103 protein-coding genes, 1 tRNA gene, 2 pseudogenes and 1 CRISPR repeat array (2 of these 107 only partly in view) are annotated in these 115,343 nt (G+C 40.1%); of the genes and pseudogenes, 56 read left to right on the top strand and 50 right to left on the bottom strand.

Annotation, left to right across the window (positions count from 1 at the left end):
* From ACE1CA_RS05320 to ACE1CA_RS05300, 5 genes are all read right to left on the bottom strand, one after another.
* Window positions 1–1,124 carry the 5' portion of a TIGR03364 family FAD-dependent oxidoreductase gene (locus ACE1CA_RS05320; protein WP_413277308.1) on the bottom strand. The gene continues 94 nt to the left of window position 1, outside the view, so only the first 1,124 of its 1,218 coding nucleotides appear in the window; its start codon is at window positions 1,122–1,124; the stop codon falls past the left edge of the window.
* A 6-nt stretch (window positions 1,125–1,130) separates the two neighbouring features.
* On the bottom strand, window positions 1,131–1,862 hold the full coding sequence (locus tag ACE1CA_RS05315) for an HAD family hydrolase (protein WP_413277309.1): 732 nt from the start codon (window positions 1,860–1,862) through the stop codon (window positions 1,131–1,133).
* Between the two features lie 78 nt (window positions 1,863–1,940).
* The gene (locus ACE1CA_RS05310) at window positions 1,941–3,713 is read right to left on the bottom strand and encodes a putative 2-aminoethylphosphonate ABC transporter permease subunit (RefSeq protein WP_413277310.1); all 1,773 of its coding nucleotides are present in this window, start codon (window positions 3,711–3,713) and stop codon (window positions 1,941–1,943) included.
* A complete protein-coding gene (locus ACE1CA_RS05305; RefSeq protein WP_413277311.1) occupies window positions 3,710–4,969 on the bottom strand; it encodes a putative 2-aminoethylphosphonate ABC transporter ATP-binding protein in 1,260 nt (419 codons plus the stop codon). Before ACE1CA_RS05305 ends, ACE1CA_RS05310 begins: the two co-directional genes overlap by 4 nt.
* Window positions 4,970–5,101: 132 nt before the next feature.
* A complete protein-coding gene (locus ACE1CA_RS05300; protein ID WP_413277312.1) occupies window positions 5,102–6,208 on the bottom strand; it encodes a putative 2-aminoethylphosphonate ABC transporter substrate-binding protein in 1,107 nt (368 codons plus the stop codon).
* A 153-nt stretch (window positions 6,209–6,361) separates the two neighbouring features.
* Here ACE1CA_RS05300 and ACE1CA_RS05295 point away from each other — a divergent pair, with 153 nt between their 5' ends.
* The 10 genes from ACE1CA_RS05295 (at window position 6,362) to ACE1CA_RS05250 (ending at window position 21,796) form a co-directional block, all read left to right on the top strand.
* On the top strand, window positions 6,362–6,544 hold the full coding sequence (locus ACE1CA_RS05295; RefSeq protein ID WP_413277313.1) for a hypothetical protein: 183 nt from the start codon (window positions 6,362–6,364) through the stop codon (window positions 6,542–6,544).
* 174 nt (window positions 6,545–6,718) lie between these two features.
* Window positions 6,719–12,184 carry a trifunctional serine/threonine-protein kinase/ATP-binding protein/sensor histidine kinase gene (locus tag ACE1CA_RS05290; protein ID WP_413277314.1) on the top strand — a complete coding sequence of 1,822 codons (5,466 nt, stop codon included), beginning with the start codon at window positions 6,719–6,721 and terminating at the stop codon, window positions 12,182–12,184.
* Window positions 12,185–12,451: 267 nt separating this feature from the next.
* Entirely contained in the window at window positions 12,452–13,447 is a 996-nt protein-coding gene (locus ACE1CA_RS05285; protein WP_413277315.1) for a glycosyltransferase, read from the top strand.
* Window positions 13,444–15,357 carry a glycosyltransferase gene (locus tag ACE1CA_RS05280; RefSeq protein WP_413277316.1) on the top strand — a complete coding sequence of 638 codons (1,914 nt, stop codon included), beginning with the start codon at window positions 13,444–13,446 and terminating at the stop codon, window positions 15,355–15,357. The genes ACE1CA_RS05285 and ACE1CA_RS05280 overlap by 4 nt, the downstream gene beginning before the upstream one ends.
* 14 nt (window positions 15,358–15,371) lie before the next feature.
* Complete coding sequence (locus ACE1CA_RS05275; RefSeq protein ID WP_413277317.1) at window positions 15,372–16,097, top strand: SDR family oxidoreductase; 726 nt, start codon at window positions 15,372–15,374, stop codon at window positions 16,095–16,097.
* A gap of 26 nt (window positions 16,098–16,123) precedes the next feature.
* Complete coding sequence (locus tag ACE1CA_RS05270; protein WP_413277318.1) at window positions 16,124–16,723, top strand: D-glycero-alpha-D-manno-heptose-1,7-bisphosphate 7-phosphatase; 600 nt, start codon at window positions 16,124–16,126, stop codon at window positions 16,721–16,723.
* Window positions 16,710–17,723, top strand: a complete 1,014-nt coding sequence (locus tag ACE1CA_RS05265; RefSeq protein ID WP_413277319.1) for a bifunctional heptose 7-phosphate kinase/heptose 1-phosphate adenyltransferase — start codon at window positions 16,710–16,712, stop codon at window positions 17,721–17,723. Before ACE1CA_RS05270 ends, ACE1CA_RS05265 begins: the two co-directional genes overlap by 14 nt.
* Window positions 17,720–18,910 carry a lipopolysaccharide heptosyltransferase II gene (gene waaF, locus ACE1CA_RS05260; protein WP_413277320.1) on the top strand — a complete coding sequence of 397 codons (1,191 nt, stop codon included), beginning with the start codon at window positions 17,720–17,722 and terminating at the stop codon, window positions 18,908–18,910. The genes ACE1CA_RS05265 and waaF overlap by 4 nt, the downstream gene beginning before the upstream one ends.
* Before the next feature lie 67 nt (window positions 18,911–18,977).
* Window positions 18,978–20,072 (top strand): glycosyltransferase family 9 protein, encoded by a 1,095-nt coding sequence (locus ACE1CA_RS05255; protein WP_413277321.1) that lies wholly within the window; start codon window positions 18,978–18,980, stop codon window positions 20,070–20,072.
* Window positions 20,060–21,796 carry a carbamoyltransferase family protein gene (locus ACE1CA_RS05250; RefSeq protein WP_413277322.1) on the top strand — a complete coding sequence of 579 codons (1,737 nt, stop codon included), beginning with the start codon at window positions 20,060–20,062 and terminating at the stop codon, window positions 21,794–21,796. The genes ACE1CA_RS05255 and ACE1CA_RS05250 overlap by 13 nt, the downstream gene beginning before the upstream one ends.
* Here ACE1CA_RS05250 and ACE1CA_RS05245 read toward each other — a convergent pair.
* Complete coding sequence (locus tag ACE1CA_RS05245; protein ID WP_413277323.1) at window positions 21,764–22,399, bottom strand: metallophosphoesterase family protein; 636 nt, start codon at window positions 22,397–22,399, stop codon at window positions 21,764–21,766. The genes ACE1CA_RS05250 and ACE1CA_RS05245 overlap by 33 nt on opposite strands.
* 12 nt (window positions 22,400–22,411) lie before the next feature.
* Here ACE1CA_RS05245 and ACE1CA_RS05240 point away from each other — a divergent pair, with 12 nt between their 5' ends.
* From ACE1CA_RS05240 to ACE1CA_RS05205, 8 genes and pseudogenes are all read left to right on the top strand, one after another.
* Window positions 22,412–23,404, top strand: coding sequence for a glycosyltransferase family 2 protein (locus ACE1CA_RS05240; protein WP_413277324.1), 993 nt, complete (start codon window positions 22,412–22,414; stop codon window positions 23,402–23,404).
* A 59-nt stretch (window positions 23,405–23,463) separates the two neighbouring features.
* Window positions 23,464–23,967, top strand: a complete 504-nt coding sequence (locus ACE1CA_RS05235; RefSeq protein ID WP_413277325.1) for a DUF1622 domain-containing protein — start codon at window positions 23,464–23,466, stop codon at window positions 23,965–23,967.
* Between the two features lie 24 nt (window positions 23,968–23,991).
* The gene (locus ACE1CA_RS05230) at window positions 23,992–24,978 is read left to right on the top strand and encodes a radical SAM protein (RefSeq protein WP_413277326.1); all 987 of its coding nucleotides are present in this window, start codon (window positions 23,992–23,994) and stop codon (window positions 24,976–24,978) included.
* 142 nt (window positions 24,979–25,120) lie between these two features.
* Window positions 25,121–25,483: a hypothetical protein gene (locus ACE1CA_RS05225; RefSeq protein WP_413277327.1), complete on the top strand. Its 363-nt coding sequence runs from the start codon at window positions 25,121–25,123 to the stop codon at window positions 25,481–25,483.
* Window positions 25,480–27,144 carry a hypothetical protein gene (locus ACE1CA_RS05220; RefSeq protein ID WP_413277328.1) on the top strand — a complete coding sequence of 555 codons (1,665 nt, stop codon included), beginning with the start codon at window positions 25,480–25,482 and terminating at the stop codon, window positions 27,142–27,144. The genes ACE1CA_RS05225 and ACE1CA_RS05220 overlap by 4 nt, the downstream gene beginning before the upstream one ends.
* A gap of 109 nt (window positions 27,145–27,253) precedes the next feature.
* Window positions 27,254–28,030 carry a class I SAM-dependent DNA methyltransferase gene (locus ACE1CA_RS05215; protein ID WP_413277329.1) on the top strand — a complete coding sequence of 259 codons (777 nt, stop codon included), beginning with the start codon at window positions 27,254–27,256 and terminating at the stop codon, window positions 28,028–28,030.
* Window positions 28,031–28,049: 19 nt separating this feature from the next.
* Window positions 28,050–28,898 (top strand): glycosyltransferase family 2 protein, encoded by an 849-nt coding sequence (locus ACE1CA_RS05210; RefSeq protein ID WP_413277330.1) that lies wholly within the window; start codon window positions 28,050–28,052, stop codon window positions 28,896–28,898.
* A gap of 14 nt (window positions 28,899–28,912) precedes the next feature.
* Window positions 28,913–28,996: pseudogene (locus ACE1CA_RS05205) on the top strand (DoxX family protein); the annotation flags it as partial.
* Between the two features lie 172 nt (window positions 28,997–29,168).
* Here ACE1CA_RS05205 and ACE1CA_RS05200 read toward each other — a convergent pair.
* From ACE1CA_RS05200 to ACE1CA_RS05190, 3 genes are all read right to left on the bottom strand, one after another.
* Window positions 29,169–30,377: a PucR family transcriptional regulator gene (locus ACE1CA_RS05200; protein WP_486517665.1), complete on the bottom strand. Its 1,209-nt coding sequence runs from the start codon at window positions 30,375–30,377 to the stop codon at window positions 29,169–29,171.
* Window positions 30,378–30,407: 30 nt separating this feature from the next.
* Window positions 30,408–31,484: a glycosyltransferase family 9 protein gene (locus ACE1CA_RS05195; RefSeq protein ID WP_413277332.1), complete on the bottom strand. Its 1,077-nt coding sequence runs from the start codon at window positions 31,482–31,484 to the stop codon at window positions 30,408–30,410.
* A gap of 127 nt (window positions 31,485–31,611) precedes the next feature.
* Window positions 31,612–32,667 carry a glycosyltransferase family 9 protein gene (locus ACE1CA_RS05190; protein ID WP_413277333.1) on the bottom strand — a complete coding sequence of 352 codons (1,056 nt, stop codon included), beginning with the start codon at window positions 32,665–32,667 and terminating at the stop codon, window positions 31,612–31,614.
* Window positions 32,668–33,043: 376 nt separating this feature from the next.
* Here ACE1CA_RS05190 and ACE1CA_RS05185 point away from each other — a divergent pair, with 376 nt between their 5' ends.
* A complete protein-coding gene (locus ACE1CA_RS05185; protein WP_413277334.1) occupies window positions 33,044–34,618 on the top strand; it encodes a metallophosphoesterase family protein in 1,575 nt (524 codons plus the stop codon).
* Window positions 34,619–35,053: 435 nt separating this feature from the next.
* A complete protein-coding gene (locus ACE1CA_RS05180; protein ID WP_413277335.1) occupies window positions 35,054–35,599 on the top strand; it encodes a Dps family protein in 546 nt (181 codons plus the stop codon).
* 134 nt (window positions 35,600–35,733) lie between these two features.
* Here the strand turns inward: ACE1CA_RS05180 and ACE1CA_RS05175 are convergent, their stop codons facing one another.
* The gene (locus ACE1CA_RS05175) at window positions 35,734–36,183 is read right to left on the bottom strand and encodes a regulatory protein RecX (RefSeq protein ID WP_413277336.1); all 450 of its coding nucleotides are present in this window, start codon (window positions 36,181–36,183) and stop codon (window positions 35,734–35,736) included.
* Between the two features lie 133 nt (window positions 36,184–36,316).
* Between ACE1CA_RS05175 and ACE1CA_RS05170 the strand changes: the two genes are divergently transcribed.
* Window positions 36,317–37,105: an SAM hydrolase/SAM-dependent halogenase family protein gene (locus ACE1CA_RS05170; RefSeq protein ID WP_413277337.1), complete on the top strand. Its 789-nt coding sequence runs from the start codon at window positions 36,317–36,319 to the stop codon at window positions 37,103–37,105.
* Window positions 37,106–37,170: 65 nt separating this feature from the next.
* Here the strand turns inward: ACE1CA_RS05170 and ACE1CA_RS05165 are convergent, their stop codons facing one another.
* A complete protein-coding gene (locus tag ACE1CA_RS05165) occupies window positions 37,171–39,387 on the bottom strand; it encodes a heavy metal translocating P-type ATPase (protein WP_413277338.1) in 2,217 nt (738 codons plus the stop codon).
* Window positions 39,388–39,645: 258 nt separating this feature from the next.
* Between ACE1CA_RS05165 and ACE1CA_RS05160 the strand changes: the two genes are divergently transcribed.
* Genes ACE1CA_RS05160 through ACE1CA_RS05150 form a run of 3 tightly spaced genes read left to right on the top strand, consistent with a single transcriptional unit; the run spans window position 39,646 to window position 42,037 of the window.
* Window positions 39,646–39,876 (top strand): hypothetical protein, encoded by a 231-nt coding sequence (locus ACE1CA_RS05160; RefSeq protein ID WP_413277339.1) that lies wholly within the window; start codon window positions 39,646–39,648, stop codon window positions 39,874–39,876.
* Window positions 39,877–39,924: 48 nt separating this feature from the next.
* The gene (locus tag ACE1CA_RS05155; protein ID WP_413277340.1) at window positions 39,925–41,409 is read left to right on the top strand and encodes a response regulator; all 1,485 of its coding nucleotides are present in this window, start codon (window positions 39,925–39,927) and stop codon (window positions 41,407–41,409) included.
* A gap of 55 nt (window positions 41,410–41,464) precedes the next feature.
* A complete protein-coding gene (locus ACE1CA_RS05150) occupies window positions 41,465–42,037 on the top strand; it encodes a DUF3611 family protein (RefSeq protein ID WP_413277341.1) in 573 nt (190 codons plus the stop codon).
* Between the two features lie 281 nt (window positions 42,038–42,318).
* Here the strand turns inward: ACE1CA_RS05150 and ACE1CA_RS05145 are convergent, their stop codons facing one another.
* The gene (locus ACE1CA_RS05145; protein WP_413277342.1) at window positions 42,319–42,780 is read right to left on the bottom strand and encodes a universal stress protein; all 462 of its coding nucleotides are present in this window, start codon (window positions 42,778–42,780) and stop codon (window positions 42,319–42,321) included.
* 126 nt (window positions 42,781–42,906) lie between these two features.
* The gene (locus ACE1CA_RS05140; RefSeq protein WP_486517664.1) at window positions 42,907–43,080 is read right to left on the bottom strand and encodes a hypothetical protein; all 174 of its coding nucleotides are present in this window, start codon (window positions 43,078–43,080) and stop codon (window positions 42,907–42,909) included.
* Between the two features lie 183 nt (window positions 43,081–43,263).
* Between ACE1CA_RS05140 and ACE1CA_RS05135 the strand changes: the two genes are divergently transcribed.
* The 3 genes from ACE1CA_RS05135 to ACE1CA_RS05125 all read left to right on the top strand — a co-directional run bounded on the left by ACE1CA_RS05135 (window position 43,264) and on the right by ACE1CA_RS05125 (window position 47,201).
* Window positions 43,264–44,046 (top strand): sensor histidine kinase, encoded by a 783-nt coding sequence (locus tag ACE1CA_RS05135; protein ID WP_413277343.1) that lies wholly within the window; start codon window positions 43,264–43,266, stop codon window positions 44,044–44,046.
* Window positions 44,047–44,137: 91 nt separating this feature from the next.
* Window positions 44,138–46,807: a PAS domain-containing protein gene (locus tag ACE1CA_RS05130; RefSeq protein ID WP_413277344.1), complete on the top strand. Its 2,670-nt coding sequence runs from the start codon at window positions 44,138–44,140 to the stop codon at window positions 46,805–46,807.
* A 13-nt stretch (window positions 46,808–46,820) separates the two neighbouring features.
* Window positions 46,821–47,201, top strand: a complete 381-nt coding sequence (locus tag ACE1CA_RS05125; RefSeq protein ID WP_413277345.1) for a response regulator — start codon at window positions 46,821–46,823, stop codon at window positions 47,199–47,201.
* On the opposite strand, the gene ACE1CA_RS05120 is transcribed toward ACE1CA_RS05125, so the two are convergent.
* From ACE1CA_RS05120 to ACE1CA_RS05030, 19 genes are all read right to left on the bottom strand, one after another.
* The gene (locus tag ACE1CA_RS05120; RefSeq protein WP_413277346.1) at window positions 47,160–47,522 is read right to left on the bottom strand and encodes an ACP S-malonyltransferase; all 363 of its coding nucleotides are present in this window, start codon (window positions 47,520–47,522) and stop codon (window positions 47,160–47,162) included. The genes ACE1CA_RS05125 and ACE1CA_RS05120 overlap by 42 nt on opposite strands.
* Window positions 47,519–47,893, bottom strand: coding sequence for a DUF433 domain-containing protein (locus tag ACE1CA_RS05115; RefSeq protein WP_413277347.1), 375 nt, complete (start codon window positions 47,891–47,893; stop codon window positions 47,519–47,521). The genes ACE1CA_RS05120 and ACE1CA_RS05115 overlap by 4 nt, the downstream gene beginning before the upstream one ends.
* Before the next feature lie 106 nt (window positions 47,894–47,999).
* Window positions 48,000–49,085 (bottom strand): VOC family protein, encoded by a 1,086-nt coding sequence (locus tag ACE1CA_RS05110; RefSeq protein WP_413277348.1) that lies wholly within the window; start codon window positions 49,083–49,085, stop codon window positions 48,000–48,002.
* A 41-nt stretch (window positions 49,086–49,126) separates the two neighbouring features.
* Window positions 49,127–50,008 (bottom strand): hypothetical protein, encoded by an 882-nt coding sequence (locus ACE1CA_RS05105; protein WP_413277349.1) that lies wholly within the window; start codon window positions 50,006–50,008, stop codon window positions 49,127–49,129.
* A 273-nt stretch (window positions 50,009–50,281) separates the two neighbouring features.
* Window positions 50,282–50,764, bottom strand: coding sequence for a DM13 domain-containing protein (locus ACE1CA_RS05100; RefSeq protein ID WP_413277350.1), 483 nt, complete (start codon window positions 50,762–50,764; stop codon window positions 50,282–50,284).
* Between the two features lie 18 nt (window positions 50,765–50,782).
* Window positions 50,783–52,348 (bottom strand): GMC oxidoreductase, encoded by a 1,566-nt coding sequence (locus ACE1CA_RS05095; protein WP_413277351.1) that lies wholly within the window; start codon window positions 52,346–52,348, stop codon window positions 50,783–50,785.
* A 23-nt stretch (window positions 52,349–52,371) separates the two neighbouring features.
* Window positions 52,372–53,199: an MIP/aquaporin family protein gene (locus tag ACE1CA_RS05090; protein ID WP_413277352.1), complete on the bottom strand. Its 828-nt coding sequence runs from the start codon at window positions 53,197–53,199 to the stop codon at window positions 52,372–52,374.
* Window positions 53,200–53,579: 380 nt separating this feature from the next.
* A CRISPR array of direct repeats spans window positions 53,580–54,630; the repeat unit is 37 nt; unit sequence GTTTCAATCCCTGAAAGGGATTAAGGTTTTTTCCGTC.
* 252 nt (window positions 54,631–54,882) lie between these two features.
* On the bottom strand, window positions 54,883–55,155 hold the full coding sequence (gene cas2, locus ACE1CA_RS05085; RefSeq protein ID WP_459563596.1) for a CRISPR-associated endonuclease Cas2: 273 nt from the start codon (window positions 55,153–55,155) through the stop codon (window positions 54,883–54,885).
* Between the two features lie 341 nt (window positions 55,156–55,496).
* Window positions 55,497–56,501, bottom strand: a complete 1,005-nt coding sequence (gene cas1d, locus ACE1CA_RS05080; protein ID WP_413277354.1) for a type I-D CRISPR-associated endonuclease Cas1d — start codon at window positions 56,499–56,501, stop codon at window positions 55,497–55,499.
* Window positions 56,502–56,508: 7 nt separating this feature from the next.
* Window positions 56,509–57,099, bottom strand: coding sequence for a CRISPR-associated protein Cas4 (gene cas4, locus ACE1CA_RS05075; protein WP_413277355.1), 591 nt, complete (start codon window positions 57,097–57,099; stop codon window positions 56,509–56,511).
* Window positions 57,089–57,916, bottom strand: coding sequence for a CRISPR-associated endoribonuclease Cas6 (cas6, locus tag ACE1CA_RS05070; protein WP_413277356.1), 828 nt, complete (start codon window positions 57,914–57,916; stop codon window positions 57,089–57,091). Before cas6 ends, cas4 begins: the two co-directional genes overlap by 11 nt.
* Before the next feature lie 54 nt (window positions 57,917–57,970).
* Window positions 57,971–60,250 (bottom strand): type I-D CRISPR-associated helicase Cas3', encoded by a 2,280-nt coding sequence (cas3, locus tag ACE1CA_RS05065; RefSeq protein ID WP_413277357.1) that lies wholly within the window; start codon window positions 60,248–60,250, stop codon window positions 57,971–57,973.
* A complete protein-coding gene (gene cas5d / locus ACE1CA_RS05060) occupies window positions 60,243–61,034 on the bottom strand; it encodes a type I-D CRISPR-associated protein Cas5/Csc1 (protein WP_413277358.1) in 792 nt (263 codons plus the stop codon). The genes cas3 and cas5d overlap by 8 nt, the downstream gene beginning before the upstream one ends.
* A gap of 3 nt (window positions 61,035–61,037) precedes the next feature.
* Window positions 61,038–62,072 (bottom strand): type I-D CRISPR-associated protein Cas7/Csc2, encoded by a 1,035-nt coding sequence (cas7d, locus tag ACE1CA_RS05055; RefSeq protein WP_413277359.1) that lies wholly within the window; start codon window positions 62,070–62,072, stop codon window positions 61,038–61,040.
* A gap of 9 nt (window positions 62,073–62,081) precedes the next feature.
* Window positions 62,082–64,772: a CRISPR-associated protein Csc3 gene (locus ACE1CA_RS05050; RefSeq protein WP_413277360.1), complete on the bottom strand. Its 2,691-nt coding sequence runs from the start codon at window positions 64,770–64,772 to the stop codon at window positions 62,082–62,084.
* 88 nt (window positions 64,773–64,860) lie between these two features.
* Window positions 64,861–65,067 carry a hypothetical protein gene (locus ACE1CA_RS05045; protein WP_413277361.1) on the bottom strand — a complete coding sequence of 69 codons (207 nt, stop codon included), beginning with the start codon at window positions 65,065–65,067 and terminating at the stop codon, window positions 64,861–64,863.
* A gap of 303 nt (window positions 65,068–65,370) precedes the next feature.
* Complete coding sequence (locus tag ACE1CA_RS05040) at window positions 65,371–65,622, bottom strand: DUF433 domain-containing protein (RefSeq protein WP_413277362.1); 252 nt, start codon at window positions 65,620–65,622, stop codon at window positions 65,371–65,373.
* On the bottom strand, window positions 65,597–65,929 hold the full coding sequence (locus tag ACE1CA_RS05035) for a type II toxin-antitoxin system VapC family toxin (protein WP_413277363.1): 333 nt from the start codon (window positions 65,927–65,929) through the stop codon (window positions 65,597–65,599). Before ACE1CA_RS05035 ends, ACE1CA_RS05040 begins: the two co-directional genes overlap by 26 nt.
* Window positions 65,926–66,171, bottom strand: a complete 246-nt coding sequence (locus ACE1CA_RS05030; protein WP_413277364.1) for a hypothetical protein — start codon at window positions 66,169–66,171, stop codon at window positions 65,926–65,928. Before ACE1CA_RS05030 ends, ACE1CA_RS05035 begins: the two co-directional genes overlap by 4 nt.
* A 182-nt stretch (window positions 66,172–66,353) precedes the next feature.
* Between ACE1CA_RS05030 and ACE1CA_RS05025 the strand changes: the two genes are divergently transcribed.
* A complete protein-coding gene (locus ACE1CA_RS05025) occupies window positions 66,354–67,220 on the top strand; it encodes a helix-turn-helix transcriptional regulator (protein ID WP_413277365.1) in 867 nt (288 codons plus the stop codon).
* A gap of 53 nt (window positions 67,221–67,273) precedes the next feature.
* On the opposite strand, the gene ACE1CA_RS05020 is transcribed toward ACE1CA_RS05025, so the two are convergent.
* Together ACE1CA_RS05020 and ACE1CA_RS05015 are read right to left on the bottom strand one after the other, a co-directional pair.
* Window positions 67,274–68,464, bottom strand: coding sequence for a sensor histidine kinase (locus ACE1CA_RS05020; RefSeq protein ID WP_413277366.1), 1,191 nt, complete (start codon window positions 68,462–68,464; stop codon window positions 67,274–67,276).
* A gap of 219 nt (window positions 68,465–68,683) precedes the next feature.
* Window positions 68,684–71,399 (bottom strand): annotated as a pseudogene (locus ACE1CA_RS05015) (MGH1-like glycoside hydrolase domain-containing protein).
* 304 nt (window positions 71,400–71,703) lie between these two features.
* Between ACE1CA_RS05015 and ACE1CA_RS05010 the strand changes: the two are divergent.
* The gene (locus ACE1CA_RS05010; RefSeq protein WP_413277368.1) at window positions 71,704–72,507 is read left to right on the top strand and encodes an SDR family NAD(P)-dependent oxidoreductase; all 804 of its coding nucleotides are present in this window, start codon (window positions 71,704–71,706) and stop codon (window positions 72,505–72,507) included.
* A gap of 290 nt (window positions 72,508–72,797) precedes the next feature.
* A complete protein-coding gene (locus ACE1CA_RS05005) occupies window positions 72,798–74,987 on the top strand; it encodes a GAF domain-containing sensor histidine kinase (RefSeq protein WP_413277369.1) in 2,190 nt (729 codons plus the stop codon).
* Here ACE1CA_RS05005 and ACE1CA_RS05000 read toward each other — a convergent pair.
* Window positions 74,974–76,056, bottom strand: coding sequence for a DMT family transporter (locus ACE1CA_RS05000; protein ID WP_413277370.1), 1,083 nt, complete (start codon window positions 76,054–76,056; stop codon window positions 74,974–74,976). The genes ACE1CA_RS05005 and ACE1CA_RS05000 overlap by 14 nt on opposite strands.
* Entirely contained in the window at window positions 76,022–76,540 is a 519-nt protein-coding gene (locus ACE1CA_RS04995; protein ID WP_413277371.1) for an SRPBCC family protein, read from the bottom strand. Before ACE1CA_RS04995 ends, ACE1CA_RS05000 begins: the two co-directional genes overlap by 35 nt.
* 197 nt (window positions 76,541–76,737) lie before the next feature.
* Here ACE1CA_RS04995 and ACE1CA_RS04990 point away from each other — a divergent pair, with 197 nt between their 5' ends.
* The 3 genes from ACE1CA_RS04990 to ACE1CA_RS04980 all read left to right on the top strand — a co-directional run bounded on the left by ACE1CA_RS04990 (window position 76,738) and on the right by ACE1CA_RS04980 (window position 80,382).
* Window positions 76,738–78,159 carry an NAD(P)/FAD-dependent oxidoreductase gene (locus tag ACE1CA_RS04990; RefSeq protein ID WP_413277372.1) on the top strand — a complete coding sequence of 474 codons (1,422 nt, stop codon included), beginning with the start codon at window positions 76,738–76,740 and terminating at the stop codon, window positions 78,157–78,159.
* Window positions 78,160–78,228: 69 nt separating this feature from the next.
* Window positions 78,229–78,738, top strand: a complete 510-nt coding sequence (locus tag ACE1CA_RS04985; RefSeq protein ID WP_413277373.1) for a hypothetical protein — start codon at window positions 78,229–78,231, stop codon at window positions 78,736–78,738.
* An 87-nt stretch (window positions 78,739–78,825) separates the two neighbouring features.
* A complete protein-coding gene (locus ACE1CA_RS04980) occupies window positions 78,826–80,382 on the top strand; it encodes a GMC oxidoreductase (protein WP_413277374.1) in 1,557 nt (518 codons plus the stop codon).
* Window positions 80,383–80,613: 231 nt separating this feature from the next.
* Here the strand turns inward: ACE1CA_RS04980 and ACE1CA_RS04975 are convergent, their stop codons facing one another.
* On the bottom strand, window positions 80,614–81,114 hold the full coding sequence (locus tag ACE1CA_RS04975) for a DM13 domain-containing protein (protein ID WP_413277375.1): 501 nt from the start codon (window positions 81,112–81,114) through the stop codon (window positions 80,614–80,616).
* A gap of 360 nt (window positions 81,115–81,474) precedes the next feature.
* Between ACE1CA_RS04975 and ACE1CA_RS04970 the strand changes: the two genes are divergently transcribed.
* The 14 genes from ACE1CA_RS04970 to ACE1CA_RS04905 all read left to right on the top strand — a co-directional run bounded on the left by ACE1CA_RS04970 (window position 81,475) and on the right by ACE1CA_RS04905 (window position 96,226).
* Window positions 81,475–82,155, top strand: a complete 681-nt coding sequence (locus ACE1CA_RS04970; RefSeq protein ID WP_413277376.1) for a response regulator transcription factor — start codon at window positions 81,475–81,477, stop codon at window positions 82,153–82,155.
* Window positions 82,156–82,224: 69 nt separating this feature from the next.
* A complete protein-coding gene (locus tag ACE1CA_RS04965; protein WP_413277377.1) occupies window positions 82,225–82,362 on the top strand; it encodes a hypothetical protein in 138 nt (45 codons plus the stop codon).
* A gap of 242 nt (window positions 82,363–82,604) precedes the next feature.
* Window positions 82,605–83,102 (top strand): DUF2231 domain-containing protein, encoded by a 498-nt coding sequence (locus ACE1CA_RS04960; RefSeq protein ID WP_413277378.1) that lies wholly within the window; start codon window positions 82,605–82,607, stop codon window positions 83,100–83,102.
* Window positions 83,099–83,695: a DUF2231 domain-containing protein gene (locus ACE1CA_RS04955; RefSeq protein WP_413277379.1), complete on the top strand. Its 597-nt coding sequence runs from the start codon at window positions 83,099–83,101 to the stop codon at window positions 83,693–83,695. The genes ACE1CA_RS04960 and ACE1CA_RS04955 overlap by 4 nt, the downstream gene beginning before the upstream one ends.
* 139 nt (window positions 83,696–83,834) lie before the next feature.
* A complete protein-coding gene (locus ACE1CA_RS04950) occupies window positions 83,835–84,803 on the top strand; it encodes a cytochrome c oxidase subunit II (RefSeq protein WP_413277380.1) in 969 nt (322 codons plus the stop codon).
* 143 nt (window positions 84,804–84,946) lie between these two features.
* Window positions 84,947–86,647 carry a cytochrome c oxidase subunit I gene (ctaD, locus tag ACE1CA_RS04945; protein WP_413277381.1) on the top strand — a complete coding sequence of 567 codons (1,701 nt, stop codon included), beginning with the start codon at window positions 84,947–84,949 and terminating at the stop codon, window positions 86,645–86,647.
* 98 nt (window positions 86,648–86,745) lie between these two features.
* Window positions 86,746–87,354, top strand: a complete 609-nt coding sequence (locus ACE1CA_RS04940) for a cytochrome c oxidase subunit 3 (RefSeq protein ID WP_413277382.1) — start codon at window positions 86,746–86,748, stop codon at window positions 87,352–87,354.
* 164 nt (window positions 87,355–87,518) lie between these two features.
* On the top strand, window positions 87,519–89,021 hold the full coding sequence (locus tag ACE1CA_RS04935; protein ID WP_413277383.1) for a GMC oxidoreductase: 1,503 nt from the start codon (window positions 87,519–87,521) through the stop codon (window positions 89,019–89,021).
* A gap of 125 nt (window positions 89,022–89,146) precedes the next feature.
* The gene (locus ACE1CA_RS04930; protein WP_413277384.1) at window positions 89,147–90,646 is read left to right on the top strand and encodes a S10 family peptidase; all 1,500 of its coding nucleotides are present in this window, start codon (window positions 89,147–89,149) and stop codon (window positions 90,644–90,646) included.
* A gap of 26 nt (window positions 90,647–90,672) precedes the next feature.
* On the top strand, window positions 90,673–92,919 hold the full coding sequence (locus tag ACE1CA_RS04925) for an FdhF/YdeP family oxidoreductase (RefSeq protein WP_413277385.1): 2,247 nt from the start codon (window positions 90,673–90,675) through the stop codon (window positions 92,917–92,919).
* Between the two features lie 59 nt (window positions 92,920–92,978).
* On the top strand, window positions 92,979–93,101 hold the full coding sequence (locus tag ACE1CA_RS04920; RefSeq protein WP_413277386.1) for a hypothetical protein: 123 nt from the start codon (window positions 92,979–92,981) through the stop codon (window positions 93,099–93,101).
* Window positions 93,102–93,314: 213 nt separating this feature from the next.
* Window positions 93,315–94,205 (top strand): hypothetical protein, encoded by an 891-nt coding sequence (locus ACE1CA_RS04915; RefSeq protein WP_413277387.1) that lies wholly within the window; start codon window positions 93,315–93,317, stop codon window positions 94,203–94,205.
* A 27-nt stretch (window positions 94,206–94,232) separates the two neighbouring features.
* Window positions 94,233–95,741, top strand: a complete 1,509-nt coding sequence (locus ACE1CA_RS04910) for a glycosyltransferase (protein ID WP_413277388.1) — start codon at window positions 94,233–94,235, stop codon at window positions 95,739–95,741.
* A gap of 71 nt (window positions 95,742–95,812) precedes the next feature.
* Complete coding sequence (locus ACE1CA_RS04905) at window positions 95,813–96,226, top strand: hypothetical protein (RefSeq protein WP_413277389.1); 414 nt, start codon at window positions 95,813–95,815, stop codon at window positions 96,224–96,226.
* A gap of 220 nt (window positions 96,227–96,446) precedes the next feature.
* Here the strand turns inward: ACE1CA_RS04905 and mdh are convergent, their stop codons facing one another.
* From mdh to pedR, 6 genes are all read right to left on the bottom strand, one after another.
* Window positions 96,447–97,433: a malate dehydrogenase gene (gene mdh / locus ACE1CA_RS04900; protein ID WP_413277390.1), complete on the bottom strand. Its 987-nt coding sequence runs from the start codon at window positions 97,431–97,433 to the stop codon at window positions 96,447–96,449.
* Window positions 97,430–97,645: an NAD(P)H-quinone oxidoreductase subunit O gene (ndhO, locus tag ACE1CA_RS04895; RefSeq protein ID WP_413277391.1), complete on the bottom strand. Its 216-nt coding sequence runs from the start codon at window positions 97,643–97,645 to the stop codon at window positions 97,430–97,432. The genes mdh and ndhO overlap by 4 nt, the downstream gene beginning before the upstream one ends.
* A gap of 226 nt (window positions 97,646–97,871) precedes the next feature.
* Complete coding sequence (locus ACE1CA_RS04890) at window positions 97,872–98,708, bottom strand: DNA-formamidopyrimidine glycosylase (RefSeq protein ID WP_486517663.1); 837 nt, start codon at window positions 98,706–98,708, stop codon at window positions 97,872–97,874.
* Window positions 98,709–98,711: 3 nt separating this feature from the next.
* Complete coding sequence (locus ACE1CA_RS04885; protein ID WP_413277393.1) at window positions 98,712–99,083, bottom strand: photosystem I reaction center subunit IV; 372 nt, start codon at window positions 99,081–99,083, stop codon at window positions 98,712–98,714.
* Between the two features lie 556 nt (window positions 99,084–99,639).
* The gene (locus ACE1CA_RS04880; protein ID WP_413277394.1) at window positions 99,640–99,873 is read right to left on the bottom strand and encodes a photosystem I reaction center subunit IV; all 234 of its coding nucleotides are present in this window, start codon (window positions 99,871–99,873) and stop codon (window positions 99,640–99,642) included.
* A gap of 245 nt (window positions 99,874–100,118) precedes the next feature.
* Window positions 100,119–100,388 (bottom strand): photosynthetic electron transport-dependent transcriptional regulator PedR, encoded by a 270-nt coding sequence (gene pedR, locus ACE1CA_RS04875; RefSeq protein ID WP_413277395.1) that lies wholly within the window; start codon window positions 100,386–100,388, stop codon window positions 100,119–100,121.
* A gap of 109 nt (window positions 100,389–100,497) precedes the next feature.
* On the opposite strand from pedR, the gene ACE1CA_RS04870 reads away from it, so the two are divergent.
* From ACE1CA_RS04870 to ACE1CA_RS04860, 3 genes are all read left to right on the top strand, one after another.
* On the top strand, window positions 100,498–101,469 hold the full coding sequence (locus ACE1CA_RS04870) for a carbohydrate kinase family protein (protein WP_413277396.1): 972 nt from the start codon (window positions 100,498–100,500) through the stop codon (window positions 101,467–101,469).
* 73 nt (window positions 101,470–101,542) lie between these two features.
* Window positions 101,543–101,980, top strand: a complete 438-nt coding sequence (gene cynS / locus ACE1CA_RS04865; RefSeq protein WP_413277397.1) for a cyanase — start codon at window positions 101,543–101,545, stop codon at window positions 101,978–101,980.
* 178 nt (window positions 101,981–102,158) lie between these two features.
* Window positions 102,159–102,767, top strand: coding sequence for a hypothetical protein (locus tag ACE1CA_RS04860; RefSeq protein ID WP_413277398.1), 609 nt, complete (start codon window positions 102,159–102,161; stop codon window positions 102,765–102,767).
* Between the two features lie 55 nt (window positions 102,768–102,822).
* Here ACE1CA_RS04860 and ACE1CA_RS04855 read toward each other — a convergent pair whose 3' ends face one another.
* Window positions 102,823–104,145, bottom strand: coding sequence for a 3-isopropylmalate dehydratase large subunit (locus ACE1CA_RS04855; RefSeq protein WP_413277399.1), 1,323 nt, complete (start codon window positions 104,143–104,145; stop codon window positions 102,823–102,825).
* Between the two features lie 177 nt (window positions 104,146–104,322).
* On the opposite strand from ACE1CA_RS04855, the gene ACE1CA_RS04850 reads away from it, so the two are divergent.
* Both ACE1CA_RS04850 and ACE1CA_RS04845 read left to right on the top strand, forming a co-directional pair.
* The gene (locus tag ACE1CA_RS04850; RefSeq protein WP_413277400.1) at window positions 104,323–104,772 is read left to right on the top strand and encodes an HNH endonuclease signature motif containing protein; all 450 of its coding nucleotides are present in this window, start codon (window positions 104,323–104,325) and stop codon (window positions 104,770–104,772) included.
* 61 nt (window positions 104,773–104,833) lie between these two features.
* Window positions 104,834–104,905, top strand: a tRNA-Thr gene (locus ACE1CA_RS04845).
* 248 nt (window positions 104,906–105,153) lie between these two features.
* Here the strand turns inward: ACE1CA_RS04845 and ACE1CA_RS04840 are convergent.
* Window positions 105,154–105,492: a XisI protein gene (locus ACE1CA_RS04840; protein ID WP_413277401.1), complete on the bottom strand. Its 339-nt coding sequence runs from the start codon at window positions 105,490–105,492 to the stop codon at window positions 105,154–105,156.
* 50 nt (window positions 105,493–105,542) lie between these two features.
* Here ACE1CA_RS04840 and ACE1CA_RS04835 point away from each other — a divergent pair, with 50 nt between their 5' ends.
* Together ACE1CA_RS04835 and ACE1CA_RS04830 are read left to right on the top strand one after the other, a co-directional pair.
* On the top strand, window positions 105,543–105,884 hold the full coding sequence (locus tag ACE1CA_RS04835) for a hypothetical protein (RefSeq protein WP_413277402.1): 342 nt from the start codon (window positions 105,543–105,545) through the stop codon (window positions 105,882–105,884).
* 8 nt (window positions 105,885–105,892) lie between these two features.
* On the top strand, window positions 105,893–106,285 hold the full coding sequence (locus tag ACE1CA_RS04830) for a hypothetical protein (protein WP_413277403.1): 393 nt from the start codon (window positions 105,893–105,895) through the stop codon (window positions 106,283–106,285).
* Here ACE1CA_RS04830 and ACE1CA_RS04825 read toward each other — a convergent pair whose 3' ends face one another.
* Together ACE1CA_RS04825 and ACE1CA_RS04820 are read right to left on the bottom strand one after the other, a co-directional pair.
* Window positions 106,286–107,047, bottom strand: a complete 762-nt coding sequence (locus ACE1CA_RS04825; RefSeq protein WP_486517662.1) for a Uma2 family endonuclease — start codon at window positions 107,045–107,047, stop codon at window positions 106,286–106,288. It lies immediately after the preceding gene.
* Window positions 107,048–107,079: 32 nt separating this feature from the next.
* A complete protein-coding gene (locus tag ACE1CA_RS04820) occupies window positions 107,080–108,279 on the bottom strand; it encodes a CapA family protein (RefSeq protein WP_413277405.1) in 1,200 nt (399 codons plus the stop codon).
* Between the two features lie 294 nt (window positions 108,280–108,573).
* Here ACE1CA_RS04820 and ACE1CA_RS04815 point away from each other — a divergent pair, with 294 nt between their 5' ends.
* The gene (locus ACE1CA_RS04815) at window positions 108,574–109,614 is read left to right on the top strand and encodes an agmatinase family protein (protein WP_413277406.1); all 1,041 of its coding nucleotides are present in this window, start codon (window positions 108,574–108,576) and stop codon (window positions 109,612–109,614) included.
* Window positions 109,615–109,664: 50 nt separating this feature from the next.
* Here the strand turns inward: ACE1CA_RS04815 and ACE1CA_RS04810 are convergent, their stop codons facing one another.
* Entirely contained in the window at window positions 109,665–113,594 is a 3,930-nt protein-coding gene (locus tag ACE1CA_RS04810) for a multicopper oxidase domain-containing protein (protein ID WP_413275596.1), read from the bottom strand.
* A gap of 384 nt (window positions 113,595–113,978) precedes the next feature.
* Window positions 113,979–114,536, bottom strand: coding sequence for a DUF2808 domain-containing protein (locus tag ACE1CA_RS04805; RefSeq protein WP_413275595.1), 558 nt, complete (start codon window positions 114,534–114,536; stop codon window positions 113,979–113,981).
* A gap of 171 nt (window positions 114,537–114,707) precedes the next feature.
* Between ACE1CA_RS04805 and ACE1CA_RS04800 the strand changes: the two genes are divergently transcribed.
* Window positions 114,708–115,205 carry a hypothetical protein gene (locus tag ACE1CA_RS04800; RefSeq protein WP_413275594.1) on the top strand — a complete coding sequence of 166 codons (498 nt, stop codon included), beginning with the start codon at window positions 114,708–114,710 and terminating at the stop codon, window positions 115,203–115,205.
* Window positions 115,206–115,286: 81 nt separating this feature from the next.
* Here ACE1CA_RS04800 and ACE1CA_RS04795 read toward each other — a convergent pair whose 3' ends face one another.
* On the bottom strand, window positions 115,287–115,343 hold the end of the coding sequence (locus tag ACE1CA_RS04795) for a TMEM165/GDT1 family protein (RefSeq protein ID WP_413275597.1). It continues 237 nt past the right edge of the window; the window shows 57 of its 294 coding nt (coding positions 238–294); the start codon falls outside the window, past its right edge; it ends in the stop codon at window positions 115,287–115,289.

Here is a 115,343-nt window from a genome sequence, read left to right as displayed (position 1 = left end):
GGATGGGCGATCAACTCGGTAGAAGGGGTTGGGGGTTGGGGGTTAGGGGTTGGGGAAATTTCTTCTTCCCTATCACTTAACCCCTGACCCCTAACACCTCGATCGAGGATTTTGGCGTAAATTCCGTGCCAAGTTTCTGCTATGTGCAATGAGGGGGGATTGGCAAAAGTTTGAAAGTAATCAAGAATGTATTTGTTTAAGTCGGCGCGATCGAACGGATTCGGATTTAAACCATATTCATGTGTATCCCCAATAATCAACTCTCCTTGATAATTTTGCGACACCATCACATGAATTCCCCATTCCACAAAGTAAGGGGTTTCTGTTTTGATTCTTTCTTTCAAAGCTGGTAACGTGGCACAATGGTCAAAAGACTTGTAGTGCGTCAGGGTTAGTCCGGCGCAAAGTGCTGCTCCTAATCGCCAGTTGTCGGGTTGGGGAATAGTTCGCAACATTTGCAGTTTAACTTTTGTGATGCCACTTTCTTGATAAATAGCCGGATACAAAGTTTCAAAATCAGCACCACTGCAAACGTAAATTCGATCGCAACTCCACCGTTCATCCCCAGCCTTTAAGGTTGGATGTGCAATCTCTGTTACTGCCCGATTAAATTTGAATTCTACGCCATAAGCCTGAGTCAAGAAAGCGGGTATTTTAGCGATCGCTTCACGGGGATCGACAATCACCTCAGTTGCGCTCCAAAGTCCTCCCAGCAGCCTATCCTTGACTGCGGCTGGACTTTTTTCCATCACCTGTTCGGGTGTCAGGAGAGCGATTACCCCACCGTTGACGGGGGGGTGGCGAGTTTCCACAAACTCTCGCAAAACATCCAATTCATCCTGACGGTATGCTAGATGCAGCGAACCGGATCGATCGGCATGAAATCCAGCTTTTGCAGCGACTTCCAGCCAAATTTCCCGCGATCGCAAAGCTCGATCTAACAAAAACCCAGCTGGCTGACCGATCGGCCACACCATGCCAAAATTACGGATGGAGGCTCCGACTGCGGTGGGAGTGCGATCGAAAACAACTACCTTCAAACCCCGTTTTGCAGCTGCCAAAGCATGAGCTAATCCAACAATTCCGGCTCCAATAATAGCAACATCTGCATGGTTTTCACTCATATTAATTCAATCCAACAAACTGGCTAATTTTGTTTGAAATTCGGACAAGGAAGCAAACAATCCATCATTGGGATAAGCTGCTAACTGTTCTCTGGTGTGAGTACCGTTTGTCACCCCAAAAGAGTAGAGACAGTTGGCATTAATGCCAGCGGCTAAATCAGAGGGAGTATCTCCGATCGCAATTACAGTTTTAGAATCAATAATCCCCAGCTGATACATCGCTTTTTGAATCATGTAAGGCGCAGGACGACCCTCATTATTAAAGATTTCTGAAGGTGTGACGGAAGCTTGAATTAACGAAGAATCTGAACCAATGTAATCGCTATTTAATCCTTGATTCCAGCCCAGTCGCTCTAAGATGATATTAGTAGCTTCTCGGTAAAATCCGGTTGTTAAAGCAATTTTAATTCCCTGTGACTTCAGCCAGGTAAATAAATCTAAACAACCTTCTGTCGGTGCAACTGGTTGAGTTCGATAATGAGTTTCTAGAATATCCTTGAATGCGGCAAAAGATGTTTCCACTTTTGTTTGGTAATCTGGACGATCGCAGCCAATTTGTTCTTGCCACAAAGTTTGAAAAACTCGCTTTTTTGGCAGTCCCATCATGGCAACTACGCGATCGGAACTAGCAGTTAAGTCAGTCTGTTCAGCTGCTTTGAAAAAACAGTATTCTACTTCTCTATCATCTCTAACAGTTGTTCCTGCCATATCGCAGACAACTAATTTAATATTTGACATTTTTTTCACCTTTTTTTCGTTAGTTTTGAGTTATAGTTAACTCAAAACTCAAAACTCAAAACTTAAAACTAACCATTCTTATCGTTTTAACCATGCTTGTGTCCGCTGTTGTAAACCTTTTGTGAGGAAGGAATAGAGCAAGCGAACTCCAATACTGGTACAAACAATTAATGTTGACATTGCTGCTGCTGGAGCAATATCTCCAGCATCATCCATGTTGACGATCGCCACCGCAGCTAAAGGCAAAGTAGAGGGATAAATAAAGATAATTGCCGAGATTGTCACCATCGCATTAATGAAGAAATAAATCCCAATTTCCAAAATGGCAGGTAGGGAAAGGGGCACCGTCACTCGCCAAAAGGTTTTGTAAAAGGGTACTCTCATAGATGCGGAAACTGCTTCAAATTCTGGATCGGTTTGTTTGAGAGCAGTAGTTGCAGTTAGGAAGCAAACTGTGTAAAAGTGGATAATGTTACACAGCACCAGGATTCCCATCGTGCCATAAAGCCAGTTGAATGGATTGATCAGAGAATAGTTAGTACCGGGAATGGGCCACAGGAGTTTGTTAAAAAAGAAGACATAAGCCAAACCTAGCACCAGACCGGGCAATGCTAGTGGTACGGTAGAAAGAAAGTAGTTGACCGATCGCAACCATTGAAATCCTTTACCCTTTTCTATCAAATAAGCGCCAATGAAAACAGCGATCGTGCCAAAAAATGCCGTATAAAGTGACATTTGAATGCTGTTCCAGTAAGCAGTATAGCCGCCTCCACCAACAACGCTGAAGTCGTAGTGTTTCAAAGAGAAACTAAAGTCATAAGGCCAAACATTGATAAAAGAAGCCAAAATGATCGTTAAAAACACGACAACTGCAAATCCGGCAATCAAGCAACAAATCCCAAACATTACCCAATCTAGTTTAGGATTGGGTTTAGGTTGCAATGGTACAGATTTGGCACTGACGAGGGCAGTTTGACGACGTTGCACAATGCGATCGATTACAAAGGCAAAAATCGTTGGTACTAACAGGAATACGCTGATTGTTGCACCCATTGAAAAGTTTTGTTGTCCGATGACTTGTTTATAAATTTCGATCGCCAGCACATTAAAACTACCACCGACAACCTTGGGCACGCCGAAATCGGTAAATGCCAAAATAAAACAAACAAAGATGGTACTGATTAAGCCAAACTTGACACTGGGAATCGTCACCGTTAAAAAGGTACGAATGGGATTGGTGCGTAACACTTCTGCTGCTTCATACACTCGCGCATCCGTGAGACTCAATGCCGTTGTCAGAATCACTACCGCTTGGGGAAAGCAGTAAAGAAATTCTCCGATAACGATACCATTAAAGCCATAAAGTCCAATATCCCAACCGGGGAAAAGACCAAACAAACCTTTTGTAACTAATCCATTGTTGCCAAATAAATAGACTAATCCGATCGCATTTGCCAGCGGAGGAACGTACAAAGGCAAAATACCCAACACCCGAAACACAAACTTACCTGGCATCGCAGTGCGAGTCAAAGCGTAGGCATAGATAAACCCTAGCACGACGGAAATTAAAGCAGTGGCGATCGCCATCGCAAAAGTATTAATCAACGAAGTCACCAACGAAGGCGTGTTGAGATACTTCGCATAATTCGCCAATCCCACCCAATTACCATCCGTATCCTCAAAACTACGGAGAATCATCGGATAGAGAGGAAACACCACACCCACCAGCAAGAACAAAGTTCCTGCCACTAAGATTGCCACCATAATCCAATCTTCACGGGTGGTAATGTGGCTTAATTTCTGGGGAAACAGCCGTCGGAGGAGTGGTAAAGTTGAAGGTGATGAAGTCATGATGGTTCAGCGGGAAACACGCGAATAAAATCAGGTGGCAGTTGAATCTGTAATGAAGTATTCGGAGCTAAATCCAAATCGCGAGCTTCATGGATTGACACTTCACAAGTGAGTCGTTCCTGGGAGTGGGGGTTAGGTGTTAGGGGTTGGGGAACTGCATTTTCCCTATCACCTAACCCCTGACCCCTAACCCCTTCTTTTGGGCGCAACACGATTTGGTAAACTGAGCCAAGGAATTCAATCCCTTCAATTTCAGCTGTCACCACATTGGGTAAGTTTGTTAAGTCATCGTCGGGATGCAATACTCGAATATCTTCCGGGCGAATTGCTACCGAGATTGGAGTGTTGGCAGGAAAGTCGAATGGTGGGGTTTGCAATTGCAAATTACCACAACGCATGGATTCTGTGGTGAGTACCACTCCCGGTAAAAAGTTCATCACCCCGATAAAGTTGGCAACAAAGGGGGTGTTGGGGCATTGATAGATCGATCGCGGTGTGCCAACTTGAGCAATATAACCTTTATCCATCACCACAATTCGATCGCCCATTGCCAATGCTTCTGCCTGATCGTGCGTCACCATAATTGCCGTTACACCTAACCGTTTTTGCAGTTGGGTAATTTCCGTCCGCAACTTCACCCGCACCTTCGCATCCAACGCCGACAAAGGTTCATCCAACAACAACAATCCAGGGGATAATGCCAATGCTCTCGCCAGAGCAATGCGCTGTTGTTGTCCCCCTGACATTTGGGCAGGATATTTGGAGCCAAAACCTTGTAACCCTACCATTTCCAGTAACTCTTCCACCCTAGCGGCAATCTCCTGCTTGGGACGTTTGGCGTTCTGGAGTCCGTAGGCGATATTTTGCGCCGCACTCAGGTTGGGAAACAATGCGTAAGATTGAAAGACGATGCCAAAATCTCGCTTTGCGGGAGGTAGTCGGGAAACATCTTTGCCACCTTGAAAGATCCGCCCGCTAGTTTGCTGCTCCAATCCGGCAATAATGCGGAGTAGAGTTGTCTTCCCACAACCGCTTGGCCCTAACAAACAGACAAATTCTCCAGGGTACACATCGAGATAAATATCTCGCAATGCCACAAACTGCCCAAAGGTTTTGTGGATATTTTCAATTTGCAGGTAAGGTTCTGGGCGTTCTTCTCTCAAATCCCCAACCTGTAAGGGCAATTCATGAATTGCCCCTACAGGTTGGGAAACTGTTCGGGGATCTGTTGTAACGTCATCTGATGAGTATGTCATGATAAATTCCGCTAAGGATCGGGATTTTCAGATTTCATAATTTCCGATCGGGATTTGAGGATTTGAGGATTTCATGATTTTTGATTCAGATATAAAAGCAATCCAGTAAATCCTTTTATCCTTAAATCCTGATTAGCTTTTCTTCTCTGATTTAGAATCAAATCGTTTTGTCCACTCTGCCAGAATTGCATCCCGGTTTTTTGCTGCCCATTGGAAGTCGTTATTTGGAATCAATTGCTTGACTGGATCGGCTGGGTAGCCTTGGGGTATGGGAACATCAGTTTTTACTGCTGTTACGGGAAATCCTTCTGCATAGACTTTTGATACTTCTGGGGAAATTGCCCAGTCGAGGAAAGTTTTAGCAGCTGGTTTGATGTTAGCTTTCTTGATTAAGGCGTTTGCTTCAATGTCCCAACCCGATCCTTCTGTGGGAAATACGGCTGCGATCGGTTCTCCAGCATTTTTTTGCTTCACTGCTCGATAGTCAAAGGAAATCCCGATCGGATATTCTCCAGACCCCGCAATCTTACAAGGTTTGGAACCAGAATGTACGTACTGCGCTACATTCTTATCCAAAGCATCTAAATATTTCCAACCTTTTTCTTCGCCTTTCATTTGCAGGATCGCAGAAACGGAGAGAAAGCCTGTACCAGAGGAGGCGGGATTGGACATTACGATTAATCCTTTGTATTCTGGCTTGGTTAAATCGGCCCAATTCTGAGGAATCGGTAATTTTCGCTTTTCCATTTCTTTGGTGTTGACGCAAAAAGCCGACATCCAGACATCTATTCCTACCCAATGGGGCGGCGTGCGATCGTCCTTAAACTTAGGATTCACAGCCTCCAAACCTTTTGGCGAGTATGGCTCTAGCATCCCTTTTTGATCGGCAGCCAGCAAACTCGAAGCTGCTAAACCCCATACTACATCTGCTTGGGGATTATCCTTTTCTGCTAGGAGTTTAGCGGTGACAACTCCTGTGGAATCTCGCACAATGTTAACCTTGATATCTGGATGCTGTTTCTTAAATAAATCTAAATACTTAGAAATTTGGTCATCTTCCAGCGCCGTGTAAACGGTAAGCGCACTCGAAGACGTACTCTCAGGAGTAGTGTTTGCTCCAGTTGTAGGAGCATTCGATGTTTGGGGATTTTGAACTACACAAGAGGCAACAATGATAGTCAAAAGGCACGAAAGCACTGTCTGCCAGCCAAACTGAAACCATTTATTCTTTCTAGCCATACTCTTAATGAAGAATACCAATTTTAATTTGTAGCCAGGATTTTAAACTAAAATATTTGAGAAAATAGTTGTCTAGGAGTTAATATTTGCTAATTATTTGGTTAATTTTGGGTTGCTCCCTCTTCTCAAAAACTGAAATGTTTCTTTACAGTTATGGGGAATGCGATCGCAAATGTGCCAATCCAGGCGGGTATGGATGCTCAACTTGCCAAACAACGGGGGGAAGATGCCGCAATAGCAATTCAAGGTTCGCTGATTTTATCGCAAGCATTGGACGATACATCCCTGTTTCGGCGGACGATTGAGCAATTACCGATCGCACTTTTAGATATTTAATATTTAGATATTTAATATAAAAAAGTTATTCAGCTTTTGATATTGTGACTGAAGAGTGGGGAACTCTAAAGATAGTGAGTATTTTCGCAAGAGCGCTAATACTCAACACTAAAATGATAAACTCTGCTGATTGGGCAGCAATAGAAAATAACTTAGGACTAACTTAACGAGATTATGAGTATAAGTGCGCTCTCCAACTTACCCGGTTATGAAATTACAGAACAACTCTACACTGGTACACGCACCCTCGTCTATCGAGGTATTCGCATTAGCGATCGACAATCAGTCATCATCAAAATCCTGCGAAGCTCACACCCAAACTTTAACGAACTCGTTCAATTTCGCAATCAATATACTATTGCCAAAAATCTCGACTTACCTAACATTATCAAAACTTTCACCTTAGAAGTATATGGTAATAGTTATGCTTTAGTTATGGAGAATTTTGGCGGAATTTCACTATTTGATTATCTCTCTTTCACCGCAGACAGTCTCAAATGTAGCTATTTACCTTTATTAGAATTTCTTGAAATAGCGATTCAACTGACAGAAGTTCTCCAGTATCTCTACCAAAATCGAGTCATTCATAAAGATATCAAACCCGCTAACATTTTGATTAATCCCCACACCAAACAGGTAAAATTAATTGATTTTAGTATTGCCTCTCTCCTGCCAAGAGAAACTGAAGAAATTCAGAATGCTAATGCTTTAGAAGGTACATTAGCCTATCTTTCTCCTGAACAAACTGGGCGGATGAATCGAGGGATAGATTATCGGAGTGATTTTTATTCTCTGGGAGTGACGTTTTATGAATTGTTGACAGGAGTATTACCATTTAGCGCCGAAGAGCCGATGGAATTGGTACATTGTCACCTCGCAAAACAGCCGATACGGATAGATGAAATTAATAGAGAAATTCCACTGGTTTTGTCAGAGATTGTCAGCAAATTGATGGCAAAAAATGCTGAAGAACGTTATCAGAGTGCCTGGGGAATCAAGCATGATTTAGATATTTGTTTAGCTCAATTACAAACTACAGGAGTAATAGAACCTTTTGAAATAGCCAAAAGAGATATTAGCGATCGCTTCCTGATTCCCGAAAAACTTTACGGTAGAGAAACCGAAGTTAATCAACTATTAACAGCGTTCGATCGCGTCGCCAATGGCACAACAGAAATGATGCTAGTAGCGGGATTTTCAGGAGTTGGCAAAACCGCAGCAATCAACGAAGTACATAAACCAATTGTGAGACAACGTGGCTATTTTATTAAAGGTAAATATGAGCAATTTCAACGTAACATTCCCTTGAAAGCATTCGTGCAAGCATTCCGCGACTTAATCGGGCAATTGCTATCAGAATCAGAGCAACAATTACAAACCTGGAAAACTCAGATATTAACCGCAGTAGGAGACAACGGACAAGTCTTAATTGATGTAATTCCTGAGTTAGAAAACATCATCGGTAAACAACCACCAGTCTTAGAATTATCAGGAACAGCTGCCCAAAATCGCTTTAACTTACTATTTCCAAAGTTTGTTCAAGTCTTTACTAGTAAAAAACATCCTTTAGTAATGTTTTTAGATGACTTGCAATGGGCTGACTCAGCTTCCCTGAATTTGCTAAAATTATTGATGCAAGATGCGGGATATTTATTAATATTGGGTGCTTATCGGGATAATGAAGTTTTCCCTCTCCATCCCTTCATTTTAACAGTAGATGAAATTGTCAAAACGGGAGCAACGGTAAATACAATTACTTTACCACCGTTAAAAGAATCAGATATGAATTGCTTGATAGCAGATACGCTTAATTGTGAATTGTCCCTAGCCCAAGATTTGACTAAATTAATTTATCAAAAAACTCAAGGAAATCCCTTTTTTGCGACTCAGTTCCTCAAAGCATTACATGATGAGAAATTAATTACTTTTAATTGGGAGATTCAGCATTGGCAATGTGATATTTCTCAAGTAAAAGCCTTAGCAATTACTGATGATGTGGTGGAGTTTATGGCATGGCAATTACAGAAATTGCCGAGAGAAACTCAGGATATTTTAAAGTTAGCTGCTTGTATGGGGGCACAGTTTGATTTGCATACTTTGGCAATAGTTTCACAACAATCAGAAACGGAGACGGCAGCTAGATTATGGAGAGCATTGCAGGAAGGTTTAATTTTACCGATGAGTAAGATTTATAAGTTTTATCAGCTGGAGGTAGATGATAACTTAAATTCAGAAAATGAAAAGGTTAATCAAGAAAATCCTCGATACAGATTTTTGCACGATCGCGTTCAACAAGCCGCCTATTCCCTGATTCCTGAAGATCGCAAGCAAATAACACACTGGAAAATTGGTCAATTGTTATTGCAAGGGTTATCTCACCAGCAACAAATTGAAGAGATTTTCAATTTAGTTAACCAACTGAATTTAGGCCGATTTGTGATTTCTAGTCAAGAGCAGAAACAACAACTGGCGCAGTTAAACTTACAAGCTGGACAAAAAGCCAAAATCTCAGCAGCTTATCAAGCAGCACAAAACTATTGCGCGATCGGTATTGATTTATTACCCAAAGAAGCTTGGCAAACTGACTATCAATTAGTCTATAAACTTTACTGCAATGGGTCAGAAGCAGCTTATCTGTGTGGCAATTTCGAGCAAGCAGAAGTCCTTTATGCTACAGCGATCGTCCAAGCGCAAACTTCCTTAGATAAAGCCGTAATTTATCGGATACAGATGACGCAATACCAACTTCAGGGACGGAATGCTGAAGCGATCGCTATTCAACGTCAGAGCCTCAAGCTGCTAGGATGGACAGTACCAGAAACACCAGAAAATATTCAATCTAGCCTCGACGAACAAATTAAGACAGTTAATAAATTTCTGGAGCAACAGAGGATTGAATCAATTCTGGAACTTCCCAAAATGGAAGATGCAATCATTGCAGAAATGCTGCGAATTCTACAAATTTTGTTTTATGCTGCATGGCTCAATGGTGAAAGCACTTTAGCATTATTAGCACTAGCCAAGATGACAACATTATCTTTGGAGTATGGTAATAGCGATATGTCGCCCTTTGGTTATGTAGGCTATGGTTTAATTGTTAATGCCCTCCTGAAAAAAGCGGCTCTAGCTTATCAGTTCGGCAATATGGCAGTACAACTTTGCGAACAGTTTGATAACGCTGATGTCCGAGGAATGACAAATTTTCTCTTTGCTGCTGACGTGCATAGTTGGAGTCGTCCTTTACGGGAAGCAGATACTTACTACGAAAATGCTTTCAAGTATGGCATGGAAGCAGGAAATTGGCTAACTGTCAGTTTTATGATGATGCAAAGTGGTTCCGATCGCCTCACTTATGGCAAACAACTGGATGAACTTTATGCGATCGCCAAAATTCATGCAGATTTTCTCCATCAGATCAAAAGTTTAGAAAATTTAGATGCTTTGATTGTTGGCGTACTGCAACCAATTCGCCATCTATTAGGGTTAACTAAGACAATTTTAAGTTTTGATGATGATAGTTTTAGCGAAACAGAATTTTTGCAGAAATATTGCCACAACCCATATCATTTAGCTTGGTTGTATTCGGTGAAAATTCGTCATGCTTATTTATTTGACCAACCCGCTACCTATCCAGATTTAATTCCCCAACTGAGCATCATTGAAAATACCATTTCCAGTCATGCCAAAGTCCCTTCCAGCGTATTTTATGTAGCATTAATGCACGTAGTTTTGATTGAAATTTCTAGTGATAAATTAACTCGTGAATCCCATTGGCAAGCCCTCGCATCCCTAGAAGAAAAGTTAGAGCAGTGGCAAAAAAATTGCCCAGCTAATATTGGTCATAAATATCTATTACTGCAAGCTGAAAAAGCGCGGATCGATGGACGAAAAGCAGAGGCAATTGATTTTTATGAGCAAGCGATCGCGCAAGCCAAAACTCAAAATTATATTTATGAAGAAGCGATCGCCAATGAACTAGCAGCTAAATTTTATCTGTCTTGGGGAAAAGAAAAAATTGCCTCTGGTTATATGCAAGAAGCCTACTATTGTTATGCTCGTTGGGGTACACGGGCAAAAATTGCTGATTTAGAACAACACTATCCTGAATTACTAGGGGCTATTCTTCAACCGATTAACCTAGCTATTAAATCGGGAGCAACACTTTCTGGAACCCTGAGCAGAACTAGCAACAGTACCAGTCACAACCAAAATGTATGGTTAGACTTTCCTGTGGTGATGAAAGCAGCACAAGCTATTTCAGAAGAAATTGAATTAGAAAAACTATTAACCACTTTGATGCAAATTGTTTTGGCTTCAGCGGGAGCACAAACTGGATTTTTAGTAATCGATCGCCAGACAGAGTGGGTGGTAGTAGCCAGAGCTAATCAAAACCATACAGAAAACTTACAAATTCCTCTAGCTGAATGTCAAGAATTACCCCAAAGTTTGATTTATTCTGTAATCAGAAGTCAAACAACAGCAGTTTTTGATAATCTCAGTTTATCGGAACAATTGATGAGCGATCGCTACATCATCACTCACCAACCTAAATCAGCATTATGTATTCCGATTAGCAAACAGGGAAAATTAATTGCCATTTTGTATTTAGAAAATAATCTTACAGAGGGAGCTTTTACTAGCGATCGCATTGAAACTCTCCAACTTCTTACTTCTCAAGCTGCTATATCTATTGAAAATGCTCGTTTATATCAACAAGTAGAAAACTACTCTCACACCTTAGAAGCAGAAGTAGCGCGAAAAACTGAAGAATTAAGTCAGAAAGCTACTGATTTAGAGCAAACATTGCAAAATTTACAACAAACCCAAGCGCAATTAATTCAGAGTGAGAAAATGTCAGCCCTTGGTCAACTGGTAGCAGGAATAGCCCACGAAATTAACAATCCAGTAACTTTTATTCATGGTAATCTTCCCCATATAGAAAATTATCTGAAAAACCTGCTAAGTTTGTTAGAAATTTATCAGCAAGAATATCCTCAAGACAATTCAGTGATTAAAGCGAAAATCGAAGAAATTGACCTAGATTTTATTTGGAAGGATGCAATTAAGATTCTGCAATCAATGAAAGTTGGCAGCGAAAGGATCGAGCAAATTATCCTGAGTTTGCAGAATTTTTCTCGCCTGAATGAATCCCAAACGAAATCTGTAGATTTACATAAAGGAATTGACAGCACATTGCTAATTTTACAAAGTCGCTTTCAAAATAGTGACGATCGACCAAAGATACAAGTGATTAAAGAGTATGGAAATCTGCCTTTAGTTGCTTGTTATGCTAGTGAGATGAATCAAGTATTTCTGAATATTATTAGTAACGCTATTGATGCACTTGAGGAAGTGAGTAAAACTAACAAAAATCCCTCGATTAAAATTCAAACTGAAGTTAGAGAAAAAGAGTGGGTAAGAATTGCGATCGCAGATAATGGTAATGGAATTCCCGCTCACATTCAAAAACGCATATTCGAGCCATTTTTCACAACTAAACCAGTAGGAAGTGGTACAGGTTTAGGTTTATCCGTCAGTTATGCTATTGTGAAAAAACATGGCGGTCAATTAATTTGTGATTCTCCCGTCGGTAGAGGAGCAAAATTTGTAATTGAGATTCCGATAAACTATCCACGATGAATTACAGTTGCACATCCTAGAAACATAGAGCGATCGCTCACTTGATTCCGAAAAGTGACACTCGCAAATATTAAAACTTTCTTTAAAATTTTCAACTTTCTCTGTGATGCAGACAACAGAGATTTTGGATAAGTTGTGATTTGTTTTGAGTTGTGCAAATGCACAAAAGGGTGTGTGGGCGATCGCCAACTTCTTAGGCAAATGTCCGATGCAGAAGCTCAATGAAATATTAAAAATGAGGAATCACAGCAAATTCAAATCATTTTTATGAGGCGATTACGCATTCTAACTTGGCACGTTCATGGTAATTATCTTTACTACTTGGTTCAATCAAGTCACGAATTTTACTTGCCAATCAAATCAGGTAAACCAGAAGGTTATGGCGGTCGTTTAAGCGGTTTTCCTTGGCCTGATAATGTTCATGATGTACTTGCGGAAGAAGTAAAAAATCTCGAATTTGATTGTATCCTTTTTCAATCGCAAAAAAACTATTTAGAAGATCAATGCGAAATACTTTCCGAAACTCAACGCCAACTTCCGCGAATTTATTTAGAACACGATCCCCCACGTCAAAATCCCACTGATACCTGTCATCCAGTCAATGATTCCAATGTACTTTTAGTTCATGTGACTGATTTTAACGATTTAATGTGGGATAGAAATAATACTCCAACTCGTGTAATTGAACATGGGGTAATAGTGCCAGAAAATGTTTGTTACCAAGGTGAATTAAATTGTGGAGTAGTTGTTGTTAATGGTTTACCTAGTAGAGGTCGCCGTTTAGGTGTTGATGTATTTGAAGAAGTTCGCACCCAAATTCCTTTAGAACTTGTAGGTATGGGTTCGGAAAAAATGGGTGGTTTAGGTGAAATTAAACATGATAAACTATTAGAATTTGAGTCACATTATCGCTTCTTTTTTAATCCAATTCGCTACACCAGTTTAGGGTTAGCTGTGTGTGAAGCGATGGCGATCGGAATGCCGATTATTGGTTTAGCAACCACCGAATTAGTAACGGTAGTAGAAAACGGTTTTTCTGGCTATGTAGACACGAATATTAATCATTTAATAGAACGAATGCAGGAATTATTAAAAGACCCTGCGGAAGCTCATCGTTTAAGTGAAAATGCTAAACGCTACGCGCAAGAAAGATTTCATATTCAGCGATTTATTAATGATTGGGATGAGGCATTTGCTTTAGTTACTGGAAATCCTTCTTTTTCTCCTCCTCTCACTCCTTTAGTAGCAGGTAGAAAGCTATGAAAAAACGAATTGCATTAATTAGCGAACACGCTTCACCGTTGGCAATGTTGGGTGGTGTTGATAGTGGCGGTCAAAATGTTTATGTGGGGGAAATTGCCAAAAATTTGACTGTTTTTGGTTACGAAGTTGATGTTTTCACTCGTCGGGATAGCGAACTTTTACCGGAAGCAGCAGAGTGGGTGAATGGAGTAAGAATTATTCATGTTCCGGCTGGAGTTCCTGAGTATTTGCGAAAGGAAGATTTACTACCTTTTATGGCAGATTTCACCTCATATATGGTGAATTTCTGCCAACAAGAAGGGCAAATGTATGATTTAATTCATGCTAATTTTTGGATGTCTGGGTTAGTTGCTGCTAATATTAAAAAAGTTTTGGGTATTCCTTTTGTTATTACTTTTCATGCTTTGGGTAAAGTGCGTCGCTTTTATCAAGGCGATGCGGATCAATTTCCTAATCAAAGATTTGCTATTGAAGAAAGAATCATTAATGAAGCCGATCGCATAATTGCCGAATGTCCCCAAGAAGAAGAAGATTTAATCCGATTTTATAATGCCGATCCTGCCAAAATAACGATTATTCCTGGTGGTTTCGATCCCGGTCAATTTTGGCCTATTGGTAAAGTTTTGGCAAGGGTAGCTTTAGGACTCGATCCCAATGAAAAGGTGATTTTGCAATTAGGAAGAATGGTTCCTCGCAAAGGTGTTGATGCGGTGATTTATGGCTTCGCACAGCTTTTAAAAACCTCTGATTTTTCGGGTAAATTGCTAATAGTTGGCGGTGAATCTGACGATCCAGACCCAAATGTTACACCGGAAATTGGTAGGTTAAAGGCGATCGCACAATCCGAAAATATCGAAGAAAAAGTAACTTTTGTTGGTCGCAGAGGTAGAGAAGCACTCAAATTATATTACAGCGCTGCCGATCTATTTATTACTACTCCTTGGTATGAACCATTTGGCATTACGCCTGTAGAAGCAATGGCTTGTGGGACTCCGGTAATTGGTTCTAATGTGGGGGGAATTAAATTTACTGTGAGGGATGGAGAAACGGGTTATTTAGTACCTGCAAATAATCCTAGTGCGATCGCAGAACGTATTGCTTATCTCTACCAACATCCAAAACTAATGAATGTGTTACGTCAGCAAGCAATTCAACGTGCCAATGACTTATTTACCTGGCAAAGAGTCACTGATTCTATTGCCGATCTTTATGAAAAAGTAATCGCCAAAAACTCTCCAACATTTCATCAAGTATCTTGGCAAGAAATTGTCGATCGAGGTTTCAATAATGCAATTACCGCTATCCAAAAATCACGGCGCAGTTTACGAAATTCTATCATTCATGTAGCCGACATTATCAGCAATTGTTTCTCCCAAAATGGCAAAGTTTTAATTTGTGGCAATGGCGGAAGTGCAGCGGAAGCTCAACATTTCGCCGCCGAATTTGTCGGTCATTTCAAATGTAAAACTCGTCCCGGACTTCCCGCTTTAGCACTTAACGCCGATACCGCAGTTTTAACAGCTTGGTCGAACGATGTTGGCTACGAAAATGCTTTTTCTCGACAAGTTGAAGCATTTGGACGTGCAGGAGATGTTTTAATTGGTATTAGTACCAGTGGGAATTCTCGCAACATAATTAAAGCTTTTGAAACAGCCAAAAAACAAGGGTTAAATTGCATTGGAATTTTGGGTAAAGATGGCGGAGATTTACATCTATTAGCCGATATTTCCATCATTGTCCCCGAAAACGATACCCAACATATTCAAGAAGTACAAATCGTGGTAATTCATTTAATTTGTGAATTAGTCGAAGAGAAAATGATGCTGGTAGAAAATAGTATATCAGAAGTCATTAAAAGCAGCGAATTCCAAATACCAACTACCCACTACCAACTACCTATTACCCACTAAAATAAGGAGAAATCATGCAAGAATTAACAGGAAAAGTTGCCATTGTTACTGGTGGTGGTCGAGGACTGGGTGAAGCAATTTGTCGGATGTTAGGTGGACATGGAGTAATTACCATTGTTGCCGATATCCGAGAAGAATTAGCCGAAAAAGTTGCTTTAGAAATTCAAAGTGATGGCGGTAAAGCTCAAGCTTTACGTTTAGATATTTCCGATGCTAAACAAGTGGAATCAGCTATTAGTAAAATTGTTTCTGAATACGGACATTTGGACATTTTAATTAACAATGCTGGAATCGATGTTACTTTGCCTATTGAAGAATTAAATGTAACTGATTGGGAAAGGATTATTGCTGTTAATTTGAATGGCGCTTTTATTATGTCTAAATTCATTCTTCCTCAGATGAAACAACAAGGCAAAGGACACATTGTTAATATTGCTTCTACTGCTTCTAAACGTGCTTGGGCAAATGCTTCTGCTTACCACGCAAGTAAGTGGGGATTATTAGGTTTTAGTCATGCTTTGCACGTCGAAGCACGCCCACACAATGTTAAGGTAACGGCTATAGTTGCAGGGGGAATGCAAACACCATTTTTGTTAGATAGATTTCCCGATATTGATATTAACAATTTGCAAGATCCAAAAAATGTTGCTGATACCATTCGTTACGTTTTAATGCAACCAAAAGGAACAGTAATTCCTGAAATTACGGTATTACCAATGCGCGAAACTTCTTGGCCTTAAAGTTGTAAAGTATGGAGTGAGAAACGATGAATCGAGCCGTGTTTTTAGATAAAGATGGTACTTTAATTCCTAATGTGTCATACAACGTCAATCCCGATTTAATCGAGTTAAGTGCGGGTGCGGTGGAGGGATTGCGATCGCTCCAAGCAGCAGGTTACAAAATAATAGTAATTTCCAATCAATCTGGGGTTGCTTTAGGCTACTTTTCCGAAGATAAGCTATTGCCTATGCAATTGAAATTAACTCAATTATTAGCGGAAATTGGTATAAAGCTAACTGGTTTTTACTATTGTCCCCATCATCCAGAGGGAAAAATATCCGAATACAAAATTAGCTGTTCCTGTCGCAAACCTGAACCTGGTTTAATTCTCCGTGCTGCAAAAGAACATTACATTAATTTAGAAAACTCTTGGTTTATTGGCGACATTCTCAATGATGTAGAAGCCGGACATCGTGCAGGTTGCAAAAGCATCTTAATAAATAACGGCAATGAAACTGAATGGGTATTTACATCAAGGAGAATGCCAGACTATGTTGCTACCGATATTAATGATGCTGCCAAGAAAATTATCAGTAAAAGTGTTGTTTTTCCCAAATCAAAAATGACAAGCTATGCCTTTCATTAATGCCTTTAAAAACATAAATGTACTCGTCATTGGTGAAGCGATTCTTGATAGTTACTTAGAAGGATTTTCCGATCGTTTATGTCAAGAAGCACCTGTTCCAATTGTAACTTTAACTCATCGTCAAAATGTTCCGGGCGGTGCTGCTAATACTGCGTTGAATGTGCGTACTCTTGGCGCTAATGTCAGGTTTCTTTCGGTGATTGGCGATGACTTAGAAGGGAATATTTTGCGACAGGCTTTATTAGAACAGGGTGTTAGCCAAGAATATATTTTGCGCCAAAGATTACGCCGCACTTTAGCAAAGCATCGAGTAATTTCTGCTGGGCAAATATTAGTAAGGTTTGACCAAGGTAGCACTAACGCTATTGATTTAGAAATTGAACAAAGATTGATTAAAGATTTGCATAAACTATTTCCTCAGTCTGATGTAGTGATTATTTCCGATTATGGATATGGAATTTTAACACCTAACTTGATTGAGGCGATCGCAAATCTCCAACAAAACTTCCCCAAAACTTTAGTAGTTGACTCAAAAAATCTCGCTGCTTACCGCAAAATTGGCGTTACCGCAGTCAAACCAAACTATCAAGAAACCATGCGTTTATTAGGAGAAACTGAATTACCAGAAAACCAAAGCCGCATTTCCTATATTCTGCAAAACAGAAAACAAATTTTAGATATTACAGGTGCCAAAATTGCCGCTGTTACCCTTGATAGCGATGGCGCTTTAATATTTGCACAAGGTAACTCACCTTATCGCACCTTTGCACAACCAATAAATCACGCCAATGTTACAGGTGCAGGCGACACTTTTATCAGCGCATTAGCCCTGGCTTTAGCATCAGGTAATTCGGCAAATGTAGCGGCAGAAATAGCATCAATGGCTGCCGCAATTGTTGTTGCTAAACAAGGCACAGCAACCTGTTCTTTTGCAGAATTACAACAGCAATTATTCAGCAATTTAAATAAGATGAAAAAAACTCCTCTGGAGGTAGCATGATTACCGAAAATAACTGGAATGAAGCAAAAAATATTCTCTGTGTTAGACTCGATGCGATCGGCGATGTATTAATGACAACTCCCGCTATTCGCGCCTTAAAAGAATCGCTTCCAGGCAGAAGAATTACCCTTTTAACGTCGCCTTCCGGCAAAGAAATTGCCTCACTTATCCCCGAAATTAATGATGTAATAGTTTACGATGCACCTTGGATGAAAGCCACTGCATTAATGGCAAATAGTAGCCCCGAATTTGCAATGGTAGAACGACTGCGACAAAGTAAATTTGATGCTGCGGTTATCTTCACAGTTTTTAGTCAAAATCCTTTACCTTCAGCTTTTTTATGTTATTTAGCAGATATACCTTTAAGACTCGCCCATTGTCATGAAAACCCCTATCAATTACTTACAAATTGGGTTTTAGATCCCGAACCATCTAACGGTATTCGCCACGAAGTTCAACGACAAATTGACTTAGTAACAACTGTTGGTTGTAGCACAAATAATCAGCGAATTTCATTGCAAGTTCCCGAAGCAGCACGTTACCGAATTTTTAATATTTTAAAATCATTAGATATTAACTTAGAAAAACCTTGGGTAGTGATTCATCCTGGTGCTACTGCTGCATCACGACGTTATCCACCAGAAGGTTTTGCCGAAGTTGCACGCAGTTTAATTTTAGATAGAAACTTTCAAGTATTGTTAACCGGAACTGAACCAGAAAGGCAGTTAATTGAAACTATCCAAAAGGCAATTAATGTTACTTCTTATTCCCTTGTAGGCTGTCTTAATTTAACAGAAATGGCAGCATTAATTCAACTATCACCTTTATTAATTTCTAATAATACTGGCCCAGTTCACATTGCTGCTGCTGTGGGTACTCCAGTTGTTGACCTTTACGCTTTGACTAATCCTCAGCATACACCTTGGGCAGTTCCTAATCGGGTTTTATTTCACGATGTTTCTTGCAAATTTTGTTATAAAAGCATCTGTCCAGAAGGACATAATAATTGTTTGAAACTAGTGACTCCCGATGAAATTGTACGTGCTGCTTGGGAACTTTATGAAAATACCAAAACTGGTGTTGAACAATTACCAAACTCTTCTCTTACAGGACTAGTGAATGGGCAATATTTTTTTCAATTACTAGTTACTAATCCCTTAAGTTCTGCTAAGGAGATTTGGAAATGACTACTGTCGATATTTTGATTCCCACTTATTGCATTCTTATATTAATACTTGATTTTTTAATAATAAAATGATTTATCATCCCTTACCAAACATTTATAAAATTGCTGTTCTCCGCGCCAATGCTTTAGGAGATTTCATCTTTGCTTTACCTGCTTTAAATGCTTTGCGATCGACCTATCCCGAAGCAGAAATTGTCCTATTAGCTAGAAGTTGGCACAAAGAATTTTTAGCAAATAGACCGGGTGCGATCGATCGTGTAATTGTAATTCCCGAAGGAGGTATTGGTAACGAATCAGAAATTAAACAAGACCCAACAGAGTTAAAAATGTTCTTAGAGGCAATGCAAAAAGAACGCTTCGATTTAGCAATTCAATTACATGGTGGCGGACGCAATTCTAACCCCTTTACTTTACAATTAGGTGCGAAAATGACCATAGGTTTGCGTACCCCAGACGCACCTGTTTTAGACCGCTGGATACCTTACATTTACTATCAACCAGAAATCTTACGTTACTTAGAAGTTGTCGCCTTAGTTGGTGCCAAAACTTCCGAATTAGAACCATCTTTAATTGTCACAAAATCGGATTTATTAGAAGCCGAACAAGTTGTTCCTAAAAGTCATAAACCTCTCGTAGCTTTACATCCTGGTGCAGGCGATCGTCGCCGCCGTTGGTCAATAGAAAATTTTGCAATTGTAGGAGATACTTTAGCCAATTTTGGTGCTGAAATTGTTGTTACCGGAATTGAATCAGAACGAGATATTGTCGAGGGAGTAATTAACAGTATGAAAGCTAAAGCAGAAAATCTTTGCGATCGTTTATCCCTTAATGGTTTAACAGGGTTACTATCTCGATGTAGACTGTTAATTTCCAATGATTCAGGCCCTTTGCACGTTGCAGCAGCAGTAGGTACAGCAACAGTTGGAATTTACTGGTGTGGCAATTTAATTACTGCTGGTCAAATTACTCGCACTCGTCATCGTCCGGCGATTTCTTGGCGTTTAAATTGCCCGATTTGTGGCGTAGATTGCACCACTGAAACTGCTTGTAAACATCGAGTTTCTTTCGTTGATGAAGTACCAGATGAACAGGTAATTACTTCAGCTTTAGATTTATTAAAAACACCCATTCATTTAAACAAAATTGAATCATGTACACATTAGGAATTAATGCAGTTTATCATGACTCCGCTGCTTGTTTATTAAAAGATGGACAAGTAATTGCCGCAGCAGAAGAAGAACGCTTTACTCATATCAAACACGCTAAACGCCCCATCCCTTTTTCTACTTATGAATTACCGTTTCATGCAATTAATTATTGCTTGCAAGAAGCGGGAATAATTCTCACAGAAGTTGACCAGATTGCCTACTCTTACGACCCATTTATTTCGCTAGGAAAATACAGTAATGAAGCAACAATTACTTTACCTTTAGAACCAAGCGCCCAACCCATACCCGCCGAATGGGAATCAGTTTGGGAACCGCTATTTTTGTCCTATATTGTCAACGCACCCAGGCATTTAGTAGGCGGAGTTCCCCATCATTTAAAAGCCCAATTTCAAGGCATTTCATTAAATAATTTACAATGGCATTTTGTCCCCCATCATTTAGCCCATGTTGCTAGTGCTTTTTACCCTTCACCTTATGAAGAAGCTGCTGTTTTAACTCTGGATGGAAGAGGAGAAAAAGCTACTACAAACTATGCTGTTGGTAAGGATAATCAACTGGAACTTTTAGGGCAAGTAAATATGCCTCATTCTCTGGGAATTCTCTACGAACAAGTTACAGAATATTTGGGTTTTCTCCACTCTTCCGATGAATACAAAGTAATGGCATTAGCATCTTTTGGTCAACCCAAATATGTAGATTATTTCCGAGAAATTATCACTTTAAAAACCAATGGTCAATATACTATAAAAACACCTGAATTAAAAGAGCATTTTGGAACACCACGCCAGAAAGGAGAACCTTTAGAACAGCATCATTACGATCTCGCTCATTCTTTACAGTTAGTATTGGAAGAAACGGTTTTACAAATTGCTAATTGGTTGCATGAAATCACTAAATCAGATAACCTTTGTATGGCTGGAGGTGTCGCCCTTAATTGTGTGATGAATGCGCGAATACGCGATCGCAGTCCCTTCAAGAACATTTGGGTACAACCTGCTGCGGGAGATGCGGGAACTGCTTTAGGTGCAGCCCTTTGGATTGATGCTAAAAAAGGTGAAAATAATCACCGTTCTTACCAGATGAATCACGTTTTCCTTGGCCCAAGTTACAGCGATCGCGAAATAGAAAAATTTATACAATGGGCGAAACTTCCCTATCGAAAATTGATAAACATTGCTGAAGAAACTGCCGAAATTTTAGCGCAAAATAAAATTATTGGTTGGTTCCAAGGTCGCATGGAATTTGGCCCCAGGGCATTAGGAGGACGTTCAATTTTAGCCTCACCAATTGATGCAGAAATGCAAGCAAAATTAAATGAAATTAAAGATCGTGAAGATTTTCGACCCGTTGCACCTGTGGTTTTAGAAGAAGAAGCAGCTAATTGGTTTACTAATGCAAAAACCTCTCCATTTATGTTGTTTATTTACGATGTTTTGCCAGAAAAAGCTGAGAAAATTACCGCAGTTCGTCACGTAGATGGTACTGCCAGAATTCAAACGATTAATCGTCAACAAAATCCCCTTTATTATGATTTAATTAAAGCGTTTCAAATGCGAACTGGAGTTCCTGTTTTAGTGAATACTTCTTTTAATACTAGAGGTGAACCAATTGTTTGTTCGCCACGAGATGCGATCGAATGTTTTTGGACTTCACCCCTGGATGCTTTAATAATCGGTTCATTTCTATTAGAAAAATGCCCAAAATCCCAAAGGGAGTAATTCTCCATCAACCGCCCTAAATTCAACCGAATTTTCCGTTTGATTATAAATTACATAGCGTAGTTTTTTAATTCGATCTCGCCCATAACCAACCGCACCAACGGAAATTATATACCTGTCTTTAAGATCTAAGTGAAATGGTTCACCATAGTTAAATTCATAAACCGTTGATGAACCAAATTCTTCACATTTTTCCCCAAAAATCAAAGGAACATGAACATGACCAACAAAAACGATTCTGTAAGAGATTTCATCAAATACATTCCAGGCTTCAACCGGATTGCTGATTGTATTTTTCTTAATTCTAGGAGATATATGAGTATAAAACTTATCTAATTCTACTATTTCATTAGGAAGGGAATCGATAAAGTCTTGTACATCTTTAGCCAAATTCAAATCATTAAATTCATCGTGATTACCTCGGACACAAGCAATGTGATTATCTCGCAAAAATCTGACAACTTCATCATTGTAATCTCCGCCATCGACCAAATCACCCAAACATATTATTCTGTTACATCCACACTTTTCTATGTCTGTCATAACTGTTTGTAGTCCAGAAAAGTTTCCGTGAATATCAGAAATAATCGCAATTTTTTCCATACTTTTAGCAAAATGATCCTTGTCTCTATAGTAGTACCAACTTTTAAACGCCCTGAACTTTTAAATCATTGTTTAGCTGCACTTACTCAGCAAAACTTCGATCGCACCGCCTACGAAATAATTATCGCTGACGATGCCGCAACTGACGAAACAAAAAGATTAGTTGAATATTGGTTAGAACGCATCGGTTACATCCCTGGAGAGACGAAAAACACACCTTTATTGCGCTACATTCCAGTAACAGAAAAACATGGCCCTGCGGCAGCTAGAAATATTGGTTGGCGTGCAGCTTGTGGCGAAATTATTGCTTTTACCGATGATGATTGTATACCCGATTCTAATTGGTTAAAAGCCGGAATTAGTGCTTTTAAAGATGAAATAATCGGAGTTAGAGGACGAATAATTGTGCCTTTGCCAAACCCGCCAACTGATTATGAATTAAGTACTGCTGGTTTAGAAAAAGCGGAATTTGTCACAGCTAATTGTTTCTATCGTCGGGAAGCGATCGCATCCATAAACGGTTTTGACGAACGTTTTACTATGCCTTGGCGCGAAGACAGCGACTTATTTTTTACCCTCTTAAAACAAGGTGGCAAATTTGTTTATGCGCCAGATGCGATCGTAATTCATCCAATTAGACCCGCACCTTGGGGAATTAGTTTAAGTCAGCAAAGTAAAAGTATGTTTAACGCTTTACTTTATAAAAAACATCCTAAATTATATAAAGAAAAGCTGCAACCGATCGCACCCTGGCATTATTACTTAATAGTTAATTCCCTTATTGTATTTCTGTTAACAATTTTAACTGAACATCTATATGTCGCTGTTATTGCTTTGATGATATGGACAATAATGACTGGGCGTTTCTGTATGCAAAGATTACAGCAAACATCTCATACCCCAAAACATATTGCCGAAATGATTTTCACATCCTTACTAATACCCTTTCTCTCGCTATTTTGGCGCATTTTCGGTGCCGTTAAATTTCGCGTGTTTTTTCTTTAACTTCACTAATGGGTATTTGATAGTTTATACTTACTAATGCAAAACTATCATAAAAAAAAATGCAACGAAACTCTTCCCCAAATTCATGGTTGAATATTTTAGTCCCATTATCCTTAATTCTAGGTTTAGTTCTATTACTTAACCTCGACATAGAACAACCAACCAAAGAATCTGTAGCAGTAAATCCTGTTGAAATTTGGGTCAATCCAATAGTTAGTTACTTAGCTGCTGGTGCAGAAATCGCAGCCGCAGCAATTATTGGATTTGGAGTTTTTCGCAGTGTTTTTGCTTATGTTGGCAGTTTATTTTCCCGTTCAAAAAAACGCTTGGACAGCACTGAATCAATTAGATTACGATTAGGTCGTACCCTAGTTTTAGGACTAGAATTTACCGTAGCTGCTGACATCTTGCGTACAGTTGTTGCTCCCACTAGACCAGATATTTTAAACTTAGCTACCATTGTTTTTTTACGAACTTTACTTAACTACTTTTTGGAACAAGAAATTCAGCAAGTAGAACAGCGTAATCAATCTGATAAATATCCAAATGAATCTCTCAATTAATCAATATTTAATTAGGTGAAAATCATGCAACTACCCACTTATTTACAAATTGAACCAGTTGGACAATGTAATTTACGCTGTCAAATGTGTGCAATTCAATTTCGTAAAGATAACCCTCCAGCTTTGATGAAATTTGAGACTTTTACTCAGATTATTGAGCAATTTCCTACATTACAAGAATTGCATCTTCAGGGATTAGGTGAACCGATGATGCACCCGCAATTTTTTGATATGGTGACTTACGCTGCTAACAAAGGAATTCGGGTTACAACTAACTCCAATTTGACCCTTTTAAATCAAAAACGTGCTGAACAATGTGTTACTAGCGGTCTCGATCGCCTCCATATTTCCATTGATGGTGCGATCGCAGAAACTTATAACAAAATTCGTGTTGGTTCCAATTTTGAACAGGTAGTTAACAACTTAGAATTAGTCTTAGAAAAGCGGCAAAAATTTGCTAGTAAAACTCCCCATATTCACCTAGTAATGGTAATCATGCAGCAAAACTTACATGAATTACCAGAGTTAGTAAAGTTAGCAAATAAATGGTCAGTAGAACAGTTTTTTGTGCAGCATTTATGTCATGATTTTGGAGAGTCAACTTTACCAGCAACTTATCAACCAATGCGAGAGTTTGTGCAATCACAAACGCTACTAGAAGAAGATAGCCAAAAAGTAGAATATTACTTTAATGAAGCTAGAAGTTTAGCCCAAAGTTTGGGTGTTAATTTGCGTTTACCTCGAACAAAACCACGCCTGCATCCACCAGGGACACCTGGACAAAAAAGATGTGATTGGCCTTGGAGAGGTGCTTATATTAGTTATCAGGGTTATGCAATGCCTTGTTGTATGGTTTCTACGCCCGATCGCATTAATTTCGGCAACGTAACAGAACAAGGAGTTGATAACACTTGGAACAGCAAAGATTATCAGTCATTTCGAGATAAATTAGCCTCAGATGAACCGCCAGAAATTTGTCGTTCTTGTTCCATTTATTCAGGTACTTTTTGAATTTTTTCGTTCGCAGCAATTACTCGGACATTAAACCCGTAGGGTCAGTGTCCGACGAGTAATTGTTGTATACTTCTACTCAGTTATATGATAAAAAGTTACAATATATACTTAGTTAATTAGTCAGATTTGATGGGAGGATATGCCCAGTTCACCAGCACCATATCGAGGGAGGGTACAAGCTCAAGGAGAAGATATCGAGCAGCATGGTGGCTACAGCTGCTCTTGGGCACAAGACAACCCTGTTAGCGATCGAGAAGGCTTATTATTTCTTGCTAAAATTGAAGCACAATGCAGCGATCATCAAAAAGAACTACGAAAAGTCCCCTTTGCTAAGGCTAGACGTTTTGTTAAACAGGCGAGTGAGCAAGGTGGTGTTGGCCCTGAAGCCCAGCCACCCTCATTTCAAGATCCTAAGCGTGATAGGCGTAAGTATAATAGTGTTCGTGTTGATATTGAGATTATAAGTGGTCTGACCTTTGTCCCTTTTCAAGAACCACAATGACAACTATCCTCGCCAACGTACAACAATTGTTAGACTCCGGCAATATTGACGGAGCCAGAGAAGAAGTTGCAAAAAGCCTCAACAACCTAAAAGCGGTGGATGCCAGTATTCGAGATTTTGCGGCACTACTGGCTTTGGGATCGGAAAACGCTTTAGAAATAGGCTTGGGAGTATTGGGACGTGAACTTCTGAAGAAGGATGAGGAAGTCAACATTGAAGCGATCTGGCTACTTCTTGCAGCAGTATTATCTAGACAGAACATCACTCCTGATAGTCCATCAAGAATAAGTATTCTTGGGCTTACCTCTTGTATCGAAAATTGGGAATTACCTATTTTTGCCTTACTGACTCCTGCATTAGACTCTTTTTTCCAGGTTAGTCTTTCTGAAGGAAGTCCGCTTATTGCTGAACAAACTCTGGACTTCATCGCTACTTGGGGAGAGAGTTATGCAAAAGCTCCTCGTACAAAGAAGCAACTTAAAGAGCTTAAATCTCTTACTACGTCGCTGCTGGATAAGGTAGATGATTTGGAGTTAAAAGATGAATGGGCTGAAGGACTGGATACATTCTTTCAATCAGCAGATGATCGGAAATATTCTGATGAACGTATTTGGTCTGCGGCGAGTGATTTGCTAAAAAAAATCTATACTTCTAAAATTTTGAATAATGATACAGAATCAAAAAAATATTCAAGGACAAAAGAGAATATATCTCGACTAATTATTTCATCTCTTGCAGCACTTGGAACAATCCTTGGTGATGATGGCTTATCAGTTGCAGTTCGGATAAATAATCCTAAAGAAAATAACTCTTGGTCAGTTGTTGCTAGTGCAATTGATAAGTTAGAGCGATTATTTCAAGAAGTTGCAGATGTAATTCCTAGTATATCTAAATTGCCCAAATTTACTCCTGCACAGGCAATTCCAGGATCGTGGACAATCATTCTTCACATAAGTCTCAATTCTAATCAATCAACCGAGCTTGCAACAGCAATCAAATCTATTTCCTCAATAGAATATAATGGAGAAAATGAAAACAACTCATCTCTGGCTGATAGCTGGCGAGACTGTGTAGCAAGATTAAAACAAGACGACTTGCGAGTATACATGGCTGTTTCTACTAATGATCCAAAATTGCGCGTTGTTAGATCAATCTCTACAGAAGATATAGATAAAGTCAACTTTCAAGAGTCTGTCCAGCCCAATATTAGGGTTCTCTCTCGTGACGTTCCACAAGCTGACAACCTTGAACGAGTTTTAGATTTCGCATCGCTATTGATTCAATATCCATCGTCGCCACAAATTGTTCGACAAAAGTTCTCAGAAATAGAAGGAATTACGGACAGACAGTTATCTTACTATCGAAGAGCAGTAGAAATTCTTGGTCTTGCTGATGAACGTGGGCGACCAACTACTGCCTGTTCTATACTTAACCGTCTTTCAATAGAAGCAAAAATGAGATTCCTAACTTACCAATTTATATCATCAAATGTTGGAGCAGCATGGTTTAACTGGCAAAGTGCAAACGATCTTTCAGAAATTCAGCCTGAAACAGCAGTTACGTTCTTAACTGAAGTATGTCCCTCACTTTCAGAAAGTACAGCTAGAAGACGTGCTCAAACACTAGAATCTTGGTTAAAAATATTTATTGAATACTGGTAAAAGCAAGAAGCAAATTACACAGTACATCAACATTTGACCATAAAATAGTGTTGGATTATGTGGCAGATGAAAACAACTCTTTTACCTTAGATTTAGAAGTTTTATAAATATGACTTCTCCTCCCCTGCACTTAGACACCGAAACTTTCCGCAAATTACTACAATTACAAGGGCCATCATTAGGCTTATGGCGGGCAGCGGAAATAGCAGTTTTACGGCAACAAAAATACGATCGCCCTATCCTAGACTTAGGCTGTGGAGATGGCTTAGTAACCTCAATGGTATTACCACAAGTTGAAATCGGAATTGATCCCAACGAAACCGCATTAATTCAAGCAGAAAGTCGCAAAATATACGATCGCCTAATCCCCCTCCCCCTTGAAAAAGCAAATATTCCCGATGCCAGCATCAGCACAATTATTAGTAACTCCGTATTAGAACACATACCCGAATTAGATCTCATCCTTCAGACAGTTGCCCGAATCTTAAAACCCGGTGGAAAATTAATTTCAACCACACCCACAGAAGCCTTCAGTCAATGGCTTACCCTACCCATTAAACCCTACTCCAATTGGCGCAACCGTCAACTACAACACCTAAATTTATGGTCTGTAAAAACCTGGACAGAGCATTTAGAAAAAGTAGGTTTTAAAGTGGAAATAATTCAACCAATTTTAAACCGGGAATTAGTTAGTATTTGGGATGTTTTAGAACTTTTGCAGCAAATTTGGATTGCTAAAAAACGGGTTTTTGGAGTTGTTTGGCGACGCATTCCACCATCCACAATCGATAAAATGGCAGAGTGGTTTTCTCACTTAGATCTTGCCACTTCTACAACTGGTGGAGGTCGCTTAATTGTAGCCAGAAAAATTGATATTAACCTTTAATTTTTCCCATCTCCGAATCATGGCAACTGTCGATATTTTGCTTCCAACTTGTAACCGCTTAGAATCCCTAATTTTTACCCTCTCCGGTATAGCATCCCAAACATTAACAGATATTCATGTAATTATTGCCGATCAAAGTTCCCAAACTGTTGAAAATTCACCAATAGTTAAAACCATAACCCGCCTAATAGAAACTAGAGGCGGTTCTGTTGAATATCATTATCGCTTTCCTTCCCAAGGAATTACCGAACAACGCGATTTTTTGCTCGATCGCGCCACTGCTGGCAGCGTTTTATATCTCGACGATGACGTATTTATGGAACCTTGGGTAGTCGATCGACTTTGGCAAACTTTGATAACTCAAAAATGCGGTTTTGTTGGCGCTTTTCCCACTGGTTTATCTTATCGTGAAGATGTGCGTCTTCAGCAACAAATTGTTGAATTTTGGGAAGGTTCCGTACATCCAGAAATTGTTAATCCCGGTTCTCCACAATGGGAAAGATGGCAGTTACATCGAGCAGCAAATTTATATCATGTGAATCAGAGATTACCACTAGGAGAAACTCGACTTTATAAAGTTGCTTGGATTGCTTCTTGCATCCTTTACGATCGAGAAAAATTATTAGAAATTGGCGGTTTTTCCTTTTGGACAAAGTTGCCAAGATATCATTCGGGAGAAGAAGTTTTAGTCCAAAATATTTTAATGCGAAAATGGGGCGGATGTGCCATTATTCCTTCAGGAACCTATCATGCAGAAGTGCCATCAACCGTACTTAATGATAAGGGAACAGTTGACGGACACGCCTTAGATCTTTTGCCCGAAATGATTAAAAAATATACACCAGAAGATACTCCTTTGTTCAGATGATGTATACTTGTTTATTTGAGTTGGTTTATATCAGTGGTTTTTTTGAAATTTTAGGCGGGATTGGGTTATTAATTCCCCTAGTTAGTGTAAGCTGTTCCGCATTTAAATTGGATTGTTTGGAAACAGAAGAAAATTCGTCTAATTCTCTCCCCTGCCCCCCCTGCTCCCCTGCTCCCCTGCTCCCCTGCAATCTTAATAAGTGATTTAAATGCGTGACAGCTTAGCAGCAGCTTATCGCACCTTTGATGCCCGAAACTCTGCAATTCTGCTTCAAGATGCTTTTGGCATTGTACCTTTGCACAATTGACCAGAATTATCTCCCAAACATCCTAACAACAAAGCCAGACGAATTTGCATTGCTTCATCAAATTTTCGGGGATTGAGTCCGGTTAAAGAAGTGATTTTTTCTAAGCGATAACTAAGCGTATTGCGATGAATAGAAAGTTGTTTTGCTGTGGAGGAAGGACAACAATTTTCTAAGAAAAAAGCATCTAAGGTTTTGATTAAATCTTTTTCTTGTTCCAAAGGACTAAGTAAATGCTTTGCTAAATCAATTTTAGTATTTTCATCAGCAATTCCGATAAATGCTGCTATTCCCAATTCATCTAAACAATGCACTTTGTTTTTGCCCTGAAATCGTCGCCCAAGGGAAACTGCTGCACAGGCATCTTGATAAGATTTCGCTAATCCTTGAATTCCGGGATGATGGCGACCTATACCAATACTAATTGCCGTTTTTGTGTCTGATGTTAATCTTGATATTAATGCTGAACCTGCCCTTTTTAAGGCAACTAAATTTGCCCAAGAAGGATTATATTCGTCTTCGGAATTAGCCCAAAGTACTAAATCTTGGGTGCTGCTTGCTTTTAAAACTGCTACTTCGCCATTACCAATATAAGCGCAAATTGTGTCATTGGGAAGATGGAAAAAACTGACAATACTGTTAATTATATGTTGCGCTCTTTGCCAAATCCATTTATCATTAATTTCATGATTGCTAATGGAAGGTAAAATATAATCTGCGGCATCAATTAAAATTACGGCACGGGGACGAGTGAAGTCCATTCCTAATATTTGACCTTGGCGTAAAATGTCTGTTTCGTTAATAATTGCACCGCTAAGTAGGTCGTGAATAAATTTATTTTTTAATTCATGTTGGGCAGGTAATTGAGCGACTGCTACTGTTTGATTGACGATCATTTCTACTAGCATTTGGGCTAAACGTGGGGAAATGTTTTCGCCTTCTGCGGTTTTGGCAATGATTACTTCGCCTGTATCATTAGCAATTTGAATGGGGATGCGAATTAAAGGAATTGCTGTGGGAAATGAGGGATAAAGTGTGTTGTGGGGAGTTTGCGCGATCGCATTTCCCCCATCATCCACCACTAACACCGCAGCACACAAAAGTTCCGCAACTCTCTCTGCTAAAATATTCGCAATTCGTTGGAATTGTTTAGTTACTATCTTCAAGCAATTCACCCCCTTAATTGTCTTAAGTTTTTCCTAAATCTAACAATTGATTAATAATGATTCTTCCAATAATTTCACCGCTTCCCTAACAACTTCATCAGGTGAAATATCTAAACATTCCATTTGATAAGGACATTGAAATCCATAACAAGGAGAACATTCTGTAGAACGGCGTAAAAGTTTTTTTGGGGCATTTCTTGGTTGCCATTGACTTTCTAATTCAGTACCAGAATATAAAACTATTATCGGCTTTGAAAAAGCCTCAGCTATGTGCATTGTTCCCGAATTATTAGCTATGACTAAACTGCTACGTTTGACAATTGCTGCTAGTTCTGGAATAGAAGTTTTTCCAACTAAAGAAACAACATTTTTCTGATTTAAAATAGGTTTGAATAATTCAGTTTCTCGATCGCTCCCCACCACCACAACTTTTAACTTAGTTTCCGCAGCTAACATTGACGCGACAGTAGCAAAACGCTCGATATCATAGCGACGAGCCGCACAACTAGCACCGGGAGCTAAAATAATAAAAGGCTGATTTGGGGCAATACCTACATTAAAAAGTAAGCGATCGCCATCCCTCTGCATTTCCTCAGTTAGAGATAATTCTAAATGGCGACCTTCAGCTTTAAAACCAACAGATTCTAACAGGAATAAATTGCGATCGACTTGATGAAAATCATCTGGCAACGACTTCACCCATTGAGAAAGTACGCTACCGCCAAACTCTTTTGATTGACCAATCCTTAGCGGAATTCCAGCCAAATAACAAATATATGCTGGCGGATAAGGTGATTGGGAAAAACTCGTAAAAATTAGCGCCACATCGAAAATTTCCGCCTTAATTTTGGCAATTAAACTTTCTTCTCTAGCGGGATCTAACGGCATCACCCAACTCGCATCTTGCCAAACAACTCTCTGCACGATCGCGCGATCGACCCAAGGTAATAAAGGCGCAACTTGACTGCCAGCCGGAGATGCCATTAAAGTAATTGACGCATTTGGTAAATGAGAACGTAAAGTCCTTAAAGCTGGACTAAGCATTACTACATCGCCAATATTATCCAACCGAACTACCAGAATACGTTGGACATTTTGCCACTCAATGGGTAACATTTGCATCTCCTTGGGCAAGAGTGGAAATTACAACACTTCTTCAAAAATTAAATGCGTTCTGTAGAACTTTTGTAGAGACGTTGTATACAACGTCTCTACCTTGATTGGAGATTTTCGCTCGGCATTTTTACACAGAAATTTGCTCCTCTTTCTCTACTCCCTTAACTAAGTCCAAAGCTTGAGCAATTACCATATCTGTTGAAACTCCTGAAGAGTCGTAAATGGCGCGATGGAGAACGTCATTTAATGGTGCCCAGCGATCGGGATCGGAAATCGTAAACACCACCACGCTAGGAACTTTTAAAGCCGCTGCTAAATGAGAAACACCAGTATCATTGCAAACCACCAACCGGGCGCGGGTTAACAAAGTTGCCAAAGCACCCAAATTAGTACGACCTGCCAAATTCAAACTATCAGCTTGCATCTTAGCGGCTACTGACTGGGTTAACTCGATTTCGTATTGCGAACCTGTGAGTACCACCCTGAAACCCAAATTCGCCAAGGCATCTGCCACCGCTGCAAAACCAGCTGGCGACCAACAACGCAGCGGCGTACTCGCGCCGGGATGAATGCAGACAAATTTGCCCGCTGGTAATTCTTGTGCTTCTGGAATTTCTTCGAGTGCCTGTCCGTCTTCCTCCCTTAACGGAAACTCCAATTCCTCACCTTGAGAAGGTATGCCGATATATTCTAAAAGCCTTAAATAACGCCGCACTTCTGATTCATGGGCGAGGTAAGGCAAAAAGGAACTTTCATCTGGACAATATTCCCCAGGCGCGAAAAACCCCGCACAGACACGGGCACCAAACAGCTTAATTAGCGGATTAGTAATAGTGCCGCTGCCGTGCATTTGCATCGCCAAGTCAAAGTGCTGATTTTGGACGTATTGCAGAAACAGGGGAATCTGTTCTAGTTGGGGTGTTAACTCTGGTAATCCGGGAAACCCCGGAAATAGCCAGAGTTCATCGAGGTAATGGCGGAAGCGATCGAACAACGCTTGAATCTGAGACGATCCAATCAGAATAATTTTCGCCTCTGGAAAGGCCATCCGTAGCGATCGCCAAGTCGGAACAGCGCACAGAAAATCACCTAGTCCTACCAAAGCACGTAAAACCACGATTCGCTGGGGACGAAACTGTAAGGTTTTAGCAGAGTGGAAGAAACGTTCAGGAATCTGATTCACACTTAACAGCTGGTAAAAACATCAATAGGACAAAGTTAACCCAAGAGAGTATTCAACGACAAAGCCCAAATTCCCTTGAGTTAGCCAGTGAAATTCTTTGCTGTTAAGTAAAATAGCCTCTAGATACTGCTTCTACTTCTATCTCAAGAGTTAATTTTAGAGAGATCAGGGTATTTACCACTGGGTAGGAGAAATTCGTAAATTACAACCGGGTAGGGGCAATTCATGGCCCCTACTCAGATCTTGCACCAAGAGGCTTTGGAAGGTTTCACTTCCTGTGATGTCCCTCCCAAGGATCTGTACCAGCCCAAGTAAAAGTTTTAAGCTGATAATGGGGTTAATCGGCAAGTAAATTAAAGTTATCTAGCTAACAATTATGGAATTTGTATCAGATCCTCCCGTTTGGATGAAAATCCAAAAAATGAAACAAAGAGTCAGATGGCAAGAACCAATAATTGTGAAACGGGGAATAGATCAAACTCAGTTAGTAATTGATGATGGTCAAGAAGACCAGCCAGAATACTCTTTTCTTGTTATAGGGGATAGTGGTTCTAGTGCTCACCAAGAACATCACCCCCAACGCAAAATTGCGGAACTTATGTTACAGCATCGAGATGATTGTCGATTTGTGCTTCATACAGGTGATGTAGTTTATTTAGTCGGTTCTAGCGAGTACTATTACACAAATTTCATTGAACCTTATCGAGAATTTTTAGTGAATGGGCAAAATCCCCAAACCATTAAATACGATCGAATGTTGTTTAATCAACCTTTTCTACCTGTACCGGGAAATCACGATTATTATGATTTGCCATTAGTTTATGGATTATTAGCACAAACAGCATTACCACTACGTCGTCTTTTTGGTTCCCAATTTGATTTTGATGCTGGTTTGCATGGTTCGTTTCAAGGACAAGGTTATGCCAAAGCTTTTTTAGATTATTTATTAGATATTGATAATAGAGAACAGTTAGAGAAACATCTCGATCGCTATTACAACGCCAATTCTCAAACAGGTCGTTGTTTGCGTTATCAACCTAAAGAATTCACTCGATTACCGAATCGTTATTACAGTTTTCGTTCTGGGGGAATTGATTTCTTTGCTTTAGATTCTAATACTTTCAATTTTCCTTTACCTTTGTCGAAAGATGCTGAGGGAGAAGCAAATCGCCGCATATTAGAAAAACGACGTGCTGAGGCAAGGCGACAACAGCAAGAAATTTTGCAAACTATGAATTCTCTGAATTGCGATCGCCCAGAAGAAGCTGAAAGAGTAGATGATTTACGCACTAAATTGGAGCAATTAGAAGAAATTGAAAAAGATGTGGATAAACACTTAAATGCCAGAGGAGAAGTGACGATTGATTGGGAACAATTAAACTGGTTACAAGAAAGATTAATAGAGTCTTGGTATACAGATTCAGTGCGTGGCAGAATAATTTATTTGCATCATCCACCTTATGTTACTGAAGAAACAAAGTGGTATCAATCACAAACTTTAGCCGTGCGCGATCGCCTGCGTGAGGTGTTAGATGAAGTGGCAAAAGCTGTAGGTAATTTAGCTGGCGATCGTCCTTTGGTAGATTTAGTTTTAACAGGTCATGCTCACTGTTTAGAATATCTCCGCACGATGAATACAGGGTACGCTGATTCACACATTAATTGGATTATTTGTGGCGGAAGTGGTTATAGTTTGCGTCGGCAAAGAGAGGAAGGTTTAGAAATAACTGAACAGTTAGAAAATTCACCTGGAAAAGGTGTTCGGACTGTGGCACGATCGCTACTTTTTATCGGTCGTAGCGGTCAAGGTTATCACAAACGCAGACCTTATTCTTTTTTGCGGGTGGATGTGCGATCGGGAACTCCTCCTAAATTCCTGATTCGTCCCTTTGTCGCGGAAAGATATCAACAGCAATGGCACGAAACTCAAGTCAAACCCTTCGAGATTTGAATAAATTTAAACTCAGATCTTGCACTCCTGGAGGTGGAACCTCCCTGATCCTCGTTCCCAGGTTCAACCTGGGAACGAAGAATAGAGGCTCTGCCTCTTGGTGCAAGATCTGAGTATAGCCGCGACTTTAGTCGCAAAAGTTCGCCTGCGTGGACTGATAACCTGCGTAGGCAGGTTTTGTCTGTATAGCCGCGACTTTAGTCGCAAGGGCTTTTAAAATATATTCTCAAATTATTAAATCTGCCACTTTTAAAATATTATTGCATCCACTAAAAGACAGAAAAAATGTAAATATCTAAACTGAATAAGTTATACTTAGTCGCTCTTAATACTGATGGATAAAATACATTTTATCTCCCATTTGGTTGATGCGACTCCCAACCTAAATTTGTTGCAATAAATATTTAGGAAACAGTGTAGGAAAACATCAAAATTATGCGCCCATTGAATATCGGCTTGTCCCAAGAACAACGTCAAGGTGTCATCGATTTATTAAATCATGACCTGTCAGATGCTTATTTACTGTTAATCAAAACCAAAAAATATCACTGGGATGTAGTTGGCCCACAATTCCGTTCTCTGCATACATTGTGGGAAGAACAATACACAGCATTAACAGCTAACATTGATGCACTCGCGGAAAGAGTTCGTGCTTTAGGTGGTTATCCAATTGGCACAGCTAAAGGCTTTCTAGAAAACTCTTCCATTAAAGAAGAAGCAGGAGTTTTACCTAATGCTTATGGCATGGTAGAAAACCTAGTATCAGACCATGAACAAATTATCCGCAATTTGCGCGACCACGTAGACCAATGCGCGGAAAATTTCCACGATCAAGGTACAGCTGATTTCTTAACAGGATTGATGGAACAACATGAGGAAATGGCATGGATGTTGCGTTCCTTTATTGAAGGAGAGCAAATTTCCCCAGATGGCAAACTATCCTCTGATTTAAGAGTTCCTGTAGAAGCAAATAGCAGATAGTTTTTTCTCACACTACTTAGTTAGCAGATGGGGGCGTTACTTATTTTGGTAACGCCCCCTGCTTTTTATTATTAAATCGGCTCAAATTAATTGTATTACAAAAAGATTTGCTGCAACCAAGTACTAGCTAAACCTTATTCATCTTTTTGCCATTGCGCTAAAGTTTGCCAAGCATTAAACCCTCGATACTGAAGATAATTAACTAACTTACTTTTAGTTTTTGGGTCAATATTGCTAAAATCCGTAATGTGATATTTCCGCATTATCTTAGCTTTTAAATTAGTTAGATCGTCTGTTTCTTCATTTTCTTCTTGTGCTGACCAAACTTCCTCAAATACATCGCTAGAAATACCTTTCTCCAAACACTTACGTTTGATCATAGACTTGCCGTACTTTCCTTGAGATGAGGAAATTAAACTTTCGACCAAGCGAGCATCTGATTGATAACCAAGCTCTTGTAAATGATTAATAGCTGCGACGATTTCACCTTCTTCAAAGCCTTTTTCTTTGCCTTTTTTTTCCAACTCACGAGTGCTATATTCTCGACGTGCCAAAAGCAGATAAAAGTAATCAATGCAAGTCATATATAACCTTCATTAATTAAAGAAAAGTTATGAAAAGATTATTTCATAGTTAATATTGTAACACTTTAAATTCAGGCAATGGCTAAAATATACTAGATATATTTCAAGGAATAATGTTAGTGGTAAAAATACTATGTTGCTCAATTTAATTGCAGATTACGGGAATGGCGATCCAGCTTTTACAGAAGTAATTCAACGTCTGATAGCAGAAATACCGGAAGCGCAGATTCACTGTTTTTCAGTACCGCCTTTTAGTACTTTAGCAACGGGTTTTTGGGTGGCGCAATTGGGTTTAAATAAAGGGCCAAAAAATCGGTTAATTTATCATAACTGTGCTCCGCGACAAGACAACCCAGAAGCGAGACAAAATAATGAGGGGGAAGGGTTAACTTATGCTTTGTTACCTAATGATGTGAAAGTTGTCGGAGTTTTTGCCGGATACACCCTTTCTTTTATTAAAAATCATGCCCATGTTTTGCATAGTATAAAAGTTTCTAGGGGAGGTTCGCAGTTTCGATCGCGCGACGTATTTCCTACTGCTGTAGGTGCGATCGCCAAAGGAGATCTCAGCCTTTTAGGAGAGCAATTACACCCCGAACAAATCCCCGACGCACCAACAGACAGAGTAGCTTGGATTGATGGTTATGGTAACATCAAAACCACCATTCCTGCACACACAATTAACTTAAAACCTGAAGAAAAAGTAGTAATTCGAGTCGGAGATGTGGTCAGCGATGCTATATATTCCGATGGCAGTTTTCGCGTTCCTGAAGGGACTTTAGCATTTTCGCCCGGAAGTTCAGGATGGGAAACAGCAACCGGAGAAACTATTCGTTGGATGGAACTATTTTTGCGCGGTGGTAATGCTTGGGAACGTTTTGGTAGACCTCGTTTAAATCAAACCGTAACTGGTCTTTCTTAAATTAAACATCTCCAGAAATTAACGGTGTGTTACTGAAACTCTTCTAGAGACAATGTAGGGGCAATTCATGAATTGCCCCTACATTTGTGATTGTCACCGATGAATAGTAGGCGGAAACTGTTAAGTTCAGCAACAACAATTGCACCATTGCTGATAATGACGCTTAACAGGGGATTGAGGCGACAGAGAACTCCAGCGATCGCAACTGTAACATTAGGAATTAAAATCATTGCGGCATTTTGATCGATCAATTCGGTGGCTTGTTTGGCGATCGTAATTGCCCGCAGAACTCCCTGCAAATCATCTTCTAACAATATTACATCAGCTGTTTCTTGGACAATTTCTATCCCACTGGCAAAAGAAATAGAAACATCTGCATGGGCTAAAGCAGCTGCATCATTGATTCCATCTCCGATAAAAGCAACTTGCTTTCCTTGATTTTTTAATTGGGCGATCCATTCCACTTTTTGATCGGGAAATGTATCTGCATAAATGTGATTTTGGGAAATGCCTAATAAATCACCTGTTTCATTTGCGATCGACAATCGATCGCCTGTGAGCATCCCTACCCAATAATCTTGTTGTTGCAGAGAAGCAACTACATCGACTGCTTCAGCGCGAATGGTATCTGTGTAGGCGATCGCTCCTAATAATACTCTGTCTTGAGCAACATAAATTCTAGCAAAGCGCTCGTTTTGGAAATCAGCAGAATTAGGTTGCAGCAGGGTGAGATCGATGTTTTCTTGCTGGAATAGACGATCGCTACCCACAATAATCTGACGATCTCCCATTCGTGCTACTACACCCAAACCGATGCGGTAATCCTGTACCTCACAGGGTTGAAGCTCGATTTGTCGATCTAAAGCATAGCTGAGAATGGCACGGGCGATCGGATGAGAGTTGCCTTGTTCTGCTGAGGCGGCGATTTTTAACACCTCTACTTCTGAGATATGAGGAGCAGTGGTTCTAATGTCAATCAGAGCCATGTTACCCTGAGTTAAGGTGCCAGTTTTATCAAAGACGATCGCATCAATCCGAGCTAACATTTCCAATGCTCGACCACTACGAATATAAATTCCCTGACGGGCTGCATAAGTCAAGGCTGCCAGCACTGTGGAAGGGGTGACAATGCGGATTCCATGACTAAAATCAAGGTGCAGTGGGGCGAGAGAGCGAACGGGATCGCGGGTGAGGGCAAACAGTGCGCCACTTGCCATTAAACTGGGAACGACTGCGGCATCAGCGACTTTGCCAGCCCGATCTTCTACACGGGTATCATAGATGGGAGCAGATTGCAACAGTTTTACAATCATTTCTAATTCGGTATTTGCGCCAATCTTTGCGGTTGAAATACCAATTTTTCCGGCTACAACTTGGGTTGCTGCTTGGACGTGATGCCCTTCCCAGAGGGAAACTAATTGAGATTCTCCAGTTAATTTGTGTTCGTCAATCAAGGCGGAACCTGTGAGAATCTTACCACTCACGGGAATCCATTCTCCGGCAGCGACAATGACGCGATCGCCTGAAACTAACTCTTTAAACGGAATTTCCTGCTCTATCCCTTCCCGTTCTACCCGCACGTACTGATTGAAACTCTGTATCAAATCAGAAACCTGTTGTTCGCGCACGCGGGCTGTGGCATCACGCAAGGCATCACCAATTTCAATTAAACTTAACATTAAGGCAGGAGCTACAAATTTTCCTTGTATGGCGTAGAATCCTAACCATAAAGCATCCAGTACATCAGCATCTAAGTGTCCTTGTTGGCTGGTGCGTTGAATTACGCGATCGTAAAATGGTAACGCCGCTGCTACCAAAACTCCACCAACGAGCAGCACTTGTACTGGAAGGGCTAACTCTTCCATTAACACAGCTAAACCTAAGCTGAGAATGGGTAATCCCAGACGCTCGATCCAATCAATCTCCGATAGTTGTCCGACTTCGCCTTCTTCTAGCAACAGCGATTCTTTCTTGACTTCTAATAGATCGACTTCCTGAATTATGGCAATTACCTGCTCTCGAATCGTAGCGAGTGAGAGATGCAGGGGACATTCAACTATTAGGCAAGCGATTTTTTGGTTAATCTGTACGCTGGAAACACCTTTAATCGATCGCACCAAAATCTTCAATTTTTTGCTGTAAGCTCGATCGGTTTTGATCCGGGGAATCCTAATTCTCAGACGACCCCCTGCGGCGTGTACGATCGAATATGCAACGGGCAAATTTTCTGGTGGAGTAGTGCGATCGTTTGCCAGATCGATCGTCAGGGGTGAATGGGACATAAAAAATAACTATACTAAACTATTTTTGGTATGCTTCTATAGTTTTATTTACTTGTTTATCTAAATTTACCAGCCTAAAGAGAGAAATTTAGATAAACAATATCCCCTCAGTTTTCAGTTGTCACTAATTTGTTACTTTTCCATAATAAAGTTTAAATGTCTAATAAAATGTGTTTAAGTAACCGAACTTACATACTAAAATTTAATTTTAAACAAGCATTTGCAATTAACCAAGCTAAACTGAGAGGCTACAAACTAATGAGTAACACCGAACCTACTTCTAATGATGTTCAACCCAATGTAGATCCTAACACCGAACCTTACATAAATCCGCATCCTGCTCCAGAAGTCGATCCTAACATCGATCCTTACACAGATGCCGAACCGGATCTGAATGCAGACCCCAATCTGGAACCCTATACAAATCCGCATCCCGATCCAGAAGTCGATCCTAACCTCGATCCCTACACAAATCCAGAATCTGAATAGGAATTTTCGGTAAGTTCCTCATAGATTTGAGTGAAATATAGGGATAATATGCGAATTCTACTAGTTGAAGATGACGAAAATTTAGCAAAGGCATTGACTACCGTTCTCAGTAAACAGAACTATATTTTGGATGTTTCATCTGACGGTGAAATGGGTTGGGAAATGATTAATATCATTTCATACGACTTAGTATTGCTGGATGTAATGCTACCCAAATTAGATGGAATTAGTTTGTGTCGTCGCTTGCGAGAACACAATCAACAAGTTCCAGTGATGCTGATGACGGCAAGGGATTCAATGACAGATAAACTAATAGGATTAGATAGTGGAGCGGATGATTATCTAGTAAAACCATTTGATATCCAAGAATTACTAGCTCGAATTCGTGTTTTATCCCGTCGATTAACAGAAGAATCAAAAGACATTCTTTCTTGCGGTAGTATTCGTCTCAATGCCCAAATGCGGGAAATTACTTGGAATGGAAAAGTGTTACCATTCAGTCGGAAAGAGTATTTATTAATAGAGTTGTTTCTGCGCCATCCTTGTCGTGTTTTTAGCCGAACTGATATTGTCGATCATCTTTGGACATTGGATAAACTGCCAACTGAGGATACAGTAAAATCTCATATTCGCCGGATTCGCAACAAATTAAAAGAGGTGGGAGCAGAAGATTTAATTGAAACACTTTATGGACATGGTTATCGAATCAATCCAAGTTTTTTACAAAGTTCGTTAGCTAGTTCTTCTTTGTCTCCTGCTCAAGGTAAAGAGTTAAATGAAGCGATCGTCCAAATTTGGCAAAATATTCAAGAGGGAGTGTTTCAAAACTTGGAGATTCTGGAAGAAACTATGACAAGTTTGCAATCTAAAATCTCAGATATCAACCAGCTTCAAGCAGCACAAAAAAGTGCTCATCAGCTTGCAGGTACAGTAGCAACTTTTGGTTTTGAAGCAGCTTCTCATATTGCTAAAGCGATCGAAATTCTCTTACAAAATCAACCTTTATCAATTAACTTAGATTCGCTCTCCCAATTAGTGAGAAGTTTACGTTTAGAATTAGAACGATCGCCAGTGAATTTTGCTAATCAAGAAACCCAAACCGATTTTTTAGCTTCTTTGCCGAATTTACCTTTAACTGATAGTGGAGAGATTCGCGTATTGGCGATCGATGATGATGCCACAGTTCTCATTTTACTTAAACAACTATTGGAAGATGTGGGAATCAAAGTTGCTACATTAGAAAACCCGACGCAAATTTGGCAAGTATTGGAAACTGTGCAACCGAATTTACTAATTTTAGATATCAATATGCCTAAAATTAGCGGGTTAGAACTATGTCAAAATGTTCGCAATACAGAACAGTGGAGTTGGTTGCCAATTTTAATTCTTACCGTGCAAACCGATCGCCAAACAGTACAACAAGTATTTGCCTGTGGTGCGGATGATTATCTAACAAAACCGATCGTACCAGAAGAATTGTCTACTCAAGTTATTAACCGGATTAGACGCAGCCAAAAACTGACTAAAATTTAAAGATTGTAGGATTTTCTGGAAATTTACTCATATAACCTATTTTGGAGAAACATCAATGTCAATTCAAGCAAATTCCCTTCCTAATCCAAGTACTAGAGAACACTTTGCCAATCAAATGCGTTTAGTAAGCTGGATTGGTTTTGGTGGTGAACTTACTTTGAGCATAGTTAGTTTCATCATCATATTGATAGCAATTGTCGATCCTAACTTTAACATTAATCTTAAATCGGGATTCGGCTTAATTTCTATTAGTTCAGGATTAATTGTCTTAGGAATTAGCATCTACTGGCTTTTTCATTATATTCAGATTGCCCAAAAATTACTTTCTCCTAATCCGATCGATCATCGTAGTGCAGACGAAGTTCGTAACATTCTCCATACTGGAGTTACAATTCATTTTATTGGGCTTTTGCTTACTATACTGGCAGCCCAAATTATTACCACTACTTTAGTACTTAAAGTCTTAACTATACCTAGTGGAGGAGCAATTTATCAAACTAATCAACTGATTGAACCCTTAGATATATTTGTGGTGCAATCGAGCATTTTAATGATTACCGCTGAAAGTCTTGGACTGTTCATTACTTTTTGGTTGCTAAAACAAATTCATTTGACAAAAAAAGGTTAATCGCCAAACAAGAAACAGGGAACAAGAGAAAAATTGATTCCCTATTCCCTTTCCTTGATATTGCCAATACAACTTAGACAAAAACAAAATTGTTATTCGTCAAACTACTTGCCTGAGTATCAAGTAACACTGCAATATCCTGACCTAAAATGCGAACTGTCGTGTCTGCGCCTGTTTGTCTGAGTGACAAGTTTCTGAAGCTTAAACCCGTGTTGGCAAAGCCGAGCGCAATTCGGACTACTTTTAGTTTTTAGTATGTTCTTTTGCGAAGCGTAAAATTGTCACTCGCGTACTACCAAAACAGCGCAATGAGCATGATGTACAACATGATCGGTGACGCTTCCTAAAAGCACTCGCTCGATCGCTCCATATCCATGAGAACCAATGACAATTAAATCGCAATTTTCCTGTTGAGCAATATCACAAATGATGTTTTTGGGTTCACCATATTCTAACCTAGATATAAACTGAACGCCTTTTTCATGGCAAATATTTTCCGCCCATTGGATAGCTGATTTAGTTTGTTTTTCTTCCAATTGTACTGCCTCTGTTTCCTCTTGCCAAACAGTTGATGGAGCTTCTCCAAAAACACCAGGTAAAGGAGACATAGAGGGAATAATTACAGGTTCTTCAACTCCTAAAATTAGGAAAATACTGTCTTGATGATTAATCAAACGGAGTGCTTGCTCCAGAGCTTTGTGGCTGGTTTCAGATTCATCAATAGCAACCAAAATTTTCATCATAACCTCCAAAATAAAAAGAGCTTTCTATGCTTTAACTACGAGCTGCTTCAATAGCGAAATCGAAAATTTTATCACTTTCATAAGTGTTAAATACAGACTAACACGATCGGGATATTCAACGAGTCTTTAGGGAGCATTTTTTAGTTCTTTGCAAACGTCAGATGCTTTATCTTGGGACGGAGCAAAGGGGCTGGAGCAGTTAAACCATTTGACTACACCAATGTCAACAAATAGAGTAACACCTAAAAAGGCAATAAGTAAAGCTGCCAGGGATAGAATAATTTTTCTTTGATTAGTCACTAGTTTAGCTCCTGCAATTAGCGAAATCATCTGCCTCTGATTTCCACTTCAAATTAATTCATGGTACGACCAAAAAGTGACAAAGTGGTGAAACTTTGTTTTCTGGGTAATTGTAAGTATTTTTTTCACTTTGTTTACACTTTTTCGGCATAAAATTTAAGTAAGCATTATATTAGGTTGTCAATGAAAACTTATGATTATCAAAATGGGCAAAAGATGATAAATCCTTCTGGAGATGAGATCGAGCGACTATTCTCCGTACTTAGTCATGAATTGCGTACTCCGATCACTTCTCTACAAGCGGCGCTCGACCTATTACAAATGTATCAACAGGAGGAGCAATCATCGGAAGTACAAGCACTCTTAACCTTAGCTACTGATAATACCGATCGCTTAACCCAAATTATTGAAAACATCTTAGATTGGTATGAAATTACTCATAAAACAGATATTATGTTTAAGCAGCCCATAGATGGGGCAATCCTAATTAAGTGTGTTGTGGATAAATTACAACCTCTGGCAATTCAGCAACGAGTTCAAATTTATCTAGATATTCCTAAATCTATTCCTTTAAATGTAGATAATTATTATTTGAGTCGGGCTTTATCCTATCTTCTCCGTAATGCGATTAAGTTCTCTGGGTCCGATCGCCAAGTTTGGTTAACTGCAACAGTGGTGCAAACTTTAGATTCCGCTATACGGGCGACTCATGAATTGCCCTTTACTTTACCCTACGTGCTGATTACTGTTAAAGACCAAGGTGCGGGAATTCCTGAAACTGCCTTAAAGCAAATCTTTGAACCCTTTCAGCAAGTTGACTCTTCAGATACTCGTCATTATGGAGGATTGGGATTAGAACTGGCAATCTGCGATCGCATCATTCAACAGCACCAAGGCAAAATTTGGGCTGAAAGTACATTAGGAGATGGCAGTACTTTTTATGTGGCCCTACCTATTAAAAAATAGCGGGTTTTGGCATCTACCCTAAGATAGAAGTTAATTACCTCTTAAGTTTTATGCCATAAGATAGATAGGGAGTGCAAACAGGAGAGCCAGAGTGGACGATCGCAATAAAACAAAAGAGGAACTAATACGAGAATTGCAGGCACTACGAGCCGAGGTGGAGCTTCTCAAAGGGAACTCTTCAACCTGTGATTTACCTGTTAGTTGGCTCCCTTTGCATAATGCGAAAGTCGATCGCTCCTCAACTGTGGCTGTCAAAACTCCGCTTTTAAAGACGAGGAAGAAGGGAAATTTGACCCTACAGGCAAAAGAAATCGGGAACGAGATCTGGCAATACAATTTAAGGAAGTACCAACAACAGCAAGAACTCATTCAATCAGAGCAATTATTCACTGGATTTTTTAGTGGCGCAACAAAGTCTCATGTGGGATTATTCATTGTTGACACAAAGTTGCAGTTCCTTCACATTAATCAAACCCTAGCAGATATCAACGGATATTCTATTGAATTCCACTTAGGTAAATTGTTACCCACTTTGTTACCAGAACTTGCTCCGACCTTAACTCCTTTATTCCAGGCTTTAATTGAAAGAAAGCAATCAAGCGCAAATTTGGAAGTATCAGGTTATGTACCCAGTCAGCTGGGAGTTTTACGCCATTGGTTAGCCTCCTATTTTCCCATTTTCAGCCCAACAGGTGATTTGATGGCGATCGGGGGCATGGTGCTGGAAATCACAGAGTATAAACAAGCGATCGAAGCATTGCGCCAAAATGAATTTAATCTGCGTACTGCACAACGAATTGCTCATGTGGGAAGTTGGCATTGGGATTGCGTACAAAAAACTGTCATCTGGTCTGAAGAGATGTATCGGATTCATGGATGCGACCCTAATCAACCTCCACCTCAAAAAAAAGAACTGGAACCTTACATCCATCCAGAGGACTTTGCTCACTATCAGCAGTTAACCGATCGAGCCTTAGCTGGATACTCCTTTGAAGTCGATCTACGCATCATTCGCCCCGATGGAGAAATTCGCTACATTGAAGCGCGAGGAGAACCGGGAGTTTTCAACGAACAGGGAGAATTGTTGCATTTGTATGGCACGGTGTTGGATGTCACCGATCGCAAACGAGTAGAACAGGCATTACGTAAAAGTGAATTTGCCCTGCGAGAAGCCCAAAGAATTGCTCATGTGGGCAGCTGGCAATGGGAAGAAGGAAGGAAAGTTTCCTGGTCTGAAGAAATTTATCGCATTCACGGACTCGATCCCAACAGTTCCGTGCCCGATCTGGACAAGATGAGTAAATACATTCATCCAGATGATTTAGAAATTCAGCAAGCAATGCACAACGCATCAGTAAGGGGTGAACCTTATGAATTTGATTTGCGAATTATCCGTCCAGATGGAGAAGTTCGCTATGTCGAAGCTAGAGCAGAACCTGGGATTTTTAATGAACGAGGGGAGTTGATTTGGTTATTTGGTACGGTGTTGGATGTGACCGATCGCAAACGAGTAGAAGCGCAACTGCGCCAAAGCGAAGCAAATTTAGCCAGAGCACAAAAAATTGCCCATATCGGTAGTTGGGAGTATGACATTGCCAGCCAAACTTGCACTTGGTCAGAGGAATTGTACCGCATTCATCAACTCGATCCGAGTAAACCTCCGCCAGTGGGTGAACAGATGGATTGCTTGATTCATCCTGATGATTTATGGATCGATCGACAACTAGTGAAAGCTCCTCTATTAGCTGGAAAACCTTGTGAAGCAGATTTGCGGATCGTGCGACAGGATGGCGAAATACGAGATATTGAAATTCGGGGCGAGCCAACTTTTGACTCGCGAGGACAAGTAACAGGTTGGGTAGGAACGGTAATGGATATTACCGAACAGCGTAAATTAGAACGTCTCAAACATGAATTTATTTCTATTGTTAGTCATGAACTGCGAACTCCCCTCACCTCTATGCAGGTTGCTTTAAGTTTGCTCGATCAACAATTGGTCGATCCAACATCGGAAGACGGACAAGGAATGATTCACGTTGCCACAGAAGGAGTCGATCGCCTAGTGCGTTTGGTAAATGATATTCTCGATTTAGAACGGCTTGACTCTGGTAAGATTTGCATTGAAAAACAGCTTTGTTATCCCGCCGATCTGATTCAAAGTGCGATCGACCAAATGAAAAATTTGGCAAATAAATCAAATATCAAATTTGAGGTGTCTGTAGTACCTTGTCCAGTTCAGGCTGACCCCGATCGCCTGATCCAAGTTCTTACCAATCTACTCAGTAATGCAATTCGCTTTTCTCCAGTGGATTCAACTATTCAAATTCATGTAGAAAGATGTTCTGAGTCTGTGCAAAATGTATCTTTAGGGGATAGGGGTCAGGGGTTAGGGGCTAGGGATTCTTTAGGGGATGGGGGTCAGGTGTTAGGGGATAGGGAAGAGTCTTTCTCCCCAACACCTACCCCCCAACCCCCAACCCCTTCCTCTTCCTCTTCCCCAACCCCCACCCCCCAACACCTAACCCCTTCTTCGTTCTTGCAGTTTATGGTTAAGGATCGGGGGCGTGGCATTCCTAGCGATCGGTTAGAAAAGATTTTTGAGCGATTTCAGCAAGTAGATACCTCTGACTCCCGTGAGAAAGGCGGAACTGGATTAGGATTAGCGATTTGCCGGACTATCATTGTGCAGCATGGAGGAAAAATTTGGGCAGAAAGCATTTTAGCCAAAGGCAGCAGTTTTTATTTCACTTTACCGATTTGAGGGGGCGGACGCGATGGCAAAGAAACGTATCCTATTAATTGATGATGAACCAGGGATTCGTCAAGTAATCCCAGTTGCATTTCGAGTAATTGCTTCCTGGGAGGCAATAGTTGCAGATTCCTGTCACACAGGGATTGCTCTTGCGGAAGCTGAACAACCAGATGCCATTTTACTGGATGTGATGATGCCGGAAATAGATGGTATCACTGCTTTTCATCAAATGCAAGCAATTCCTGCGATTAAGTCTATTCCGATTATTTTACTGACTGCAAAAGCACAAGCAAGCGATCGGCAAAGGTTTGCTCAATTAGCGATCGCTGGAGTTATTACTAAACCTTTCAAAGCACCTGATTTAGTCAATCAAATTCGACTTATTCTCAACTGGAATGATTAATTGTAAACGATCGGCGGTCGGGTGCAGAAGCCGATCAGCATTGCTGACCGTAATGACAGGTAACGACTCTGAAGTGTTTTCTTCACGCATGACCTGTTCCAGTGAATCCTTCCCTTTCATGCTGCGATTAGCAGTCAGCAAAATCATCTGATTTTCTTGAGCAAGTCGCCAAACTACCCTGTCATCGCTATCAGTCGATAAATTTATATCGTCAAATGTGACAAACTGAATCGGGACAATATCCAACCAACCTTGCGATGCGATCGCACCAAAGAAAACCAAAGCATGACCTTTGAGATTTTGATCGATCAAAAAAATCATACTTTAGACTCACGCTTTGCCTTAGCCGCTCGAAGCTTTTCCCAAGCAGCTTCAGTTCCAGGCTTGGGTGGTTTTGCTGCACTTCGCGCAACTCGGTCACGATTTTGCTCCTCGTAGTATTGTTGGAGTTCTTCAGCTTCTTGGAGAACTTGCTGGTACTCAGCTTCTACCTCTGTATAATGAGCTTCAATATAAGTCAGGGCAGCATTAATTTGCTCCTCAGTAAGATCAAATAATCCCTGAATAAACTTGGGCGGATATTGCGCCGTCACGTAGTCCATCACATCGTAGAGAGTGATGCGTGTACCTGCGATCGTTAATCCACGCTCTGTACGAATAATCGGTGGTCGCTCATTAGATACTGAAGTCATAGCCATAGCTTTTGAATGCTATTTTATTCTACTTCAGAGAACCGCCTCCGTTATGGGGTTCATTAAGCACATCTTCATAGAGAATTGGGATAAGAACTTTGAGAAATTATTGTTCTACTAACCGCATAACGTGACCGTCAGGATCTCTGACCAAAAAGCCTTTTTTGAATCCTAATGTTTGTTGGGGAATTGTCACAATGCTGGGAGAGACAAAGGTAGATTGATTCATCCGTAATAGTGATGCTATTGCTTGTGTATCGGACACAATCAGTGTAGTTTCCCAATGTATTAAATCATTGGGTTTAGTATCAGCGGGTAAGGTACGCCCATCTCGCGGTGCTAGGTATTCGAGAAACTCGATCCCAGGACCAGCTGCCGATCGCAAACCGCTAATATGTAATCTTGCCCCTTTTACATGATTAAGATACTCTTGCTCGCTCCCATAATTCATGCTTTCTCCCGCTAACTTCAAACCCAATAAATCACGGTAGAACTTCAAACTTGCCGCTGTATTAGAAACTACGATCGCTGTATGGTCGATGCCTTGAAATAATTGATTAGTTGAGTGCTGCCATTTGGGATCGCCTTTTCCGGGAGGGAAGTAAATAATTTCTAAATTATGACCGTCTGGATCTTTGAAATAAAAGGCACGAATTCCAGCAGCGGCAATGTTCCAATCAGGGAGACGTTGGGGAGCAGTGGAGGTGTGTTGTATTTTGTACTTGCGGAGATGCTGGTAAGCTTTATCCATGTCGCTGACTACGATCGCGATATGCTGGAACCAGCGATCGTTACTCCGCGAATCAATGGGTATTGGTCTTCCCTTTGGCGTGAGATATTCCGTCAGTTCAATAAACTCATTACCCAACTGCATTCGCACTACACGCATTCGGACACCAAATAATCCTTGCAATTTTTCATATTCAGTACCCAATACTTCAATATCTGAAACTTTGTTGAAAGATAAAACTTGAGAATAAAATTCTACAGATTTATCGATATCTGAAACTGTCATGCCCACAGATTCTACTGCTTTAACAGATGTTTGAGTAGTTTGGGTTTGTGCGATCGTCGTTAAGCGATTATCATCTCGATGCAGAGCTTGAGAGTAAACTTGGTTATGAAGAAATATGACGGCAACAAAGATGCTAACCGACAGAATTACTCTAGCTATTTTTTTGTTTAATCTCATTAAAAACTCACAAATTCACTGGATTAATTATTGATGAATTATTAGCTCAGTAGTAATGTTTTCGATAGCTTAAAAGCCGAATTCAAAAAAGTTTCCACTTGTTGCTTTTGATTTTGGGCTATTTCTGCATCAGCGTCAATTTTTGTAGGAATTGCTAATTGAGAAGCTCGCAAAACTGCTCCTACCCAATGCTGAGTGTGCCAGAAACCATCGCCGTCTAAATTGGGCAGATTTTCTGTTTCCGAGAAAGGATAAGGAGTTACATACCAGTAAGGTTCTTCGTAGTTGGTGTCTCCAGGTGACAAACCAATGCCGATACTCATTTGTTCGCCATTCTTAGTACCAGGAAGTAAGATTAATGCTGCCATATCAAAGTGATGAGGCCAAGTATAGATCGGAAAAGTTTCTCCATTGGCGGCAATTAATTCTTGTAAAATTTGATTAGTATTACCATAGTAATTAGTTAGTTCTTGCAGTGCTGATTGTTCGGTTGCATCAAAAGCAGCACCATGAGCAACAGGATGGTCGGGAAAATCTTCTTGAGGATAGGAAGGAAGAGCAATTTTATCTGGATTAGCACCTAATTTGGAAATTTGCTCCTTCAGCCAATTTAGTGCTTCTCCCATTGTTTTTCCCTGTAGAGGAAAGGCAGCGATTGTATTATTTTGTTGGTCTAGAACTATCAGCGTTAGGGCGATCGGATCGACTGCCACCCGAAACGGTTTTTCCGCTGGAATCAATACTCCAGTAAACATTTTTAAGGCAGGATTCCATGCCAAACTAGTGTGACTATAGTCTGGTAATGGTTCTGCAAGGGCAGCACCCGTAACAGCGATGAACTGAACTGCATAATGGAGTTGTAGTCTACTTTCTGTCAGTTTTTCGGGTTGGAAATTGCCAACGGTTTGCCATGAATTATTCATTGTAAATTGCCTCAGTTAGAAGATTTTTGAAGTTTCCCAGTAGGGGCAAAGAAGGGGTTAGGTGTTGGGTGTTGGGTGTTAGGTGATAGGGAAACTTCTTCTTCCCTATCACCTAAGCTGTCACGCATTTAAATCACTTATTAAGATTGCAGGGGGGCAGGGGGGCAGGGGGGCAGGGGAGAGAATTAGACGAATTTTCTTCTGTTTCCAAACAATCCAATTTAAATGGGGAACAGCTTAACACCTGACCCCCATCCCCAAAGATTGCCTCTACTATTTCAAAGTAGCTGCGCCAAAGGTTGCATTAAATTTACGACACCAGATTACTGCTGATTTGTAATCTGCTAGATTAACGTTATTAGGAATACTGTAACTTTGAGAACCGCTAAATTTTTTTAAGGGAGCTATAAGCACATAGTCTCCTTCTTTAAGTGGATAAGAAGGGGGTTTAGTAGAGGCAATTACATTATTAGAACGATGCAAGATTACTACTAAATCTGGCCCCATATTTGAGGTTTTAAATGATTGGTCTAACTCTAAGGATGATTTGCCATTTTTGGTAATAATGCGGACTGTTCCAGAAGTAGAATGTTCCCCAGAAACAAAAGAGCCAGTCTTTACAGAATTAGGGTTTGCAGCTATAAGTGATTCTTCAGAAATAGGACTTGCTAAAGACTGTTTGACTGATTCCTGTATGCTATAACCGACAGCGAACAAAGTTGCGATACTTGCGATTAGTAAATATTTCGATTTCATGATGATAATCTCCTGAAACTATTTGATTCGTTGGATAAGATGATCTGCTACGCGCAAGGCATTGGCAATAATGGTGAGTGTGGGATTTACTGCTCCACTGGAACAGAAGAAACTACCATCTACAATGTAAAGGTTGTCAAGATCGTGGGTGCGACAATTGAGGTCTAATACTGAAGTTTTTGGGTCTTCACCAAAGCGACAGGTGCCAACTTGGTGTCCGACACCATCTAGAGGAAGTTTGCCTGTAAAATAGGTTTTGCCACCTTTTACGAAATAAGAACAGTTGGGTAAAATTTCTTGACCGCATTCGATCGCTTTGAGAATTTCAATCCAACGGGTTTGTAAGCGATCGTAAGATTCGCTATTATTCTCGGTATATTCAAGAATAATTTTGTCACCATCAACTCTAACTCGATTGTTGGGGTCGGGTAAATCTTCCACTGTTAACCACCAATCAATAGAATGAGTGGCTACTTGTTCGGGAGTCAAGGGTGCGTAAGCTTCAGCATTTCCTTCCAAAGCTTCTTTGCTGACTTTTCCTAAAGTTTGAATTTGTCCCAACGGGTAATCATAACCTTCTTCACCCCAGTAAAAATCGTTAATCGACATGGTTTTCTGAAAAGCAGTGGGGTTGGGTTTTTTTGATACGCCAATGATAGAACCCAATACGTGCTTCATAAAGTTACGCCCAACCAAACCGGAACTATTGGCTAATCCGTCGGGATGTTTGTCGTTAGCTGATTTGAGGAGGAGAACAGAGGAATTGATTGCGCCACAGGCGATCGCTACAATATCCCCAGAAAATGTGCGAATTTCCCCTTGCACCTCAACCTCTACCTCTGTTACTTCCTTCCCAGAAGGACTGGTGTGCAGAAGCAAAACTTTTGCTTCTGTAAGTAGCGTGACGTTATTTTGACGCATTACCGGACGAATGCCTGTGACTTCTGCATCTGATTTAGCTTGAACCAAACAGGGAAAACCATCGCAGGTATTGCAACGAATACATTCACTCAAGTAACGTTCGGCTTCATTTAATCGGATGCCTACAGGGGTATGGTAAGGATGTAACCCTTGTGCTTGTAATGCTTCATGAATTTCTTGAAGTCGGGGTTCGTGGGTGACAGCAGGGTAGGGATACTCTTCGCTACGGAATGGTTCGGTGGGGTCTTCTCCACTTTGACCATGTACTTGGTAGAGTTTTTCTGCTTGGATGTAATATCGTTCAAAGTCTTGGTACTTTAAGGGCCATTCTGGGGAAATGCCATCTCTGTGGGAATATTTCTCAAAGTCCTTTTCTCGAAGGCGAAACAATGCGGCACCGTAGAGTTTGGTATTACCACCAACGAAGTAACTCATGCCGGGGTGCAGTTCGTTACCGTCTTTGTCATACCAAATTTCTTGATTGTGATAGCGATCGCTATTAAAAACTACCTTTGTATTCCAATTATCTTTTTCTCTGGGTAGAAATGGCCCTCGCTCTAATACTAAAATTTGTTTGCCAGTCTGAGCAAGGCGATGTATCAAAGTGCCGCCACCTGCACCTGTTCCAATTACAATGACATCATAATGGTTATTTGTAGACATTTTGTTGCTCCAATATTTGGGTTCTAAGAACTAGGTAACTTATCGCTTAAATCCCATCGCCCATCAGCTGCCGATCGACGATAATTGCAACGAAAGATGCAACGATAATTGTTGTCATGATGGAGTTTGGCACATTTGACTGCTTTTGTGCCCATCAGCCGGACATACAGTTCTGCGGCAAATAACATTCCTAACAGCGGTGCTGTAAAGTAAATCCATAATCCTGTTGCCACTTGAGCCGGAATTGCAGATGCTAGACTACGGGCTGGATTCATGCTCATTCCTGATAAGGGAGCTTCTACTGTAATGTAGATGGCAATTAAACTTCCGGCAATTAGTCCAGTATATTTGTTTAATTTCCGGTTATTAGATACGAACAGCACCATCAACATCATGCCAAAGGAAATGATCAGTTCGGCGAAGAATGCGACTGTCTCGCCGTTTGCGCCGGGGATTGTCACTATATAGTTAACTGTGGGATTTGCGATCGCATCTCTTAATATCCAGATTGCTACAATTAAGCCCATTAACCCGCCGATAAAGTGTGCCAGGATGTAAAAAAACGCATCCCACGACTTTACTTTTCCCAGGCGGAAGAAGGTTAAAGTAAATGCTGGATTGAGGTGTGCGCCTGATTGTTTACCCCAAGGTGAGTAGACAATTGCGATCGCTGTCAGTCCCATTGCTACACCGATGGAGAAACGTCGCACCAGTGGATCGGTGATTGCTTGCCGAAGTGGTGATGTGGGATACTCTAGCAGCGCCGTCACTAAAGAGGCACTAATTAAAAAGATACCCAAACCCGCAGCTTCCATTAGATATTCAGGGTAGTGGCGACGTAAGGTGTCCATAATGAAAGTTAAATCTCAAAAATTCGACCAGGATTTAAGGATGAAAGGATTTCCAGATTTTTTATTTTGAATGAAACAATTCTATTTTGAGCTATTACCTCAAATTCAGAGTAGAACTTTGAGCTTTTATTCTTAGATACTGAGATGATTATGGCTGACGTAATTTGGTAAAAAGTGAGACTTTTTGAAGTATTTACATTAAAAAAGCTGAGAAGTTAGTTAGAAGATTCTCAAAAATTTTTCAGCTAATACCAATTCTTTATGAAGATGCGCTTAATTAAGCCCACCTCAAACCCCTCTCCGTCCACAGGGAGGGGGCAATGATAAACGCAATTTTACAGAGAATTGGTATAACTTTAATTTATGGTGATATCAAGTTCGTTTCAATCCCTGAAAGGGATTAAGGTTTTTTCCGTCCTACTGTACCTTTAGCAGAAGCTAATAATTTTGAATGTTTCAATCCCTGAAAGGGATTAAGGTTTTTTCCGTCTTGTTTGGTGTCCAGTTCCAGTTATCGTTGTAAATGTTTCAATCCCTGAAAGGGATTAAGGTTTTTTCCGTCTTGAAAGAGAATTCGCGCATTTAGATTTAGAGTTTGTTTCAATCCCTGAAAGGGATTAAGGTTTTTTCCGTCTCTCAATGCCCACACCCATGCTCACCAAAAGCTCAGTTTCAATCCCTGAAAGGGATTAAGGTTTTTTCCGTCCCTAGTCTGTGGCGGTCACGTAGCAGAATTCCGGCGTGTTTCAATCCCTGAAAGGGATTAAGGTTTTTTCCGTCGTGAGGATTTTAGTATCGCGTTACATAAATTTTACGTTTCAATCCCTGAAAGGGATTAAGGTTTTTTCCGTCGGTGAGGATTTTAGTATCGCGTTACATAAATTTTACGTTTCAATCCCTGAAAGGGATTAAGGTTTTTTCCGTCATCAGATGCGATCGCCATGCGATTAAATCTTGCAAGTTTCAATCCCTGAAAGGGATTAAGGTTTTTTCCGTCTGGTGATTGTCAAAATCGATAGCCCTAAACAAATTGTTTCAATCCCTGAAAGGGATTAAGGTTTTTTCCGTCGAGACTATCACTGACTGCATTGAGGTAAGCGTATCGTTTCAATCCCTGAAAGGGATTAAGGTTTTTTCCGTCTTGGCTGCCATTTGCAGATGTAGATAGCATTGATGTTTCAATCCCTGAAAGGGATTAAGGTTTTTTCCGTCGGTCATTCTTTAGCTTGTAAGCTGTAGCTCTACCCGTTTCAATCCCTGAAAGGGATTAAGGTTTTTTCCGTCTACCATGAAAGCGAATGCGAATATGGTTACACTCCAGTTTCAATCCCTGAAAGGGATTAAGGTTTTTTCCGTCTGCTGTGTTGTTCAGGGAGTCAAGTTGTTGATTAGTTGTTTCAATCCCTGAAAGGGATTAAGGTTTTTTCCGTCAGCGGAAACCCGAAAAGCAGAATATATAAAGTTTTCAAGGTGCTATATCGCGAATCAAAAAAATTATAACATCCAAACCTGGAACTTGAGAAATTAAGAATTGTAAACTTAGTCGAAAACCCAATTAGACAAAGGTTTTCGAGAATTGCGCGGATCGGAAAATGGGTAAGATATAGGTCAAGACCTTGCAGAGAGAGCATTTGAGCCGCCTTGATTACCAGAACAAAAACCAACACCCACCCATCCGCGCATTTAAGCAAAGAAAATGGTTTCATCGCGGACTTGTTCGCCGCCAATTCTTTCGATTTTACCGTGACAGCAAGCACAGAGGAAGTAGAAGAGAATGCTATCTTGGTCGGGCTTAATCTTTTTTTTCAGGCGCGATCGTAATTTAGCATATTGAGTCTCGGTCAAATTGCATTCAAATAGACTAAACTGCATCCACTGACCATAAGATTTAAGAATGCTGTGAATCTTCGTCCGTCGATTATCATCCGAAATATCGTAAGCAACAACAACGTGCATAAAAAACCCCATTAATTTAGTGTAGGGGCGAAGCATTCGGATTGTTATATTTTGGTTGAGTTTCACTCAGACTTGCACCAAGAGGCAGAGCCTCCATTTTTCGTTCCCAGGTTGAACCTGGGAACGAGGATTTGGGAGGTTCTACCTCCCCTGGTGCAAGATCTGAGTTCAGAAATTGTCGCCCAAATGCTTCGCCCCTACAGTATCTAATACCAAATCCGGTTTAAATACCCCCGCTATTCTTTAGTCCGCGTAGGCGGACTTTGTTTGTGTAGTAGCGATTTCAATCGCCCAATCATACGCCAATCGGGTAGCTGACCCAGATTTGGTATAAACCTCCATTATTTAAGAACCAACGGTGGATAAAGTTGTGTTTCACCCATCAGATATTTCGCCAAAAGTCGTGCTTGAATTTCAAAAGCTTCTTGATAAGTGCATTGTCTTTGTAATACCGGATGTTTGAATTTTGATTGTTTCTTTTGTTCGTACAATTTTAAGAAAGTTCGCAGTCCTTCATCGGAAAGACGCACGGCATTACTCAGCGGTTCTGTAGTAAAATCAGCGGGTAAGAGCGATCGCTTATTCACCGCCGATAAAACCACAGCATCCACCACTAAAGGTCGAAATTCTTCCATCAAATCCAACGCTAAAGAAGGTCGTCCATAACGTTCGGTATGCAGATATCCCAAATAAGGATCGAATCCCACAATATTAACTGCACTTTGAATGTCATGAGCTAACAAAGCATAACCAAAACTCAACAAAGCATTAATTGGATCGGTTGGTGGACGACGGCGACGAGATTCAAAACTAAAACCTTCGGCGCGAATTAACTTATCAAAACTGCCAAAATAAGCCGCACTTCCCGCACCTTCTAAACCTCTTAAAGAATCAATACTTTCGGTTTTGTCGATCGGTGCAATTACCTGTTCTAATTTCGTAATTGCATCCTGCAAATTCAAAGTTTCATTCTCTCTTTGAGCGCGAAGGAAACTATTACGATAATTCTTCAATTTTCCGCGCACAAAACCTCGGACAACATGAGTAACTTTTGCTGGTTCTTGCATAACATTCCATTGTGCCGATCGCACAAAAATATTCTTGGTTAACTGCGGTTCCAAACGTCCCAAATACTTACCATTTACGGTGAGAAAACTTAAGGGAATTTGTCTTTCCAACAATTCCATTAACGCTGCTGGAGAAATTGTCGATCGCCCCAACACCACCACACCATCCACCTTAATTAAAGGTACATCCAACAAGGTCTTTTTTTCGGCTTTTACCTGCAAACGTTCGTCAGTTTTGCCGATAAAACTTTCCTCTTGCGTGATATAAATTGTTCCCATTTTTGTGTTAATTTGCCTCCTGATAGCGATTAATTTTTGTCCCGACTTGGGGTAAACATTGCGAGTAAAAACTGCATCCTTGACAACGCTTAGAATAAATTGGTAAAGGCATTTTTCCCGTTTCTAAAAGCGTAGTGACTGACTGGATAGTGGCGATCGCTTCTTCCCGCAATTGGGAAGTAATTTTTACCTCTTGTCTTTGGTGAGATTGAGCATAATAAACATAGCCCTTACTCACAGTTTTCCCCGTCATATCTTCTAAACACAAAGCTTGTGCAGCGACTTGTAATTCATCATTATCAAATTCGCCTTTGTGTCCTCTTTTATATTCAACTGGATACCAACAACCTTGACTTTCTTCCACTAAGTCAGACTTGCCAATTAACCCATGCTTTTCTGACTTTAACCAAATCGCCCGAACTTGCCAAATTTCCTCTCTTTGTCCGTCCCCCAAAGTGTGAACTCGTTCGTGTAAACTAGTCCCTTCAATGGTGTATTGATTATCAATAAACTCCCCCGCACAAAACATTCGCCAGCAACGATGGGGACAATAACTGTATTGATTTAGGGATGCGATCGGAATATAATCATTTTGCATGATTAATCCTCCTCACCATACCCATTCCCATCGGTGTTTTCCGTCCAACTCCGCTATAAATAGCAAAGTCAGCCAAAGCATTAATTTGTTTAATTTTCACAGGTTCAACTTCTCCTAAAATCCGAAAATTCATCACTCCCACACACCCGATAAATTTGCTTCGCGCATCGCTAACAACCTCAGTGTGAATATCAAAAAAACTGGGAAAAATCGGCTCAATTAAATCTTCCGAAAACTCAATTCCGCTATACTGATTCCACTTTCGCAGTAAACTATTAAACACTAAATCCCTAGTAGGTAAAGCCGTATCAAACTGCATTTGACGAAACGCAGTCGGCGTACAAAAAGCCAAGTTAATTTGCCGTTCCTCCTCCGAAGCTTGGGCATAAATTTCCGCATAAGTAGCATAATTTGCCCAAGGAAAATCAGTATGAGGAGTACCCAAAATGCTGGTAATTTGTAAATTAGCAGGGCCTAAATGCCAAGGTTGTTCAGGATTAAGATTTAACCAAAGTTGGGTGAGATTGCCAAATAAAGAATCATTCAACAAAGCAATGCGCCACCAACAAGGAGTTCCCGATCGAATTGCCGATTTATGTTCATGTTGTAAGGTAAAATCATGAGAGTTAGGGCGACCAATTTGTAGGGGACTAAGGGTAAAAGCTTTGTCACTTTTTTGGTCGTGGAGATGGGTGCCTAGAGTGCGATCGACCGAACTTACCAAGTTCAAAAATAAAGCATGAAGATGTTTTCCTTTGAGGTATCCCGGTGGAATCGGAGACTGAGGAATTAGGGTAAGAATGAGGCTATGAGGCATAGAATTTTAGTTAGTTAGAGAGTGATTTACAGATTTTATAAGTAGTTCTGTTTGTTAAATTACATAAAAATTTTCATCGTCAGGAAGCTTAAGTTTTATCTCATACATAGCTATAGCAAGGATTCCTGATAAACCAGGAAAAAATGTATATTTTTTTTCAAAGTCGTTACATGAAACTGAAATAGGATAAGATGCAATTCCTTGCTTTCTAAGCCTAATAATTACCCATTGATTTGCTTCTGTAGAAATAATGACTCCAGGTAGCAAGTTCTTCTCTAACTCTTTTAGTAGAGGAGTAGGAGCGATCGCACTTCCTAAAGTTCGCTCAATTCGGCAATTTTCAAAAGCTGTTAGTTTGTTGATTTCTTTATTTTTAAATTCCTCAGCACTATCAAGATAACGCAACCGAAAACTTAACTCATAGATTGCTTCTGCACGGCTCATTACTTCGATAAATTCCCCATTTTCAGCAAACTCATAATAACGTAATAGGTGAATTGGGTCTAAAACTGTCTGATCTGATTCATCAAGTAATAAACCTTTGGGATCGAGAATTGGCAAGCTTTCAAAAAGACCTTCTCTAAATTGGAATAAAGGTGCGTAACTAGCCTTCCAAACTTCAGCAAAGTCTTTCAATTCTTTGGCGGCTTCATCATCTTCTTTAAAAACGTTCTCAAACTCTTCTATTTTTGTCACTCCTGCATCTATATCTGCCCATTCAGCAGGATATTTAACTTCTAGAAACTTTTTGACAAAGGCTTGTCCGCATTTGATATACATCCATTTGGTTTTTATTTCTTTTAAAGAAGCATTAGCAATATTTTCTGCTCCTTTTAAAACCTTCATGCGGTAACGATAGTGATTCCAGTCTTTTTTACCACCTAAAGTTAACTTGAGGGTTTCAAATAGCTCAGAAATAAATTTGATTTGAGATAAGTTATCAAGGCTTTCTTCTAATTCTAAGAGAGGACGAGCAATTTCTAAGAATGCTTCTGAACGCCAGTAAATCTCCAAGAATGGACGTTCAAGACAAGGAAGATTATCAAGCATTTGTTTAAGTTCTGTCCTTCCTCCTGAACAGTCAAGGGAAGTTATCCCTTGTTCCCAAGCAACAGCAGGTAAATAAGATATTGCTTCCGAAGGAATATCCGTTTCAGTTTTACCTAAAATGCGCCCAACTCTACCTATTCTCTGCCAAAATGAGAAGCGATCGCGTGTGGAAAAAATCAACCAATCTAAATTTTGTCTAGTTGGTGCAGGATGTCGTTCAAAGTTAAATCCTACATCGACTGTGCTTGTAGCCAGAATTATTTGTTTTTGTGCTGCTATTTTTCGATCTGCTTGTGGCGTAGAACCTGTAATTCGCCCAAACTTATTTTCTAAACCTTTAATTTTTAATAAATCTGCCAAACGATTGATGTGATCTTTAGAATCAAGAATAACAGCACCATTTTGATCTGCTTGTTCTCTCAATCGTTTGGCAACTTCATTTGCTATTTCAGTTAACCACTCGTCTCTATCAAGTTGTGGTCTAATTTCCAAATTGACAGCAGTTTGAGACGGTAACAAGTTAGAGTTATCACTTTCACCATCTATTTTGGCTATTCTGACACCTTTCTCTTCTAAAGTTTTTAGTGCAGCCTCACAAGCTGGTTCGGGAGTTGCTGTTAATAAAACTACTCGCCTCCCATCTTTAAAAAAGCCAAAAACATGAGAAAGGGCTAAATAAAACAGTAATCCTACTAGTTGTTTAGCATCATACAGATGAAACTCATCAAAAATTACAGTAGCAAACTTGGTGTAAAATGCAGCAGCAATATTACCCCGATCTAAATTGTTGTAAGCAAAGAAAGTTGCATAGTAAAAGATATCAGGATTTGTAATTAGCAAGATTGGTTTATTAGCGCCAATTTCAGGGAAAATTGTAGCGGGATTCCGTAAGACGTTGTACAGTTTTTCTCCTGAACGTTTCCCAACTTTATCATTAGACCAAGTTTTAATTTGTTTTGCTGATGCAGCTTTAACAACATGAGGTAAACCAGCATTGCGGACAAACTTTTCTGCTGCTTCTGCTTGTTGAGTAATCAAAGCATTAGTTGGAGCAATATAAACTGCACTTTTGTTAGGTTGATGCAAGAGAATGCTTAAACCTGCGTTGGTTTTACCTGTCCCTGTTGGTGCTAAATCGAGAATTATGTTATGGTTGCGGGATTTCTCAAATACATCAACTTGATGCTGTAAAGCATTAGCCATAAATGCTAATTCGGATGGTAAAACAGAGCAAGCAGCAATACTTTTTGGTTCTAATTGAATGGAGAGTTTGTCATTATTCATTACTTCTTTTACCGCAAAATTGTAAATTGGCGGGAACTACAAAATCTCCAACCTGCCAAGCTGCACCTCGAAAGCGCAGATTTTTTAATAAAGATACAGGTGGAATAGAAATTAAATCAAAGGCGAGTAAATCGATATCTGTTGGTAAGTCAGCAATACTGAAAAAAGCTTTGCTTTCATATTCACATACGGGTAAAGAAACTAAACTTAAGCTATTAAGAATAGTCACCCGTACTTTGCTCATAAACTTACCTAGACGGATGTATTCTGGTAATTCATATTCCCCAAATACTAAAGTTTGGAAATAATTTCCTCGTTCAATCATCCGTAAACGTCCAGTTTGGGGAAAGTTGCTAGGTCTGTAAGTATTTGGTTTTTTACCTGTGCGCTTTAGCGGTAAATCTTCTCGCGCCGTTGCAACTCTGTTATTCGTCATTGCAAACCAGTAAGAATCAGACAAAGCATTAAATCTTTCAAACCGAAATGACACTTTGTTATCTACAGACCAAGCTGGTAAAACATAACAATCCAAAGGAGTTAAATCTTGAATGTATGTAGGTTTTCCTGTTGCTTCACCTGTGAGACGATAAGGCGATCGCGCCCACCCAAAAGCATACGCCAGCGCATAATTTCCAATCGCCCCTTCTGTGTAATAAGTGTCGGATAACTCCCTAGAAGCAAAGAAAATTGGTTCTGCACACCATAATTCAATTAATCGCGCTTTCTGAAAAGCTGGTTTATCAGTTTGATCGGGAAAACTCAGAGGTAATTCTAGCTGTTGCATAAATTAACTCTCCGATTCAGTTGCAACAGTTTCTTTTTTCTTACTACCTCTCTTTGGCTTTTCTTCAGTAGGAACACGGCGGAGAGGTTCATAAGATTTATCCAACCGCTTGAGAAAGTTTTCTTGTTCAGTTAATGACAAATGGCGATCGACATCTGCAATCAAATTTGATAATTCATCCTCAGAAAGCTGCATAGATATTCCTCGTTTATTTGTCCAAGTTGAAATAAATTGCTTGGTTGCCTTAATTAGTTCGCTAGTTTCTAAAGGATGTTCTAAAGCTTTTCCTGAAGCTTTCAATAGATCGTGTACTGCTTGCACAAGTTCTAAAGAACTGGGTAGTTCAGCAATCCCACCAAAAATACCTAAAATCTCATTTTCCATGCGTCCAACTCGACTAGAAACTGCACCATAACGAGTTGTGAGCAAAATGTTACCAATTACATAACGCAATTCATCAGCAGTTACATCTTTGAGAGTGACAATATCGAGGAAATGAACGCCAGGTTTAATGTATTCGCTGGTATTAAGTGCGGTTGATGCTTTGCCATTTTCATCGCGCATTGTACCATTTTCAAAGATAGCGTTAATCGTGCGATCGCCGATTGCATCATTAGCAGCTAAAACGCTAAAAGCATCTTCTGTCCAAACACGACTTTTTTGTGCGCCTTCACCACCCGCAGCAAAACCATAAAGGAAACAATCTATACACATTTCGCAAGGTGCATTAGTGTTTAAAGCACAGAGAGAATCACCTTTAGGACTTGTGTAGAGAAGATTATGCGATCGCAAAAATTCCCGACCCCGCCGACGTTCCGGTGCAACCTGTTTGCGTTTCGTCATTACTAGGCGAGAAATTATATTTTTATCCTCTACTCCCGCTTGCACAAATTCACTACACATCGGTTCACCAGAACCTTCTGTACGAAAGATTGTTTCCGAATGAGTTGTGCGTAAAACCACTAAACCAATAGTGCGTCCTTTGGGGAAATTTTCGTAACTTGGAGCTAGGAATGGTGTTAATTTTTCAATAGACATAAAATTCTCCTAAATTGCAGATGTGGTTGTTTCAACAGATTGATATTCAGCTTTATTTTTTACTTGCTGACGTGCTTCTTGAAGAAAAAATAAGTAAGCAGCTTCTAGAGTTTTTTTGTCATCTAAAAACCTCTCAGGACGGTCTTGATAAACCTCAGCAAATAGCTGTCTCAAAACCTCATAATATTTCTTGATTTGTTCGTATTTAGTTGCTCCCACACCATGTTCGCGGATGCGATCGAGACGAGTATGATAATCCTGAATCAGAGCAGCAAACACAACATCCCAAGGTAAATGAGGTTTACGATTGCGAACAGCTGCGATCAAAGCTGTAAAAGGTTCTGCTTGAGCAGTGCGCTTAAAAGAACTACCCCAAAGTTTTGCCTCTGCTGCAATTTGAGCAGCTTCTTTGAGGTACTTAGTTAATTTTTCATCATCAGGCATAAGACTCTCCAATAAATCGTTTAATGGTTCACAAATCCGACTCCAGCTATACTCTAAATTTGGTTCATCTTGTTCGCGTAAAATCCAACGGAGTAAAACGTAATAAAAAACAAGTGGACGTTTAGCAGCACGGGCTAAATCGTAAAGACAATCATCTTTATTTTGTAGACTAGCAACAGATACCGCCAATTTAGCTATACAGCGCAATCTTTTAAGAATTTCTTCTGCTTCTTGACGGTTATATTTGCCATTTCCTAAAAGTGGTTGCAATGTAGATGGTATTCCTTCAACTTTTCCAAAACTACCACTCCAAGCTTCTACTTCTAAATTGCCACTAATAGTAAAAGGAAAACCAAATTCCAATGATAAAGAAACTTCTAAAGCAAGATGCAATGATTTTAATAAAGCTACAGAAGCATTAGCATCTCCCCATACTACGGGAATAATCACAGTTGAGTGAATAAAATCAGAACGTTTAGGTAAAGCAAAGCCCACAACTTTATTAGGTTTAAATTCTAAAATGTTATCTCGATAAAGCTTCAATTCATCAACTGTAACTGCTCCTTCAGCATTAATATCAGCAATATCTCGAAGAAATTTTTTCCAGATTCTTAGTAATTCTGGACAAGCACCTTCAGGTAAAGCAAAATCTAAATAAAGTGGATCTTGCTTACTAACAGCAGGAAAGTTTGCCCCAACAGCCATCAATTGATAAGCCAAAGATACTATTGAATCAGCACGTCTTTTAGGTTCCGCACTCATTCCTCCAGGTAAACGATTAGAAAAAGATTGTACTTTTGTTCCTGGTGGCATATTATTAGAAATTAATTCTTCCACATGAGTAGATGTTGTTCCTAAAGAGCAACGTTGTTTAGGATTAGCATTAATATAAGTATCAAGATCGTTAATTCCTTGCCAAGTTCCTGTATTAGGTAGTTTGAGCAAACGAGCAACTTCTCTCATCATTTCTTCAGAAACTTCTATTTCTTCTGAATCTTCAGATTGTTCTCCTTGTCGCATCTGAAAAGATTCTCGCAAAGCAGCTTTAACACCTTCCATTCCGTTTGAAGCTGCTTTAGCTGCAAATAAACATCTTCCATACTGAGCATTAAATGGCTCTAGGGCGTTTCCTTGTTCCTGAGACAAACCAATATGATTAGCAATACGATTCCAAGCTTCTTGAGGTTTTAATCCAGCTTTACCATAGCTTAAATAAGCAGTTTTTAAACCTTCTGATATGGCAAACTCTTCTGCTTTACTTACTGGCAACAAACCTAAAATTGTTGCTGCATTTACAGCATCTTCACCTGCCGTATTACCCCATTTATTGACATCTTGATTAACTTTATCAAACTTAAAACCAGCCTGTTTTTTAGCTAAAAGTGCTTGAACACAAACTAATGTTTCTTCTAAATTTTGTTGAATTGCTTGTGGATCAATTTTAATCCCATCTTTAGTAGGACGTACAAGCTGTTCAATATTGCCGCCAAAAACTGCATTAATTTTTTTCTGCCATGTAGCCGCAATCTCTTGAGTTAAATCCTTGTTTGGTAATACTTCTACCTCAAATAATTCCCCATCTGAAAAAATAGCTAAAGGATGAAAGCCGTATTTAGTTAAAATCTCCTCAGCCGCACTCAGTAACAATGCTGTGATATAACCTCTGTCTTCAGATACTCTTAGTCTGTAAAGGTTACAAGGGCGATCGAAAGCAACAGTTAATTCCTTTTGAACTTTAGCAAATCTTTCTGACTCTGGAATACCTAAATCAAATAAATCCGCAGCAGTTACCATTGCGGCATATCTTTCAATTGCAGGGTCTTCTGGTAAAAATCTTGCACCATCGCTGACATTATGACCAGAGTGCCTTTCTATCAGCTTTCTAACTAATTCAAAATCTTCATCTGTTGAAACAAATTGAGCAACACAAGCTAATTCTAACTGTTGTTGTAAAAATTCCCGATCTCTAGCTAAAGTTTTAACATTCCGCTTTGATGAATCTAATTTATTTAGGTCATGAACAGCAGTTGCAGCTAATATAATAGGTCGCTGATTTTCAGGAACTCCTGCAATATGAGTAACTGTCAGAATAAATTGACAAGCGGAATCTAAATGTTCTGCCAGAGTTCTTCCTGTTCTCACACCAAATTGATAATGCTTTGCGTGTCTCTCATAAACAGTCGGGCGTATATCGTTAAAGTAACGTTCATCTAAAGTTTTCGGTTGACGATTCAAAAGCCTACGCTGATTTGACATAGCTTATGCCTCATTTCAAATTTGCTCATATTGATCAATGTGGAAAGGGTAAATAGCACCCCCCACATTTCGATAAATTGTTTTACAGTTAAGCGATCGCTCTCGACTCAACTACCAATCGATACTCATGTCGCTGACCTTCAATACGACGTTTCTCAAATTTGTAACCACGTTTACTGAGAACGTGCTTCGTTGCAGAGAATCGGTGGCTAATTTTTTCCACCAGTTCTTCTGTGGAATGCCAAGCACCATCAGACATGAGTTGAAGCATCCGATCTGGAAGGTTATCGTTCATGGCTCATTTCTCCAATATATGTACAACTAGACAAGCCATGCGCTAACCTATATAGTTGCGAGTTACATAGGCGGACTAGGCTTTTGTCTAGTTCGCTTTTAAGTATAGTCCAAATAAGGGTTAATACAGCGATAAAATACGTCAATTGAAGTGAATTTTTTTGAAAGATTAGACAAATGCCCATATAATGTCAGGTACACAGCTAATAAATGCCTCTTAGGAATTGAAATAATACGGCGATCAAATGAATAACATCGCTCGCTTCTACGCAAAAAAATACCTATCAGGGATCTTAAGCCAGAGCTAAACTCTGGCTTTTTTGCTCGAAATGTCAACATAAGAATCCTTTGTCACTTCAGAAGCATAAGCAATACAAGCTAAAACATCGTCTCTTTCTATGTCTGGGTAAGCTTCCAAAATTTCCTCGATCGCCATTCCACCAGCTAAGTAATCCAGAATTAAAGACACCCAAATTCGATGTCCGCGAATGCAAGGTTTACCAAAACATATATTTGGGTCGATAGAAATTCTATGCAGCAAATTTTCCTTGGTCATTTTTTCTCCGAATTTGGAATAATTCATCCAAAAGAATCCAGTTATTCTTATTCTTATGCTTTATTGTTCGGTTTCCCAATCTTCGATCGCCAAACCCTAGAGACACAAACTGTGACCAAAATTCTTGCTGACTTCTCAAAGCTTGTGTGGGATTGTTGCTCCGCATTGCACCAAAGAAAAGTTCAGCTTTAGTCACAGCAGACACAGCCACATCGGTAGGACGAAGTGTTCTCAGCCTGCGAGTAACTATTGAGTTGGGAAACTTAAGATGATGGATACAAATATTGGTATCCAGCAAGTAAATCATTCCAATGCCTCTCTTTGCTGGAGTTCTTCTTGGGGAGGACGTTCTAAATCAGGAATCGATCCAGCTGTGTGTTCAAAAAAACCCGGTAGCCATCCTAGTTCTTCTGGTGTTTTCGCTGAATCAGCCTCGACAGCTTGGTAAATTACAATTACTTCTATGTCCTTGTCAGCATGACCAATGGGGACTTGCAACTGTAAAATTCCATCTGAACCAACGTGGGAACGTAATTTGATACTCTGCATTTCAACCTCCCGATCGCACTACAAAAAAGCCTTTCATTGTCTTCAGCTTATCCCCTGTCACGACTCTTGGAATTTTCTGAGCTTTACACTCATACTTTGTATTTAATGTGTAAAATCTATTTGTAAATTGAGTATGGCACAACCAAAACTAAAATACAAGTACATTTTAGATTATTTTTAGAATGCCCAGAAAAAAAGACACCCTAACCCTATCCGTCCCCCCAGGAACCAAAGAGCAACTAGAGTCGATCGCACGCCGTCTAGGAATCTTTTGGGGCAAAAGTCCCAGCCCATCGGGGTTGGTAGCTGCTATTGCCCAGCAGCAAGTCCAAGTCGGTCGAAAGTCTTTCACCCTCGACCAAAAGCAGGTGGAAGCCTTACAACAAGCGGCAAAAGCTTTGATTGATGCGGGTCACGTTGAAGAAGCTCGAACTGTAAATACACTTTTGCTGAATCAAGGCGACTCAGAAGCGCCCCTACGTCAAGCCTTACTACAGCAGTTAAATCAATCCATTCAAGCTTGGCGCGATCGCATTGACCAACTCATTGCCGATCGACAGTGTTTCCATCTGAAATACCGTAACGCTCAAAGTCAGGAGTTGGAATACACCGTCCGCTATGCAGAAGTTCGCTTCTATGAAAAACGCTTCTACTTACAAATTTGGTGCGAAGAAACAGAAGAAGCCGAACGCGATACCCCCGATCTACGGGAAATTTGGCACAATCGCTGCTTACGTTTCGATCGCATCTTACATATCGAACCCTTTCCCGGTGTCTGGAAAGGAGAATTAGACTCCCTCAAAGTGTACTTACATTTTTACAGAGGACTAGCCAATGCCTATGAACCCAAACCCGAAGACGAAGAGAATGTGGTTTTGGGAGACATTCGACAAGTGGTGCGGCGAGTAGTTAACCCCTTCTGGTTGGTGCGAGAAGTCTTGCGATACGGCAAAGACTGCCAGGTTATAGCTCCAGATGGTGTTAGGGAGCGAGTCAAGCAAGAAATACGCCAACTCTGCCAATCTTACAATATGGAGATTGCAGATTAGAGAAACGAGTAATAGTACGACTCAATCACAAATAATATTATTTCCTATGAACTTCACTGTTTAGACATTGCATTCTTGGTACGATAGTCTAAACTCCAATATTGAGTCGGAAATCTGATCCAGAAGTCACTTCTTTGACTCGAATGAGATTGGATAAAAACATTTCCACCCATGCGTCTGATTAATGTATCAATAATTTCTAGTTTTAAATCTAGATTTTCTTGGGAATGAGCATCATATAATTTTATCGGCTGATGAGATATTTGAGAAATCCCAAGCCCGCCGTTATTTTCTTGTATTGTACTATCAGGTGTGTTGTTAACTCGAACGATTACTAAATCATCTTTTTGTTCCAAGTTAAGAGTAATTGGCTGATGACTTTCGCTGCGTTGAATTGTATACTCAATTAAATGGATGAGAACTTGCAATAGCCGATCGCGATCGGCTTCTAGCATAATCTTTTCCGAATTAGCTGCTACTTGAATGATTCGATGTTGAAATTTTTTGGTCATTTTGACAGCATCATTAACAACATCATTTAAAATCAAACATTCAAAATTAAGCGGCAAACAGCAGTTTTTGACACGGGCAAGTTCTAGAGAGTCCTGTAAAATCTGAATTATATGTTCCGACTCAGTAGTAACTATATCTAAAGCTTCTTGTTGGCTCTTGGTTAGGTTAATATTACGACGTGAGATAGATTGTAAATATCCAGAAATTAAAGTTAGTGAGGTGCGAAGCTCATGGGATAGAGTGGCAATAAATTTCTGTTGTTGAATTCCCGCTTCAGAAATTGTTGATACTAATTTATTATAAGTTCTCAAGAGCGGGCGAATTTCTACAGGCATTTCTGTGAGTCGAAAGTTAGTTTGAGTATTTTGGTTAAATGAATTAACGGCAATGGCATCAGTAAATTTTTGCAAGGGACGGAGCGATCGCAAAATTACAAAAACAATTGCGCCAACTAACATCGGCATAAGAAAGATCGTAGTTGACATTAAACTAAACATTCCTATATGCCAAATTGCTCCATCTTGTAAGTAATTACCCGAACTCATGTATTGATTGATTTGTGCGATCGTGCAAAGGTTTACACTAATCAGACCAATTATTAGGATACCTACCATTTGTAATGATAGAGAAAACACAATGGATACAGGTCGTTGCCTGACTAAGCTGTTTTTGAAGTAATTGTTGATAGATTGCATAGAGGAAAAATAGTGTTTGCTTTCTGTATTAACCATAACAATTTATTCTTAAAATAACCTTAATTTCGTTGACAAATTTTATTATTTTTAAAAGCTCTCTTAACTCAGATCTTGCACCCCACCCCGCCTACGGCACCCCTCCCCGTTTACGGGGAGGGGATGGGGGAGGGATTTTTTATTAGGGTAATTTACCGGACATGATATAAGTTCTATTAAAATACTTATATCCAAATGCTAAGGCCCCAACAAATTTTATTAATGCACTTTTACTGCCAAATTTGGTACTATTTCCTGCCCTTCATAAGCGGCATATTGATGAATTAGTTTGGCAACTAAACCAGTCCAACCTGTTTGGTGACTTGCACCAATACCCGCGCCGATATCGCCATGAAAGTATTCATAAAATAGAATTAAATCACGCCAATATGGGTCTGTTTGAAATTTTTTAGTAGCTGCATAAACAGGACGTTGACCGAATGAATCTGTCTCAAATATGCGAGTTAATCGTTGAGAAATTTCGCTGGCGACTTCCCACAAATTCATAAATTTGCCGGAACCTGTAGGACATTCTATTTGAAAATTATCTCCAAAATAGTAATGAAATTTTTGCAGAGATTCTATTAGTAAATAGTTAACAGGAAACCAAATTGGGCCGCGCCAATTGGAGTTACCACCGAACAAACCGCTGCTAGATTCAGCTGGTTCGTAATTTACTCGAAATTCATTACCGTTGACATGAAGAATGTAGGGTTTTTCTGCATGACAGCGAGAGATAGATCGAATGCCGTAAGGACTGAGAAATTCAGTTTCATCTAACATTTTTTGCAGAATGCGGCGCAGTTTTTCGGGATAGGCGATCGCTAATAATCTTCTTTCTCCCACGCCTTCCTGTCGCATACAAGCAATATTTTGTACTAAGTCAAGGCGGTTTTTAATGAACCATTCAACTCTTGCTTTAAAAGCGGGAAATTGTTTCAAGGTTTCTGATTCGATCGTTTCTACGGCAAATAAGGGAATTAAGCCCACCATCGATCGGACTTTCAATTTAATGGAATCATTATTGGGTAAATGCAGCACATCGTAATAAAAACCATCTTCATCATCCCACAAGCTAGTTCCATCCTCGCCAATGTGATTCATTGCATCAGAAATGTAAAGAAAATGCTCAAAGAATTTAGTAGCAATATCCTCATAAACTGGGTTGTTTTTTGCTAGTTCTAGAGCAATTTCTAACATATTCAAACAATACATTCCCATCCAACTAGTGCCATCAGATTGATCGAGATAGCCTCCTGTTGGTAAAGCAGCGCTGCGATCGAACACTCCAATATTATCTAATCCCAAAAAACCGCCTTGAAAAACGTTTTTACCTTCTACATCTTTGCGGTTCACCCACCAAGTAAAATTCAGTAACAGCTTTTGAAATACTCTTTCTAGAAATTGGCGATCGCACCTTCCCCACATCTTCTGCTCAATCTTGTAAACGCGCCAAGTTGCCCAAGCATGAACGGGTGGATTAACATCACTAAACGACCATTCATAGGCGGGAATTTGTCCATTTGGGTGCATTAACCACTCCCGCGTCAACAAGTCAAGTTGATTCTTGGCAAACTCAGGATCTACCATTGCTAAAGGAATGCAATGAAACGCTAAATCCCAAGCAGCGAACCAGGGATATTCCCATTTATCACACATGGAAAGAATTTCTTCACATTGGAGATGAAACCAATCACTATTTCTACCTTTTTTATGTCCTAATGGAACAGGCGGTGTAGCTGAATCACCTTTTAGCCAAACATTAAGATCGTAATTGTAATATTGCTTGTTCCACAACATTCCAGCTAATGCTTGTCGTTGGATATTTCGCAATTCTTCATTGAGGGGATATGGTGTTATATTTTGATAGAATCGATCGGCTTCTTTTTGGCGAGTTGCAAAAATTGAGGCAAAATTATCGAAAGGTTTAGAATGTGAAACATACATTCCATTACCGTTGGTATCTAGGATAGAAGAGAGCCGTAATTGTACAGTTTGACTTTCTCCGCCTCTAATTGTTAGTAAGTAATGAGCGGCAGCTTTTGTTCCGATTTTGGCTGGATTTACAGCCTCTTTATGTCCGGCAACAATGTAGTTATTAATGCCATCTTTTACATAAGGCGAAGCATTGGGAACACCAAACAATCTTTCGTAGTTAGTTTCATTTTCTGTGAATAGTAATTCTGGATTTCCTAAACAGCTAAGTTCATATTTACCTAATTCTGGATGAGAGGCAATAATGGTGCTGTAATCAGCATTAATCGCTTGTAAATTTGGTTTATTTCCATCTCTATCCCATGACCAAGTATTGCGGAACCAAAGGGTTGGTAATAAGTGTAAAGTTTTGGTTTCTAATCCTCGGTTAGCGATCGTAATTTTAATTAAAATATCTTCCGGCGACTCTTTGGCATACTCTACAAATACATCAAAATAGCGATTCTCATCAAATACGCCAGTATCCAACAATTCAAATTCTAATTCATGACGACTACGACGGTGATTTTCTGCTACTAATTCCTCATAAGGAAAAGCTGATTGGGGATATTTGTACAAGGCTTTCATGTAGGAATGAGTTGGCGTACTATCCAAGTAAAAATAATAATCTTTGACATCTTCGCCATGATTTCCTTCGTTCCCTGTCAGTCCAAAAATGCGCTCTTTAAGGATTGGATCTGCACCATTCCAAAGCGCGATCGCAAAACATAACAATTGCTGACGATCGGAAATTCCGGCAATTCCATCTTCACCCCAACGATAGGCACGCGATCGAGCTTGATCGTGGGTAAAATAATCCCAAGCACCGCCATCAGCGCTGTAATCTTCCCGCACTGTTCCCCACTGTCTCTCGCTTAAATAAGGTCCCCCATTTTTTCCAGTCTGCTGTTTGCATCCGAGTTGCTTCTAAGCGAGTTACTTCTGGTGTTTGCTCGGTCATAGTTTTATTCTCCTAATCGGGTTATCTTAAAATATGGTTGGGAAAAATGCGATCGGACTGAGAGTAAACTGAAAAATTGATTAATAATCTGGTTAGATTTTATTAAATAATCGGCAAGCTTTTAAAGCAAGAGTTTAAATTTAATATACTTTACTTGTCAGAAAACTACTATAAATTTTCCCTGAGAATTAGCTGAGAGTTTTTCATAAATCTATTAACCTAGTCTTTAGCATTGCTCAGTTTCCTCTCACTCTTATAGTAGCTAACTAAATTAAAATACTTTTAGTAACAAGGAGAAAAACAAATGAAACTGAAAGGTAAAGTAGCGCTAGTTACTGGTAGCAGTCAAGGAATTGGACAAGCGATCGCCATTCGTTTAGCTGAAGAAGGAGCTAAAGTTGTAATTAATTATCGCTCAAATCCTGCGGGTGCGGAAGAAACTTTATCTAAAGTTCAAGCCGCAGGTGGAGATTGCGTTCTTGTTGAAGGATTCTGCGATAACGATCGAGGTTATAGTGTCGGCGCAGATTTAGGAATGATTGATGATGTACGTCGATTAATTGCAGAAGGAATTAAACACTTCGGTCAATTAGATATTTTAGTAAATAATGCCGGAATTGAAAAACACGCAGCTTTTTGGGAAGTTAGCGAAGCGGATTATGAAGCGGTAATGAATGTCAATTTAAAAGGCGTATTTTTTGCTACCCAAGCAATGGTAAAACACTTAATAGAAACTCAACGAACTGGCAAAATTATTAATGTTAGTTCGGTTCATGAAGAATTACCATTTCCTAATTTTACTGCCTATTGTGTCAGTAAAGGTGGCTTAAAAATGCTGACTCGTAATTTAGCAGTAGAACTAGGGCCTTTGGGTATTACAATTAACAACGTAGCACCGGGAGCTATCGAAACACCAATCAATACTAAACTGTTAAACGATCCGCAAAAATTAGGTGCTTTACTGCAAAATATTCCCCTCAATCGATTAGGACAACCTCAAGATGTTGCTTCTTTAGTTGCATTTTTATCGTCTTCTGATGCAGATTACATTACAGGCTCTACTTTCTTTGTTGATGGCGGATTACTGTGGAATTATCACGAACAATAGATGTTATTAAACAGGTGCTTGAAATAGGGCATAACCTGTTTGCATAACGCAGTATTTTAGTAGCAATTACGGGAATTGATGGTTGTGGAAAAGCTAATTTTCCCACTCCGCGATCGGCGAGCGATCCAATTTGTAGCTGATTTTGCAGAAGAAACAGCTACAAGTTTTTGTAACGATCCGCGCTTAAATGCTTAAGTGTGAACTTTACAAACCATAAAGATATTGCAAAAAAACCGCATAAACCAGAAATTATTAGTAAAATTTTTATTTAATTTCTGGTTATTAACTTTATGACAGATCCGCAAGCTCGAGCTTCTGCTGAGACAACAGCCAGTAGCAGTGTAATAGAAGCCGTAGATTTAGACAGCTTGATGAAAGCTGCACAAGCTCTCTCTAGTGAAATTGTACTGAGTAAATTGTTGGTTAAAGTAATAACTGTTTTAATAGAAAACTCTGGAGCAGAAAAAGGATGCTTGATATTAGAAACAAACGGTCAATTACAGCTAAAAGCAGAAGGAACTTTAGACCCTGGTATCGCTTCAGTTATCCCAGGAATTCTGGTTGATAGTGAAGCCGGGAAAGAGCGAGTTGCTTTAGCGATCGTCAATTATGTAGTTCGCACAAAAAAAAGCATCGTGCTTAATAACGCTGCTCGGGAATCGCAATTTAATCGCGATTCTTACTTTTTAAAACACCAACCAAAATCTATTCTTTGTACGCCGTTAATCGATCGAGAAAAGTTTTTGGGTATTCTGTATTTAGAAAACAACTCAACAACAAATGCTTTTCCAGAAGCAAGGCGAAAAACTTTACAATTTCTGTTAACTCAAGCAGCAATTTCTATTAACAATGCTCAACTTTACCATCGATTAGAACAAAGAATGGAACAGCGAACAATAGAACTTACCCAAACCAACGATCGCCTACAAGCAGAAATAGTAGAACGTCAACTTTCAGAGCAAGCATTAAAACTCATTGTAGAGGGAACTTCTTCAGTAACCGGAGAAGATTTTTTTCGTTCCTTAGTGCATTCATTAGCTCAAGCTTTAAATGTGCGTTATGCCTTTATTAGCGGGTGTGTAGATCCTTCTAACAAGCGGGTGCGTACTTTTGCTTTTTGGCATGGAAATAATTTTGGCGAAAACTTTGAATATGATTTGTCTGGTACTCCTTGCGAGCAAGTTTTTAATAGTAAAGGATGCGTATTTTACCCAGAAAAAATCCAATTATTATTTCCTGATGAAGAAGGTTTAGTAGATTGGCAAGCTGAAAGTTATTTAGGAATTGCTTTGCTAGATTCATCGGACGAAATTCTCGGACATTTAGCGGTTTTAGATGACAAACCAATGAAAAATAAGCTCCGCAATCAAATGACTTTGGAAATTTTTGCGGTGCGTGCATCCACAGAAATGGAACGCAGACAAGCGGAAGTTGCGCTGCAAATGTCTGAAGAAAAATTCTCGAAAGCTTTCCGTTCTTCCCCTGATGCGATTATTCTTAGTACATTAAATGATGGTCGTTTTATTGAAGTAAATGAAAGCTGTTTGCGAATGTTTGGTTATAGTCAAGAAGAGATGATTGGCAATACTGCACTTGATTTAGGAATTTGGGCGAGAGCAGAAGATCGCGATCGCGTTGTACATATACTGCAAGAAAAAGGTAGTTGTTCTCAAGCCGAATTTTTATTTCGGAGAAAGTCCAAAGAAGTTTTTCCCGGACTTTATGCAGCTGAAATGTTTTATTTAGAAACTGAGCCATATTTGTTATCAGTTGTCACCGATATTACGGCGTTGAAGCAAGCAGAGAAAGCATTGGAACGATTAGCAGAAATTGGTGAATTAGCAGCGATGATTGTTCATGAAGTCAGAAATCCTTTTACAACTATTTTAATGGCATTAAATTCTTTTAAACGACTTCAGCTTGACGAGAGATTTCAAGAGTATCTTTCTCTGGCTTTAGATGAATCAGACCGCTTGCAACGGTTGCTAAATCAAATACTTCTTTATGCTAGACCACAAACGCTTCAGCGATCGAACTTAGAGTTAAATAACTTAATTTCTGAAGTATTAACTTCTCTACAAAACCTTTCTGTTGCTTCCGAGAAACGAGTAATTTTTCTTCCTATTATTCAACCAATTCAAGTCTCAGCAGACAAAGATAAGTTAAAGCAAGTTTTAATCAATTTAGTGATGAATGCTTACGAAGCTATAAACGAAGGAGAAACGATTATAATTCAAGTTCAAGAAATAGAAAATGACCGAGTTTTTATTAAAATTCATAATGGTGGTTCGCCAATTTCCGAAGATATTTTACCTCAATTAACCAAGCCTTTCTTTACGACAAAACCTAATGGAAATGGTTTAGGATTAGCCATTGTTAAGCGAATTATTGAAGCTCATGGCGGTAATTTACAAATTGAGTCATCAGCTATTACTGGAACTTTAGTAAAAGTAGATTTACCTTTAGTTAGATTCCTTTAAAACCAATTTTTGCGTCCATTTCTTGCATTGAATCAGGCTTACTAACACGCTTTTGGGGAGAAGTTTTTTTCCAAATTCCTATTTGGGTTAACAACAATCCAGCAATAATTACAATCCCACCAATGTAATGAGCGATCGTCAATTTTTCACCTAAAATTAAAGTAGCTGCTACAATTCCCGCGATCGGACTAACAGAGTTAACTAAAGATGCTTCTGAGATAGTAATAGATTTCAAACCTTTAAATAGGAAAAATTGACCAACTGCAACAATCAAGATTCCATAAAGTAGCATCCATTGCCAAAGAAACGGAGAAAATGCTTCAGCAAAGTGATGACTACCATAAAGTACATTCGCTAAAATAAAAAATACAATTGTTCCTACTAATAGCCGAAAGTTTATGTAAATTCCTAAAGAAATATGTTTGAGTTTAGCCTTAGTAATAATTGTTGCGATCACACCTGCTACAACCGCCAATAACGTTAAAATTTCACCTGTTCCTAAACCCATAAATCCTGATAGCAAATAATTATTTTGTACGCCGGATAAACTAAATGTTAACACCACACCAACTAAAGAGATAAAAGTGCCAATAATTTCTAAACGATTGATGCGATCGCCCAATATTAAAACTGAAAGTGCTAAAATTAAAGGTGGCTCAACCCGTCCGATAATAATCACATTACTGACCATCGTTTTAGACAGTGCAGTAAAAATAAATGCCGGAGCTAAAGCACCTGATAAAATAGCTACTATAAGCAAGAAAAACCATTCTTGACGAGAGATTTTCCGTAATTTCTGCCAATTAAATTCACGGTAAAAACCCGGAATTAAAACTAACAAAGCACATAAATTACTAACAAACAATACATTACATAAAGAAATAGGATTTCTACCTTCTACTAAGTGCTGAGCACCAATATCTGTTAGTTTTCGTACAATTGAATTAGATGCTGCAAACATAATTACAGCAATTAATAAATAAAGTTGTCCGGGAATTTTTCTGGTATATTGCATAGATTGAGAGTAAGTAAACTTACTTAGGCGTAGCAATTTGAGAGTTTCCTGCATAAATTATATCCAAACGCTGACGAATTGCTGAAAAATTTATAGGTAATAAACGATTTAATTGTCGCTCCAAAAGTGCGATCGGCATAGTCAACTTCGGAACAATTTCCGCCGAATAAGAAAGTAAAGTTTGATTCTTTTTTTGCTCAACTTCTTCCAATCGCCATTGACCAGAATAAGATTGCAAATCTCCCTCAACCATTTGAGTGTCTATGGCATAAGGGAAATTTTCGACAACTTCCAAAACTGTTCGCAAAGAAAAGGGAAAATTAAGTATTTCACAAAAACCAACTAATTCTAACAGAAAATTGCTTTCTGAATTGGAGATGCGATTACTTTTAACTAAATTTGGAATAAATTCACTAAGCGTGTCATAACTCGTGATTACTTGCCAAACTTGCTCCCTAGAATAAGGAATTAGCATTTCAACGGATAGATAACGTTTGTATCTTTGCCCTTTTTTTATTGAAAATTTGATATCTTCCATTGCCCTACCCTAGAAGCTCTCAAATGATTAACTTTAATCTTAAGTAGCTAAACTGAATTTTTGCTGAGAGTAACGTGAAACTTACCTCTAAAAATCAAGGCAAATTTTCAGGGAAGCTTTAGCTGTTAATCACTCAAGTTGTAAGACTAGGAGTAATACTGATAGCAATTCACCTAAACAATTACTTTAATTGCCTTATGCAACAAACATCTTATCCTACAGTTATATTAGGTGGTGGTTTTGTGGGATTATTCACTGCACTCCATTTAAGCCATCAAAACTACTCGCAACCTATAGTTTTAATTGAGCAACGCGATCGCTTTAGTTTCAAACCATTGTTATACGAATTACTCAGTGGCGAACTGCACAGCGAACAAGTTTATCCCCGCTACAAAGAACTTTTAGCAGGTAGTAAAATTAGCTTTATCCAAGCTAACGTACAATCAATTAACTTGGTAGAACGTAGCGTTACTGTTGCATCTGGTGAATCGATAAATTATAGTAAATTAGTGTTAGCATTAGGCGGAAAAACTAACTATTTCAACACGCCTGGAGCAGCAGATTATGCCATGTCATTTACTTCGGGTGAAGAAGCGATCGCACTTCGCAAACACCTCCGTTCTCGCCTACAATTAGCAATACAAACTCAAGACCCAAAATCCCGTCGCCTATTACTAACTGTAGCCATTATTGGCGCAGGGCCAGCCGGAATCGAACTTGCTTGCACATTAGCAGATTTACTACCAATTTGGTATGACGAATTAGGCGGTAATGCTGATGAAATTAAAGTAGTTTTAGTCAACCGTAGTCGGGAACTTTTAAAAGGAGATGTTAACAGTCATTTGCGCTGTACAGTCCTGCGTGCCCTAAAAAATCGTGCCATTCCCGTCGATTTTTTGTTTGATGCAGCTGTAACAGCCATTAAACCCGAAGCGATCGAATATCGCCAACAGGAACAAACCCAAATTTTACCAGCTGGAACAATTGCCTGGACAGCCGGAACTGCTCCCAATCCGCTGTTGATGAGTTTATCAGTTTCCCCTGAAAAGCGCGACAAACGAGGACGCTTGATCGTTACGCCAACCTTACAGCTGCCAGATTTTCCCGAAGTTTTTGCCGCAGGTGATTGTGCGACAGAAACTGAAAATCCCCAACCTTCTACAGCACAGGTTGCTTATCAACAGGGACGTGCGATCGCCAACAACCTCAAACGCTTGTCAGAAGGGAAACCCACCGTTCCCGCAACAGTCAACCTGCGTGGCACCTTAATGAAACTAGGGCTTAACGAAGGAGTCGCCAACCTGTTCAACAAAGTCCAAATCAAAGGTCAACCCGGTCATTTGATCCGCGAAGCAACTTACCTAGAACTCCTGCCAACACCCACCCACAACCTGAAAATCACAGCCGAATGGCTCACTGACGAACTATTCCAACGTCATCGACCCTTTACTTACGCCCAACTCGGACAAACTCCTTGGCTTTCTGGCGTTGCCACCCTTGCAGCTGGGCTAATTTTAGCCACACCTCTGGCTTGGCGTGCTGCTCAACCAAAGCAATTTCAACAAACTCTCGGTTGGACAGGCGTGCCTACATTGCTCGATCGACTTGTAACCAAGTAATAAAAGTTGCATCAAAAAATCCCAAATTCACACTTGTTACACGCTAATTAATTATTAGGAGATTCAGCCATGAAATACTTATTCAACCTGCAACTAGCTGTTACCGTTAATCGCTTCATCTTGGGTTTTTTCTTCTTTCTTTCTGGCATTGCTAATTATTTGAATTTTAATGTGAAAGACGGTTTTTACCAAACAGTTTTAACGCAAAAGCTGCAAATGATCGGCCCAGGAATTCCTCCCGGTTGGGAAGGTGTCGGCCCATTACCTGGGTTGATTGCTATTCCCTACGCTTGGTTATTACCTTTAGCAGAAATTGTTGTAGGTGCCTTATTTGCTCTTAATTATTGGGTGCGCTGGACAGGAATTTTATTAATCTTAATGACATTCAGCATCATATTAGCATTCGGCATTATTCCTGCGGGCAGCTTGTTTCCCAACGGAGCAGAAAGCTTCAACAAAAACATCTTGTTCATGACCTTAATTTGGGTGTGCATTGCTTACGAAGCTTACGAAAGAAAAATGAGTCGTCGCCGCGCTCAATCAACTGAACTCTCATTAACTCCTTCTAACAATGATTGAGCCAAATTAATTTGAATTGAACCGCAAAGAGCATCCTTTGCGGTTCATTAAAAAAATCTCTTCTTATTACTTCTAGGAGAATATTTCATGGATACTCCCCACTACGACCTAATTATTATTGGCACTGGTGCAGGTGGTGGCACTCTTGCTTATCGCCTTGCTCCCACTGGAAAGAAAATTTTAATCCTTGAAAGAGGTTCTTTTTTACCTCGTGAAAAAGCGAATTGGGACACAGTAGAAGTTGTTCAAAAAGACCGTTATCACACAAATGAAATTTGGTATGACCAAAAAGGACATTTAATTCATCCAGGTACGGGTTATTTTGTGGGTGGCAATACAAAAGTTTATGGTGGAGCACTTTTTCGCTGGCGCGATCGCGATTTTGAACAAGTCATTCACAAAGACGGAATTTCTCCAGAATGGCCTTTAAAATATCAAGATTTTGAACCTTATTACACAGAAGCAGAAAAGCTTTATCAAGTACATGGTAAGCGAGGTTTAGACCCAACAGAACCACCAGCTAGTGAAGATTATTCTTTTCCTGCGATTCGCCACGAACCGCGCATTCAAGAAATTCACGATTCCTTAAAAAAAGAAGGTTTTCATCCATTTTATTTGCCCTTAGCAATCAAATTAAATGAAGTTAATCGTCGGTTAAGCGATTGTATTCGTTGTAATACTTGCGATGGATTTCCTTGTCTATTAGATGGCAAAGCAGATGCAGATATAACTTGTATCCGTCCATCTGAGGGATATGAAAATGTGACACTACTAACGGAAGCAAAAGTAAAACGATTGCATACCAGTCCATCTGGTAAAGAAGTAACTTCTGTAGAAGTTGAAATTAATGGAGAAACTCAGTTTTTTTCTAGTGATATTGTCGTAGTTTCTTGTGGGGCAATTAATTCCGCAGCTTTATTACTCCGTTCTGCTAACGATCGCCATCCTCACGGATTAGCCAACAGTTCCGATCAAGTAGGACGTAATTTCATGAAACACCAAAATGGTGCGATTATTGGAGTTAGTACCAAACCTAATTTAACTTCTTTTCAAAAAACATTAGCAGTTAATGATTTTTATTGGGGTGATGAAGATTTTGATTATCCAATGGGGCACGTCCAACTGTTAGGAAAAGTTAATGCAGACATGATTGCTCAAGAGTCGCCCTCAGTACTGGGAATTTCATTTCAAGAAAAGCATACATTTGAAGCGATCGCATCTCATTCAATAGACTGGTGGTTAACAGCTGAAGACTTACCAGACCCCAATAATCGAGTCACACTTCGCGGAGATTCTATTCAACTAAGTTACACAGAAAATAACACCACAGCTTACAATCGACTGCTGCAACGTTGGATACAAATCCTTAAAACAATTGGTTGTGGCGATCGGATTATTCCCTGCTCTTTTTATTTTCGTAAAAAGCTACCTTTGCAAGGAGTAGCTCATCAATGCGGCACCTGTCGCTTCGGTACAGATCCGACTACTTCAGTTTTAGATTTGAATTGTCGCACTCACGATGTTGACAATTTGTACGTAGTAGATAGCAGCTTTTTCCGTTCTAGTGCTGCTGTTAATCCCACACTGACAATTATCGCTAATGCTCTCCGAGTCGGAGATCGCCTAATTGAACGACTCAATTAATTCAAAAGCAAATAAAACTATAAAAGTAAGCCTTTCTTAAGTGCGATCGCTCCAGAAAGGCTTACTTTTATATTTATCCGATTAATACTAACTCTCTGTAAAATTGCACCTTAATCATAGCCCCTCCCTGTGGACGGGGAGGGGTTTGGGGTGGGGTTAGAGAATTGGTATAACAGCAAAAAAAATAGATTTTAGAGCCAAAATTGCCACCCTAAAACCTATTTTTTAATCCTATTTAGCGCTGGCAGTACTATTAGAACGAAGCGGCGCATAACCAAAAGTAGCATTAGCCATACGGCACCAGATAACCACAGATTTAAAAGAATTCAAATTAACTGTATCAGGAATTGGATAGCGTTGAGCACCTGTGTAACTGCGTAAACGACCTAAATTGATTACCCTTCCTTGATTTTGATATGATTGTGGTGGTTTTTCTACAGTATCTAAAAGTACGTGCAAATCCGGGCCTTGATCGCTAGTACTAAAAGCTCCATCAATCTCTAAAAAGCGTTGCCCATTTTCTCTTACAATCCGAACTGCTCCAGTAGTAGGCTTTTCCGCAGCTACAAAGGTACCAGATTTAAGAGCTACAGCCCGATTTTGTGCCACTAATTCAACACTTGATGTTGTTTGAGAAGGTAAATTAGTTAATAATTCTGTTGCATAGCTGGAAATTGGTGCAGTACCAATTAATAGAGTAGTACCAAATAACAACCATTGATTCAGTTTCATTGTTTCTATCCTCATGTAAATAATTAAGTAAGTTTTGTTGAATCTTCAAACTTATCTTGATAACTATTGTGGGCGAAACCAACTAAGAAAAAATGATTATTTGTTAAGAAATTATTCTAGAATTATGAGATAAAGCTGAGATTACTTTAATATAACTCTCAGACAGAACTCTCAGCATTTTCTCATTTCAAACTCAAAGTAAATTAGGATTTAGCTACTACAATCCAAATGCTTAATCATAATCATGCCAATGGAATTGATACTTCAACCAAATGGTGGTACACTTCTTGAATACTCGATCGAAATAATGACTGTTTAGATAGTTTACTTAACTATTGCAGCAAAGGAGTAGATATTAAAATGACTACAACTGCACACATTCTCTTAGTCGAAGATGAAGTTAAATTGGCTCGGTTTGTAGAATTGGAACTGAGTAGCGAAGGCTATCAGATAAGTGTAGCGCACGATGGAATTGCGGGATTGACTTTAGCAAGAGAGTCATCCCCAGATTTGGCTATTTTGGATTGGATGCTACCAGGATTACCGGGATTAGAATTATGTCGCAGACTTCGAGCTACAGGCAACAAGTTACCTGTAATTTTGTTGACAGCTAAGGATGAAGTAAGCGATCGCGTCGCTGGCTTAGATGCTGGAGCCGATGACTATGTGGTTAAACCTTTTAGTATTGAAGAACTATTAGCCAGAGTTCGCGCTCATTTACGTCGCACTCAAGAACCAAATTTGGATATTTTGCAGTTTGAAGAGTTAACCTTAAATCGGAAAACTCGTGAAGTTAAACGCAAAGAAAGAGCGGTTGATTTAACTGCTAAAGAATTTGATTTGTTAGAGTATTTATTGAACCATCCTCGTCAGGTATATACTCGCGATCAAATATTAGAAAATGTCTGGGGTTATGACTTCATGGGAGATTCTAATATTATTGAAGTTTATGTCCGGTATTTACGCCTAAAATTAGAAGCAAATAATGAAAAGCGTTTAATTCATACAGTGCGTGGCGTAGGCTACGTATTACGAGAATAGTAAGTGCTCTATATGTAATACATAAGTACTTTCAACAAAAAAATTAAGACTTACCGCACTGGCGCTCTAGTGGAAGTTCCCGTTTCGACTTTAGGGTTAGGGTTGGCAATTGCTAGTGCGATCGCCCGAACACACAATGGTATTTTGCAAGTTCATAGCGAGTTAGGTAAAAGTATATTTACGCTTCGTCTCCCTTTATCTCAGTAGAATTATTTGACAACTAAATTCCCATCATCTAAAATCCGATCAACTATTTGAAAAAAATCTTCTCTCTTTAGAGAGATTTTGTAAAACAAGAAATGAAGTTACCCTCCTAACAGGAACTCTTGAAACTCAGGAATATAGCTGCTATGTCTATTCAACCCTTTTAGATACCACCTAAAAAAGTTTAATTGTCCACATAATTTCTCAGTACTATCCCTATTTCACTGTTACATTTCTGAAAACCTGTGTTTAAGTATCTTCCGCCTCTCAACGAGCATAATCTTCCCTATCCCGATACTATTCATCCGATTGTAGTGCATTTTGTAATAGCGATGGTGCTGTTTGCAGTGTTTTGCGATCTTTTGGGATATTTCACAAAAAACCCCAAATTGTATGAAGTCAGTTGGTGGAACCTCGCATTTGCCACAGTCTCGATCTTCATTTCCATTATTTTTGGACAAATCGAAGCAGGTCTGGCAGAACCATACAGCGCATCCGTTGCGACGCTAAATGTCCATACAATCTTGGGTTGGTCGCTCTCAGGAATACTGGCAATAATCACCGCATGGCGTTATGTAATTCGGTTGCAAGAAAGACCACAGTTACCCATTCCTTATCTAGCAGCGAGCATACTGCTATTTGGCTTAGTTTGTGTTCAGTCATACCTGGGTAGTTTACTCGTGTGGGTCTATGGCTTGCATACAATTCCAGTCGTAGATGCAATCAGAGGAGGTCTGTCATGAATCCAGACTTACTTAAAGAGTGGAGTAGTTTGGGAGCTAATGGCTTACCCTATCAAATTCCCATTCATCCCAATTTAGTGCATCTAACGTTAGGGTTATTTATTGTGGCGATCGCCTTTGACATTGTAGGCGCACTATTCCCCCTAGACAAAGCAGTATTTAAATATCTGGCTATTCCTGTTACTCGCTCCGCACTATTTGATGTCGGTTGGTATAACCTACTGGCATCCGCAATTATTACCTTTTTTACGGTTATGGCGGGTTTGTTTGAAGTTTCTTTAGCAGTACCGCTTGCCGATGTTACCAGCGCCTGGGGATTTCATGCGCTAGAAACGATGATTCTACATGGTGTAGGCGGAGTGCTAATTTTAACCTTGATTGTGGGAATGACCGTTTGGCGAGGCTTTCAACGCTATCAATGGCGCAAAGACATGGCAAGACAAGTGCAGTGGAGTTATCTTGCTGCTGGTTTATTTGTGTTTGCTCTGATGTTTGTGCAAGGAACGCTAGGCGCACATTTGGGTGCTGAGTTCGGCATTCACGTTACAGCAGATCAAATACTCCGTTTAGGTGAAAGTCCCAATCAGCTTTAGAAGGGAGATGGGGGGATGGGGAGATGGGGAGATGGGGAGAGATCTAGAACTAAAAACTCCCCCTACCCCCCTACCTCCCCATTCCCCCACTTCTTCTCAGTTCCCACTCTACCTTTGATGTTTAATCGATCGCTCTTTTATGATGAAACTTCGCGCAATTCTCGTAATGACGATTTATGCCATCCTGGTGACAATGGCTAGTTTCTGGATGGCAAAGCAATCCTATTCTTGGTTTCCCCCAGAAGCATCAGCTGAAGCAAAGCTGCTAGATGATTTATTCAGTCTCTTTACTGGGTTAGGCACATTCATTTATTTAGGTGTGATCGGTCCTTTCCTTTACTCGTTGCTCTTTCATCGAGCTAGTAAGTACGATATGAGCGATGGGCCTCCGATCGAAGGTAATACTTGGTTGGAGATTGTCTGGACGGCAGTACCATTAGTTTTGGTGCTAACGCTTTCCTTTGTTAGCTATCGTACTTACGAAAAAATGGCAGTGCGAGGCCCAATGGAACTGGTGCATTTGCATTTGCCCCAGATGATGCAACCTGCTTACGCTGAACCATTTGATAGCACGCCTCAGCAAGAGATTCAGAAGGCAGCCCAAACTGCTCCTATTGAGCAAATTGACGTAAATGTAAAACAATGGGCATGGGTTTTCCATTATCCAGAACAGGATGTTACCAGCACAGAGTTGCATTTACCAGTCGATCGCCGCGTGCGGTTCAGGTTGCGATCGGAAGATGTATTACATGGCTTTTATATTCCCGCATTTCGTCTCAAACAAGATGTGGTTCCCAATCACGATATTGATTTTGAACTAACTCCGGTAAAAACCGGAACCTATCGCTTGCGCGATTCTATGTTCAGCGGAACTTACTTTGCGGCAAATCAGGCAGATGTAGTGGTTCAGCCATTCAACGAGTATCAACAGTGGCTTGCCGATGCTGCTGCTCAATCTCCCACTCCTGCCTTTAATCAAGCTGCTTTTGAGTATAGCCATACAACAAGTTCCGAAGGCGCAACCAAAGACAAAGTAGCCGTTCGCGGTTGGGACACCATTCCGCCTGCACCACCGCCTATAGTGAATTATGCCCCAAAGAAGAGGTAGGGGGATGAAGAGGTGGGGGGGTGGGGAGGTAGGGGGATGGGGGGAGTTTCTAGCGCTAGATCTCTCCCCATCTCCCCATCTCCCCATCTCCCCATCTCCCCACCTCTTCCCAGTCCCCAGTCCCCAGTCCCCAGTAGCAAACTATGACTAACATTTCTCTTGAACCGATCGAACTCGTTCGCGGACAGCCTTACCCTGGTGCCCCGGACAACTGGAAACGCTTTTTTACCTTTAGCACCGATCACAAAGTCATTGGCATTCAATACATTGTCACATCGTTCTTCTTTTTCCTGATCGGTGGCACCTTATCGATGGTGATGCGGGGCGAACTGATTACTCCTGATGCTGATTTGGTCGATCGCACAGTCTATAATGCACTGTTCACGATGCACGGCTCGATTATGCTGTTCTTGTGGACATTCCCCGTTTTAGTAGGTCTAGGAAATTATCTGGTGCCGCTGATGATCGGCGCAAGAGATATGGCATTTCCGCGACTAAATGCCGTTTCCTTCTGGATGATTCCGGTTGTGGGAATCCTCATGCTTGCCAGTTTCTTCGTCCCAGGCGGCCCTTCACAGTCAGGATGGTGGGCATATCCGCCTGTCAGTATCCAAAATCCTACGGGAAATTTGATTAACGGGCAAGTGTTGTGGATTTTGGCAGTCGCTATTTCTGGTGTGTCTTCGATTATGGGTGGGGTGAACTTTGTTACCACCATTTTTCGGATGCGAGCACCGGGAATGACTTGGTTTAAAACTCCTGCCTTTGTTTGGTCAGTGTTAGCAGCACAGTTAATTCAATTGTATGGGCTGCCTGCGTTGACTGGAGGTGCGGTGATGCTGTTGCTAGATATTACGATCGGCACCAGTTTCTTTGCCCCAGAACGAGGCGGCAACCCTATTCTATATCAACACTTTTTCTGGTTTTATTCCCATCCAGCAGTTTATGTGATGGTTTTACCAGCGTTTGGGATATTTTCGGAAGTTTTACCCGTTCATGCCCGTAAACCCCTATTTGGCTATCGGGTGATTGCCGCATCGTCTATCCTTATCACAATTATCAGCGGAGCAGTATGGGTACACCACATGTTTGCCAGTGCTACTCCCGGTTGGATGCGGATGTTTTTCATGGTGACTACGATGCTGGTAGCTATTCCTTCTGGCATCAAAGTGTTTGGTTGGGTGGCAACAATTTGGGGTGGTAAGATTCGCTTTACAACACCGATGTTATTTGCCTTGGGTGGCATTAGTAATTGGTTGTTTGCTGGCATCACGGGGATTTTCTTGGGTTCGGTACCGATCGATATTCACGTCAACAACACTTACTTTGTAGTTGGGCACTTTCATTATGTGCTGTATGGCGCGATCGTCATGGGTATCTATGCCGCAATTTATCACTGGTTTCCCAAAATGACCGGACGTATGTATTACGAAGGTTTGGGCAAATTACACTTTGCTTTAACCTACCTGGGAACAGCGTTAACCTTCTTACCCATGCACCCGGCAGGATTAATGGGAATGCCCCGTCGGGTCGCCTCTTATGACCTAGAATTTGCTTACTGGAATGTAATCGCCAGTATTGGTGGTTTTCTGTTGGGGCTGTCCACGCTACCCTTTATTCTCAACATGGTAAGCTCTTGGATTCAGGGTGAGAGAGTGGGCAATAATCCCTGGAGAGCTTATGGTTTAGAGTGGCTGACCTCTTCACCACCCACAGTAGAAAACTTTGAAGAAACGCCTGTTGTGATTTCCCGTCCCTACGGCTACGGTAGCAACGAACCTTTGGTTGAGAATGTTCCTAATCCAGGGTTGACTGAAATTTTAGGGGTTAGGGGTCAGGGGTAGGGGGTAGGGAAGAAGAAAACTCCCTAACACCCAACACCTAACCCCTAACCCCTTCTTTTGACTGATTTTCCTGAATCTTTTACTCAGGGGCAAAGATTATGACAGTAGAAAGAACGATCGCACAAGAGGTTGAAGCTGAGGTTCGAGGACACCAAGAACACGACGCAGCAGGTAATAGCAAGTTTGGCTTTATCGTGTTTCTGCTGTCGGAAAGTATCATCTTCCTGAGTTTCTTTACAGGTTACATTGTCTACAAAACCACCACTCCTGACTGGTATCCACCAGGAGTGACTGGTTTGGAAACTAAAGACCCATTCATTAATACGATCGTCCTAGTATCCAGCAGTTTTGTCATCTACGTTGCCGAGCGATATTTACACGATCGAAAACTCTGGGGTTTTCGCCTTTTTCTGTTAGCTACGATGGCTATGGGTAGCTATTTCCTTTACGGACAAGCGATCGAATGGCGCAGTTTACCCTTTAACTATCAATCAGGTTTGTTCGGTGGCACGTTCTTTTTATTAACTGGATTTCATGGGTTGCACGTTCTCACGGGAATTTTGCTGCAAACATTGATGTTGGGGCGATCGTTCTTTCCCGGTAACTATGACAACGGTTTCTTCGGTGTAGAAGCAACCTCTTTATTCTGGCACTTTGTCGATGTCATTTGGATCGTACTCTACACCCTGATTTATGTCTGGCAATGAGGGACTGGGGACTAGGGACTAGGTACTGGGTACTGGCAATTTCCCAACCCCTGAATCCAAGGGAACTTGAGAAATTCCCCAATCCCTAGTCCCCAGTCCCCAGTCCCCAGTCCCCAGTCCCCAGTACCTAGTCCCCAGTCCCCTTTCATATTAGGAGGCTCATAATGATTGTTGACGATCGATACTATGACGTAATTATTGTTGGTACGGGTGCAGGTGGTGGAACTCTGGCACGAAAGCTGGCACCAACTGGTAAAAAAATTTTACTGCTCGATCGCGGAGAACTGATCTATCGGGAAAGTTCGGAGTTAATCGATACAGAGGTTTTTAAGAAAGAGCTATATCATGCACCTGAATCCTGGTATGACAGCACAGGAGAACCATTCAATCCGCAAACCTATTACGCTGTTGGTGGCAATACCAAAATTTGGAGTGGCGTTTTGCAGCGAATGCGCGAACGTGACTTTGAGCAAGTGCAACATCAGGGTGGCATTTCTCCCTCATGGCCTCTAAAATATCAGGACTTTGAACCCTACTACACAGAAGCCGAAAAGTTGTACCAAGTACACGGTAAACTCGAAGATGACCCCACTGAGCCGCCCCATAGCGAAGCTTATCCGTTTCCCGAAGTTGATCATGGGCCGCTGTTGCAACAGATTGGTGAAAACCTTTCTCAGCAGGGTTTACATCCAGTTCATTTACCGTTAGGTTTGGGCGATCAAGGTAGAACTGATGCGGAAGATACGGGAGTTAGCCCAATCCTCAATAGTGAAAATATCACCCTGAAAACTTCTGCTCAAGTGGTTTGTCTGCACACTAACCCATCAGGTTCAGAGATTAAAGCGGTTGAGGCAAAAATTGGCGAACAGTCCTATTTGTTTTTAGGCGATATTGTGGTGCTTGCCTGTGGTGCTGTAAACTCGGCAGCTTTACTGCTACGGTCTGCTAATGAAAAACATCCTAACGGGATTGCTAACAGTTCTGGTCAGGTGGGGCGAAATTTAATGAAACAACTGCTGTCAGTTGTAGTGCAATTAACCTCTTCTGCTAATTCTGGGACGTTTTCCCGCACGTTGGGGCTAAATGATTTTTATTGGGGAGATAAGGATTTTCCCTATCCGATGGGTCAAGTACAGAACTCTGGTGGGATTTTCCAAGATGTGATTTTTGCCGAAGCACCCCCAATTTTATCGGCGTTATCTAGACTGATGCCAAATTTCGGTTTGCGGCAGCTGGCAACTCATTCGATCGGTTGGTGGTTAAAAACCGAAGATTTACCCAATCCTAAGAATCGAGTTTACTATGTGGGGGACAAACTGCGAGTTGATTACACTGCGAATAATGTAGAAGCGCACGATCGCTTAGTGTATCGTTGGCTTGATGTTTTGAAAAGTGTTGAACAATCTCAACCTAATATATTTAACCGCACCACCCATCCTCGCAGCGATATGCCTGTACAAGTTGTAGCGCATCAGTGCGGCACTTGTCGGTTTGGCGAAGACCCTGCAACTTCGGTGTTGGATCTCAATTGTCGTACTCATGATGTGCATAATCTCTATGTGGTAGATAGCAGTTTTTTTCCATCTCATGCTAGTGTTAGTCCCGGATTAACGGTGATTGCTAATGCTTTGCGGGTGGGCGATCGCTTGATCGATCGATTGAAGTAAAGTAGACTCTTCCGTACTGGTGGTGGAAAACTTCCAGTACGGAAGAGCCAGTTTTTTCCAAAAACAACATTAACAGCCTATAGTTCAGAAGAAATAGAAATAGCTTTAATCCTCAAACTACCAAAATGCCTGACACACCGATCGAACCCATAACTCGCAAACCAAGTACTACCGAGCATACCTTATCGCTGCCTCAGCAAGAGATTCGTTATACAGCCTCAGCCGAATGGCAAACCTTGTTTGAGGAAGAAAAACCGATCGCTTCCATGTTCCATGTTGCCTATATTGTCCAAAATCAGCAGGCAAATATCAGACCGCTAACTTTCATTTTCAATGGTGGCCCTGGTGCAGCTTCCGCTTATCTCCATATAGGCGCATTAGGGCCAAAGCGAATTCAATTTGGGACACAGGGTAGTCTACCAAAACCACCAGTGCAAGTAGTGGATAATTTAGAAAGCTGGCTTTCTTTTACTGATTTAGTATTCATTGACCCTATTGGTACAGGTTTTAGTCGGAGCTTACCATCAGATAAAGAAGGACAGAATAAATCTGATGAGAAAGCTGATACAAAAGTATCTGATAAAGCTCAAGAAAACCAATTTTGGGAAGTGGAGCGAGACTTAAAAGCTTTAGGTGAATTTATTCAAAGATTTCTGTCGCAAAAGAAACGTTGGCTTTCTCCTATTTTTATTGCTGGAGAAAGTTACGGTGGTTTTCGAGTAGCTAAATTAGCTAAGAAATTACAACAGGAATATGGTGTTGGTCTTTCTGGTGCTATTTTAATTTCTCCAGCTTTAGAATTTAGTTTTCTGGCTGGTAATGATTACAATCTTACCTCTTGGGCAACTGTTTTTCCCTCTCTGGCAGCTGCTGGCGTGCATCATCATCGCGCTCAATGGGCAGGAGAAGTTGAAGATTTAGAGCATCATTTAGATGTTGCCGAACAATTTGCCCGTCAGACGTTAATTCCTTTATTAGCAATGGGTGATATAGCTACAGCGGATGAACGTCAAACTGCTTATGAGCGAATGGCTAGTTTGATTGGTTTACCTATTTCATTAGTTGAAAAATTAGGGGGAAGAATTGATATTGAAGTTTTTTCGCGGGAATTATTAAGGGAGCAACAAAGAATTTTGGGATTGTATGATGCTTCAATTACGGCGATCGATCCTTTCCCAGAAAGACTAAACTATGAAGGGATCGATCCAACTCTAGATGGGATCGATCGATTATTTACCGGAGCAATTAACAGTCATTTACGAGATACTTTAGGTGTAGAAACTGACCTAACTTATCATTTGTTGAATTATGAGGTAAATAAAGCTTGGAAATTCGACATTAAAGGTGATTTCAAACAAGGCTTTATTGGTTCAGTAGACGATTTGCGTGTGGGGATGACGCTCAATCCTTATATGCAAGTGTATATCAATCACGGATTTTTTGATTTAGTTACGCCTTATTTTGCTTCCAATCATTTAGCAAATTTGATGAAACTAAACCCCGAAATTCGCCCGAACTTAACTCTGAAACATTACCGGGGTGGACATATGTTCTACACTTGGGATGATTCCCGGCAACAATGGTTTAGTGATATTAAAGAGTTGTATCAAAAGGCGATAAAATAAAACTGCGGCAGTTGAGTTAACTACAGATGAATAACTCTCCAGAAAACGAATCTCATTCATCAGCAGGGGGCGGTTTACCTGTAATTCAATACTGGGTAGAAAAGACTTTCACGCCTACAGGATTGAAACTATGGCAAACCTTGAATCATAAAAGTGCTTGTCTATCCTGCGCTTGGGGAACAGGCGGACAAAAAGGCGGATTTGTTAACGAAGCGGGAGAATATTTACAGCGCTGTGCTAAAAGTGTAGAAGCGATCGCATCGGAATTACAACCTGCCATTAACCCAGAATTTTTTGAGAAATATAGTATTGCTCAACTGCAAGAATTAACATCTCAAGAGTGCGATCGTTTAGGTAGACTAAATTATCCTCTAATTTTAAGACAGGGAGCTTCTCACTACGATCGGATTACCTGGGAAGAAGTTTTCCAAATAGCTACTAAAGCATTTCAACAACCCGCCGAACGCATTGCCACATACAGTTCTGGGCGTTCCTCTAACGAAGCAGCTTATCTGCTACAGCTGCTCATGCGTAGCTTAGGCAGCAATAACCTAGCAGATTGTTCCGACCTCTGTCACGCACCCTCAACCGTTGGATTAAAAAAAGTATTTGGCTCAGGTACATCAATGGTGAGCCTAGAAAGCCTAAAAGAAAGTGATTGTGTCGTTTTAGTTGGCTCTAACGCCCCCGCCAATCATCCCCGATTAATGAACGAATTAATTAAATTGCGCCAAAGAAACGGCAAAATTGTTATTATTAACCCACAAATCGAAATAGGCTTAGTTAAATTTGCTTCTCCAGCTTTTCCAATTAAATCTCTCCTCACAGGCGGCTCAGACATTTCTACTTTATATTTGCAATTAATTCCTGGTAGTGATGTTGCCCTATTTATTGGATTACAAAAATCCTTAATTGAACAAAATTTGATCAAAAAAGACTATCTCACTTCTTCTACGGATGGTTGGCAAGAAGTGATAAATTATGCCCAACAAACATCTTGGAAAACTATTACTAATACTTGTGGTTTATCCCAAGAAGAAATTACAGCGGCAGCTTATTTAATTGGCAGTTCTGAGCGAGTAGTTTTTGCTTGGGCAATGGGTATTACTCAGCATAATAATGGAGTAGATAACGTTTTTAGTATTGCTAATACAGCCTTAATTACGGGTAATGCGGGAAAACTCGGTGCAGGTACAATGCCGATTCGGGGACATTCCAACGTGCAAGGGTTTGGTTCAATGGGTGTAACTGTGCGGTTACGAGAAGAAATCAAACAAGCACTCTCCCAATTATTAGGGCATCCTGTAAGTGAAACTCCTGGTTATGATACTCGCGCTTTAATTGAAGCCGCTACAAAGGGAAAAATTGATACGCTTTTATGTTTGGGGGGAAATCTTTATGCAGCTAACCCAGATTTACAACAAGCAAAATTTGCATTATCCCAAATTCAGACTATCTTTTATGTGGCGACTAAACCCAATTTAGGTCATTTTCACGGATTAGCTGGGCATCAAACTCTAATTTTACCTGTGTTCAATCGTTTTGAAAATCCCCATCAAACTACCACTGAATCCGGGAATAATTTTGTGCGGTTAAATGATGCGGGAATTAGTCATTTACAACCCCCTAATGCTGACTTAATTTCGGAAGTGGAATTATTGACAGAAATCGCTCATCGCTTACATGGAGAAAGTCCAATTAATTGGCGGAAATTACAAGATACTAGCTATGTTAGGGAGTTAATTGCGAAAACCATTCCCGGTTATCAAAAAATTGCCACTATAGACAAAACTCAAGAAGAGTTTACCATTGAAGGGCGGATTTTTTCTGAACCTAAATTTGCTACAACTTCGGGTAAAGCTCAAATGTTCGTTACACCTTTACCAGAATTATTTTTACCAAGAAAGACTCATTTTGGTATTTCTGAGGAGCAAAGGGGAATTGTCCTAATTTTAGGTACTGGACGTAGCTACGGTCAACATAATACTGTTGTTTATCAGCAGGGAGATAAGTATCGGGGAATGCCACATCGCTACTGTATTTTAATGAATTCTTTGGATGTGCAGAAAGCTGGATTACAAAAACATCAACGAGTTTCTGTCAAAGGTGATGCTGGAGAATTAGATAATATTGAGATTATTTGTGGTGCAATTCGTGAAGGTGCAGCTTTTATGTTTTATCCTGAAAGTAATATTTTATTTAAAGCTAATATAGACCCGCGCAGCGGTACACCTGCTTATAAACGAGTTCCCGTCTGTGTATATGTTAAGTAGTCTCATTTTGAGTAATTCACTAGGCACTCCTTTTTATTGTTTATTGGTTGCTAACTGGATTGCAACAACTGAACGCAGTCCGGGAAGCCACCTGTCAAAGTATAGCCAATGTGCTGATTAATCTGACAAGTGATGAGTTATTAAAAGTAATAGAAGGAATTACAGCAATACTGCTGGGTTAAGTATTTTTTGCCTTTGTAGGGGCGAAGCGATCGTACCGCAGGCTAAGACCTTAACATAACCGATGTAAGTCTTACCATAGATAGAAGCATACTCTTCTATTAGTAATATAAGTTATTAAAGATTCCTAAATTTGGAATAAGTTAGTTCAACGTACAAGGCAATTTAAGTTCTAAGACGAAAGCCAATGAATCAATGATATAGATTGTTTAATAATGTACCCACAAACTAATTCTCATCCACTGCCCAGTACTTGGGTAAAGTTAGGTTCTGTACTGACTCCTACACAAACCTGGGAAGGTACGATGGTACGCGACCCATCCGTACTTTACCAATCTGGGCAATACAAGATGTGGTACTGGAATGATGGTTCATCAATTGGCTATGCTACCTCAGCCGATGGTGTTAACTGGACAAAATACAGCCAAAATCCAGTTTTTACCAATGTTCTTAGACCCTCGGTAGTCTACAAAAGTGGAACCTATTATCTGTTCTACGCTAAAGCGGATGAAACGGCGATCGGTCTGGCAACATCAACAAATCCGCAGGGAGTATTTACCGATCAAGGGCTAGTTTTGTCAGCCTCCCAAGTATGGGAAAACGGACTGATTAGAGGCCCTTCTGTCTGGTACGATCGCGAAACAGAACTGTTTAAGCTCTGGTACTCAGCAAGTTCTATTTCTCCTGAAGGTGTTCCCTGGACTGAACCAGCAGCAATTGGATATGCCACTTCCAAGGATGGAATTACTTGGAATAAGTATGCCAACAATCCCATTATGCAAGGATTAAATGATGGCTCTTGGTTGGAGCGAGCAATTGAAACTTTAAGAGTTTACAAACAGAACAATATTTACTATGGGTTTTATCATGGTGCTGATGCGCGGGGTATTAGCAGAATTGGATTAACAACCAGCATCGACGGTATCACCTGGAATCCCCAAGTAAGTGATTTAATTCTAGACTTGGGCAACTATGAGGATTTTGATTCAGACTTCCTTTACACAACTGCACCTGTATATAACAGCGGTTGGAAGCTTTGGTATAACGGTCGCAACAGTAACAACAGTAACCCCGAAGTTATCGGGCTGGCAATAACAACCATCTAAATTATTGGATTTCCAAAGGAATTGAACATGACTGTCACCAAAGTTCTTTATTACAACTGGGACCCTTACTTTGAACAACCAATGCAAGGCGGGGGCGTATCCATATATTGCCGTAACTTAATTGATTATTTGTCCCAACAAACTGATGATCAAATTAATTTTCTTTACTCTGGATTTGACTACACATTTTTTAGGAAACAGCCCTACATTAAGCAAGTTTATAATAAACGTCATCCTAATACACCAACCTTTTCCCTAGTTAATTCTCCTGTCACTGCTCCGGCAAAGTTTTCCTTTCAAGAGCCTCTAGAAAACATTGAAAATCCTGTCCTCGAAAAATGCTTTCAACAGTTTTTAGGAGAATTTGGGCCTTTTGAAATTATTCACTTTCACAACTTAGAAGGAATCACGGCTAACTGCTTAAAATTAGCTAAAGAGAGTGGAGCTAAAGTTGTGTTTAGCTTGCATAACTATTGGGCTGTTTGTCCAGAAGTAAATTTATGGCGGATGAACAGTAGTCCTTGCCAAAATTATTTAGAAGGACGAGCTTGTGTTTCTTGTATACAGGAAGTAGTAATTTTGGACTTGGAATTGACTGTCAGAAAGGTATATCATTTAGGAAGTTTGCTAGGGTTCGATCGGCAATCCCTTCCTGTACGCTTGTCTGAAAAAATTTATCGAGCTTTTTACAGTAGAATTTGGTATCAATTAAACGTTCGCTCCAAATCTCCTTTGTCAAATCGACTAGAGATAACTGGTAAAGACCTGCCTCAGTTTGCTGATTTGTATCGAAAAAGACGACAGGAAATTGTCTCTATAATCAACCGCTATGTGGATGTAGCAATTTCTGTTTCAGAACGGACTACTTCTATATATGAGCAGTATGGAGTTAATTCCGATCGCTTGATTACACAGTATATAGGTAGCCAAGCAGCCCACTTTCAAATACCACCTAATAACCCAGCTACTTACTCTCCAGGACAGCCCTTTCAATTAATTTATTTGGGAACATCAAGAAAAGATAAAGGGTTTTATTTCTTGTTAGAAGCACTACTTTCTCTACCAGAAGAAGAATTAAACTCGCTGGATTTAGTTATCGCCAGCCGAATCATTGATGCTGCTGAGTTGGCAATGGCAGTTCAGCAGAAAGGACAGTTGCTATCCTTAGCCCAGTCTCTTCATCGCTTCCGTTACTATCCTGGGTATAAATATGAAAATATTCCGACTATGTTAGACGGAATCCACTTGGGTGTTGTGCCACCATTATGGGAAGATAACCTGCCCCAAGTCACTTTTGAGTTACTCGCTTGCGGTGTGCCAGTGCTTTGCTCAAATCGAGGAGGCGCACAGGAGTTTGTTCGCCATCCTGCTTTCATTTTCGATCCGGCAAAAGAAGGAGATTTCCCACAAAAGCTTCGTACTATTCGAGAAAACCCGCACTTATTAACTGAGTTTTGGAAAGAGGCAAGACCTGTTAAGACAGTAGAGCAACATCTCAAAGAGTTAAGTAACATTTATAGTTTAAATTTTCTGTGAAGTACGAACAATTATGTTAGTGAATCTGTTTGATGGGGAACACTAAGCCCAGTGTATAGGGTTTTAGCCAAATGAAAATTAGATTCGGATTAATTGCTATTACTGCTTTGATTGGTTTAAGTGCTACGGTTGCTAACGCTCAACAGCGTTCTGACGACTTTCTCTTCCTACGTAACATTGATGGGCAAGCCAGGTTGGTTGGCTTCGGTCGCCAAGACTTAGGACTAGTGTCGAGTGACAAGTCTTTGACTGATAGTATCTGCCGTTTACCAAGGGCTAATGGCTCCTATTCGATTCCTTCGATTTGGAATAAATTATCTCCATACGGCGATCGCATTAGCAACATCTCTGCTTACAACCCAAAGGCGACCCAACCACCACTTATAGTACTTAAAAATGGTTCTGCAATTCATGTTTCTAAGAATCCAAATTTACTAGCGATCGATCCTGATGTAATCTACAAAGAACTTTGCAGACAACTATAAGCTGTCACGCATTTAAATCACTTATTAAGATTGCAGGGGGGCAGGGGAGAGAATTAGACGAATTTTCTTCTGTTTCCAAACAATCCAATTTAAATGCGGAACAGCTTAAAACCTATATTCCGCAGATATGACTTAGATTTACTAAAGCAATACTATAAAAGTCACAAAAAAAGAGCGACATTCCGATCGCTCTTCCCAAAAAATAATCAACAAAAAACCATTAATTAACATTAGCAACAGCAGCTAACATTTCTTTGGCTTGGAGAACATTTTGGCGCACAGATTCCGCTGAAATATGCAAAGCAGAAAGTTCTGCTTCTGTGAGATTCAATTCCACAATACTTTCCACTCCCGCACATCCCAAACGGCAAGGAACGCCAATAAAAATGTCTTTTAAATCATATTCACCTTGCAGATAAGCGCAAGCGGGAACTACACGCGACTGGCTATACAAAATTGACTCTACCATTAAAGAAGTAGCAGAAGCCGGAGCAAAATAAGCACCTCCAGTTCGCATTAATTCCACAATTTCTCCGCCGCCGTTGCGAGTTCTTTTAATTAACCTTTCAATGGTTTCTGTATCCATGATTTCGGTAATTGGCACGCCACTAATGGTAGAATAGCGAGGTAAAGGAACCATTAAATCCCCATGTCCTCCTAATACTGTTGTGGTAATATCTTTGATGGCAACTCCTAATTCCATTGCGATAAAAGATTGGAATCTGGCTGAATCTAAAACTCCTGCCATTCCTATTACTCGATCGCTCTTGAGTCCACTAGCTTGCCATGCTAAATAAGTCATCACATCGAGGGGATTGGTGACTACAATCAAAATGGCGTGGGGGGAATGTGCGATCGCTCTTTGCGTCGCTTCCACCACAATTTGAGCATTAGTTCGCATCAAATCATCGCGAGTCATCCCCGGTTTGCGTGGAATTCCCGCAGTAATCACCACAACATCGGAATTTGCCGTATCTGCGTAATCATTCGTGCCCATGATTTGACAGTCGTGCTGTTCTAAACCCCTAGCTTGGGTTAAATCTAACGCAATACCTTGAGGCATCCCCGCCACAATATCCAGCAACACCACATCAGCTAAATTTTTCTCAGCAATGCGTTGTGCCAAAGTACTACCAACTTTACCCGCACCAATAACGGTGACACGAGTAGAAGCGCAAAGAGGCAGGGAGGAAGAAAATTTAATCATTTTGCAGATTCTAGCTGATCTAAACGCAGCCAGATATTAGGGGTGGGTACGTGCCCGAACTTCACTAGAGCATAATCGTTTCGTAAGTCTACAACTTCCCCTTTAGTTTCAAATATATAAGGGGGAAAGCGAGTATCACTAGCTTTCGATTCTAGACTGTTCTCTAGTTTTTCCCGGACGGCGTAGACTAAATCACCTTTTTTGATTGCCATAATTTTGCTCGTGTCTCTCAGTCTTTTATATAAAGAATTATCAACTATTGCGAGCAACTGTCACAAGTTATAGGTTTTGGGGACTGGGGATTGGGGACTAGGGACTGGGATTCCTTATGGATTAAAGCACTTTATTGATTCATCAGATTTACTTTTTACCATAAGTACGAGAGAGTCCTAGTGCAAGATCAAAACTTTTACCAACTACCAACTACCCACTACCACTTTAACTTTGACATTGGGGGCAAAAATGAGCCGATCGTCCCGCTAATTTTATTCTTCCCAAAACACTGCCACAAATTTTACATGGTTCACCATTTCGGTTATAAACCCAAGCTACCCCACCATAATTTCCGTTTATCCCCTGGACATTGAGGAAATTACTAAAAGTTGTCCCCCCAGCCTCTATACTGGTTTGCAAAACTTGGATTATGGCATCGCGCAATCGAGAAATTTGCTCTTTACTTAAAGCTGTACACAAAGTTGTAGGGCTAATTTTACTGAGAAACAAAGCTTCATCGGCGTAGATATTTCCAATCCCAGCAATTAACTCTTGATCTAATAAGGCAGTTTTAATCGATCGCCGTCTATTCTTCAGCTTTTCTGCTAAATACTCTACAGTAAATTCTGAGGAAAATGGATCGGGGCCAAGTTTTTTTACGCCGGAAATTACGCTTTCTGGAGTTTCGCTGGCTGGTATCCACCACATTTTCCCGAAAGTCCGCTGATCTACAAAACGTAATTCTTGATTTTGGGCAAAAAACAGCCTAACTCTGGTGTGTTTTTGTAAAGGTTCATCTTGGTGCAACCATAATAATTGCCCAGTCATTCGCAGATGAACACCTAACCAACCAAATCCCGGACTTAACTCTGCTAATAAATATTTGCCTTTTCTCTGCCATTGAATTATTTTGCTGCCCTTTAATCCGGCTATGAAATCATTAATTGAGGAGGGATGAGCGATCGTCCTCGCCAATAACACATCTCCCCCCTCGATTTGCTGATTTTGGGTCAATTCATTTAGACCCCTTCGTACTGTTTCAACTTCAGGCAGTTCTGGCACAATTTAACGCTTTTCTGTTCCTTGAGTTCCGCCGCCTTCTACTAGAGGATCGCCACTTCCTGATTCTTGTTCAGCAGTACGCTTACCACCAGTAGGAATAGCAACGCTGGTTTTACGTTGACTTTCATCGATCGGAGTTGAGTAACCCCCCGATTTCATGTCTTTTCTCGATTCTATTTCTGAAGCGGGAACCTCCACCAATTCGCTTTCAGCAAAATTGTTAGTATTCACACCTGCATAGTTTACTTTCTCGAAGCGAACAATCACAGGATATTTTATCCCACTTTGATCCACAGTAGCAACCGTGCCAACATCTTGGAACCAGTAAGATTCATTTCTTAATACTCTCACTCTAGTGCCACGTTTAATAGCCATGAAAAATTTTCCTCTAACACAGTGTATATTCAAACTTACTGGCTGAGTATTTCCTAACAATAGTATCTAAAGATAGAGCTAAGTTTCTTACTGAAGATAGATCTTTTAATTAGGATTAATTCTTAGTATTTAAATACTTTTAGGGCTGCTATAAAACTACTACCTTAGTCCTTGTCATCAGACAGGAAGTGCTTTTGATTGCTTAATTAGGGCATAGATGAAAGTAAAGAGGGGAGAAGTGCATTGGCTACTAACACATTCTGCCCTCTCATACCTAATTCTAGAGTCAATTCGGATAGACGCTATTCATTAGTTTTTAATTCAGGTAGTTAGGTGTCTCAAGCCAAACTGACTAACTAAAAACGGGTCAATTAGGGAGCATCCCAATTTTGCAAAAATACCAGGCGATTAGAAATCACTGCTACACAAAACTTAGCCTGCGGAGGCAGGCTAAATGTATTAGTCCGCACAGGCGAACTTAGCTTATATAGCTCCAGACTTCCAGTCTGAGGGCAATTTACTTTTGGGATGCTCTCCGGGTCAATTATGAAATTAGCTATTTGGCTTTTGCTACTGGTGATTCAACTTCCTCTAGTTCGCTCAGAGCAAAGTTATTGGTGTTAACACCACCAGGACTGCCACTATAGCCAGTATAGTTAACTTTCTCAAAGCGAACGATCACTGGATATTTGATTCCGCTTTGGTCAATGGAAGCAACGGTTCCAATGTCTTGAAACCAGTAGGAGTCGCTACGGAGAACTCGTACCTTAGATCCACGTTGAATCGCCATATTTGTGTTTTCCCTTACGAGATCGTGCAAATGATTGCTTAATTGTTTTTCAGAGTACTACTCTAGAGGTACTTCCCGTAAGCTAATTAACTTTAAGTTTTATTAATTATCTGTCTGGTCGAGAGCGATCGAAAGAAGGCGAAGAGAACAGGGAACAGGCAGAAAGAAAAGCAAAAATTCCCCTTGTCCCCTTGTCCCCTTGTCTCCTTGTCCCCGAAAGCCCCTGATGCTTCAACGATAAAAGCTCAAATTGTTTCCCCTGGTGGTGGCAAAATACAGCAGTTGACTTCATCAAGACAAACTTTACCCCACTGTAAAGCCCAGCGTACCAGTGCTACCCGGTTTTCTGTTTTGGTCTTTTCGAGGATGTTGCTAATGTGATTATCAACCGTGCGCTTGCTGATTTGCAGCTTTTCGGCTATTTTCTCATTAGTTAAGCCATCGGCTACTAACTCTATGATTTGTAATTCTCTATCGGAGAGAGACGCATCAGTTCCAGATACCGGACTAGTCATAATGGATTCCTATACCCTGTAAATCTACCTATGACAATTTTAGAATACTCTACGATTCGCTTTTTTTGCCTTGGCTATTGATTATCAGAAGTTTGGGGAAAATAGGGTTATGAGAGATCTTCAGGTTTTATGTATTGGTGAGGTGCTGTTTGATTGTTTGGCAGATCAACCGGGAAAATCTTTGCCAGAGGTGGAGTCTTGGACTGCTTACCCTGGAGGTGCGCCTGCAAATGTGGCTTGTGCTTTAGTAAAGTTGGGGACGACTGCGGGTTTTATTGGTTGTGTGGGTGAAGATGAACCGGGAAATTCTTTAGTTGTGTTGTTTCAAGAAATTGGTGTGGATGTAAGGGGAATTCAACGTCATCCCAAAGCACCGACGAGACAAGTTTATGTGTTACGATCGCTCTCTGGCGATCGGGAATTTGCAGGTTTTGGTGATTTAGACACGGGTGATTTTGCTGATACTCGGTTAAATGTTTCTCAGTTACCAGAAACTCTATTTCAGGGAGTTAGTTTTTTGGTTTCGGGAACTTTAGAATTAGCTTATCCCAGAAGTCGGGAAGCGATCGAAAGAGCCATCCAACTGGCAAAGCAAAATCATGTTAAAGTATTCGTAGATGTAAACTGGCGACCTGTGTTTTGGCCTAACTCAGACCTCGCCCCAGGTGTAATTTTAAAGTTTTTACAGCAAGCTGATTTTCTGAAGCTTTCCGACGAAGAAGCTCAATGGTTGTTTAATAGTACTGAGCCTAGTGCGATCGCCCAAAGACTACCACATTTACAAGGCATTTTAATCACTGCTGGCGAAGCTGGTTGTAGTTATTATTTAGCAAATAATTCCGGCAAAGTCCCTGCTTTTTCCGTCAAGGTTGTAGATACCACTGGCGCAGGCGATAGCTTCGTTGCTGGATTTATTCATCAATTATGTCAACAGGGAACAGAAGCTTTAAGTGATACAGAAACAGCGAAAAATATGGTAATCTACGCTAGTGCGGTTGGTGCAATGACGACCATGAAAGCTGGTGCGATCGCGGCTCAACCCACACCAGAAGAAGTAGAAGAATTCCTGCGTTTACATTAGTTTCTTCTCTTTCCTTCGTGTCCTTCGCGTCTTTGCGGTTCAAAAAAATCTTTAATATTGAGGAGTGTTGTTAATGATTCCAGAAATTACCCAAGAACTTTTAGCTGCCAAAAAAGACAAAGGCATCAGTTTTGCTGATTTAGAAAAGATTTTAGGAAGAGATGAAGTTTGGATAGCTGCGGTTATTTATCGTCAAGCAAGTGCTTCCGAAGAAGAAGCAAAAAAACTAATTGATGCTTTAGAACTAGGCGGTATTTATGTTCAAGAATTAACCGAACCTCCTGTTAAAGGTTTAGGCCCTGTAGTTCCCACCGATCCTTTAATATATCGCTTTTATGAAATTATGCAAGTTTATGGAATGCCAATAAAAGAGATTATTCACGAAAAGTTTGGCGATGGAATTATGAGTGCGATCGACTTTACCTTAGATGTGGAAAAAGAAGAAGATCCCAAAGGCGACAGAGTAAAAGTAATTATGAATGGTAAATTCTTACCTTATAAAAAGTGGTAAATTAAAGGGTGGGTAATCTGAGATATTGCACTCCCGGAGGTTCCACTTCCCAGATCCTCGTTCCCAGGTTCAACCTGGGAACGAAGAATTGAGGCTCTGCCTCTTGGTGCAAGATCTCAGTAATCTCACCCATTTTATTAATCTATAAAAGACCCGCCAAAGGTAATTTATTAAACTTATGGCAGAGGACAAAAAGAAAAAAAAGAATTTTGCCAGTTTCAACAAAAAACAAGCTTTCAAACAACTCAATCTCACTGACTTAATCCCTTGGAAAATCGAAGCTCAACCAATTTTGCCAAGTGAGTTTTTTCAAAAAAGATTAGAGAGATTACAAAGGTTTGATTTAGAAGGATATGAAGAATCTAAAAAACTATTAATCGATGCTATTTGTGAAGAAGCTTTAGAAGGATGCGAAAAACTCAAAATTTGGAAAGGTGCTGCTTTAGAAACAGATGTAACATCCGGGAATGTAGATTATTTGATTGCCGAACGCAAGCGATATTTAGAAGCACCATTTCTCTGTATAGTTGAAGCTAAAAAAGATGATTTTGAACAAGGTTTAGCTCAATGTTTGGTAGAAATGCAAGGTTGCCAATTTCAAAATCGCAAAATAGGTAAAGAAATAGATGTGTTTGGCATTGTTACTAATGGTGATGGATGGAGATTTTACAAACTAACTCCCGAAAATACTGCTTATGAAACATTGCTTTATGGAATAGCTCATCTCGATGAAGTTTTAGGTTTAGTTCACTATCTTTTCCAGTTATGTCAACTAAATTTGGATTAAATTTAGTGGCATGGTGCGTTACGTTAGCACTAACGCACCCTACAACTTAAAGTAGTTAACTCAAAAATTCACGAGGATCGGTAACATATCCTGTGAGGGCGGAAGCTGCTGCGGTGTAGGGAGAAGCTAGGTAAATTTGTGCTTCTTTGTTACCCATGCGACCGGGGAAGTTACGATTAGTTGTAGAAACGCAAATTTCCGGTTCATTTAAGCGTCCGAAGGTGTCTTTAGGTCCACCTAAACAAGCAGCACAAGAAGGTGCAGCTGGTTCAATACAACCCGCTTCTAAGAAGATTTCGGAAAGTGTTTGTCCGTCATATTTTTGGGTGAACAAATCTTCGTAAACTTTCTGGGTTGCTGGTACTAAATAGGTGGGAACTTTGACTTTGTGACCTTTGATAATTTGGGCAGCATTGATAAAATCAGAAGTCTTTCCACCTGTGCAAGAACCGATATAAACTCGGTTAATTTTCACATCGCTACATTCTCTTGCTAAGGCGCGGTTGTCGGGGGAGTGAGGTTTGGCGACGACGGGTTCTAATTTGGTGACATCGTAGTGATGTTGGCTGTAGAATTTTGCGTCGGTGTCGGTGTAAACTGCTTCAAAGGGTTTGTTGGTGCGATCGCGCAAATAAGCAAAAGTAGTTTCATCTGCGGCAACTGTACCATTTTTGCCACCTGCTTCGATCGCCATATTGCACAAAGTCATTCTTTCTTCCATTGACATTGCCGCAATGGTGCTGCCAGCAAATTCCATTGTGCGATAATTGGCACCAGCAACAGAAATATCACCAATAATTTGTAAAATTAGGTCTTTCGCCAACAAGTAAGGCGGTAATTCTCCATCTAAGACAAATCTCATAGTAGCTGGAACTTTAATCAAAAGTTTACCAGTTCCCATAATGAAAGCCGCATCGGTGTTGCCAATACCTGTGGCAAATTGTCCAAAAGCGCCAGCATTACAGGTGTGAGAGTCTGTACCAAAGAGCACTTCACCGGGACGGGTGTGCCCTTCTTGGGCGAGGGCGACGTGGCAAACTCCTTTATAATCGGGGTTAGCTTTGAAGTTAGAGCGATCGGTAATGTCGTAAAAGTATTTAATCTCCTGTTCCTTGGCAAAGTCCCGCAAAATATCAACGTTGCGGTTAGCGCGTTCATCTGCGGTAAAAATATAATGATCGGGAATTAAGACAATTTTCTCTTTGTCCCAAACTTTGGCATCGTCGCCAAATTCTCGCTTGAAAACTCCGATCGTTCCCGGCCCACAAACATCATGAGTCATCAATACATCTACGTCAACCCAGATATTTTCCCCTGGTTCTACTACCGATCGACGGGCGGCGCGTGCCAAAATTTTCTCAGTTAGGGTCATCCCCATAGTATGTTCTCCTGCAAAGTGCTGCTACTTGCGCTTTTCTCTTATTAACTATGCTATCTACTGCTTCTGCTGTATTGGGTTTTATTTTCGGCAGATTTAGGAATTGATGCAATATGGGATTTTATCAGGATGGGGCGATCGATCTCAATTAGCTGATTAACCTTGGGGTGTAAACTGATGCCAATGCCGAAAAAACCGAGAATTGAGTGCTTAAACTGTGGAAAGCAGACAAAAAGAGCAGTTGAAAAATATTGTAGTAACAAATGCCAACATGAGTTTGAGTATAAACTTTATATAGAATCCTGGCTCGCGGGACAAAAAAGCGGCGTAAGTATCAAATACGGCAATATATCTAAACGAGTAAGACGGTTTTTAATTGAAAAATACGGCGAGAAGTGTTCTGTGTGTGGTTGGTGTCAGGTGAATCCCCATACAGGTAAAATTCCCGTAGAAGTGGATCATATCGATGGAGATTGGCAAAACAACTCACCAGACAATCTTCGCCTTTTATGTCCTAACTGTCATTCTCTAACACCTACATACAAAGCACGCAATAAAGGAAAAGGTAGAAATTGGCGGCGTGAAACTCCTGTTCTGTCCTCACTTCCGCGAGAAAATTCAATTTGATGCAAAACATCCTTGTTTCTCTGGAAAAATTGTGTTATACTTACGTATTGTGTGAATGCTTGCTGGTGTAGCTCAGTGGTAGAGCAGCTGATTTGTAATCAGCCGGTCGCAGGTTCAAATCCCGTCACCAGCTTTTTTAATACTTCTGAATAATCACACTTGTTGTGACTTTACCCATAACTTTGCCATTCCATGATTTGATTCTTTTACCTCAGCAGGCGAAGTTTCAGAATTTTCATTATCCTCCTCAAATAATTCTGGCGACGATCGCTTCAAATTTTCAAGAAATTATAAAATTTCTTCTTATGTGATCGCACTCCCCCCAACCACAAAAAATGCGATCGCCTATTCCCCTGCTTAGTAGTTTGAAAAATGGAGTCGCTACGCGATCGCAAATTCAGTATATTGTCTGACATGAGGTGGATGAAAAGCTAAAACAATCTCCTCTCTTCCGATCCCTTTCTGCAACAAATCTGTCGCCACTCCATCTTCTGTCCAATCTTCCTCAATCCAAATTTTGTTATTTTTTAACCGGATATGAATCATCACACTCTTAATCCGTTCATCTTTGTGCCACCCCATCAACAGCAAAAGGTACTGATCGTGTACCTCATCAAAAGCTAAAACACTTTCAGTTGGAGAACCAGATTTTTCATTGAGTTGATGATATTCAGTTAAAACTTCTTGAATTATTTGCCGATAATGCTTTAATCTACCCATTGTACTCTCCTAATTAATATATGCTTAATATAGCTACCGATTATCTTTGAATGAACCCTAATAACCAAGATGATATCAATCAACCTGAAAAAACAGATCCATACGAACAAAGACTGTTTGAGGGATACACAGATTCAGAGACAGCAGAAATCAAAAGTCTCATGGAAAAATGGGATAAAGCAACCTATCCCACTTTAGCCAATAGTATTGTAGATCATGCTGATAGACATGGTTTTACAGGTGATTATTTAAAATACTTGAGAAAAGCCAGTAACTTTAATAAAAAAGGTGCGCGAAAGAAACTCTTACCTAATGGTGCATTAAGATGGAATAAAGGCATTGAATTTCTCATAGAAAGAGATGGAAAAATCATATCATACGGAGAAAATTGAGTAATACCATGCAAAACTCATACCTAAAAAATAAATCCGACAATGCCAAAGCTGCTAAAGAATATATCGATCGCATATCCAAACAACTGCTAACTGATTATCAGCACACCAAAGAAGAGAGGCATAAAATAGCATTATGGGAAGATTCACAAGAGTTTAGTATCTTAGGTGTCATCGAAATTTTTACCGATGATATTCGAGGATACGCCGCGCAAGCGATCGCCAATGATACTTTAGAAAACCCTCAACAAATAGCAGAGAATTTACAAGGATTAAAAATCTTTGATGTTCCCTATTTTACCAATTGGTATTTTTCCCATGAATCTGATTATCCCCAAATCAAACGCTATGTAGAAACCCTCAATTATCTGCGTTTATTAATTATCGAATATATTAACTAATCACAACTCCTCTAAATTAATCCCCCTCTCTCGCAACAAATCCTGCAAAGCTTGATATTTCAATCTTTCCTCTTCCAACTGTCTCTCTGCTTCATCAGCACGCTGTTTTTCCTGTTCTGCACGTTGTTTTTCCTGTTCTGCACGTTGCTTTTCTTGTTCCTTCAATTGTCCCAATTCTACAAATGTTAAAAACCTCTCTCCTGAAGGCGCAAAAATTTCCAAATTATTAGCTGTCACCTCAAATCTTACTCCTAAACGAGGACTAATCCAACCATTCATTTCGTCAATTAATTCTAGTTGATTTTGCGATTCGCGTAGCGATCCCTGCGGGAATCGCACCCACCCAATTAACTCTACATCATCAGGTTCATAAACATAGTATTCCTCTAGTCCATATCGTTCGTAAAACTTCAATTTATGAGCCATTGCTTTGAGACGATTTCCCGGAGACAAAATCTCAAAAACTACCTGCGGCGCAATATTATCTTCTTCCCATTGTTTGTAAGAACCTCTGTCTCCTTTTGGTCTACCAAACACAACCATTGTATCAGGAGCTTGGCGAGTTTTGTTATCTCCTTCAACCGGATACCAAAGCAAATCTCCAGCAACAAAGACATTAGCATCTTCGGCAAATAACAATTCTAAATTTTCCTTAATTGTGACAATCCAGCGAAATTGTTTGGTATTATCTGCCATTGGTTGTCCGTCACTTTCGGGGTAGATAATGGCGGGTGTGGTGTCGGATGGTAGTTGTTTTACCATAATTGCTGATTGGCGAATTTGGCGGGTTGGTTCTATTTTACTGTAATTGTTTTATATTCTCCCATTGATTTAACATGACTCTTCATTTCAAACAGTTGATCTTTTAAAACCAAGCGTTCTTGAGGTGATAAAAAGGGAACTTCTTTGCGAGACAAGGTGGCGCTGAGGGGTAAAACGCGAAAGTTGAGTTTGTTGTTTAGGGTGTATTTGTCGATCGCAGTTGGCAAAGCTTCCACTTGTGCAATTTCTACAGTTTTCTGCGGATAAATCTTGCGAACTTTCACAGAAAATATCACCCCCAAATTTCGGTATTTTCCATTTTGATTCGCAATAAAATTACCCAGGGAATAAATCGCAGTTCTAGTTTTTAATTTCCCATCTTTATCCTTAACTCTAAAAATTTGGTAAGGTTGAACAACGTGGGGATGATTACCAAGAATGATATCTGCACCTGCTTTAATTAAATTTTGTACTAATTGTTTCTGTTTTGCATCAGGTTGGCGTTGATATTCATTGCCAAAATGTAAGGCAACTGTCACTATTTCTGCTCCCTGTTTTCTGGCTCTAGCAATATCGCTAATAATTTTGCCTTCATCGATTAGTGATACTAAATAACCTTTACCTTTGGGAATAGGGATGCCATTTGTGCCATAAGTATAAGCTAAAATTGCCATGTTAATATCATTTTTCTTGACCATTAAAATCTGTGCTGCTTCTTTAGCTGTTCTGGCTGTGCCTGTTGACGCAACTCCACGCGATCGGATATTATTAATAGTGTTAATTAATCCTTTTTCCCCTTTGTCTAATGAGTGATTATTTGCAGTTGTTAAAACATTAAATCCGGCTTTTTTTGCTGCATCTACTAATTGTGCTGGAGCATTAAATAACGGATAGCCTGAGTAACCCATTTCTGCGCCAGCTAATGTGGTTTCTACATTTGCGATCGCCCAATCAGCCTGAGAAATAATCGGTTTAACTTCAGTAAAAAAACCATCAAAATTATAAGTTTTCTGTTGGGGAATGTAACCAGAACGAGTTAAACTCATGTGCATTAACAAATCGCCAACCGCAACAAGCTTCGCTTCCTTAGTATAAGATTTGACTTGCTTTAACTCAGCTGAAGATTCCGATGAAGTTGGTTTGATAATTTCTGCCGTTGTCCTCTGATTTTGATTACAGCTAGAAATCAATACCAAGAGGAAAAATATCAATAATAGAGGAGTAAATTTCATAGTTTTTCTCGCTATCATAAATGGGGCGCACTTGTTTGCTAAATAACTCAAGTTGTTAGTTACAAAGATCTTGGTTAGATTCCCCCTACCTTACTAAGGGGGGAACCGGATTCATAGTTTCTGTTTTTAAGCAGGGAACTCTCTTCAAAGTCCCCCTTAGTAAGGGGGATTTAGGGGGATCAAAAACACTTAAGCTGAACACTAACAATTTGTGTTAAATAAATAGGTGCCGCTAGATTAACATTAATCGAGACAATTTCTGCTAACCTACCTGAAAATTTTAGGAATTACCCGATGGCTACTAAAGAAGAAATTCTGCAAAACTTCGATCCTAACGGAATTGGCATTGATAACGGCAATTTATTAGGGCTTCCTTTTGATTACGAATCTGCGAATATTATTGTGTTTGGTGTTCCTTGGGAAGTTACTGTTTCTTATGGTTTTGGAACAGCCGCAGGGCCAAAAAGAGTTTTAGAAGCTTCTCGGCAATTAGATATTTTTGATTTTGATAATCCTGATGGCTGGGAACAAGGGATTTTTATGGCAGAAATTTCTTCAGATATTCAGCAAAAAAGCGATGATTTAAGACAGAAAGCTACCACAATTATTGAATATTTAGAACAAGGTAAATTTGTAGAAAATGACCTGGAAATGGTACAGCTTCTACAAGAGATTAACCAAGGTTCTCAAGCTCTTAACCAATGGCTATTTGAGAAAGCAAAAACTGCAATTAATCAAGGAAAAAAAGTGGCGGTGATTGGCGGCGATCATAGTGTACCTTTAGGATATATGCAAGCATTAGCTGAGTGTTATTCTAATTTCGGAATTTTGCATATAGATGCTCATTCTGATTTGCGGGAAGCTTACGAAGGATTTGAATTTTCCCATGCTTCGATTATGTTTAATGCTTTGCAAATTCCGCAAATTTCTAAATTAGTTCAGGTGGGAATTCGGGATATTTCTGAAGGTGAAGTTAATCTGATTAAGCAGTCGGAAGGACGAGTTTCGGCGTACTACGATCCGATGTTGAAACAAAAGCTTTATGCTGGGGTAACTTGGTTGGATTTGTGTAAACAAATTGTGGCGGAATTACCACAACAAGTTTACATTAGTTTTGATGTTGATGGATTAGATCCGAAACTTTGTCCGCATACGGGAACTCCGGTTCCGGGAGGTTTAGAATTAGAACAAGCTTTTTGTTTATTTCGGGAAGTTGTGCATAGCGGTAGAGAAATTATTGGTTTTGATGTTGTGGAAGTTGGGGATGATGAATGGGATGGAAATGTTGGTGCAAGAACTGTTTATAAGTTGTGTAATTTGATGAGTTTAACTTAAGTACGTTGTTGCGCTTTAGCGCTTTAGCGCTAAAGCGCAACAACGTACTTTTATGAGACAATGAAATCTTCGGTTCCTATTTGAGCAACTGGAATACCGTTGAGAGTTGCTAACAGTTCATTAGTGTTGGTAATCCTAATTAAAGTTGAACCGATGCTTTCAGTTATTGTTAGTTGAGCGAAGGTTAAACCACCTGTTAAGACGATCGCATCGCTACCATTTTGGAAATCAACAATGGTGTCACTTCCTTTGGTTGCAGCAAGGATAAAACGATCGCTTCCATCCCCACCTTGCAACACATCATTACCCAAATCACCACTTAACCAATCATCCCCAGTTCCTCCATTCAAAGTGTCATTTTCTTGACCACCATAAATCGTATCATTACCATCATCACCGAACAGAATATCTTGACCTTGATTCCCATAAATTAAATCATTTTCTTTGCCGCCGTAAACTGTGTCATTGCCTAAATTTCCGTACAGTAAATCTTGACCTTGATTGCCATAAACTTGGTCGTTTCCTCTGCCACCGTAAACAGTGTCATTACCCAAATTTCCAAATAATAAATCTTGACCTTGATTACCAAAAATTACATCATTACCTTTGCCACCATATAATGTATCGTTATCCTCACCTCCAGAAATTAAGTCATTACCCTCATTGCCAGAAATTCGATCGCTACCACTCAAACCATAAATTGTGTCATTACCAGAACTACCAAATAAAGTGTTACTTCCCGTATCTCCGTAGTAAAGATCGTTGCCGGAAGTAAACAAATTTCCGCCAGCAGCAACAGACATTACACGATTTCCCTCTTGCAAGCGAATTAATCCCGCTTTGCCAGAAGCATCTACAGTAAATATTACTGGTTCACCTCTTGATAAACCATTAATATCTGCGAAACTTCCTAACATTCCTGTTACATTACCTTGGGGAGTAAATTGAGCATCTAAACGAACTTCTGGTTCGTTCATTTCCGCTTCGCCAGTGGAACCATGAGAATGATCTTCTGCTGCATGACTGTGATGAGCGCCTCCCAAATAGGTGAAAATTTTAACTGTTTCTTGACCTTGTGGTACGTTACCAACTGCCATTGTAGTGAGGTTGGCGTGGTAAGTTTGGATAGCTCCGCCATTGGGAATATCTGGTCTTTGTAAAACATAACCAGAAGTTACTTTAACTTCACCATTGAATTCACCATAAGGTTGAAAAGTTTGAGTTAACAACGCAGTGTCATGTGATGTATCTTTTCCATCCAAACTGCCTTTTAATTCAATGGAACGTCCACTGTAAACTTCGACTAATCCTCGTCCTCCACTACCTTGAGAAACAATGACATCATCAAAGTTGTCTCCGTCAATATCACCAGAAGTTAGGTTAATTGCGCCAGTGAATCCGGTTTCATGATGGAATGGACTAATTCTGGTAATTAAGTGATTGTCCAAACCGCTATAAACTTCAATTAAAGGATTAGTAACTCCTCCTACGCCAACAATGATGTCAGAAAAACCATCGCCGTTAATATCTCCGGCTGCTACTGATGCTTTAGCATTAGGTGTAAATGTTTGATTGGCGAAAGGTGAAAATTGAGTTAGTAGTAATTCTTGGTTCAGTCCGTCAATTTGGATAATGCCTTGTTGTTGCCGATCGATCAATGTCTGACCATCAAATACCTTGACAGTGAATTTATTTGTTGTGCTATTCAAATTAGATTGAATAGTAATAACATCAGTGACGTTATCTGTAACATTTTTGTTCAGATTATCTTTGCGTTTGTAATTAACATCACCAATTGCTAGATTAATAGCACCTGTAAATCCGGCACCAAAAGGCAATAAATTAATCTTTTGGTTTAAATTACTTGCCCGATATAACTCTACACTGCCATTATTTTGTTGACCAGCTACACCCAACCAAGTGCTGTCCGTATTTAAAACTACCCGCACAGGTGCCATCATCCCTGCGTCTTCGTGAAACAAAATGTGACAGTGATTGACATAACTACCGGGAAAGTCTTCAAATTTCATTACCACTTTTACTTCCGAAGTTTCCCCGTTATACATCGGTTCGCCGTAAGGGTTCTCAGGGGTAGGCGTGTTAGGTTTGTAGGTTGGTGGTAGACCGATCGTATCGCTCAAAACACCGTCTAAATAAGCACTTCGCACGTCACTAACTGGAACACCGTTAATTTCTAAAACTACAAAGTCATTTTGGTGAATGTGGAAAGGATGCCATTCCAGCAAAGGAATATCTATTTGCGGAGGAAGACTGGGATCGCTTTGACCAGAAGTATTTTTCATATTCCAAACTTCACTTGTGCCTAACATTGGCATCGTCAGAGGAACTTGACCTTCATCGAATGCGGTGGCAAAAAATTCTCCGTTGATGCGATATGTTCCCTCAAAGCTAGTAACATCCAAGTCATCGGGCACGTTACCTATTGCTAGTGCTTTTCCCAGGTTGGCTGACCAAGTAAATGTACGTTGGCGATCGAAATCTCCATTTTTCGTATCCGCAACTAATTCATCAATTTTTGCAGCCTGTTCCAGAAAAATATCATAAGGTTCTGGACGAGGGCCTTTTGGTATTTCATTTCCCGTCACTTCCACAGTTGCTAATACTTGCGGCCCCCAAATTAAGTGACCATCAGCAAACCCATCTTTTCCTTTAATTAAAGCCGAAGTATTATTGCCGATAATTTCTTCAGTTCCATTAGAGAGGAAATAATATTTCCCTGGTTTTTCAAACCATTCTTCAATAGTTAATCTTTGTCCGGGAGTAAGAACTGGCAATTCGGTAATCTCTCTACTTCTAGAAGCTACCGATCCTACAGCATCCCCATCAATAGCTACCAATGTTACTTCTTGAGGAATTAAATTTTCCCCTTCTTCTTTGAACAGTTGAATAATGTGAAAAGCATTACTGTTCGTGTTAGTAAAAGCAAAAAGATTAACTTCACCTGTTTTCACTTCAATTGTGGGATTATACTGACCATTAACTGTGTGAATTACGTTTTCTGTAGGTTCAGCTAATGGGCCTCCACCATAAGAGAAAATTCCCGGTGCTCCGCCTGTGGGTCTTGTCGGATCGTAAGGTATGGGTTTAGCATTGTAACCCATGAAAACTGCATCGGACAATTCATAAACTGGTTGCCCATTTTCGGTTCCCAAAACTTGCAATGGCGTACCAGCAGGAAGGGCTATTGCTGGGTTTTGATTTAACGGATCGGTTAAGCTTCCTTGTCTGTTTACCTGTTGCACTCCAAAGGTATTAAGTACCATAAAATGCAACGGTCTTTCTTTGGGATTGAATTTATCTATATCCGGCAGATCGTAAGGGGTTGTTAATAATAATTGACCTGCTAATCCCGAAGAAACTTGCTCGTTTGTTAATCCATGTAAATGCGGGTGATACCAGTCAGGGCCAATAAAATGATTATCGGGAATGGGAATAATTTGATTCCAACTTTCACCCGCATCTACTAAATGAAGCACGTTATCACCACGTCCCATAGGTGTTACGTGCAGTCCATGAGTGTGCAGGTTCGTTACTTGGTCTAAGTTATTTTCCAACCATAAGTTTAATGTGTCTCCTGGTTCGGTAATTAAAAATGGCCCCGGTATTGTGCCGTTATAACCTCTTAATTGTTCGTAAGGTGTATTTCTCGGTTGATTGCTAGTATCAGTAAGCCAAGGAATTTGACCATCTCCTGATTTAAGAATACCAAACCCATCAATTTGAATTTGATTAATATTTTCCATTCTGAGGGTGGCGTTTAGTTCTTGTTGCGGCCCCCAACTGGAAATGTAATTGCCTGGTCGATCTAATTGCCAATCTCGAAAAGGGTCTTTGTAAGCAACTTTTACATCGGGGTGAGGTAATACCCGTAAATAGTTACTTGTATTGAATCCTTGGCTCCAATTTTGAAAGTTTTCTTGACCAATAATATAGGCATTTCTGAGTTGGGTCGTTGTCATGATTGTGCTATTCCTTATTAGATTTTAAATTTGTAGTTTCTTTCTTTTGATTGAGGAAATAGTTGTTTTGAGCAACTATCGACTATCAATCTTTACATGATTTGTAAGTCGATCGCTAACTGGCAACAATACTTAAATCAACTTGCAAAAATACTTGATTATTTAATTAAAAAATTTTACTGTTTTTGATAAAGTTTTATCGTATTTTATAACAATTAATTGAAAATTATTAAGTTGTTTTCAGAAAATTTAAAATGCCTAAAATCAGATGTTTAATTTATACTCGATCGCAGTTTTTGCAAAATAAAAACCCGATAACTAAATCGGGCTTCTAGTATTGAGATTCCCCTACAATAGGGTAAAATTATATACTAATCAAGTCGATTACCAAAAGAAGTTTCTGCGCTCATAAAAGTGGAATCTTCCAAAACCAAGAAATTGACCATGAGCTTTTTCTCCTGGTGGAAAAGCTGTCACGCCAAATAGATAAACTCCACCAAAACAAGGATTACGTACAGGTTCAAGAGCAATAGTTATAGTTTTTCCGGGAGAAATTGGCGGGTCAAAAGCGATCGCAATAGAACGAGTTTTTTCATCAGTTGTCACTTCTTGAATCGGCAAATTTTCCCCTTTTCTCCGTCGCTCTCCTACAAAAGCACGACTTTCTTTCAAGCGAAAATCTACGTCCTCTCCTCCTTCCTGTTGATTAATCACCACTCGTTGCAAAGGTTCTCCGGCATTTTCCGGCAAGTTAACAGTAAAGTAATATGTTGCCGACCATACACAAGCATCGTTAAAAGTGGTGGTCGCTCCTAATAAACTGGGAGGTTGAACAAAGTAAACCGTACCATTTGCCAATTGTACTGCCTCTCCCTGTTGCCAGCCAGTTAAAATACCTACTGTGGCTGCTAATGTTGCTGAAAGAATTCGAGAAGTATTCATGAGATTGTATTAAGATTTGAAAAGAAATTTTGCTATCCCGTGATTTAAAACTTTTTTGTAATTATTAACTAATTTTAATCAAAATAACTGCAACAAACCGCAAAAATATTTCATACTTTTAACAAGAAGAATTAGTTAAACTAAAAGTAATGCAAAAGCAGGTGGAATTATATGTCTTCAATCTCTAGTCTTCAGTTAAAGCGACCAGGATGGCAAACTGTAGTCATTTTTACCTTGACCTTTTGGCTCAGTACTAGTCTGGTCTTGGACTTGGTAATTATGCCTGGTTTGTATGCTTCTGGAATGATGTCCCAAAGTGGTTTTGCCACAGCGGGTTATTTAATTTTCTGGTTTTTTAACCGCATTGAATTGTTGTGTGCAGCTTTAGTATTGACGGGTGTGTTGGTTATTAAACGCACAGGAAATACTTTAGCAAGTCAGAGCCGCAATGCAATTGTTTTAGCAATGATACTTTTAACTATTGCTCTGATTTTCACTTATGTTTTAACACCACAGATGAGTGCTTTGGGGTTAAATCTACAGTTTCTTAATCCAGTTAATTCTGTTCCCACTACTATGGGTTTGCTGCATGAAAGTTACTGGATTTTGGAAGTAGTTAAGTTAATCGTTGGTGGCACGATTCTGAGTTTGTTTTACCGAGAAAAGTAATTTGACGCTCAAGTTAATTGTTGAGTATTAGATAATTTGGTAAGGGGTAGATTGTTAGATCTGCCCCTTGTTTTATCAAGTTCATTCTGCGTCTTCAGGCAAGGCAGGATTTAACCAAAGTAAGCGTACTCCCATGAT

Origin of the sequence: Floridaenema evergladense BLCC-F167, from assembly GCF_041929205.2 — a bacterium.
Lineage (GTDB): Bacteria > Cyanobacteriota > Cyanobacteriia > Cyanobacteriales > Aerosakkonemataceae > Floridanema > Floridanema evergladense.
The sequence above is the reverse complement of the archived record's forward strand: the minus strand, read 5'-3'. Positions and strand labels throughout refer to the sequence as shown.

Coding starts and splice junctions, on each gene's coding strand:
- ACE1CA_RS04910 (WP_413277388.1), top strand. CDS start 94,233: ATGACTGTCACCAAAGTTCTTTATTACAACTGGGACCCTTACTTTGAA.
- ACE1CA_RS04880 (WP_413277394.1), bottom strand. CDS start 99,873: ATGGCGATTCAACGTGGATCTAAGGTACGAGTTCTCCGTAGCGACTCC.
- ACE1CA_RS05035 (WP_413277363.1), bottom strand. CDS start 65,929: ATGATTTACTTGCTGGATACCAATATTTGTATCCATCATCTTAAGTTT.
- ACE1CA_RS04905 (WP_413277389.1), top strand. CDS start 95,813: ATGAAAATTAGATTCGGATTAATTGCTATTACTGCTTTGATTGGTTTA.
- pedR (WP_413277395.1), bottom strand. CDS start 100,388: ATGACTAGTCCGGTATCTGGAACTGATGCGTCTCTCTCCGATAGAGAA.
- ACE1CA_RS05210 (WP_413277330.1), top strand. CDS start 28,050: ATGGCAACTGTCGATATTTTGCTTCCAACTTGTAACCGCTTAGAATCC.
- ACE1CA_RS04810 (WP_413275596.1), bottom strand. CDS start 113,594: ATGACAACGACCCAACTCAGAAATGCCTATATTATTGGTCAAGAAAAC.
- ndhO (WP_413277391.1), bottom strand. CDS start 97,645: ATGGCAATCAAAAAAGGTGATTTAGTCTACGCCGTCCGGGAAAAACTA.
- ACE1CA_RS05155 (WP_413277340.1), top strand. CDS start 39,925: ATGCGAATTCTACTAGTTGAAGATGACGAAAATTTAGCAAAGGCATTG.
- ACE1CA_RS05095 (WP_413277351.1), bottom strand. CDS start 52,348: ATGTCTACAAATAACCATTATGATGTCATTGTAATTGGAACAGGTGCA.
- mdh (WP_413277390.1), bottom strand. CDS start 97,433: ATGATTAAATTTTCTTCCTCCCTGCCTCTTTGCGCTTCTACTCGTGTC.
- ACE1CA_RS04860 (WP_413277398.1), top strand. CDS start 102,159: ATGGCAGAGGACAAAAAGAAAAAAAAGAATTTTGCCAGTTTCAACAAA.
- ACE1CA_RS04870 (WP_413277396.1), top strand. CDS start 100,498: ATGAGAGATCTTCAGGTTTTATGTATTGGTGAGGTGCTGTTTGATTGT.
- ACE1CA_RS05290 (WP_413277314.1), top strand. CDS start 6,719: ATGAGTATAAGTGCGCTCTCCAACTTACCCGGTTATGAAATTACAGAA.
- cas5d (WP_413277358.1), bottom strand. CDS start 61,034: ATGCAACAGCTAGAATTACCTCTGAGTTTTCCCGATCAAACTGATAAA.
- ACE1CA_RS05020 (WP_413277366.1), bottom strand. CDS start 68,464: ATGGTTAATACAGAAAGCAAACACTATTTTTCCTCTATGCAATCTATC.
- ACE1CA_RS05005 (WP_413277369.1), top strand. CDS start 72,798: ATGACAGATCCGCAAGCTCGAGCTTCTGCTGAGACAACAGCCAGTAGC.
- ACE1CA_RS04975 (WP_413277375.1), bottom strand. CDS start 81,114: ATGAAACTGAATCAATGGTTGTTATTTGGTACTACTCTATTAATTGGT.
- ACE1CA_RS05000 (WP_413277370.1), bottom strand. CDS start 76,056: ATGCAGGAAACTCTCAAATTGCTACGCCTAAGTAAGTTTACTTACTCT.
- ACE1CA_RS04830 (WP_413277403.1), top strand. CDS start 105,893: ATGCAAAACTCATACCTAAAAAATAAATCCGACAATGCCAAAGCTGCT.
- ACE1CA_RS05165 (WP_413277338.1), bottom strand. CDS start 39,387: ATGTCCCATTCACCCCTGACGATCGATCTGGCAAACGATCGCACTACT.
- ACE1CA_RS05295 (WP_413277313.1), top strand. CDS start 6,362: ATGGGGAATGCGATCGCAAATGTGCCAATCCAGGCGGGTATGGATGCT.
- ACE1CA_RS05145 (WP_413277342.1), bottom strand. CDS start 42,780: ATGATGAAAATTTTGGTTGCTATTGATGAATCTGAAACCAGCCACAAA.
- ACE1CA_RS05255 (WP_413277321.1), top strand. CDS start 18,978: ATGATTTATCATCCCTTACCAAACATTTATAAAATTGCTGTTCTCCGC.
- ACE1CA_RS05230 (WP_413277326.1), top strand. CDS start 23,992: ATGCAACTACCCACTTATTTACAAATTGAACCAGTTGGACAATGTAAT.
- ACE1CA_RS04855 (WP_413277399.1), bottom strand. CDS start 104,145: ATGGGGATGACCCTAACTGAGAAAATTTTGGCACGCGCCGCCCGTCGA.
- ACE1CA_RS05150 (WP_413277341.1), top strand. CDS start 41,465: ATGTCAATTCAAGCAAATTCCCTTCCTAATCCAAGTACTAGAGAACAC.
- ACE1CA_RS04825 (WP_486517662.1), bottom strand. CDS start 107,047: ATGGTAAAACAACTACCATCCGACACCACACCCGCCATTATCTACCCC.
- ACE1CA_RS04990 (WP_413277372.1), top strand. CDS start 76,738: ATGCAACAAACATCTTATCCTACAGTTATATTAGGTGGTGGTTTTGTG.
- ACE1CA_RS05050 (WP_413277360.1), bottom strand. CDS start 64,772: ATGTCAAATCAGCGTAGGCTTTTGAATCGTCAACCGAAAACTTTAGAT.
- ACE1CA_RS04995 (WP_413277371.1), bottom strand. CDS start 76,540: ATGGAAGATATCAAATTTTCAATAAAAAAAGGGCAAAGATACAAACGT.
- ACE1CA_RS05245 (WP_413277323.1), bottom strand. CDS start 22,399: ATGGAAAAAATTGCGATTATTTCTGATATTCACGGAAACTTTTCTGGA.
- ACE1CA_RS05280 (WP_413277316.1), top strand. CDS start 13,444: ATGAAAAAACGAATTGCATTAATTAGCGAACACGCTTCACCGTTGGCA.
- ACE1CA_RS05175 (WP_413277336.1), bottom strand. CDS start 36,183: ATGACTTGCATTGATTACTTTTATCTGCTTTTGGCACGTCGAGAATAT.
- ACE1CA_RS05115 (WP_413277347.1), bottom strand. CDS start 47,893: ATGACTTCAGTATCTAATGAGCGACCACCGATTATTCGTACAGAGCGT.
- ACE1CA_RS05170 (WP_413277337.1), top strand. CDS start 36,317: ATGTTGCTCAATTTAATTGCAGATTACGGGAATGGCGATCCAGCTTTT.
- ACE1CA_RS04885 (WP_413277393.1), bottom strand. CDS start 99,083: ATGGCTATTAAACGTGGCACTAGAGTGAGAGTATTAAGAAATGAATCT.
- ACE1CA_RS05250 (WP_413277322.1), top strand. CDS start 20,060: ATGTACACATTAGGAATTAATGCAGTTTATCATGACTCCGCTGCTTGT.
- ACE1CA_RS04925 (WP_413277385.1), top strand. CDS start 90,673: ATGAATAACTCTCCAGAAAACGAATCTCATTCATCAGCAGGGGGCGGT.
- cas1d (WP_413277354.1), bottom strand. CDS start 56,501: ATGGGAACAATTTATATCACGCAAGAGGAAAGTTTTATCGGCAAAACT.
- ACE1CA_RS04840 (WP_413277401.1), bottom strand. CDS start 105,492: ATGGGTAGATTAAAGCATTATCGGCAAATAATTCAAGAAGTTTTAACT.
- ACE1CA_RS05300 (WP_413277312.1), bottom strand. CDS start 6,208: ATGGCTAGAAAGAATAAATGGTTTCAGTTTGGCTGGCAGACAGTGCTT.
- ACE1CA_RS04970 (WP_413277376.1), top strand. CDS start 81,475: ATGACTACAACTGCACACATTCTCTTAGTCGAAGATGAAGTTAAATTG.
- cas4 (WP_413277355.1), bottom strand. CDS start 57,099: ATGCAAAATGATTATATTCCGATCGCATCCCTAAATCAATACAGTTAT.
- ACE1CA_RS05185 (WP_413277334.1), top strand. CDS start 33,044: ATGGAATTTGTATCAGATCCTCCCGTTTGGATGAAAATCCAAAAAATG.
- ACE1CA_RS04940 (WP_413277382.1), top strand. CDS start 86,746: ATGACAGTAGAAAGAACGATCGCACAAGAGGTTGAAGCTGAGGTTCGA.
- ACE1CA_RS04835 (WP_413277402.1), top strand. CDS start 105,543: ATGAACCCTAATAACCAAGATGATATCAATCAACCTGAAAAAACAGAT.
- ACE1CA_RS04800 (WP_413275594.1), top strand. CDS start 114,708: ATGTCTTCAATCTCTAGTCTTCAGTTAAAGCGACCAGGATGGCAAACT.
- ctaD (WP_413277381.1), top strand. CDS start 84,947: ATGACTAACATTTCTCTTGAACCGATCGAACTCGTTCGCGGACAGCCT.
- ACE1CA_RS04820 (WP_413277405.1), bottom strand. CDS start 108,279: ATGAAATTTACTCCTCTATTATTGATATTTTTCCTCTTGGTATTGATT.
- ACE1CA_RS05275 (WP_413277317.1), top strand. CDS start 15,372: ATGCAAGAATTAACAGGAAAAGTTGCCATTGTTACTGGTGGTGGTCGA.
- ACE1CA_RS05025 (WP_413277365.1), top strand. CDS start 66,354: ATGCCCAGAAAAAAAGACACCCTAACCCTATCCGTCCCCCCAGGAACC.
- ACE1CA_RS05160 (WP_413277339.1), top strand. CDS start 39,646: ATGAGTAACACCGAACCTACTTCTAATGATGTTCAACCCAATGTAGAT.
- ACE1CA_RS04805 (WP_413275595.1), bottom strand. CDS start 114,536: ATGAATACTTCTCGAATTCTTTCAGCAACATTAGCAGCCACAGTAGGT.
- ACE1CA_RS05010 (WP_413277368.1), top strand. CDS start 71,704: ATGAAACTGAAAGGTAAAGTAGCGCTAGTTACTGGTAGCAGTCAAGGA.
- ACE1CA_RS05215 (WP_413277329.1), top strand. CDS start 27,254: ATGACTTCTCCTCCCCTGCACTTAGACACCGAAACTTTCCGCAAATTA.
- ACE1CA_RS05265 (WP_413277319.1), top strand. CDS start 16,710: ATGCCTTTCATTAATGCCTTTAAAAACATAAATGTACTCGTCATTGGT.
- ACE1CA_RS05110 (WP_413277348.1), bottom strand. CDS start 49,085: ATGAGATTAAACAAAAAAATAGCTAGAGTAATTCTGTCGGTTAGCATC.
- ACE1CA_RS04955 (WP_413277379.1), top strand. CDS start 83,099: ATGAATCCAGACTTACTTAAAGAGTGGAGTAGTTTGGGAGCTAATGGC.
- ACE1CA_RS05040 (WP_413277362.1), bottom strand. CDS start 65,622: ATGACCAAGGAAAATTTGCTGCATAGAATTTCTATCGACCCAAATATA.
- ACE1CA_RS04850 (WP_413277400.1), top strand. CDS start 104,323: ATGCCAATGCCGAAAAAACCGAGAATTGAGTGCTTAAACTGTGGAAAG.
- ACE1CA_RS05100 (WP_413277350.1), bottom strand. CDS start 50,764: ATGAAATCGAAATATTTACTAATCGCAAGTATCGCAACTTTGTTCGCT.
- ACE1CA_RS05315 (WP_413277309.1), bottom strand. CDS start 1,862: ATGTCAAATATTAAATTAGTTGTCTGCGATATGGCAGGAACAACTGTT.
- ACE1CA_RS05125 (WP_413277345.1), top strand. CDS start 46,821: ATGGCAAAGAAACGTATCCTATTAATTGATGATGAACCAGGGATTCGT.
- ACE1CA_RS05220 (WP_413277328.1), top strand. CDS start 25,480: ATGACAACTATCCTCGCCAACGTACAACAATTGTTAGACTCCGGCAAT.
- ACE1CA_RS05180 (WP_413277335.1), top strand. CDS start 35,054: ATGCGCCCATTGAATATCGGCTTGTCCCAAGAACAACGTCAAGGTGTC.
- ACE1CA_RS05105 (WP_413277349.1), bottom strand. CDS start 50,008: ATGAATAATTCATGGCAAACCGTTGGCAATTTCCAACCCGAAAAACTG.
- waaF (WP_413277320.1), top strand. CDS start 17,720: ATGATTACCGAAAATAACTGGAATGAAGCAAAAAATATTCTCTGTGTT.
- ACE1CA_RS05225 (WP_413277327.1), top strand. CDS start 25,121: ATGCCCAGTTCACCAGCACCATATCGAGGGAGGGTACAAGCTCAAGGA.
- ACE1CA_RS04815 (WP_413277406.1), top strand. CDS start 108,574: ATGGCTACTAAAGAAGAAATTCTGCAAAACTTCGATCCTAACGGAATT.
- ACE1CA_RS04915 (WP_413277387.1), top strand. CDS start 93,315: ATGTACCCACAAACTAATTCTCATCCACTGCCCAGTACTTGGGTAAAG.
- cas6 (WP_413277356.1), bottom strand. CDS start 57,916: ATGCCTCATAGCCTCATTCTTACCCTAATTCCTCAGTCTCCGATTCCA.
- cynS (WP_413277397.1), top strand. CDS start 101,543: ATGATTCCAGAAATTACCCAAGAACTTTTAGCTGCCAAAAAAGACAAA.
- ACE1CA_RS04935 (WP_413277383.1), top strand. CDS start 87,519: ATGATTGTTGACGATCGATACTATGACGTAATTATTGTTGGTACGGGT.
- ACE1CA_RS05285 (WP_413277315.1), top strand. CDS start 12,452: ATGAGGCGATTACGCATTCTAACTTGGCACGTTCATGGTAATTATCTT.
- ACE1CA_RS04980 (WP_413277374.1), top strand. CDS start 78,826: ATGGATACTCCCCACTACGACCTAATTATTATTGGCACTGGTGCAGGT.
- ACE1CA_RS05240 (WP_413277324.1), top strand. CDS start 22,412: ATGATCCTTGTCTCTATAGTAGTACCAACTTTTAAACGCCCTGAACTT.
- ACE1CA_RS05120 (WP_413277346.1), bottom strand. CDS start 47,522: ATGATTTTTTTGATCGATCAAAATCTCAAAGGTCATGCTTTGGTTTTC.
- ACE1CA_RS05045 (WP_413277361.1), bottom strand. CDS start 65,067: ATGAACGATAACCTTCCAGATCGGATGCTTCAACTCATGTCTGATGGT.
- ACE1CA_RS05310 (WP_413277310.1), bottom strand. CDS start 3,713: ATGACTTCATCACCTTCAACTTTACCACTCCTCCGACGGCTGTTTCCC.
- ACE1CA_RS04985 (WP_413277373.1), top strand. CDS start 78,229: ATGAAATACTTATTCAACCTGCAACTAGCTGTTACCGTTAATCGCTTC.
- ACE1CA_RS05235 (WP_413277325.1), top strand. CDS start 23,464: ATGCAACGAAACTCTTCCCCAAATTCATGGTTGAATATTTTAGTCCCA.
- ACE1CA_RS05135 (WP_413277343.1), top strand. CDS start 43,264: ATGAAAACTTATGATTATCAAAATGGGCAAAAGATGATAAATCCTTCT.
- ACE1CA_RS05305 (WP_413277311.1), bottom strand. CDS start 4,969: ATGACATACTCATCAGATGACGTTACAACAGATCCCCGAACAGTTTCC.
- ACE1CA_RS04950 (WP_413277380.1), top strand. CDS start 83,835: ATGATGAAACTTCGCGCAATTCTCGTAATGACGATTTATGCCATCCTG.
- ACE1CA_RS04930 (WP_413277384.1), top strand. CDS start 89,147: ATGCCTGACACACCGATCGAACCCATAACTCGCAAACCAAGTACTACC.
- ACE1CA_RS05195 (WP_413277332.1), bottom strand. CDS start 31,484: ATGTTACCCATTGAGTGGCAAAATGTCCAACGTATTCTGGTAGTTCGG.
- ACE1CA_RS05030 (WP_413277364.1), bottom strand. CDS start 66,171: ATGCAGAGTATCAAATTACGTTCCCACGTTGGTTCAGATGGAATTTTA.
- cas2 (WP_459563596.1), bottom strand. CDS start 55,155: ATGCACGTTGTTGTTGCTTACGATATTTCGGATGATAATCGACGGACG.
- ACE1CA_RS05270 (WP_413277318.1), top strand. CDS start 16,124: ATGAATCGAGCCGTGTTTTTAGATAAAGATGGTACTTTAATTCCTAAT.
- cas3 (WP_413277357.1), bottom strand. CDS start 60,250: ATGAATAATGACAAACTCTCCATTCAATTAGAACCAAAAAGTATTGCT.
- ACE1CA_RS05090 (WP_413277352.1), bottom strand. CDS start 53,199: ATGGACACCTTACGTCGCCACTACCCTGAATATCTAATGGAAGCTGCG.
- cas7d (WP_413277359.1), bottom strand. CDS start 62,072: ATGTCTATTGAAAAATTAACACCATTCCTAGCTCCAAGTTACGAAAAT.